The sequence below is a fragment of the Lysinibacillus sp. NPDC093190 genome (assembly GCF_050280425.1).
Lineage (GTDB): Bacteria > Bacillota > Bacilli > Bacillales_A > Planococcaceae > Lysinibacillus.
In genome coordinates, this window is the sequence record NZ_JBNNVG010000010.1 from 1 (window position 1) to 115343 (window position 115343).

Below are 115343 nucleotides of genomic sequence, written 5' to 3' on the forward strand. Positions count from 1 at the left end.
TCACACCCGTTCCCATACCGAACACGGAAGTTAAGCTCTTTAGCGCCGATGGTAGTTGGGGGCTTCCCCCTGTGAGAGTAGGACGTCGCTAGGCACTTAAAAAAGTCGAGGATTTAATCCTCGACTTTTTTTGTTTTATAACATAATAATAAAGTGATATACTCATTTAAAAGTTAAAATTCACATAATTAATTTGGTTGTATAAAATATGAACGAACCGACATACCTGACGAAAAAACGGGCAAAGCAGACTGTCTGTGGAATGTTTCGGTGGGAAGCAACACTATTTGTGCCCGTAGAAACAAAAACGACTGATAGAATCAACGAACAGGTGGATAGAACGTCATCAAGAGAGATTCTTACAACTTGCTGGAATGCTCAAAAATAAAAGAGGAAGAGGCAGTCCCCAGAACGTTTCGGCGGAAGCTTCACATTGTATATTGCCTCAACATTTGATATATCCATCACTTATTGCTCAAAGAATAAAAGTCGGACGAGCTATATTGGCGAATTTTAACTTCTTTCAGCAAGTGTTTTGAGCGAAAGCGAAAGCCGATTCCGGACGCAATTATACCGAGGCATAATTGAGTTTGAAGATTGAAGTTAGGTCTATAATACATATCGTGCTTTAATAATGGGGGAATTAAAAAATGAGGCGTAACATTTTTTCTGCTATATCTATATTTTCCTTAATGATTACATTCTTTATGTTTGGCTATGATTCATCAAAATGGTATGGTAGTTTTTTTAATTTCCTTTATGATCTAAATATATTTACGCCATTTGTATTAGGAGGATTAGGAATAATTAGCGCAATTTTGGGTATTAAAGGCGATATCCGTATGGTTTTGATTGTACTCAATGCTTTTTTAATGTTCCTGTTCCTAGGTGCATATTTAATTGGAATCTACGGATTTCAAAATCCTTAATAAAGAACTGCCGAGTTTATTTTTCTGCAGTTCTTTTAATTTGTCTTCGAATAGTAACAATAAAGATATAATTCTTTTTTAAAGCTGATCACCAAAAGTTGAGAATGATATTTATTAAAACGTATGCTATGGATAAAATTGATTGGAGTGGAGGCTAGGCGACTCATTGGAGATCACAGCCTCACAGATGAGACCCTGGAGTGAGCAGGCAGAGGAACGAAGGCTAAAAAACATCACATCCTGTGATAACGCCTTCGTGACCAACATCGTGCCGCTTTCGCGCGCTGCCCCAATCGGCTCATCGGACGCACCTAGGAAAGCACCCAGTCGAAACAGAAATCAACCCTATGTTATGGTGAAGAGCATTTTATTAATAGATCTACATACTAAATGAAGAATTCTCAAGGTATAATGGAATTCATACAAGGGAAAATAATTGGAAACAAAGATTGAAAGGAAGAAAGAGTTGGGAAAAAAACAAATTTGGTATGAGGTAGAAGAAAACGAGTCGATTGAAGATTGCTTGGCGAGAATGCGTCGAGATGGTTATATGGCAGTGGGAAGAAAAGAAGAACCGATTTTTCACTTAGTCGATGGAGAACCAACGTATTTACGTCAAAAAATACAATTTAAAGCGATGTTATGGCAAGAATCTGAGTGGATTTGACTAAAATCCGAACGTTTACAAATGACTAAAATAAATTGTTCGCATTTTTGCATTGACGATAGTGGAATGACTTGTTAAAATATGAGAAGGAAAAACAAATAAATCCCACATATATGCTAGAGGATTGGCTCTAGTGTCTCTACCCGGCACCGTAAATGCTGGACTATGCGGGAAAGCACTTTTGGCATGTTACGGGAAGGTTTGTGTGCAGAAATGTACATTTGCATATTCTTTTCATAATAAGTCCTCAAGTAAACTGCTTTCACGTGTATGGTAGGGAGTAGTTTATTTGGGGATTTTCTTTGTTATAAAAAGTAAAGAATGTAGCTATAAAATATTTTGATCATTTTTCTAACGTTAAGAAGGAGCGACAATCATGAATCCGAAAATCGGTGTCATTATGGGGAGTTCAAGTGACTGGGAAACAATGAAACATGCATGTGATATTTTAGATGAATTACAGGTACAGTACGAGAAAAAGGTTGTATCTGCACATCGTACTCCTGATTTAATGTTTGAGTATGCAGAATCAGCACGTGAGCGAGGTATTCAAGTAATTATTGCTGGTGCAGGTGGAGCTGCGCATTTACCTGGAATGGTAGCAGCTAAAACAACGTTACCGGTAATCGGTGTACCTGTGCAATCCCGTGCTCTTAACGGTCTTGATTCTTTATTATCAATCGTTCAAATGCCTGGCGGTGTACCTGTAGCAACAGTAGCGATTGGCAAAGCGGGAGCGACGAATGCAGGCTTGCTGGCAGCGCAAATTTTATCGACAACAGATGTAGAGCTTGCTAATAAACTAGATGCTAGACGTGAATCCACAAAGCAACAAGTACTGGAAAGCACAGGTGACTTAGTGTGACAAAGATCATTTATCCAGGGCAGACGATAGGCATTATCGGAGGAGGGCAGCTTGGCCGTATGATGGCACTTGCTGCTAAAGAAGCAGGCTTTAAAATCGCCGTTCTTGAACCATCAATGGATTCACCAGGTGGACAGGTGGCAGATGTACGTATTGTAGCCCCATATGATGATGAGGCAGCTTTAGAAGAACTTGCCGAGGTAAGTGACGTTATAACGTATGAGTTTGAAAATATCGATTATGATGGCTTAAAACGTTTAACACAAATGGCTTACGTCCCACAAGGAGCAGAGCTAGTACGCATCACACAAAACCGTGTGACTGAGAAAGAAGCGATTGTGAACGCAGGTTGTCCAGTAGCCCCTTATTTGGTTGTAAATACATATGAAGAATTACTAGCCAATATCGATAGGATTAGTTATCCTTGTATAGTCAAAACAGCAAGAGGTGGCTATGATGGCAAGGGGCAGCAGCTTTTAAAATCTACAGAAGACCTACCGTTAGCAAAAGGGCTTTTCTCACATTCACAATGTATTGTTGAAGGATTTGTACCTTTCGTTAAAGAGGTGTCTGTCATTGTTCAAAGAAACGGTAATGGTGAATCATATTGTCAGCCAGTTGGAGAAAATATTCATGTTCATCATATTTTACATGAAACGATCGTACCAGCTCGTATAAAAGAGGAAACATCACTGACTGCAGAGCGAGAAGCCTTTAAAATTGCTGATTATCTAAATTTAGTAGGGACATTAGCTGTAGAAATGTTTGTATTAGAAGATGGTGGAATTGTTATTAATGAATTAGCACCAAGACCTCATAATTCAGGTCACTATTCTATAGAAGCATGTAACGTTTCACAGTTCCACCAGCATATACGTGCTGTTTGTGGTTGGCCATTAAGTAAACCACAACTTTGGGCACCATCTATTATGGTAAATGTTTTAGGGCAGCATGTCATGCCACTTAGTAACTCAATTGCTAAATATCCTGAATGGTCTATACATCTTTATGGGAAAGCTGAAGCTAAGGTGAACCGTAAGATGGGCCACGTAACGATTATGACAAAAAACTTAGAAGAAACACTACAACAAATCGAGAGTTCTGGCATTTGGTCAGAATAGAAGGAGAAACGCAATGATCGAACGTTACACAAGACCCGAAATGGGCGCAATTTGGACAGAACAAAATAAATATCAAGCTTGGCTAGAAGTTGAAATTTTAGCATGTGAAGCTTGGGCAGAAATTGGAGACATTCCGAAAGAGGATGTAGCTAAAATTCGTGAAAATGCTTCTTTTGATGTTAATCGTATTTTAGAGATTGAAAAAGAAACACGTCATGATGTAGTAGCATTTACTCGTGCCGTTTCTGAAACACTTGGTGAAGAGCGAAAATGGGTACACTATGGTTTAACTTCAACGGACGTAGTTGATACAGCCCTTTCTTATATAATTAAACAAGCGAATGATATTTTACGTAAAGACATCGTGAATTTCATTGATATTATTGCAGCAAAAGCGAAAGAGCATAAGCACACGGTTATGATGGGACGAACACATGGTGTTCATGCTGAGCCAACAACTTTCGGTTTAAAACTAGGTTTATGGTATGAAGAAATGAAGCGTAACCTAGAACGCTTTGATGCTGCGGCAAAAGTAATTGAAACAGGAAAAATGTCTGGAGCAGTTGGTACATATGCCAATATCGATCCTCGAGTTGAGCAATATGTATGCGATAAATTAGGACTAACAGCATCACCTATTTCAACTCAAACATTACAACGTGATCGCCATGCTCAATATTTAGGTGTGTTGGCATTAATCGCAACATCAATAGAGAAATTTGCAACAGAGATTCGCGGCTTGCAAAAATCTGAAACGCGTGAAGTTGAGGAAGCATTTGCAAAAGGTCAAAAAGGCTCGTCAGCGATGCCTCATAAACGTAATCCAATCGGATCTGAAAACATGGTTGGTATGTCACGTTTAATGCGTGGCTATATGGTAACAGCTTATGAAAACGTAGCATTATGGCATGAGCGTGATATTTCACATTCATCTGCAGAGCGCGTCATTTTACCGGATGCAACGATTACACTTAACTATATGTTAAATCGCTTCGGTAACATTGTGAAAAACTTAACAGTATTCCCTGAAAACATGAAACGTAATATGGGTCGCACTTTTGGTTTAATTTACTCTCAACGTATCTTATTAGCACTTATCGATAAAGGGTTAGTGCGTGAGGAAGCGTATGATACAGTACAACCTTTAGCGATGCAGGCGTGGGACGAGCAAGTTCAGTTCCGTACGTTAGTCGATGCAAGTGAAAAAATTACATCGTATTTAACGAAGGAAGAGCTAGATGAGTGCTTTGACTACAACTACCATTTACAGCATGTAGATATGATTTTTGAGCGTCTTGGACTTAACTAATATGTACTAATATTTATTGAGTAGAGTCACTAGCGGATGTTACAGAATTGAATCGTATACGTACGATTCAATTCTGAACAATACGCGTGTATTTCATAATATCAGGGGGAGTAACGAAATGACTAAAGGTCAACTTTTGTATGAAGGTAAAGCAAAAAAATTGTATACAACAGAGGAGCCAAATGTGTTACTCGTTGAATACAAGGATAGTGCAACAGCGTTTAATGGTGAGAAAAAAGAAGAAATTGAAGGCAAAGGCGTATTAAATAATCGCATTACCTCTTTAATTTTCGAAAAATTACAAGCAAACGGAATTGCGTCACATTTCGTAAAACAATTATCTGATACGCAACAGCTTGTAAAAAAGGTAGATATTATTCCAATTGAGGTCGTAGTTCGTAATATAGCGGCAGGTAGCTTAGCGAAACGTCTTGGTCTCGAGGAAGGTACACCATTAAAACGCCCAATCGTTGAGTTTTATTATAAAGACGATGAGCTAGGCGATCCGCTCATTACAACGGAGCATATCGACGTACTTGATCTTGCAACACCTGGGGAAGTGACAGCCATTTATGATGGTGCACTTGTAGTGAACAAAGTTTTGCAACCACTATTTGCAGATGTCAACGTTACACTAATTGACTTTAAATTAGAGTTCGGACGTGACAATGACGGAAATGTACTACTGGCAGATGAAATATCACCAGATACATGCAGACTTTGGGATGCAACTACAATGCAAAAGTTAGACAAAGATGTCTTTCGTAGAGACCTTGGTAATTTAACTGAAGTTTATACTATTATACTTTCTAGACTCGGAGGCAAATAACAATGAAAAAAGTTAAAATTTACGTAACATTACGTGAGAGCATTCTTGATCCACAAGGTTCAGCTGTACAAGGTTCTTTAGTGAAAATGGGTTACGCTGAAGTAGAAGATTTACGTATCGGTAAATATCTTGAACTAACAATTAAAGATACAGAACGTGATATTGATACTCTAGTAAAAGAAATGTGTGAAAAGGTTTTAACTAACGTTGTAATCGAAGACTACCGCTACGAAGTCGAGGAGGCTAACTAATCATGAAATTCGCAGTACTCGTTTTCCCTGGGTCAAACTGTGATATCGATATGTATCATGCGATTAAAGACGAGCTAGGTGAAGAAGTAGAATATGTATGGCATACAGCAACAGATCTAAGTGGCTTTGATGGCATTTTAGTACCGGGAGGCTTCTCATACGGGGATTATCTTCGCTGTGGTGCGATGGCCAACCAATCTAATATTATGGCAGAGGTTAAGAAGGCAGCAGATGCTGGTAAGCCAGTATTAGGAGTATGTAATGGCTTCCAAATATTAACTGAAGCAGGTTTGTTACCAGGTGCATTACTTCGTAACAAAAATTTGAAATTCATGTGTCGTACAATCCAGCTAAAAGTTGAAAACAATAATACATTATTCACAAACCAATATGAGCAAGGCCAAATTATCAATATTCCAATCGCACATGGTGAAGGTAACTACTACTGTGATGAGGAAACTTTACAACAATTAAAAGATAACAATCAAATCGTGTTCACATACTCAGGCGAAAATCCAAACGGTTCTTTAGAAGATATCGCAGGGATCATAAACGAGCGCGGCAATGTACTAGGTATGATGCCTCACCCAGAGCGAGCTGTCGATGCACTGGTGGGCGGAGCAGACGGTCTAGCAGTATTTAAATCAATTGTGAAGCAGTGGAGGGAAAATCATGTCAACAACTAAGTTTGAGCCAACAGCACAGCAAATTAAAGATCAAAAATTATACGCTGGTATGGGGATGTCAGACGAAGAATTTGCAAGGGTAGAAGGTATTTTAGGACGTCTACCAAACTGGACAGAGACAGGTCTTTTCTCCGTAATGTGGTCTGAGCACTGCTCATACAAAAATTCAAAACCAGTGTTACGTAAATTCCCTACAAAGGGTCCACAAGTTTTACAAGGTCCAGGTGAAGGTGCTGGTATCGTAGATATTGGTGACGAACAAGCAGTTGTATTTAAAATGGAATCACATAACCACCCATCAGCAATTGAGCCTTATCAAGGTGCTGCTACAGGTGTTGGTGGTATTATCCGTGACGTTTTCTCAATGGGCGCACGTCCAATTGCGATGCTAAACTCACTACGCTTTGGTGAATTGAAATCAGCGCGTGGTAAATATTTATTTGAAGAAGTAGTTGCTGGTATCGCAGGTTACGGTAACTGTATCGGGATTCCTACAGTAGGTGGCGAGATTCAATTCGATCCTTGCTATGAAGGCAACCCACTAGTGAATGCAATGTGTGTAGGTTTAATTGACCACAAAGATATTCAACGTGGAATCGCAGCTGGTGTAGGGAATACGGTAATGTATGTGGGTGCTAAAACAGGTCGTGACGGTATCCATGGTGCAACATTTGCATCTGAGGAGTTAACAGAAGAATCTGAGAACCAACGTCCAGCTGTACAAGTAGGAGATCCATTTATGGAGAAACTTTTACTTGAAGCATGTTTAGAAGTTGTAAAATCTGACGCGCTAGTAGGTATTCAAGATATGGGTGCTGCTGGTCTTACTTCTTCATCAGCAGAAATGGCTTCTAAGGCTGGCTCTGGTGTAGAAATGAACTTAGACTTAGTACCGCAACGTGAGACAGGCATGACAGCATATGAAATGATGCTATCTGAATCTCAGGAGCGTATGCTACTTGTTGTGAAAAAAGGTCGCGAAGATGAAATTAAAGCGATTTTCGATAAATATGATTTAGATGCTGTGGCAATTGGTCGCGTGACGGATGATAAAATGCTACGCCTATTACATAATAGTGAAGTTGTAGCTGAAGTACCTGCTGATGCACTTGCAGAAGATGCACCGGTTTATCATAAGCCATCTGCGGAGCCTGCTTACTATGCTGAGTTCCAGGCGATGGAAAACACAGAACCGATGGTAACAGATTACAAAGAAACATTAAATGCACTTTTAAAAGCCCCAACAGTCGCTTCAAAAGAGTGGGTTTACGATCAATATGATTATCAAGTTCGTACATCAACAGTCGTTGCACCAGGTTCTGATGCAGCAGTGATCCGCGTTCGCGGTACGAACAAAGGATTAGCGATGACTACTGACTGTAACTCTCGTTATATTTTCCTAGATCCAGAAGTAGGCGGTGCCATTGCTGTTGCAGAGGCGGCTCGTAATATCGTAGCATCTGGTGGTACACCATTAGCGATTACTGACTGCTTAAACTTCGGCAATCCTGAGAAACCAGAAATCTTCTGGCAAATTGAAAAATCAGCTGATGGTATTTCAGCCGCTTGTACAGCACTGAATTCACCAGTAATCGGCGGTAACGTGTCTCTTTATAACGAGCGTTCTGGTGAAGCGGTTTACCCAACACCGACAATCGGTATGGTTGGACTAATTGAAGATTTAGCACATGTGACAACTCAAGAAGTAAAAGCTGCTGGTGATGTAGTATTTGTGATCGGCGATACAAATACTGAATTCGGTGGTTCGGAGCTTCAAAAATTATTAAATAATGGGGTTATTTCAGGGAAAGCACCAGCTATTGACCTACAGATTGAAGCTGCACGTCAAGAAGCATTGCTTAAAGCGATTAAAGAGGGAATCGTACAATCTGCACATGATGTAGCAGAAGGTGGTCTTGCAGTTGCGCTTGCTGAAACAACATTTAGCTCAAATGGCTTAGGCCTTGATGTGACATTAACAGGCTCTGCTACAACAGCATTATTCAGTGAAACACAATCTCGTTTCGTTGTAACAGTGAAAGAAGAAAATGCAGCTGCATTTGTAGAAATTGTAAAAGACGCAATGAAAATCGGTGTCGTAACAAACGATGCGCTTGTTAAAATCAACGGTGACAACGGTGTGCTTGTAGAAGGTACAGTGGAGGAATTCCGTTCTAATTGGAAAGGAGCAATTCCATGCTTGCTGAACTCAGAGGCTTAAACGAAGAATGTGGGGTGTTTGGTATTTGGGGCAACCCGAATCCCGCACACCTTAGTTATTACGGGCTTCATGCTCTTCAACACCGTGGCCAAGAAGGCGCTGGGATCGTCGTTTCTGACGGTCAGCATCTTCGCGCGGTGAAAGGCGAAGGACTAGTTAATGATGTTTTCAACGAAGAGAAATTAAAGGCAGTGGACGGAAAAGCTGCAATTGCCCATGTCCGTTATACGACTGCTGGAGGAGGCGGTATTGAAAATGTACAGCCGTTATTATTCCACTCGTCAACTGGTAGCCTTTCAATTGCTCATAACGGTAATTTAGTCAATGCAACGCACTTAAAACAGTACTTAGAGCGTCAAGGGAGTATTTTCCATTCTAGCTCCGATACAGAAGTGCTAGCGCATCTTATTAAGAAAAGTTCGCATTCACCATTCCGTGCAAAGGTGAAAAATGCCCTCTCATTATTAAAGGGTGCGTACTCGTGCTTAATTATGACTAAAGATGAAATGCTTGTCGCACGTGATCCACATGGCTTACGTCCATTATCTCTTGGAAAGCTAGGAGATGGTTGGGTAGTGGCCTCTGAAACTTGTGCATTTGATTTAATAGGTGCGGAATTTGTTCGATCTGTTGAACCTGGTGAATTATTAATTATTAACGATGAGGGTGTAAAATCTGATCGTTTTGTAGATATGGATAAACGTGCCATGTGCGCGATGGAGTACGTTTATTTAGCACGTCCTGATTCTGATATTGATGGTATTAACGTCCACATGGCGCGTAAACGTATGGGCAAACAGCTTGCTCGTGAATGTGCCCATATTGAAGCTGATGTTGTAACAGGTGTCCCTGATTCAAGTATTTCAGCTGCAATCGGCTTTGCAGAGGAAAGCGGTATTCCGTATGAGCTAGGTCTTATTAAAAATCGTTATGTAGGTCGTACATTTATCCAACCAACACAGGAATTACGTGAACGTGGAGTGAAAATGAAGCTTTCTCCTGTTGTTCAAGTCGTAAAAGGTAAACGAGTAGTGATGGTGGACGATTCAATCGTTCGCGGTACAACTTCACGACGTATTGTAAAAATGTTAAAAGATGCAGGGGCGGCAGAAGTACATGTTGTGATTTCTTCGCCACCGATGACAGACCCTTGCTATTACGGCATCGATACTTCGACACATGAAGAATTGATTGCATCTAGCCACAGTGTAGATGCAATTCGTGAAGCTATTGGAGCCGATTCGCTAACATTCCTATCCGTTGAAGGCATGGTGGAGACGATTGCAAGACCATATGAAGATGAAAACCGTGGATTATGCCTAGCGTGCTTTACAGGTAAATATCCAACAGAAATTTTCCCAGATACAATCTTACCACATGAAAAAGAACTATTACGTTAAGAAAAACATCAAAACACGTCTAGCAATGAAGACAAATCTAGATTCAGATGTGCGCCAAGGCGATTTGGATGATAAGGAGGAACTCTGCGTGTCAAAAGCATATGAACAAGCAGGTGTAAATATTGAAGCAGGCTACGAAGCCGTAAAACGAATGAAGTCTCACGTTGAACGAACAAACCGTCTAGGTGTGATGGGCACGTTTGGTAGTTTTGGCGGTATGTTTGACTTGTCAGAACTAAATCTTAAGGAACCTGTTCTTATTTCAGGTACAGATGGTGTTGGGACAAAGCTAAAGCTAGCGTTTATGGTCGACAAGCACGACACGATTGGTGTGGACTGTGTAGCGATGTGTGTCAATGATATCGTAGCGCAAGGTGCAGAACCATTGTACTTTTTAGATTATGTAGCCCTTGGCAAGGCAGAGCCAGCGAAAATTGAGCAAATTGTAAAGGGCGTTGCAGATGGCTGTGTGCAATCTGGTGCGGCATTAATCGGTGGAGAAACTGCAGAGATGCCTGGTCTTTACGAAGAAAATGAGTATGATTTAGCTGGTTTTGCAGTAGGAGCCTGTGAAAAATCAGCCATCGTAACAGGTGAGAACATCGTAGAGGGTGACGTGCTTGTTGGGATTGCTTCAAGTGGGGTGCATTCAAACGGTTACTCATTAGTGCGAAAAATTGTTTTTGCAGATAATCAGTACACAGTTGATTCGATTGTGGAAGGCTACGAGGATCTTGGTCCTATCGGGGAAGCTTTGTTAGTGCCAACAAAATTATATGCGAAACCTGTACTTGCAGCTTTAAAAGCAGCAGACGTTCATGGCTGTGCACATGTAACGGGCGGTGGCTTTTATGAAAACCTACCACGCATGATGCCAGAAGGTTTAGCAACTGAAATTGACTTAGGTTCTTGGCCAATCTTACGTATTTTTGAGTTTTTAAAAGAAAAAGGACAGTTAGAGGAAAAGGATTTATATAACGTCTTTAACATGGGCATTGGCTTCGTGTTAGCTGTACCAGCAGCTGAAGTAGAGAAAGTGCTTGCTACAGTAGAAGCTAATAGTGAAAAAGCATACAAAATTGGTCGCGTAGTGAAAGGCGAAGGTGTTGTATTCAATGGCTCACATGATGGGAGTTTAGTGTAATGACGGCACCAACCAAAATTGCCGTTTTTGCTTCAGGTAGCGGCAGTAACTTTCAAGCTATTCAAGAGGCCATTGAACGTGGTGAACTACATGCAAAGATTGAACTTGTTGTGACAGACAAGCCTAGTGCATTTGTAGTGACACGTGCTGAGAACTATAGTATTCCAGTGCTAGCTTTAAGTCCGAAAGAGTTTTCTTCAAAAGCAGATTACGAGACTGCTATTATCGAGGCTCTCCATGAAAGTCATGTAGAATGGATTGTGCTTGCAGGTTATATGCGCTTAATTAGTGAAGTATTACTAACTGCATACCCACATCGCATTGTGAATATTCATCCTTCATTATTACCGGCTTTCCCTGGTAAAGATGCCATTGGTCAAGCGATGGAACACGGAGTTAAGATAACTGGGGTAACAGTCCATTTTGTAGATGAAGGTATGGACACAGGGCCAATTATTGCACAAGCGGCAGTTCAAGTCGTTGAAGGTGACCGTGAGGCAACAGAAGCGGCAATTCATCAGAAAGAGCATGTACTCTATACAAAAGCTTTAGAGCACTTATTAAAGTAATTCAGTGGTGAGGAGTTAGGTCTTCTGTAACAATACAGCCTAACTCTACGCTATCAATAATAGCAAGACATATTCGTGGCAAACACGATAAAATTGGTTCATCACCAAAAGATGTGGATGACTTTTGTTAAAACGTCTACTATGTAAATAAGTTGATTGGAGTGAAGGCTGGGCGACTCCTTGGGGATTAGCGATAGGGGAACGAAGGCTAAGAGCATCACATCCTGTGATAACGCCTTCGTGACCAACATCGTGTTGGCCCGAGACCCTGGAGCGAGCATCGCGAGTGAAGCGGCTCATCGGACGCCCCCAGGAAGCTCTGCTCTGCGCGAAAGCGAAGCGTCAGCGGCAAATGTTTTCTGTAGCGAAAGCAAAGCGGCAGCTACAAAGCGCCCAGACGGAACGGAAATCAACCACACGTTTTGGTGATGATCCTAAAAATTAGGAGGATATTGTTGTGACAAAACGCGCATTAATCAGTGTTTCCAATAAAGATGGTATTTTAGAATTTGCAAAAGAACTAGTAGCATTAGGTTATGAAATTTTATCAACTGGTGGTACGAAAAAAATGTTACAAGACAATAATGTTGCCGTAACAGCAGTAGATGAAGTAACTAAATTCCCTGAAATTTTAGATGGTCGTGTAAAAACGTTAAATCCAATGATCCACGGTGGACTATTAGGAAAGTTTGACGATGCTTCTCATCAAGCACAAATGAATGAGCATGGAATTGAGCCAATTGAGATTGTTTGTGTCAATCTTTACCCGTTCGTTGAAACAATTTCAAAGCCTAATGTAACATGGGATGATGCGATCGAAAATATCGATATCGGTGGTCCAACAATGTTACGTTCTGCAGCAAAAAACCATCAATATGTAACGGTAATTGTGGATAGCAATGACTATGCGAACATATTAGAGGAACTGAAAGCTAATGGTGCAACGACTATTGAAACACGTCGTAAGTTGGCTGCAAAAGTTTTCCGTCACACAGCCGCTTATGATTCATATATATCAAACCACTTAACGGAAGAAGAGTTCCCAGAGAGCTTAACAATGACATATGAATTAAAGCAAAACTTACGCTATGGTGAAAATCCTCATCAAAAAGCGGCATTCTATCAAAAACGTCTAGGCTCTGATTTTTCACTAGCTTATGCTACGCAATTGCATGGTAAAGAATTATCATACAACAATATTCAGGACGGGAATGCAGCATTGCAAATTGTCAAAGAGTTTGAAATGCCTGCAGCGGTAGCTGTAAAGCACATGAATCCTTGTGGTGTTGGAACGGGCGCCACATTAGAAGAAGCGTTTGATAAAGCATATGAAGCAGATTCAACATCTATATTCGGTGGTATTATTGCTTTAAATATGGAAGTAGATGCAGCAACTGCTGAAAAATTAAGCCATATCTTTTTAGAAATTATCATTGCACCAGCTTTCTCTCAAGAAGCACTGGATATTTTAATGAAGAAGAAAAATATTCGCTTATTAACAATTCCTTTTGAGCAAGCAAAACAAGACAAATTCAATGTTGTATCAGTTGAAGGTGGTCTTCTTGTACAAGAACCAGATCGCTACGGTTTTTCTAATGCAGATATTAAAGTTGTCACAGACCGTGAACCGACAGCACAAGAATGGGAAGCATTACAACTTGGCTGGGCAGTTGTGAAGCACGTTAAATCTAATGCAATCGTCGTGACAGATTCTCAAATGACACTTGGCGTTGGTGCTGGTCAAATGAACCGTGTTGGAGCAGCTAAAATTGCTTTTGAGCAAGCAGGCGAAAAAGCAAAAGGTGCAGCACTAGCATCAGATGCATTCTTCCCAATGAGCGATACTGTAGAAGCAGCTGCAGCGGCTGGTATTACAGCTATTATTCAACCAGGTGGCTCTATAAAGGATCAGGATTCAATCAATAAAGCGAATGAATACGGCATTGCGATGGTATTCACTGGCGTACGTCATTTCAAGCACTAAAATATCCAAAAACTAGACCGAGATGGGCAACATCTCGGTCTTATGCACAAAGAGGAGGATTCCCTAAAATGAAAGTATTAGTCATTGGAAGCGGCGGTCGAGAACATGCTATCGCCAAACAATTTAGTATTTCACCATCTGTTAATAAAGTATTTGTAGCACCTGGTAATGATGGTATGCGAGGCGATGCAGAAGTTGTAGCGATTGATTCAATGGACTTTGCAGGCTTGGCGCAATTTGCTAAAGAAAATGCAGTAGATTTAACCTTTGTTGGGCCTGAGCAACTACTTGCTGAAGGAATCGTGGATTTCTTTACAACTCGTGGCTTACGAATATTTGGTCCAACAAAGGAAGCAGCACAAATCGAAAGCAGTAAATCATACGCTAAGGATATTATGAATAAATATCATATCCCAACAGCAACCCATGAAACGTTTACTGAAGCAGATAAGGCTATTGCATATATTAAAGAACAAGGTGCTCCAATCGTTATCAAGGCAGATGGTTTAGCAGCTGGTAAAGGTGTAGTTGTAGCAATGACTGAAGATGAAGCGATTGAAGCTGTAGAGGATATGATTGGGAACCAACGTTTTGGTGAATCATCTTCTCGCGTTGTTATTGAAGAATTCCTGGACGGAGAAGAATTCTCCTTTATGTCATTTGTCCATAAAGGTCAGATTTATCCAATGGTCATAGCGCAGGACCACAAACGTGCCTATGATGGCGATAAAGGACCAAACACAGGTGGTATGGGTGCCTATTCGCCAGTACCTCAAATTTCTCAAGAAATAGTGGATGTTGCTTATAAGACGATTGTTGAACCAACTGTGAAAGGTATGGAGGCAGATGGTGTATCGTTTACAGGGATATTATATGTAGGATTGATTTTAACGAAAAATGGTCCAAAAGTGATTGAATTTAATGCACGCTTTGGTGATCCAGAAACACAAGTAGTTTTACCACGCATGGCATCCGATTTTGGTGCATTTATGACAGCATTGATGGATGAAAAGCCATTTGATTTGCAATGGTCTGAAGAAGCAATGCTGGGCGTCGTGATTGCCGCAGAAGGTTATCCTGGGGACGTTGAAAAAGGAAATGCATTACCTAACCTAGAGGCTCTATCAGCTTCACACGCAGTATTCCATGCAGGTACAAAGCTTGTAGATGAGAACTTTGTTGGTAACGGTGGCCGAGTTTTATTAGTTGGCGCAAAGGCATCTACTTTAAAAGAAGCACAAGAAAAAGTATACGCAGGTATTGCAACTGAAAAATGGAACAATTTCTTCTACCGCAAAGATATCGGTTGGCGTACTTTTAAATAGTAGTTGTGTAACTATAGGGTTATAATTGCCCGATAAAATTTGTTTACATTTTACTTAAGTTTATCACCATAGCGTGGGGTTGATTTCCGTTCCGACTGGGCGCTTTGTAGCTGCCGCTTTGCTTTCGCTACAGAAAACATTTGCCGCTGTCGCTTCGCTTTCGCACAGAGCAAAGCTTCTTGGGGGCGTCCGATGAGCCGCTTCACTCGCGTTGCTCGCTTCAGGGTCTCATCTGTGACGCTGATCCCCAAGAAGTCGCCAAGTCTCCACTCCAATCAACTTATATACAAAGCATATGTTTTAATAAATGTCGTCTCAAACTTTTAGTATAAATCTAATTGGAAGAAGCTGTTTTTCCGTTGCGATCTACTAAATGATTAGTAAAATAAATCAAGCGTGTTGATTAGGGAAATATAGGTTTATTATTGAGTGATAAAAGGATTTTTTTGTTGATATTTTGCAATGTATGCCCATTTTAACTGATTGTAGCGTAGGGCTACTCGACTCCCGCGGGAAAGCGAGACAGACGAGACCCTGCACGGAGCGTAGCGGAAGAAGCGGCTCGTCGCTCGCCCGCAGCGGAAATCAGAGCCTTCTAATTAATTAGGACGGATAAAGAATGGTTAAACAACACACTTGAAATTAAATATTTTATCATGCAATGAAACTTCTTATTGTTTTCAAACGTATGATTTAAAAAGGGTGAGAGCCGTCTCAACTGTACAGTTGAGACGGCTCCTTTGACTAAGAAGGATTTTGTGCTTTATTTGTAGAACTTTTACTTTCTGAGGAATTTTGATTTGAAGTGCTGGAGTCAGATTTTGACGCAGTTGCGTTTGATCCTGACGTATTTCCAGATATAGCGGAGGAGAAATCCTTCATGAGTTTATCGATTTGTTCAGATGACATAGAATTTTGGCCGCTGAACATACTTTGCATAGAAGAGTTGCTGTTGCTGTTGCTATTGCTGTTGTTCATAGCACTCTGCGTACAAGAGCCCAGTAAAGCTTTAGTTGGGCAATATTTAAAGATACCCTCAGCCATTTTCATGGCACCAAATGCAATCATCAATCGACCTCTCGTACAGTTAGGATTTCTTGCGACCCTAGCGATACCAAATGCCGTTAAACTTGTACCCATGGCAAAGCGACAAAAGGCATTTTTTTCGCTTAAATTCGTTTCTTGCATCATAATATTTCCTCCTTTAGTCATTGTGGAAAAAATAAAGCGGGGTGCACTTTGCTTTATGAAAGTGCTGTGTTACGATTGAAACAAGATGATTGCATAAAGCACTAATTTTATGAAAATAAGCGTTTATGCAGTAGTAGTATGTGATTTCACGTAGGATTTACACAATGAAATTTTACGTAATTTAGGAAGGGGCGAATAGAATGGATCCAGTATGGAAAATTACAGAATTACGTCAGCAATTAGCTGTTATAGATGGAAAAAAAGCACCGGATATTGTATTAAAAAATGCACGTTATTTACATAGCATGCTCAAACAATGGATAGTAGGGAACATTTGGATTTTAGGAGATCGTATTGTCTATGCTGGTGATAGAATGCCTCCGTTATTAGAAGGGACAGAGGTGGTCGATTGTAAGAATAAAACAATTGTACCAGGATATATTGAGCCACATGTTCATCCGTTCCAGCTATACCATCCGCAATCTTTTGCTGATTTTTGTGGACAGCTAGGAACTACAACTTTTATTTCAGATAATTTAAGCTTCGTTTTATCTTTAGAAAATAAGAAAGCGTTTTCAATACTAGATAATTTGAAAGAGCTACCATTTTCATTTTATTGGTGGACTCGTTTTGATTCGCAAACTGAAATGGAACAGGAGGAAGAGATTTTTTCTAATACGTCCATTTTAGAATGGCTAGAACGAGAGGATGTTTTACTTGGAGGAGAATTAACCGGATGGCCAAAGTTGTTACGTGGAGATGACCAAATGCTCTATCGCATGCAAATGGCTAAGGGCAAAGGTAAAAAAATAGAAGGGCACTTCCCTGGCGCATCAGAGCGAACTTTAGCACGTATGAAGCTACTTGGTGCAGACGGTGATCATGAAGCTATGACCGTGGAAGAAGTAGAGCGACGCATTATGCAAGGATATGCAGTAACGCTGCGTCATTCTTCAATACGTCCAGACTTACCACATCTATTAAAGGGAATAGTCGAAAAAGAGCTACCTATTTTTGATCATTTAATGATGACAACAGATGGCTCACCGCCTTCTTTTCATGAGGATGGTGTGATGGATAAATGTATTCAAGTAGCCTTAGATGCAGGTATAGCACCAATAGATGCTTATCAAATGGCTTCCTATAATGTGGCACGTTATTATAATATGTCCAATTTACATGGCTTTATCGCAACGGGTCGATTTGCTTCGCTAAATATTTTACAAGATGAAATGCATCCAGTTCCTGAGAGCGTACTATCGAAGGGTGTTTGGTTAAAACGCGATGGAGAGCAAGTGCAAAAACTTGCTGCAATCGATTATTCAGCGTTACCTGCATTTGACTTAGATTTTTCATTAACATCTCATGATTTTCAATTCTCGATGCCTTTTGGAATTGAGTTAGTAAATGATGTTATTACGAAACCATATAACTCATTAATTACTAGAGAAGGGCAACTTGCAGATCATGATGAATGCTATTTAATGCTCATTAATAGAGATGGCAATTGGCATGTTAACACGATGATTAAAGGTTTTGCTACTAGTGTTCAAGGTTTTGCCTCATCTTATTCGAATACAGGCGATATTTTGCTGATCGGAAAAAATAAAGACGATATGATCAAAGCCTTTGAAGAAATGAAGGCAATGCGTGGTGGTATTGTACTTGTTGAAAAAGGTGAAGTAATTGCTGCTGTTCCTTTAACTATTGGCGGTCTTTTATATGATGGAGATGTTAAGGAGCTAACAGAAAAAGAGAAGTACTTAAAACAAGCATTAGCGGAACGTGGTTACCACTTAGGAGACGCAATTTATTCTTTACTATTCTTACAATCGACACATTTACCATATATCCGTATAACACCAAAAGGGATTTTTGATGTTATGAAGAATAAGTTATTATTACCAGCAGTGATGCGCTAATAGAAGTTTCCCTATGGTAGATGTAATTGATAAAAAGGAGAGTAATGCTTGTGTTCAAATCGAAGAAACTATTTATCGCAATGGCTTTTAGCACCTTATTGATAGGAGGATGTTCAAAAGATTCGTCGGAAGTGAAGGAATCGAACAAGGTTGACGATGGAACAGCTATTGAAGAGCCTGTTCAAGAAGGAGCGTTTGTTGCTCCGTTAACAGGTGAAGCTGTGAAGGAAGAAATTACGCAACGTCCAATTATTGTTACTGTTAATAATCACCCGAAAGCACGTCCACAATCAGGAATAGAAGCGGCAGATATCATTTATGAAATGCTAGCAGAAGGCAATGTTACGCGTTTATTAGCAGTTTATCAAAGTGAGCTGCCAGAAAATGTAGGGCCAGTACGTAGTGCTCGATCTTATTTTGTTGATCTTGCGAAAGGCTATGGTGCATTTTACGTAGCACATGGCTATAGCCCAGAGGCAAAATCGATGCTTACTAATAATGTAGTCGACAATATAAATGGTATGGATTATGATGGCACACTTTTTAAACGTTCAAAAGACCGTGTTGCTCCACACAACTCGTATATTACGTCTGAAAATATATTAAATGGAGCGAAAAAAGTGGGCGCTTCAATGAGTTACCATGAAAAAGTACAAGAGGCTTTTTATGAACCCGATGAACGTGGTAAAATAGGCAATGAAACAAGTCGAGTGGACATTTACTACGGAAATAGTGAGTATTTCCATAATTCGTATTTGTATGATAAGCAAAGTAATCGTTATGGACGACAATCGGCTGGCGTTGACACAAAGGATATGTTAACAGGCGACACATTATCATTTTCAAATGTTCTGTTTTTTGAAATGAAACATCGAACGATTGATAATGAGGGGCGCCAAGAAATTGATTTAACTTCTGGTGGGAAAGCGTATGTATGTCAAAATGGCTATATGAGAGAAGTCAAATGGGCTAATATTGATGGAATACCAATGGCTGTAGAAGAGTCTGGTGAGCTTGTAAAGCTAGTACCAGGGAAGTCTTGGGTAAATTTCGTACCAACTTCACCAGGGTTACAAGCAATGGTGAAAACGCAGCCTTAAAGGGAGGAAGATTGCATGCAAATCGAAAAAATTCGAGGGCATCAAACAGATCAATTATTTAAAGCAGTGTTAGAGCTGAAAGACATCGAAGAATGTTATAAATTTTTTGATGATTTATGTACGATTAGTGAAATTCAATCGTTGGCACAACGCTTTGAGGTTGCGCATTTACTACGTTTAAAGAAAACCTACGAATCCATTAAAAAGGAAACAGGTGCAAGTACAGCAACTATTTCGCGTGTACGTCGTTGCTTTGATTATGGGAATGATACATATGATGAAATGTTAGGTCGTTTGTATCCAGATGAAAAGCCGTTTCAAGCACCAAAAGAATAGTAGGTAAAGAGGCTGGGTAGAGTTTTTACCCAGTCTTTTTCATTTTTTTGTAGACAGTCATAAGCTATACTTGTAAACGAATAGATAGAAAATGATAGGTGGTAAAATAGATGGATTATTTAGAATGGAGACATGTGTTCAAGCTAGACCCGGCTAAAGATATTTCAGATGAGGCGTTAGAAAGAATTTGTGAATCAGGTACAGATGTTATTATAGTCGGCGGAACAGACGGTGTAACTTTAGATGGCGTATTAGATTTACTTGTTCGTGTAAGACGCTTTGAAGTACCAATAGCGCTTGAAATTTCTGCGATTGATTCAGTAACACCAGGTTATGACTATTATTTCATTCCAACCGTGTTGAATAGTGATGATCCAAAATGGATTAAAAATCTACACCATGAAGCAATTAAAGAATATGGAGATATTATGGTATGGGATGAATTAGTCGCTGAAGGTTATTGTATTTTAAACCCGACTTGTAAAGTAGCGGAAGTAACGAATGCGAAAACTGATTTATCCATTGATGATGTTGTTGCCTACGCCCGTATGGCTGAAAATTTCTTTAGACTACCTGTATTTTATGTAGAGTATAGCGGTACTTATGGCGATATTGAGGTTGTAAGAGCTGTGAAAAATGAACTGAAAAATACGCGACTGTTTTACGGTGGCGGCATTACATCTGCTAAGCAAGCAGCGGAAATGGCAAAATATGCAGATACAGTAGTAGTTGGTAATATTATTTATGAAGATTTAAAAGCCGCACTTGCGACTGTTAAGGCTGTAAAAAATAATATATAATCTAAGAACAAATGTTTGTAAGGCGGTGCGAAATGGAACAGTTAACGAAAAACTTATTAGCAGGTATGAACCCTGAGCAGGAAAATGCGGTAAAAACGACTGAAGGACCGCTTCTAATTATGGCGGGTGCTGGATCAGGGAAAACACGTGTATTGACACATCGTATAGCATACTTAGTAATCGAAAAAGAAGTATACCCATCAAAGATTTTAGCAATCACATTTACAAATAAAGCTGCACGTGAAATGCGAGAGCGTATAGATGGCATTCTCGGTAATGGAACTGGCGATAGTATGTGGGTATCGACATTCCACTCGATGTGTGTGCGTATTTTACGACGCAATATTGAGCAGCTTGGGATATCACGTAACTTTTCAATTTTAGATTCTACTGATCAGCTATCGGTTATTAAAAATGTTATGAAGGATGAAAATATTGACACTAAACGTTTTGAACCTCGTGCGATTTTAAATGCGATTAGTTCAGCTAAAAACGAATGTAAAACTGCGGACGATTATGCAGGTCAAATCAATGAAAACAATCCTTACGAAAAAACGATTGCCCGTGTTTATAAAGGTTATGAAAAAAGACTACGCCGCAATCAATCACTCGATTTTGATGATTTAATTATGACAACTATTACATTATTTAAGCGTGTACCAGAAGTGCTTGAATACTACCAAAATAAATTCCAATATATTCATGTAGATGAGTATCAAGATACGAATAAATCTCAATATTTACTCGTTCAGCTGCTTGCCAAGAAATTCAAAAATATTTGTGTTGTAGGTGATTCAGACCAATCGATTTATCGTTGGCGTGGTGCGGACATTGGCAATATTCTTTCATTCGAAAAGGATTATCCAAATGCTAAGGCCATTATGCTTGAGCAAAATTATCGTTCAACAAGACGCATCCTACAAGCGGCAAATGACGTCATTCAAAATAATACAACACGTTATCCAAAAGAACTGCGTACAGAAAATGCAGAAGGTGAAAAAATCGTATTGTACAAAGCGTATAACGAGCAAGAAGAAGCGCAATTCGTTGTACAAACAATCCAACAGCTTATTCAAAAAGAAAATCGTTCGTTTGATGACTTTGCGATACTATATCGTACAAATGCTCAGTCCCGTGTGATGGAGGAAGTGCTTGTTAAGTCCAATATGGCTTATCAAATAGTTGGAGGTACCAAGTTCTATGATCGTAAAGAGATTAAGGATTTACTCGCCTACTTACGCCTTATTGCCAATAATGATGATGATTTATCACTCGCACGTATTATTAATGAGCCGAAGCGTAGTATAGGTGCAACTTCCTTTGAAAAAATGGCGCGCTATGCGATTGAACAAGAGCGCTCTATTTTTGATGCAATGAATGATCTTGTGTTCATGGGTCTTTCTGGGAAGGCAGCTAATTCAGCTGAGCAATTTTATGCAATGATTAAAGGCTTTACAGAGATGCAAGATTATTTATCGGTGACAGAAATTGTAGAGCAGGTCATTGACAAATCTGGTTATCGTGCAATGCTCCAAAACGAAAAGACGATTGAAGCGGAAAGCCGATTAGAAAACATTGAAGAGTTTTTATCAGTAACAAAGGCTTTTGAAGAGCGCAGTGATGATAAAAGCTTAATTGCCTTTTTAACAGATTTAGCTCTAATTGCAGATATTGATGCACTTGATAAAGATGATACATCGAAGGGCAACATTATTTTAATGACGATGCATGCCGCAAAGGGCTTAGAATTCCCTGTCGTCTTTATCATTGGGATGGAGGAAAATATCTTCCCGCATTCTCGTTCACTTGATGATATGGATGAAATGGAAGAAGAAAGACGATTGATGTATGTAGGCGTGACGCGTGCAGAGGAACGTTTATATTTAACTAGTGCACAAAGTCGTACGATTTTTGGTCGTTTTAGTTATAACAATATCTCACGTTTCTTAGGTGAAATTTCGGAAGATATTACAGAATCGATATCCAAAGGTGGTACGAAGCCTGAGGTTCCGTTTGCCTCTAGTAATCGTTCAGCAGGCGGTTATCAAAAACGTACATCTGGCGCAATTCAGAAAACACAGCCTGCAACAGCTCGTTTACAAACAACTGGTGGAGACCAATTTGGCTGGAAGGCTGGAGACAAAGCGATCCATAAAAAATGGGGAACAGGTATGGTTGTTAGTGTAAAAGGTGAGGGTGATAGTACAGAGCTAGATATTGCCTTTCCACAGCCTATAGGTATAAAGCGATTACTAGCACAATTTGCACCTATTGAAAAAGGGTAAGCGGGGGAACTTAAATGAACGAAATCGAACAGCGCATTGTGGAGTTAAATAAATTATTGCATGAATACGGTCATGCCTATTACGTGTTGGATAAACCTGTCGTAGCAGATAGTGTTTATGACCAATTATTACATGAACTTATTGCATTAGAGGAAGCGAATCCGTCACTCATTTACCCAGATTCACCGACACAGCGTGTTGGCGGAGCAGTGGTAGAAGGCTTTAAAAAGGTGACTCACGATTACCCTATGCTAAGTCTGTCAAACGCTTTTTATGAAGAAGACTTACGTGAATTTGACCGTAAAGTGCGCCAAGCAATCGGTGATAACTTTTCCTATGTTTGCGAGTTGAAAATTGATGGTCTTGCCATTTCTTTAAAATACGAAAATGGCGTTTTTGTACAAGGAGCAACGCGAGGAGACGGTGTTGTAGGGGAAGATATTACAGCAAATTTAAAAACGATTCGAGCAATTCCTCTTCGATTGAAGGAACCACTTACAATTGAAGTACGTGGCGAGGCGTATATGCCTAAAAAATCATTTGAAAAATTGAATACCCTACGTGCTGAAAATGGAGAGGAATTATTCGCTAATCCACGAAATGCGGCTGCCGGCTCTTTACGCCAGTTAGATCCTAAAATAGCAGCGAGTCGTCAACTATCAACCTTTATTTATGCAATTGGGGGAGATGGTGAGGCATATGGTATTGACGGCCACGCAGAGATGCTCGATTATTTAGAAGGACTAGGCTTCCCATCAAATAAAGAGCGTCAACGCTGCTCAACGATTGAAGATGTACTAGCCTTTATCGAAAAATGGACTGAAAATCGTCCGAATTTAGCCTATGAAATTGATGGCATTGTTATTAAGGTGGATCGCTATGCACAGCAGGATGAACTTGGTTATACGGCAAAGAGTCCACGTTGGGCTATTGCTTATAAATTCCCTGCTGAGGAAGTAGTGACAACATTACTTGATATTGATTTAACGGTTGGGCGTACAGGTGTTGTTACACCAACTGCTATTTTATCGCCTGTTCAAGTGGCAGGTACGACGGTTCAACGTGCATCATTACACAATGAGGATTTAATTCGAGATAAAGATATCCGACTAGGAGATACAGTCATTATCCGAAAAGCCGGAGACATTATTCCTCAAGTTGTAGGTGTAATACTGGAGCAGCGCCCTGAGGACTCAGTGCCATATGTAATGCCTGAAAATTGTCCTGTTTGTGATAGCGAACTTATTCGTATTGAAGGAGAAGTGGCATTACGTTGTGTAAATCCAGCATGCTTTGCACAAATTGCTGAGAGCATTAAATATTTCGTATCGCGTAATGCTATGAATATTGACGGTCTTGGTGATAAAGTCGTTGAGCAATTATTACGTGCAGATTTAATCCATGATATCTCTGATTTGTATCACTTAACTGTAGAACAGCTTGTCGAGCTTGAGCGTATGGGAGAAAAATCAGCGACGAATTTAGTCAATGCTATTCAGGCTTCCAAGGAAAATTCGATGGAGCGTCTACTAATTGGATTAGGTATACGACATGTTGGTGAAAAGGCAGCAAAAATCGTTTCAGAGGAGTTTGGAACGATCGAAGCGGTAATGGCAGCAACAGAGGAGCAACTAGTGGCGATTCATGAAATCGGCGATAAAATGGCTTCATCGCTTGTCGAGTATTTTTCAAATGAGGATGCACGTGCAGTCATTGGGCGCCTTGCTGAAGTAGGTGTCAATATGATGTATAAAGGTAAAAAAATAGAGGTAGCTGTAGGGGATAATCCTTTTGCAGGTAAAACAATCGTATTAACTGGTAAACTTGAGCAATTGACACGTAACGAAGCAAAGGCGAAAATAGAAGAGTTAGGTGGTATTGTTACAGGCAGTGTCAGCAAAAAAACTGACCTTGTCATTGCGGGAGCAGATGCTGGTTCTAAACTAACAAAAGCCGAGCAGTTAGGTATTGAAGTTTGGAATGAAGACGGCCTGATCGAACAACTTAATCTCGTGAAATAATGGGAAATATCAGGCTCGTCACCACACGTTATGGTGATGATCCAAATATTATAGTAAAGTATGATGAATTGTCCTAGCTACTTGGTGGAAAGTATATGTCTCCATAGGTGGTATGACAATTCGCCGAGCAGAATATTATTTCAGTAAAGGAGTACAAAAATAATGAAGTCATTTCGACTCATTCCAGCAATTGTCGCTGCTGCAATGCTAGTCGGCTGTGTGCCTTCTAATAAGAAGGAGACAGAGCTTACACAGGATACGCAACAGGAAAAAGCGGAAACAACGATTATTCCAAGCATACAGATTGATGAATCATACTATAGAACGCTAACACCTTATAAACAAAGCGCTAGCAGAGGATTAGTAGTTTCAAATATCTTTACGAAATATGATATGAAGGAAGTAGAAACAGGTTTAATGCGTCTTTCTCAAAATGAGTTTGACACAGAAAACTACTTCTTCCAAGAGGGGCAATATTTAGCGGAAAGTACAGTGACAGATTGGCTTGCACGTAGTTCACAAACGAAGGAGGGTTTAAATCCTCCAACGACGGACTCAATGCCGGCAGAAGAACGTGCAACAAAGGCTCCAATCTATTTATCACATATTGTTGAACAAAATTATTTAACAAAAACTAGTGATAACAAAGTAAAATTAGGTGGTATTTCGATAGGACTTTCCTTAAACTCTATTTATTACTATCAAAAAGAAAAGTATGGGGATTACTATGAGCAGCCAATTCCGGAGGCAAAACTTGTTGAGCAAGGAAAGAAGATGGCCGCTGAAATTGTGTCTCGCTTAAGAACTCGTGATGAATTGAAAGATATACCAATTGTAGTAGGTTTGTTTAAACAAAAAGCTCGCAATGACATTATTCCAGGAACGTATTTTAGCTATGGCGTAGCAAAAGCAGGACAAAACGACGTAGCTGATTGGAAAACTAATGATGAAGAATATGTACTGTTCCCAACAAGTGAAACACAGGATGTATACCGAGATGTTAGTAATAACTTTAAAAATTTTAAACAAGATGTAGATAAATACTTTTCTAACTATACTAGTGTAATAGGAACAGGTTTCTATCAAAATAAAAAAATTCAAAAGCTAACGATTGAAGTGCCAATCCAATTCTTCGGCAAGCTTGAAATTATAGGCTTTACTCAATATTTAACAGGTGTTCTTATCAATCAATTTGCTAACATCAATGTTGAAGTAAATATTACCTCAATTAACGGTCCGGAGGCATTAATCGTAAAGAATGCCAACGAAAAAGAACCATACGTCCATATCTATTAATTTATAGTCAGCCTCGTGCTGACTATATTTTTTATGGGAAGAAAAATGAGTTCGTTGGAAGAATTAATCAGAGTGTTGGATAGACTCTTTAGAGTGAAAGCGACGGAAAGATTCGTCAGATCGACGGATAAAGTCTTCAAATCGACGGAAAGAAACAAGGGCGACGGATAAAGTCTTCGAAAAGACGGAAAGAAACAAGAGTGACGGATAGTCCCGCTGAAGAGACGGATAGAAAAGCGAAAGCGACGGAAAGATTCGTCAGAGCGACGGATAAAGTCTTCGAATCGACGGAAAGAAACAAGGGCGACGGATAGTCCCACCGAAGAGACGGATAGAAAAGCGAAAGCGACGGAAAGATACCCCGGAGCGACGGATAGAGTCTTCGAATCGACGGAAAGCCCCCCTGTCTCAAGAGCGCAGCACACAACCCATGCCCTACTCCTGAAAAGCGAAGTCTATATGAAGGACTCGAAAAGCAGTCCCTAAAGACAACACTTCGTCATAGTAGTGAAAGTTTCTTTATTTTTGGTGAAAGTTGTGATTTTTAATATGAAAAATGTTATGATTATTTGCATGGTTAACTTTATTCAACCCTATTGTTATCGACAAAAACAATGAATGGAATGAGTATTCGGAGGTGTGAAAAATGGCAAAATTAACAAAAGAAGAAGTTAAGCACGTTGCAAATTTAGCACGTCTTGCAATTACGGAAGAGGAAGCAGAGAAATTTGCTGAACAGCTTGGTAAAATTACGGACTTCGCAGAGCAATTAAACGAGTTAGATACAACGAATGTTGAACCAACAACTCATGTTTTACCACTAGTAAACGTAATGCGTGAAGATGTGGCAACAAAAGGCTTAGACCGTGAAGTAATGATGTTAAACGTAAAAGAACAAGAAGATGGTCAAGTAAAAGTACCAGCTATCATGTAATACTAAAACATAGGAGGATTCCTCATGACGTTATTTGAACGTTCAGCAAAGGAGCTACAAGCTGACATTAAAGCGGGTAACCTAACAATCGCTGATTTAACAAAAGAAGCATACGAACGTGTGGCGAAGCTTGACGGCGATGTACAAGCTTTCCTTGCTTCAAACGAAGAAAAAGCAACTGCACAAGCAGCAGAAATGGACAAAGTGCCATTTGAAGAGCGTGGACCACTTTTCGGTCTTCCTATCGGTGTTAAAGATAACATCGTTACAGAAGGTTTAGAAACAACTTGTGCTTCTAAAATTCTAGAAGGCTTTATGCCAATTTACGATGCAACAGTAGTTAAAAAGCTACGTGAAGCTGGTATGGTCACTATCGGAAAATTAAACATGGACGAGTTTGCAATGGGTTCTTCAAATGAAAACTCATACTATAAAACAACAAAAAATCCATGGAACTTAAACCACGTACCGGGTGGATCTTCAGGTGCGTCTGCAGCAGCAGTTGCAGCAGGTGAAGTTCCATTTTCACTTGGTTCTGATACAGGTGGTTCAATCCGTCAACCAGCTGCTTATTGCGGTGTTGTAGGAATGAAGCCTACATATGGTCGTGTATCTCGCTTTGGTCTAGTTGCTTTTGCATCTTCTTTAGATCAAATCGGGCCAATTACTCGTAATGTAGAAGACAACGCTCTTTTACTTGAAGCAATTGCAGGATTAGATGCAAACGATTCAACTTCTGCAGACGTAGAAGTACCAAACTACGCAGCAGCCCTTACAGGTGACGTAAAAGGCTTACGTATCGCTGTACCAAAAGAATTCCTTGGTGAAGGTGTTGGTGAAGCGGCACGTCAATCAGTGCTTGATGCATTAGAAGTATTAAAAGGCTTAGGTGCTACAGTAGAAGAAGTATCGCTTCCTCATTCGAAATATGCACTTGCAGCATACTATATTCTTTCTTCTTCAGAAGCGTCTTCTAACCTTTCTCGTTTTGATGGTATCCGTTATGGTTTCCGTGCAGAAAATGTTAATAATTTGATGGACCTTTATAAAGAAACACGTGCACAAGGCTTTGGTGATGAAGTAAAACGTCGTATCATGCTAGGTACTTACTCACTAAGTGCAGGTACGTATGATGCTTACTACAAAAAAGCTCAACAAGCACGTACACTTATCAAAGCAGACTACGACAAAGTATTTGAAGACTTTGACGTAATCATTGGACCAACTGCTCCAACACCAGCATTTAAAATTGGTGAAAACGTCGATGATCCAATGACGATGTATGCAAATGATATTTTAACGATTCCTATGAACTTAGCTGGTGTGCCAGCCATCTCAATCCCATGTGGTATTGAAAATGGTCTACCACTAGGCTTACAAATTATCGGTAAATACTTCGATGAAGCAACAATTTACCGTGTAGCTCATGCTTTCGAACAAGCAACGGAGTTCCATAAACAAGTTCCTCAAATTTGGGAGGGAAAATAACATGAACTTTGAAACAGTCATTGGTTTAGAAGTACACGTTGAGTTAAAAACAAACTCAAAAATCTTCTCACCAGCACCAGCTCACTTCGGTGCTGAACCAAATACAAATACTACAGTTATCGACCTAGGCTATCCTGGTGTCCTACCTGTACTTAATAAAAATGTTGTAGATTTCGCAATGCGTGCAGCACTTGCACTAAACATGGAAATCGAACAAGAAACAAAATTTGACCGTAAAAACTACTTCTATCCAGATAATCCGAAAGCATATCAAATTTCTCAATTTGATAAGCCAATCGGTAAAAACGGCTGGGTTGATATCGAAGTAGATGGTTACACAAAACGTATTGGTATTACACGTCTTCATATGGAAGAAGATGCTGGTAAACTGTCTCACAGTGGCGACCACTCTTTAGTTGACTTTAACCGTCAAGGTACACCACTTGTAGAAATCGTTTCTGAGCCAGATATTCGTACACCAAACGAAGCGTATGCGTATCTTGAAAAAGTAAAATCAATCATCCAATATGCAGATGTTTCAGACTGTAAAATGGAAGAGGGATCTTTACGTTGTGATGCCAACATCTCAATCCGCCCATACGGTCAAGAAGAATTCGGTACGAAAACAGAGCTTAAAAACCTGAACTCTTTCAACTATGTTCGCCGTGGTTTAGAGCACGAGGAATTACGCCAAGCTGATGTCCTTCTTTCAGGTGGTGTAATTGATCAAGAAACTCGTCGTTTCGATGAAAAAACAGGTAAAACAATTCTGATGCGTGTGAAAGAAGGAACAGATGATTATCGCTACTTCCCAGAGCCAGACTTAGTTCGTCTATCAATCGATGATGAATGGTTAGAGCGAGTAAAATCAGAAATTCCAGAGCTTCCAGATGCTCGTAAAAAACGCTATGTTGAGGAATTAGGCTTAACGCCATATGATGCAGGAGTTCTTGTTATTTCAAAAGAAATCTCAGACTTCTTCGAGGCAATGGTAGTTAAAGGTGCGGATGCAAAGCTTTCAGCAAACTGGCTTATGGGTGATGTTTCTGCATACCTTAATGCAGAACAAAAAGACCTTAAAGATACTGCATTAACGCCAGAAAACCTTGCAGAAATGGTGAAATTAATCACTGACGGTACAATTTCTTCTAAAATCGGTAAAAAAGTATTTGCTGAATTAGTAGAAAAAGGCGGTTCTGCAGCAGAAATCGTTAAAGCAAAAGGTTTAGTTCAAATTTCTGATGAAGGTGCATTACTTGCTATCGTTACAGAAGTTCTAGACAACAATGCACAATCAATCGAAGACTTCAAAAACGGTAAGGATCGCGCTATCGGCTTCTTAGTTGGCCAAATTATGAAAGCCACTAAAGGTCAAGCGAACCCACCAATGGTCAATAAATTATTACAACAAGAAATTGCAAAACGTTAATTGCAATTGCAATAGAAGGCCAAGAGAGCAAATTCGTTTTCTTGGCTTTTTATTTTAAAAATGAATACATACAAAAGACTCTTTGGGGTATCTATACAAGATAATGGCTATGACAAGCATAGTGCCAAAAGGCAGTCAGAGGGTCGCTATGCAAGTTACATCGAGATATTTAATTTATGATGATATGACTAAAAAATACCAAATTAGCACTTAATAGTTGTCTTCAAAGAGTATTCATAGCAAAATATAGTATAGAACATGATATAACTTTAGGAGGTCAATCAATGAAAACTGAACAACAATATTTCGATGATGCGATTTCGATTCAACAATATATGGATAATATGACGACGTTAAAAGAGGAGAGCTTCCGTATTTATGATGGCTTCGAAGTGCCGCTAAATGATGGTTTTATCGAACTGCTGAAGGACAAGCATCTAAAAATTTTAACAATTACTGAGGACTGGTGCGGGGACGCAATGTTAAACAATCCAGTTATTCGCCGAGTTGCAGAGGCAGCAGGTATAGAAATGCGCGCAGTACTTCGTGATGCTGATACAGATTTAATTGATCGCTATTTAACAAATGGTGGCCGTGCAATTCCGGTTTATATTTTATTAGATGATGTTGGTCAGGTTGTTGGAAAATGGGGTCCACGTGCACCAGAATTACAAGAACTAGTAGTGAGTAAACGAGCTACTTTACCTGATAAAGAAGATCCTACATTTGAAGATGCACAAAAAGCGCTATATGCTGAAATTCGTGAAGAGAATATTACGAATAAATCATATTGGACATTTGTTTATGAGGATTTTAAAAAGCAAGTAACAGCTGCATTACAGTAATTTAAAATTATAAGGCTGCATGTCAGAGAATGAGGACGAGCCTTGCATTCGGTAATTATTGTAAAATTAATGCAACATTTAAACGAATAATTCGTTGAAAAAAATAGAATCTTATGAAGCAAAGAAGGTATGTTATGAAACGAGCAAGAATCATTTATAATCCTACATCTGGGCGTGAAGTGTTTAAAAAGCATCTACCAGAAGTACTGGCAAAATTAGAGGTAGCAGGCTATGAGACATCTTGTCACGCAACAACCTGTGAAGGCGATGCAACCATTGCAGCAAAGGATGCAGTAGAACGTGGCTTTGATATAATCATTGCAGTTGGCGGAGATGGCACATTAAATGAAGTTGTTTCAGGTGTTAGTCCATTTGAGAATCGCCCGAAAGTAGGGTTAATTCCGATGGGCACAACGAATGACTTTGCCCGTGCCGTGCATATTCCCCGAAATATTGAAGCTGCCGTTGATATCATTATTAAAGGTGAAACGTTGCCGGTAGATGTTGGTTTATTAAATGGGGAACGCTATTTCATCAATATTGCCGCTGGCGGACGTATTACAGAGTTAACTTATGAAGTGCCAAGTAAAATGAAAACAATGCTAGGACAGCTAGCTTATTACGTAAAAGCAGTCGAAATGATCCCATCGATCAAAGCTTCCCATATGCGTATCGAATATGATGGCGAAGTGTTTGATGGGGATGCCATGATGTTTTTATGCGGCTTAACAAATTCAGTGGGTGGTTTTGAAAAGCTTGCACCTGACGCAAGTATTAATGATGGCTACTTTACTTTATTAGTATTGAAAAAAGTAAGCCTGCCTGAATTTATTCAGCTTGCCGCAATGGCATTAAGAGGTGAGCATTTGAATGATGATCGTGTGATTTATAAAAAGGCAAGTGTCGTAAAAGTATCTACTGAAGATGAAATACATTTAAACTTAGATGGTGAGTATGGTGGAGATGCACCTGCTACATTTGAAAACTTAAAGCGCCATATTGAAATTTTTGTTCCACTAGCAGATATTCGTGAGGAAGACCGTATGTAGTGAACATTAAAACTGGGCTCTACTCAATTTAGGAGGGAGCCCTGTTCATTAGTGGTTGAAATTGGCAAAATACCTATATATAGATATAAAAAATTCTAATAATTGGTATTGTGAATGAATTAAGAAAAATGTTTGGCAAATGTGCGTATATTACTTGAACAAAATTTGAAACCTTTATAATAGGCCGAAATTCCGGTCCATTATAAAGGTTTTTTTCGTTGCAATAGTGGAAAATGGGGGTAGAGATAAGGGAAAGGAAGTGTTGCCTTTGTATAAGTCACAGGAAAGAAAGCTCATTTGGCTAAGCTTTGGTGTTGGAATTATCATGCTACTTTCCATACTTGGAAGAATATTTGGAGGTTAGGGGGGCAATGAAATGGTGAATGAATCAGCAGTCTTTTGGAGTAGAGCATTAACGGAGCTAACCTTATCGTTCCATATTATTTATGCAACGATTGGTGTGGGTGTCCCATTAATGATTATGGTTGCACAATGGACTGGGTATAAAAAGAACGATGAGCACTATATTTTAATGGCAAGACGTTGGGCACGAGGTTTTGTCATTACAGTTGCAGTCGGAGTTGTAACAGGGACAGCAATTGGCTTACAGTTGTCTTTACTATGGCCGAATTTTATGCAGCTTGCCGGCCAAACAATTGCATTACCACTTTTTATGGAAACGTTTGCATTTTTCTTTGAAGCCATCTTCCTAGGCATCTACTTATATACTTGGGATCGCTTCGATAGTCAGAAAAAGCATATGCTACTATTAATTCCCGTTGCTGTCGGTGCATCGATGTCAGCTGTGTTTATAACAATTGTCAATGCGTTTATGAATGCGCCACAAGGATTTGACATTGTGGACGGCCAGCTTGTGAATATTCAACCTTTTTTAGCCATGTTTAATCCAGCGATGCCGACAAAGGTAGCGCATGTTCTCGTTACAGCCTACATGACGTCCGCATTTGTGTTAGCATCTATTGCAGGATACCGTCTACTTAGAGGTTCTAAGCATGTATACCATAAAAAATCCTTATACCTACTTATGAAGATTGGTCTGATTTTCTCCATTGCATCAGCGATTATTGGAGACTTTTCAGGTAAATATTTAGCAGAATATCAGCCAGAAAAACTAGCTGCAGCTGAGTGGCATTTTGAAACGGGGGATAAAGCTTCCCTTATACTATTCGGTGTATTAAATGGTGAAGAAGTAAAATATGCTATTAAAGTACCTTATGCTTTGAGCGTTTTAGCACATAATAATCCAAATGCAGAGGTAATTGGCTTAGATCAATTTGCTGAAGAAGATCGACCACCACTGTATATTCATTACCTTTTTGATCTCATGGTGATGATTGGCATGTTCATGGCATTCGTTTCACTGCTTTACGTAACCGGGAAAGCACGTGATTGGCAGTTTATTCATAGACGTTGGTTTAGATGGATTGTTGTTGCAGGTGGACCACTTTCCATTATTGCGATTGAAGCAGGATGGTGGCTTGCTGAAGTTGGACGACAGCCTTGGATCTTATATGGATTAATGCGAACACCAGAAGGGGCCACAACGAGTGACCATGTGGATTTAATGATGCTATTGTTTACAGGTGTGTATGCCGTATTAGCAGTAGGCAGTATGGTGGTTTTAATTCGTATGTTCAAAAAGAATCCAATTGAGCGAGAAATAGAAGATCGCCATGCTGAAAAAGGCGGTGACATCTTATGACATTAGAGATTTTAGGTATTTCAGTTTTATGGATTTTCCTATTTGGCTATGTCATTGTAGCTTCAATCGATTTTGGTGCAGGCTTTTTTAATGCCTATAGCCTACTTATCGGAAAAAATCATATTTTAACGAATATTATTAAGCGTTATTTATCACCTGTTTGGGAAGTAACCAATGTCTTTTTAGTATTCTTCTTTGTTGGGATTGTTGGATTTTTCCCACAAACAGCGTTCTATTATGGAACGATATTACTTGTCCCAGTTAGTATTTCGCTAGTGCTCCTTGCAATACGAGGCTCCTACTATGCGTTTGAATCATATGGCGCACGTGGACATATCGGTTATACGCTGACGTATGGTGTAGCAGGCTTACTCATTCCAGCCTCACTCTCTGTTGTATTCGCGATTGCTGCTGGTGGCTATGTTGATATTGTTGATGGGCAACCTGTCCTAAACTATTGGACATTGTATACGAGCCCATTTGCTTGGAGTATTGTCGTGTTGAGCATTGCAGCTGTACTTTATATTTCAGCCGTGTTTTTAACTTGGTATGCTCATAAAGCAAAGGATAGAGAAGCCACAAATTTAATGAGAAGATACGCACTTGCTTGGGCGATACCATTAATGGTGAGTGCGCTCGGCATTATGTACGAAATGAAATTTATCAACCCTGAAAGTTACAATCATATGATTAATTTATGGTGGATGTTTGCCATTTCAGCCGTGTTATTTATTATTACTGTAGTATTAATATGGATGCGAAAAAATTACGGTCTTGCGGTTGGATTATTGATTGCCCAATTTGCAGTGGCATTCTTCGCATATGGGATCGCACAATATCCATATTTACTATATCCGTATTTAACAATTTACGATAGCTTTACAAGTACACAGATGGCGATTGCACTCGTCATTGCGTTTATTTTAGGACTGTGTCTACTGATTCCATCACTGTTCTTGTTGTTGAAATTATTCCTCTTCAACAAAAAATATGTGACAGGAAAAGAAGACAATCACGCATAGGAGGGATACAACTATGGCAAGTTTTTTGATTTTTTATGCACCATTTATAGTCGTCATCCTAGGTGTAGTCGCAGCTTTCTGGTGGGCACCTAGAGATTACCATACAGTAAGGAAAGTGGGAAAGAGTCGCGAATAGCGGCTCTTTTTTCTACTCGTGTAAAGGGGAAGATGTATTTGTTCGGGTGCTCAGGTAGGCAGGGCAGATCAATTTGTTTACCTGAGCAGTTTGGGGTGAGAGCGGATCACATTCCTGTCGTACCTGAGCAGTTTGGAGGGAGAGCGGATCACATTCTTGGTCTACCCGAGCAGTTTGGAGGGAGAGCGGATCACATTCTTGGTCTACCCGAGCAGTTTGGAGGGAGAGCGGATCACATTGTCAGCCTACCCGTGCAGTTAGGGAGTAAAGCCGATCACATTCTTGTCATACCTGATCAGTTTGAAGTCAAACCAGATCACTTTCTTGTTGTACCCGAGCAGTTTAGAGGCAAACCAAATCACTCGACACACCCGAGCAGTTAATATTAAGCCTTGTTCTTTTTTCATCCGCCACAACATGCTACAATAAAGAAATTGAAATGGAGGATGTACGAATGTCAGCACCCGTGAAAAAAAATGACCGACTAACAGTTTATATAGAAGATTTAACACATGATGGCAATGGCGTCGCAAAAGTCGATGGCTATCCATTATTTATCCAAGGTGCACTTCCTAATGAAAAGGCGGAAGTACATGTTTTAAAAACGTTAAAAAATTACGGCTTTGCGAAGGTTGCAGAAATTCTCAAGCCATCGCCAGATCGTGTAGATGCACCTTGTGAATATTTCAAGCAATGTGGCGGCTGCCAATTACAACATCTATCGTATGAAGGCCAGTTAAAATGGAAAGAAAACATGGTGCGTAATGTCATGCAGCGCATTGGTAAAATTGATGCGCCTGTTTTACCTGTGAAAGGTATGGAAGAGCCTTGGCATTACCGTAATAAGGCACAAATACCTTTCTCCTCAAATGAAGCGGGACAAGCTATTGCTGGCTTCTATAAAACGAAGTCTCATAGCATTGTGGATATGGAACGTTGCTTAATTCAGACAGGGGAAGCGGACGCTATTCTTGCAGGTTTTAAAAAGGAATTAGCAGCAATCGGTATTCGACCATATAACGAGCAAACACATGAGGGAATGCTGCGCCACGTAGTTATTCGTAAAGCACGAGCAACTGGTGAAGTTATGGTTGTTCTCGTAACTAAAAGGAAAAAATTCCCGCAAAAAGAAGCCGCTGTTGCGACAATCCAGAAGCTAGTCCCGAATGTCACATCTATTATGCAAAACGTTAATAGCGACAAAACGAACGTTATTTTCGGCGATGAAACCGTGAATCTGTGGGGCAAGGACGTTATTATTGATACAATTGGCGATGTTCGCTTTGAAATTTCAGCCCGTTCATTTTATCAAGTAAACCCTCAACAAACGGAAGTCTTATACAAGCAAGCTTTAGACTATGCTGACTTACAGGGTGATGAACGAGTAATTGATGCTTACTGTGGTATAGGCACCATTTCATTATTCCTTGCACAAAAAGCAAAGGCTGTTATGGGTGTTGAAATTGTACCGCAAGCGATTGAAGATGCGAAGCGCAACGCAGAATTAAATGGTTTCACTAATACGTATTTTGAGGCAGGTCCAGCAGAGGAAGTAATTCCACGTTGGTATAAGGAAGGCAAAGAAGCGGATGTTTTAGTAGTTGACCCACCACGCAAAGGCTGCGATGAGGCACTTCTAAAGACAATTTTAGAGCAACGTCCAAAGCGTGTTGTTTATGTGTCCTGTAATCCAGGTACACTAGCACGTGACCTTCGAATTTTGGAGGATGGAGGGTATCAAACACAGGAGATTCAACCTGTAGATATGTTCCCGCATTCGACGCATGTAGAGGTTGTTACGGAACTAACTCTAAAGGAGCGATCATAATGGACGTAGCAAAAAAATGGCTCTCTATCCCTAAAGATATCAGAGAAATGCTCGTGAAAAACGTATTTTGTGGCAATTGTGGTGTAACGGCAATTGTGAAGTACACGATACAAGAGGGAGAATATGCCCCTGTATTGAAGGGGAAATGCAAGACTTGTGGTAGGGATGTTGCTCGGGTGATTGATTAGTAAATGATAGAACTCTGAAAGGATGGGGTGAATATTCCATCCTTTTTGTGTAAGCATAGAAGGGTTTTGGTTGAATCTTATGCTTGAATAGAATGATATATGTGATGAAAATTATACACCTCATAATTGGTATCAGAACATTATAATAGGCAGTTCAAGAACGTGGGTTTGATATCAAAGGGTTTTAATTCGATTGCTTTATGATAAATTAACCGTTATCTTGAATTGCTTTTTTATGTTTTTGGAATAAAGTGTCCACTATTCGGGGTTCAGTTCAAAAATCTATGCCATCTGCTTTTAGTTTATAAACATATCATTCAGGACCGATTTTCGTTAAAATAAACATTGCTGATTTTTACAAATTATAAATGTCAAATGTATTTGTGTTTGATAATAAGTTATTAAGCATGATATAAGTGTAAATGAAGTGGAGCATTCGGCGTTATATTGTTTGACCGAGAGTTTGAAGTTGTATCCATATTGAGAGGAATTGAGTTTGAAAATGATAGATAATTTTTGGCGTGATTTACCACGACCATTTTTTGTACTTGCACCAATGGAAGATGTGACAGATGTTGTTTTTCGTCACGTAGTAAATGAAGCCGGTCGACCGGATGTATTTTTCACAGAGTTTACAAACTCGGATAGTTATTGTCATCCAGAGGGCATGAAAAGTGTGCGTGGCCGTTTGATTTTTACAGAAGATGAACAGCCAATGGTGGCACATATTTGGGGGGATAATCCTGAATATTTCCGTCAAATGAGTATAGGTATGGCGGAGCTAGGTTTTAAAGGCATCGATATTAATATGGGCTGTCCTGTACCGAATGTGGCATCGAGAGGGAAAGGTAGTGGCCTTATTTTGCGTCCAGACGTTGCGGCAGAGCTTATTCAAGCAGCAAAAGCGGGCGGACTGCCTGTCAGCGTGAAAACACGACTTGGCTTTAAAGAGGTAAATGAGTGGGAGGAGTGGCTAACGCATATTTTAAAACAGGATATTGCGAACCTTTCTATTCATTTACGTACAAGAAAGGAAATGAGCCAAGTAGATGCGCATTGGGAGCTAATTCCGGAAATTAAAAAATTACGTGACCGTATCGCACCAAATACGCTACTAACAATCAATGGTGACATTCCTGACCGTCAAACTGGGCAGCAGCTTGCTGAACAATATGGTATTGATGGCGTTATGATCGGGCGAGGTATTTTTAAAAATCCTTTTGCCTTTGAAAAAGAGCCAAAAGAGCATAGCAGTAAAGAGTACCTTGATCTTTTAAGACTGCAGCTTGATCTTCAAGATCAATATGCAGAAGTACTACCACGTTCCATCACAGGGCTCCATCGCTTTTTCAAAATTTATGTTAAAGGATTCCGTGGCGCTGGTGAATTAAGAAATCAATTGATGAACACGAAATCAACAGATGAAGTGCGTTCATTGCTCGATAACTTTGGAAATGAGTGGGACGGGGACAATGAGATGATGTAACTCTTCAAACGTTAGAGGAAAAATGATTCACACCACCTCGTGTGTACTTCCCCTTCTATTGCCACATACACTCTGCACATTGTGAAGCGGTGGCGTCAGAATTGTAAAACAATAATAAACTCTTTTCAACAAAATAAAAATTGCCTTTTCAGGATCGGTTCAGTTAAAATAAGCTTTTCTTATTTTGGGTCTTTATCAAAAATATCCCGGATTTGATTCAATACAAATCCGGGTCTTTTTGTGGAATAATTTAACGTCTTATAGCAAGTTTTTTGGTAGCGAAAGCAAAGCAGTTTCGCTTATTTTATAACGAATTTATTTTAAACCAAATCACGCCGACAAGAGTAATTCAAAACACCTCGTCATTATGAAATATATAGTAGTCTATTAAGAGTAGGTGTGGTTTTAGTCGTGTTGTTCTCTAATATGACTTAAAAGTGACTCTGTCAATTCTCTTCTTATTTGTTTAATATGTTTTTCCATGAGTTGTTTGGCTTGATTTGCATCACCAGCAGCGATTGCCAAGTAAATTTCTTTATGTTCATCAATAGTCTCTTGCGTGCGTTCTAGATCTTTCAAGCGTTGTCTTCGGGTAGCTCGGATTGTATCTTGCATATGTTCGCTTAGGGTTTGAAATAATTGTAAAAATATCGAATTATGTGAAGCGAGAACAATATTGATATGGAAACTTAGGTCAGCTTGAATTCCTAATTCTACATCATTTTTAACTCGGTCCATCATTTCTAATGCTTTACCAATTCGTTCTAGGTCTTCAGAAGTGGCTCTTTGTGAAGCTAAAAAGGCACATTCTACTTCAAGTGCTTGGCGAAGCTCTAACATTTCATATATTAGTTTTTTTTCAGTTTTTATGATTGTAGATGAAAGCTCTTCTCCTAATGAATGGCATTCTGGCGTTTTGATAAAGCTGCCACTGCCTTGTTTAATTTCAATAATTCCTTTTATTTCAAGCTTTCGAAGTGCCTCTCTAACTGATGTTCGACTTACATTAAAACGACTCGCTAATTCTCTTTCCGTCGGGAGTTTTTCTCCAGGCTGTAATTCCCCATTTAAAAAATATTCCCTTATTTGATCAACAATTACTTGATATGCTTTTTTCTTTAGTTGTGGCATTACCTATGTCCCACCCCTCGAATACATAGTACTATAAACGCTTTAATCATACAGAAATACTTAATGATTATCAATTCAAGAAAAATAATAATTATTGATATTTTCAGAATATTTAGTACAATTATAAAAGGTTGGACCAATTTTAAGAATAGGGGAAATTGGTATGACATATATATTTATAATTCAAACAACCAAAATTCCATTAACAAGTACTTTGGAAGAATGAGAGTAAAAAGGGGGAGCATAAAATGATTGCAACAAATGAAGAATTGGTGATTGCTCTACGGAGTGTTCTTACAGAAAGTCAAGTAACGGTCAATCAAACGATATTAGAACAACATAGCAGTGATGAATCGTATCATAGTGCCAGTCTACCGGATATTGTTGTGTTTCCGACAACGACGGAAGAAGTGAGTATTATAGTAAACATAGCAAACCAATACAAAGTACCGATAGTACCCTTTGGAAGAGGAACAAGCTTAGAAGGGCATGTTATTCCTTATGACCATGGGATAACGATTGATTTTTCCCTCATGAACAAAATATTAGAAGTTAGGGAGAAGGACTTTCTTGTAAAAGTTCAACCTGGGGTTACGCGTTCTCAGTTGAATAAAGAGTTGAAAAAATACGGATTGTTTTTCTCTGTGGATCCGGGAGCTGATGCAACACTTGGGGGTATGGCAGCGACAAATGCTAGTGGAACAACATCTGTTAAATATGGGATTATGCGCGATCAAGTTCGAGATTTAGAGGTTGTTCTCTCGGATGGCACGGTGATTCATACGGGGAATTTAGCAGTAAAATCTTCATCTGGTTATCATTTAAACGGTCTATTTGTAGGGTCTGAGGGAACGCTTGGCTGCTTTACTGAATTGACGCTAAGAGTATATGGAATTCCTGAATATGTTATGGCTGCTCGAGCATCCTTCAAAACAGTCAATGATGCTGTCGAAGCAGTCGTTAGTATTTTACAAGCGGGAATTCCAATTGCAAGAGTTGAACTGGTAGATGAACCTTCAATGAAACAAGTGAACTTGCATAGTAAAACGGCTTATGAGGAACAACCAACCTTATTTTTAGAATTTCAGGGAAATGAAGCCGGCTTAAAGCAGGACGTTGAATTTATGAAGGAGATTGTAACAGCGCATAATTGTAAAAATATCGAATTTGAGACCGATAATGCAGCTCGAAATCAGCTGTGGGAAGCTCGCCATAATTTAGCTTACGCCTATATTCATGGACATCCAGGAAAAAAACTAATGGTGACCGATGTTTGTTTACCGATTTCCGAATTAGCAGGTGCTATTGACCATGCGAGAGAAACACTTAATTTATTTGCGCTTACAGGGGGGATTGTTGGCCACGTCGGTGATGGCAATTTCCATGTTCTTTTAATGATTGATATGAATGATTCTAATGAAATAAAAAAAGCTGATGAATTTAATGAGTTGATTGTGATGTATGCACTTGAACGAGGGGGAACTTGTACAGGAGAGCATGGTGTCGGCATTGGTAAACAGAAATACCAAGAGAAAGAACATGGAAAAGCACTGCTTGTGATGGAAAAGATTAAACAAGCGCTCGATCCTGACGCACTCTTAAATCCAAATAAAATATTAAAAATAAAGAAATAGGGAGTGGGAATATGAAAATTTTAGAAGCCATTAGTACGTTAGCTGGAAAATACTTTGCCGTATGGGTCATCTGTATAGCTGTTATTGCCTTTGTAGCTCCGGATCCATTTTTAATATTTGGGGGATATATCACGATTTTGCTAGGTATTGTTATGTTTGGTATGGGGCTGACGTTAAAAGCGGTTGATTTTAAACTGGTCTTAACGAATCCGGTGCCAGTCATCATTGGTATATGTGCCCAATATATAATCATGCCACTTACCGCTTTTTTAATTGCTTATATTCTGAGCTTACCAGCGGAATTAGCTGCGGGGCTAGTCCTTCTTGGTTCTGTTCCAGGGGGTACTGCTTCGAATGTCATGGTGTATCTAGCTAAAGGCAATGTACCATTATCAATCACAATGACATCTTTTTCGACGTTATTAGCTCCAATTGCAACACCATTAATACTACTATTACTTGCAGGTAAATGGATGCCAGTGGATCCAATGGCAATGTTTATTTCAATTATTCAAGTAATCATTTTCCCAATTATCCTAGGTATTGTTATAAGGAAATTTGCCCCTCAGATCGTAGAAAAAAGCATTAATGTCATTCCTCTTATCTCAGTAGTTGCTATTATGATCATTGTCTCTGCTGTTGTTGCGGGTAATGTTGATAGCATCGCTTCGGCTGGCTCCATTATTTTTACGGCGGTAGTACTCCATAATGCATTCGGATTGCTGCTTGGTTATTTAATAGCTCGTGTATTAGGACTTGATGAAAGTAATCGAAGAGCTATTTCTATTGAAGTTGGCATGCAAAACTCGGGTCTAGGTGTAGCGTTAGCCACTGCTCATTTTGGTCCCTTAGCTGCCTTACCTAGTGTTCTTGCCGCTGTTTGGCATAATATTTCCGGTCCGATTCTCGCCACTTATTGGTCTAAAAAACCGGAGAACGTAGAGAAAGAGCTTAATGAACAGATACAGGAAAGCAACGGCACAACTCATATTTAAAAAATGAAATTAGGATAAAAAATATTTGCTGCATAGATCAGTAAAAATCATTATCTCAACTGTCTAAGAGCTGAGGTAATTTTTTCTACTATAAAGCATTGCTTTTTCAATAATAATCTTATAGAATGTAGAACGACATAAATGAACGAAATAAATTTCCTTTAATACGGTCCAGAGAGGCTGAAAAGGGCTACGTGATATTTTAAGGCTATAATATCTTTGATTTGGCATGCCCTTTTGTCTTCTGCGACAGAAGGGCTTTTATTTCGCCAATTAACACCTCTTTTAAAAGGAGTCCCGTGAGGCTTCAAAAGAGAATGGACAAGAATTGTATAATCCATTCGCTCAAAAAGAGATCTTGATCAACAAGAAACTGGAGGATTGTAAGAATGGATTATTGTAAAAAAACAGTGGTAGCTTCAGTAGCTGGCTTAACGTTGGAAGGGATGGACATTATGTTTATTTCCTTTGCGATGACAATGATTATTTCGGAATTTAACATTGATTTTGCAACGGGTGGACTGATTTCTTCCGTAACGAATATTGGTATGCTGTTAGGCGGCATTATTTTTGGAGTTTTAGCTGATAAGTATGGGCGAGTAAAAGTATTTACTTATACCGTCTTGTTGTTTGCGCTTGGTACAGCTTTAACTGGATTAGCAACAAATATTGAACAAATTTATATTTATAGATTTATCGCTGGTCTTGGTGCAGGGGGCGAATACGGCATTGGTATGGCTCTTGTTGCTGAGGCTTGGCCGAAGAATAAGCAAGGAAGAGCCTCTTCATATGTGAGTGTAGGTGCTCAATACGGAGTTATTTTAGCAGCGTTACTAAGTGCCGTTATTCTTCCGACTTTAGGATGGAGGGCTTTATTCTTTGTTGGTGTGTTACCTGTCATTTTCGCATTCATTGTGCGAAAAAATCTTGAGGAATCACCAGAGTGGCTGGCTGCTCAGAAAAATAAAAGAATCAACGAGCAACATGAAAAAGGTAAGTTGGCGCAACTATTTGAAACGCCTCGAACTTCGATGACGACAATCTCATTAATTGTTATGGCAACTGTTCAAATTGCTGGTTACAATGGCTTAATGATTTGGTTGCCATCTATGCTGCAGCAATCTCAAGGTCTATCCGTTTCAAGCTCAGCACTTTGGACAATTAGTACAGCAGTTGGCATGATTATTGGGATGCTAACGTTTGGACGATTTATGGACCGATATGGCGCAAAGTGTGCTTTCGGAATCTTTTTACTTGCCTCTGCATGTGCAGTGTTTTTATACTCCTATGCCACAGGAAGTGTCGCAATTTTAATCGGTGGTGCGATTGTCGGCTTCTTCTCAAACGGCATGTTCGCAGGATATGGAGCTTTAATTAGTAGCTTCTATCCGGTGCAAATTCGAAGTACAGCTACAAATACGATTTTTAACTTCGGTAGAGCAATTGGAGGATTTTCACCAATCTTTGTCGGCTATATTCTTCAAAGTTATGATATGACGGTCGTAATGATCTATTTAGCAGCCTTATATTGCATTTCCTTTATCGTGATGCTAACTCTTAAAAAAGGGACAAGCGAGACTTTACAACCAGTTGAAATTAAATAATAAATCATCAATTAAGCCTCGGTATAATTGCGTCCGGAATCAGTGACATCCGCCGGAGGCATTAACTTCTTTCAGCGGATGTTTTTTGTACCGAAAGCGTAGCGACAGGTACAGATGTTTGGACACCTGCTGAAAGAAGTTAAAACATGAAAGAACGAATTCCAATTAGAAAAAGGGATTCGTTCTTTTTGAATTTATTATTATAATAAACCTTTTGAACGTTTTTCAGCCATTTCTACGAGGCGTTTTGTTATTTCTCCTCCGACTGAACCGTTTGCACGAGAAGAGGCTTCTGGCCCTAATTGTACATTAAATTCTTGTGCGATTTCATATTTTAATTGATTAACAGCTTCATTTACACCAGGAACTAGAAGCTTATTTGAACTACGATTAGCCATTTATCTCACCTCCTTGTGATTAGGATGGTCGAGAGTTAGCTAATCATACATGTTAAAAAATAAAATGCACATTCTAAATACTATAGTAAAGTAACTTTTGGAAAGCTAGCTAAAATTGTGAATGTCTCTGCTATAATAAAGTAATGCTTCAATCTTGAAGATACGATTGTTAGAAGCTCTTTACAGTTAAATTGGAGGTTTTTTAAATGACGAACAATGATATTTTAATTCGTTTAAGATATGCATTAGATATCAAAAATAAAGATATGGTTGAAATTTTTAAGCTAGGCGGCATGGACTTTACGAAGGAAGAAGTATTGAACATGCTTATTAAAGTTAATGATGAGGAAGAAGCACCAGAAGAATACATCAAATGTAATAATAAAATGGTCGAGGCTTTTTTAAATGGATTTATTACATTTAAACGAGGTCCGCAAAAGCCTAAGTCTGGTCAGCCAGAAGGACCACCACCTGTTTCAGGAAAAGAAAGCCCTAATAATATGCTATTAAAGAAAGTGAAGATAGCGTTAGCCTTAACGAGTGACGAGATGCTCGATATTTTATATGATGGAGGCGTTAGCGTTTCGAAAGGCGAATTAGGTGCCATTTTAAGAAATCCAAGTCATCGTAACTATAAAGAATGTGGCGATCGCTTTGTGAGAAATTTTTTAAGAGGGCTGACAGATAAATATAGAGATTAAAAAACGTTCTCTCTAAATTGTCAAGAGTAAATCTTGATGAAGAGCTAATGAATTAATGATCAAAAAAGCAGCTACAATTTTGTAGTTGCTTTTTTGGTGAAGGGATTTGCACAAAAATCTATATTTAGATAAAAATATTCTACAAAAAGCACTTTTTTCTTAGTTGAATGTTGTTGACAATTTGTGACCAAAATGTGTACAATGAAATTGACATAAAGTTGTCACAAAGAGGAAAAATAAATGTTCACGAACAGAGGGGTGCTTTTATGTTTAGTTTAAACATTTTATTAGTTGCTATCGCATGTGTTACGATCCCACTTGTTGTTGCTTCAGTGATGTTAGACATTTTTTATGCAGAAAAGAAACAAGTTCGTTTTTCATTACGCCGTACATCTATGTGGTATTCCTGTATGTTTGCTTTATCATTCATACCGTCAGTCTTATTCATGACACTAACTAAATAACTATCTTTAATATGAATAATCATTTAGGGGTAATTGATTATTTAAAATTATAGTAACAGCTACAATATTGCGTGTAGCTGTTTTTAAATTCTTTCAGCGGGTGTCCAAACACCTGCTGAAATAGAGGAACTCAGTCTAAGAACGTCACGCCCTGTGGCAAATTATCTGTAGCGAAAGCAAAGCGACAGCTATAATTATGCCGAGGCATAATTGATTTGCTCTGAAGAGAATTGTGGACGAGCCGAGAAAATTACGTAATAGTCTTCATTTCATACTAATAGTAAAATAGTAAAAATTATGTGTATTTTAATCTGGTAACATTGACTACTTTTACCCATTGTGTTAATTTGAGGAGGAAAAAGATGGGCAAATCTACTGAAAGGTAGAGACGCAAAGTTACAGGTCTAAGGTAATAAATACTATGATGGCTGAGCTGCAAAGGAGTACTAGTTAAGTACATATATTGCTAGTTATATTCTTTGATGCCTATTTCTTTTGAAATAGGTTATTTTTTTGCCAAAAATACGATAAAGGAGGAAGTAATAATCATGAAGTTGTTGAAAAATGTTTCATTAAAAAACAAACTTTCACTAACGGTTTCTATTATTGTTTTACTTCTAATTGCTATTATTACTACGCAAAGTATTAGAGAATTAAACAATCGAATGTCTGTTGATTTAGAACAAGAGTTGAAAAGTGTTGGTGTATTGACAGCTATGAATCTTGATAGTGATGACATTAAAGATTTATTGACTGAAAAGGGAGAGACTAATGCTAAATTTAAGAAAATTCAAAAACAACTCAATAAGATTCAAGAAGAACAAGGAATTATGAGTTGGAGCTACATTTGGGATGTGAAGGATGCAGGTGGCGTTAACCCTATAGGCTATACTTCTAATTTGAACGACGTATATGAAGCGGGTGAAATCTTTACTGATTTAGCAGATGAACATGTAACAACAGCTAAATTGGCAATTAAAAATAATAGCACTGAGGTAACTGATATTTTCCAAGATCCTTATGGTTCATGGCGAACTGTATTTAGCCCTATTAAAGATGACAATGGCAAGCTCATTGCATTATTAGGTATTGATTATTCTGCGGACTACATAAATACCATCATTAAAACAAGTGTCGTAAAACAAATTGTTATCGCTGTTATTGGAATTTTAATTTTATTAGTTTTACTTTACATAATAATTGATCGTTTATTAAAACCGCTTAAGAAAGTAGTAAATGCTGCAAATCAAGTAGCAAATGGGGAATTAATAAATGTAGATTTAGAAATAACGAAGGACGAAATCGGAAATTTATCTGAATCTATTAATACGATGGTGTCAAATTTACAACATATCATTTTAAATATTAGAAATACATCTGATAACGTTTCTTCTGCTGCTAATCAGCTAACTGTTAATGCAACAGAGACATATAACAGCGCAACAAATATTGCTCAAGACATGGGGGAAATCACGCAAAACGCTGAGGCTTCAATGGTTATGACTGAGGAAACAGCCGCTGCTATGGAGGAAACAGCAACAGGCATTCAGCAAATTGCTGACTCTGCTAATACAGCTGCTGAATCATCTATCTCTTCTTCTCAAGCTTCAGAACGTGGAAATCATGTTGTTCAGCAAGTCGTTGCACAAATGGAGTTGATTAATGATTCTGTTGAACAAATAGGGACAACAATAAACGGATTACATATCAATACGAAAAAAATTAGCGATATCGTAAGCCTTATTACAGCAATAGCGGATCAAACAAACCTACTAGCTTTGAATGCGGCAATCGAAGCTGCTAGAGCAGGAGAGCATGGAAAAGGCTTCGCGGTTGTTGCTGACGAGGTTAGACGATTAGCGGAGCAATCATCACAATCTGCAACGGAAATATACAATTTAATTAGTACAATTCAAGCTGAATCTAACGCTTCCATCACTGTTATGGAAAAAGGTAAAGAAGATGTAAAGGCTGGTATGGTGTTTACAAACGAAGTAGGGGAAATCTTTAAAGAAATTCTCACTTCATCAGAGGAAGTTGCAAGTCAGATTCGCGAAATTTCGGCTGCGTCTCAACAAATTTCTGCTTCATCGGAGGAAGTAGCAGCATCTGTCAATAATATTAAACAATCTGCGGAACAGTCATCTGAATTCTCGTCGAATGTGTCAAACGCAACGCAAGAGCAATTGACGACCATGCAAGAGGTGAAAGAGGCATCTACTTCATTAGGAAAAACAGCAGAAGAATTGCAGGTACTTGTAGCAAAATTCAAATTGGAGAATGATCAATGATGGAAATTAATTTTAAAGGAAAAAATGTACTAATTACAGGTTCAAGTAAAGGAATCGGCAAAGCCATTGCTTTAGGTTTTGCCGAGCAAGGAGCCAATGTATTCATCAATTATATTGGTGATGACAACGAGGCAGAAGAGGTTCGTGCACAAGCAGAAAAGTTTGGTGTAAAGGCTATGAAATTTAATGCAGATGTATCGGATTCTCAGCAAGTTCAAGCTATGTATCAATATATGGACAAACATTTAGGCGATATTGATATTCTTGTCAATAACGCCGGATTCGCACAGGCTTCAAGCATTACGGATTTAACAGATGAGCAGTGGGATAAAATGATAAAAGTTCATTTATACGGTTGCTTCTACAATTGCCGAGAAGCAGCAAAAAGAATGAAAGAACGAAACAAAGGAAAAATTATTAATATTTCTTCTGATATTGGTAGTTTAGGTTGTGAAGAATTTACGCATTATTCTGCTGCAAAGGGTGGCATTAATGCATTTACGAAGGCTTTGGCACGTGAGTTAGCGCCTTCGATATTAGTCAACGCAGTAGCTCCTAGTGGAACATTTACAGACATCCTAAAGGAATTTGGTGAAAATTATGTAGAGGAAGAGTCTGCTAAATATCCGTTAAAACGATTAGCTCAACCAGAAGAAGTCGCAAAGAGTGTATTATTTTTAGCTTCAGAAAATGCGGATTTCTATACGGGTCAAATATTAACGCCTAATGGCGGAGTCGTTATGAACGGATAATGTGGAAAACTAAGGAGCAATACTATGTTAAATATAATCATCTTTAGCTTATACTTAATTTTTATTTATTACATTGGATATAAAGGATACAAACGAGTTAATACTGCGGAGGATTTAATTGTTGCAGGTTGGAGTATGCCTTTATCTGTTGTCACAGGAAGTCTAGTGGCTGCCTTATTAGCTGCCCCATTCTTCTTTGCGGCAGTAGGCTCAGGTTATACAAGTGGTGGCTTTGAAGGCTCAGCGACAATGGGCGGTTTAGGGACTTGTATGATTCTTGGAGCACTTATTTGGACGAAGCCATTACGTAGATTAAAAGGCTGGACATTAGCAGACTACTATGGATTACGATATGGCAGTAAAAAGCTAGGTGCATATACAGGCGTCGTAATGGCGATTGCCTTCGGTGTCTTTAATGCAGCTGCGTTAACAGTTGGTGGCACGTATATTATTCAGCAGCTGTTGCAAATTGATTTCGTTCCGGCAGCAATACTTTTTGTATCATTAACTGCCCTATATTCTGTAATTGGTGGTTTATGGGCTGTAGCCTATACGGAAATTGTTCAGGGGGCACTGGCAGTAGCGGGTATAGTAGGGATTACAATTTTTATCTTATTCTATTATCCTGATGTAACATTTAACCCAGAATGGTGGAATATTAGTGAACTCTTCAATAAGGCTGGAGCAGAGTTTTGGACACTATATCTTGTGTTAGCACTTGGTGATATTCCAGCAGTGGACTTAGGACAAAGGGTAGCCGCAGCGAAAAGTCCAAAAGTAGCACAGCGTAGTATGATTATAGCTGGGACAATTATTATCGCGATCAGCTGGATTCCGGGTATGTTAGGAGAAGCGTTTAAAACGATTTATCCTAATAGTACAAACCCAGAGACGTTAATGCTTGCCTTTGCTCAAGGATATTTCCCACCGTTATTAGCAGCCATCTTTTTAACAGCAATGGCAGCGATGGGGATGTCTACTGTAGCCGCGTGTTATGTTGCGACTTCGGGAATTATCACAAAAAACATTTATTTAGACTTTATTAATCGAAACCCAGATCCTAAAAAATTATTAAGATTTTCAAGACTTATTATTATTTTAAGCGCTATGCTAGGGTTAGTTCTAGCGGTCAGCTTCCAGAAAGTAATTGATTTAGCTTATTTAGCATGGGATATAATTTTCGTAACTATTTTCTGGCCAATCGTTTTAGGCCCATTTTGGAAGCGAGTAAGTACACCTGCCGTTTGGACAAGTATATCTGTCGGGTTAGTATATTACATCATTACAACGTTAACATATGTGCCTAGTCTTCATATCCAATCAGAAGGATTTTTAGGTTTGTTAAATGAGCTGTGGCAGGCACCTGTTTTCTCAGGCGTTGTGATCACAGGCATTACAATTGTTATCGTTAGTTTGCTTATTCCACCTTCGCAACATGTTCTTGAGATGCATAAAATTGAAAAAGATAAGACTTTAGACAATGTTGGTAGTAAAGAGGAATTAATGGAACATTCAAATTGATAATTATTTATAAATAAAAATTTGGGAACATGAGAGCGTTGATTTTTAACGCCCTCGTGTTTTTTTATGCAGAAAACAAACGCAAAAATTTTGCGGTAAGTATTCACATAGGAAATAAAAAATAAGGAGTTCAACGATGAGAAGTAGTTTAAAAATTAAAATGTTAATGGTATTTTCAATTTTACTTGTTATTTCGTGTTTATTGATTAGCTTTTTTATTTATCGTTCTTCATTGGAACTAGTAAAAGAAACAGTTGGTCAGCAAAACGTAAATATGATTGATCAGGCAATCTCAAAGATAGATGTTAAAGGCTATCAAAGTATAGAGATTGGTGCAAAAAAAGATGACTATTTTTATACGTTACAAAAAGAATGAAGCTCTGTTAAAGAGCTTCATAAGGTATCTAGTTTGTATACGATGACTCGGATAAAAAATGGTGTAAACCGTCTTCTACATTTTCTGTTACAACATTCATCGTTTGCACGGGCAGCAAAGGCAACAGAAAGTGTTGTAGACCGTACGATGGAACAAGAAAGATACAATCAAGATATCCTCCATTCTATTTTAAAACTAAATAAAATGGCAGAAGAACTTGAAAAATCCGTTTCAAAGTTTGATGTAGATGTTAGAAACGCAGATAATTCCCATAGAAATTAAGAATGAAATGATAATCGTTAGAATAAAATTTCTATTAGCATGGATGAAATAATCCTATCGATTATCTTTTTGAGGGTGGGATATAGATGAAAACCTTTTTTCTTATATTTCTAGGGATGATCTATTTATTACTAGCGAATTCAGTCGAAACGGCTATATTTAGTAAGGTCTATTTTTTTATTGGTTTAGGATTAGTAATAGTAGGAATTATTCGTTATATTAAAGAACGATATATCTATATCAATACATTAAATGAAATGAAAGAGGCAAGTGAGGAGGAGCTTATGGCTATCCCTCATACACATTGCATCATCTCACATGATTGTTTAAGTGCTTTATTATTAAATGAACCTACAAATACACTTTTCCTCGTAAGTAGAGAAGGTTTAGAAGAAGATTTGATAAAAAAAGAAATTCCATTCAATAAAATATATGAAGTTGCTATAGTAGAGGACGAAATGTATATTGCAAGGACTAGCAATAACTTCATAAGTGGTTCATTACTGAGTGAAGAACTGGATTTAGAAGAAGAGGAATTAGATGAAGAAGACACTGAGTATAACACTGTATCTCAATTGACGTTGAAAATTGTAGCTGATAACTTATCTGACCCTATTCTAGAATATGCTTTTATGGATAACGATGAGCCTATATCAAGAGAAGAGGATGAGTATCAAGAAGCGCTTGAGTTATGTGAGGAATGGTTTCAGAAGATCAGTGTTATTATCAAACGTTATGAGCTTGAAAGGGTACCAATTAGACATTGGCAATAAAATTGTAGAAAAAAGCTATCTCGAACGTAAAGTGTACCCTTTGTAAAGGACATTTTAAACGTAATGTCGAGATAGCTTTTTTTAACTTCTAGGAAAATCTAGAGTGATGATCAGGTATCGTCTCAAAGTGCTTGGGTAAGTCAGAAAAGTGATCAGGTATACCTAAATTTTAAATTGCTGTAATTGGATATTTAGCTCTTCAGCCATACTAGCGAGTTGATTTGCACTCCTTGAAATTTCCTCCATAGTAGCGGCAGTTTCCTCTACAGTTGCGGTTGTTTGTTCTACGCCAGCCGCAGACTCTTGAGTAATAGAAGCCATTTCATCAACGGAGGCATTGATAGACTCGGAATTTTTAGCAACTGAATTTAGATTGCTTGAAATGGTATTTATGTTAAGAATCATGTCTTCAACTGCTTCCGAAATTTGTTCAAATGTTTCATTTGTTTGATTAAGTTGTGTTGTTCCTCTTTTTACTTCCTCATAGCCGGATTGTAGGGCAGTTGTTACATTGCCAGTTTCACCTTGAATACGGTTGACGATTGTTGAAATATCAGTGACAGAGAATTGCACTTGTTCAGCAAGCTTACGAACTTCATCGGCTACAACTGCAAAACCTTTACCGTGCTCTCCTGCACGAGCTGCTTCGATGGCAGCGTTTAAGGCAAGTAAATTTGTTTGATTTGAAATATCATCAATGACTGAAACAAGCTTGGATATTTCAGCAGACTGCACATTTAAGCCTTCAACTTTTTTCACTGAATCTAAAACAATTTCATTAATGGCTGCCATTTGTTGTGTTGATTGTATCATTAAGCCTTTACCTGTAGTTGTTAGTTCTTGTACATGACTTGAATGCTCTTTTAATTCAATGCCTTCCTGTGTTGTTTCAAGAATACTACGCTGAAAAGAAGCCATTGTTTCGACTAAATCTCCTGCTGTAGATGCTTGCGTTTCTGTGCCAGAGGCTAGCTCCTGCATAGTCACGGTGATTTGTTCTGTACCTGATTGTACTTCATTAGAAGATTGGGCCAGCTCTTCGCTACTAGCTGCTACTGTTTCAGAAACAGCATGGATTGATCCTATCGTTTGCTTTAATTTTTCATTCAGATCATTTGCAGAAAGCATTAATTGACCAATCTCATCACGATGAGTTATTGGAAGTAGTTCATGTTGCAAATTACCATCTGCTAATTCGCTCATGCGCTTTGAGACAATCTTAATAGGCTTAGAAATATTGCCAGCAGTGACAATGGCGATTAGGATACCTGCGATCGTCAACACAATGCTAACAATCAGTCCAACTGTTTTATTGCTTAAACTTGTTGATACTACGTCATCTCCTATCTTAGTAATGGCATCTGAGCGTGTATTGGCTAATTCTTCATAACCAATACGAACTTCAGTTACAAGATTATTGATAGCTGTTAAATTTTTTAATGCTAAATCTTTTTCACCTTTTTTATAAACATCAAATACTTCGGCATTTACGCGATTGCTCCATGTACGTGCCATTTCTACTAGCGCCTCACGCTCAGGCGTATTTACGTATTTCTCCACAATACTATTGCTTTCCTCAGCAATTTGACGATATTCATTAAAAGTTTCTATGTATTTTTCATCACCAGATACAACATAACTCAAAGCTGCAGAGAGACGAACACTCATAGACATTGCTAAATTTTTACTTGCAGTTAAGACGATTAAATCTTCTTTCACTAAACCTTCTGCTTGTTTTTCCATCTTATTATTAGAAACGTAAGTATAGGTTGTAAAACAAACAACTAATACTAACAAAAGAAGAAATGCACTTAATATTCGAGCTTTAAGTGTTTTAAACTGAAAAATACCTTTCATCTTTCCCCACCCTTTGCTAATTTTCAATGGTATAAATTGTTATAGTACAAATATTATTTTATAACTAAACCTTTATATAAATAAGCCCTTTTAATGGAAAAGTGAAAAATAGTTTTTTAGTACAATAACATTTTGATGTTAATGAAGTAGGTAGTTAAAAATATGTGTCTTTAGTGCAATTATGGAATTTTTTTATTAGCTTTATGTATTTTTTCCTACTTAATGAAAAAGCACTTGCTGCAAAAGTGCACCAAGCGCTCCGAAAATATCTTCATTCAGCACCTCTCACCTTGGAAGGTAGCGAGATGGAGGTAGGATTTTTTTCAGTGGATGTCCAAACACCAACTGAATGAAGATAGCCTCCGGCGGATGTCACGGATTTTAAAAGGGATGAATTGTGTGAGCACAATTTAAAATCCGGACACAATTTGCCAAGGCGTAATTGATTATTGTTTCGCTTTTTTAGCAATTCGTTCCCATTGTAGTAATGATGGATATGGATCAAATGCCCATTCTGTACGTCCATTGAACTTATATATACCGTAGTGAAGATGAGGAGGGAATTTTCCGGACGTCCCTTCTTTACCGTAGCCAGAGCTACCAACATAACCGAGAACAGTGCCAGGTTCGACAAGGTCTCCTACTTTAATCTTTTTATTATAACTACCAAGATGGGCATAATAATGATATGAATTATGATTATCTCGAATTCCTATGCGCCAACCACCAAATTGGTTCCAGCCCTTTATTTCCACTACTCCATAAGAGGTAGAAACTACTGGAGTACCATAGCTAGCGAAAATATCTGTTCCTTCATGAATACGGCGTCCACCCCAGCCCCTATTGGCACCCCATGTACTCCGATAGCTGTAATCGTAATTAGTAGGGATTGGGAATGTGTGGGCATCGAGTTCAGTTGTTTTGAAATGGCTATACATTTTGGAAATGGTGGAAATTTGATTTACGGCCTGTTCACTTCCGTAATATTCCCATAAAGCTAATTTAAAGTCCTCATCAGTTGTTCCAAATTTACTTAAAAAAGTAGCCATGGAGAATATGATATCAACATCATCCTTAGGACTAGCAACTCCATCACCATTGCCATCTAGCCCCATTCCGCCAAAGTAACTAATTGTATCTGGGCGAGTATCATCTCTTACAGGATTTAAAGCACCTGACCAATATTCATCAGAAAATTGAATGGCAATGATACCATCGCGTTTTGGAATATCTTTACGAACTGATTGCAAATTGCGTTCATATTGGTCAATGGCTGCTAAGAAATGCCACGGAATGAATAATTCGTCAAATTGTACGTAATAAGCCATACGTTGCTGAACAATTTCTTCTTGGGTAGGTTCTTCTTTTGCTAAAGCAACAGTGGGGAGAGTAAAGCTCCATAAAAACATCCATGATAAAAGGAATATAAAATGGCGATTCAATAATGGACCTCCTTTCTAACGTTAGAATAACCGAATTTTTTATCTTCATTCAGCACTTTTTGTGGGAAAACGAAGCGGTAGAAATGAGCAATTTTTTGTGATAAAAACGGGCTCATAGCGTAGGGTTGATTTCCGTTCCGACTGGGCGCGTCGGGGCAACAAATGTTTTCTGTGCGAAAGCGAAGTGTCAGCGACAGGAGGTTGGTCATGAAGGCGTTATCACAGGACGTGATGGTTTTAGCCTTCGTTCCCCTCCCGCTTCGCTCCAGGGTCTAGTCGCCCAGTCTCCACTTCAATCAACTTATTCTCAAGGAGTATCTTTTAACAAATGTCATCCTAACTTTGGTGATGAAACAAAAAACGTCAGGTGAAACGAGTAAGTTTAAAACATTCTTTTTGTTTGACTTTGAATTCCATTATTCTGTAGGAAGAAAATTATTGTCAATAAGAAGAAACTTCGACAAAGAAAAAGTATTGGGTATCATAATGTCATTTCCTTCATACTATGTTATAAATCAAGCCCTGAATGGAGGGAAGGCTATCAACATTTTAGATAAAGTGAAAAGCTATCGCGAAGAAGAAAATCAATTGAAGTGGGAAGGTACATTTGCAGATTACTTAAACATCATCAAGGAAAGACCTGAAGTTGCTCAAACAGCCCATTCACGCGTCTACAATATGATCAAAAATAGTGGTGTAGAGGAACGCGATGGGCAAAAAATGTATGAATTTTTTGGGCAAGAAATTTTTGGGCTTGAAACAGCAATTGAAAGACTGGTGGAGGAATATTTCCATCCAGCAGCACGAAGATTGGATGTTAGGAAACGTATTTTGTTATTAATGGGACCAGTAAGTGGTGGTAAATCAACAATAGTGACCTTGTTGAAACGCGGACTTGAGCAATTTTCGCGAACAGATGAAGGCGCAGTTTTCGCAATTAAGGGATGTCCAATGCATGAAGATCCTCTACATTTAATTCCACATCATTTACGTAATGATTTTTACGAGGAGTATGGTATACGAATTGAAGGAAGTTTATCGCCTTTAAATACGATGCGTCTTGAAAAGGAGTATGATGGACGTATTGAAAATGTGATGATTGAACGTATTACTTTTTCTGAAGACAAACGTGTGGGCATAGGAACATTTACGCCATCAGATCCAAAATCACAGGATATTGCTGATTTAACAGGTAGTATTGATTTCTCTACAATCGGAGAATTTGGTTCAGAATCTGACCCTCGTGCATATCGTTTTGACGGTGAGCTAAATAAGGCAAATAGGGGTATGATGGAATTCCAAGAAATGTTAAAGCTTGATGAAAAATTCTTATGGAATCTTTTGTCGTTAACGCAGGAAGGTAATTTTAAGGCAGGTCGATTTGCATTAATTAGTGCAGATGAGCTAATTGTTGCGCATACTAACGAAACGGAGTATCGTTCATTTATTTCAAATAAAAAGAATGAGGCGTTACATTCCCGTATTATTGTCATGCCGATTCCGTATAACTTAAAAGTTAGTCAGGAAGAATTGATTTACGAAAAAATGATTAAAGAAAGCGATATGGCACATGTTCATATTGCGCCACATGCATTGAAGGCCGCAGCAATCTTTTCGGTTCTAACAAGATTGGAAGTACCGAAAAAACAAGGTGTGGACCTTATAAAAAAAATGCGACTGTACGACGGAGAAAATGTGGAGGGATTTAATTCCGTTGACTTAGAGGAGCTGAAAAAAGAGTTTCCGAATGAAGGCATGAACGGTATTGATCCACGGTATATTATTAATCGTATTTCTTCTGCTATTATTCGAAAAGAGGTACCATCTATTAATGCGTTAGATGTTCTGCGTTCACTAAAGGATGGACTTGACCAACATGCTTCAATTTCTCAGGAAGATCGAGAAAAATATATAAACTATATTGCAGTTGCTCGAAGAGAATATGATGAAATTGCCAAGAATGAAGTGCAAAAAGCTTTCGTTTATTCGTATGAAGAGTCTGCAAAAACATTAATGAATAATTATCTTGATAATGTAGAAGCGTTTTGTAATAAAAATAAAATTTTCGATCCATTGACTGGTGAAGAAATGAATCCAGATGAAAAATTAATGCGCTCTATTGAGGAGCAAATTGGCATTTCGGAAAATGCGAAAAAAGCATTCCGTGAGGAGATATTAATTCGTATTTCTGCTTATGCTCGAAAAGGTAAGCGTTTTGACTATAATTCTCATGAAAGATTACGAGAAGCCATACAGAAGAAACTATTTGCGGATCTTAAGGATGTCGTGAAAATTACAACATCCTCAAAAATGCCGGATGAATCACAGCTGAAGAAGATTAATGAGGTTGTGGCAAGACTTGTTGATGAGCATGGCTATAATACAACATCTGCTAATGAATTATTGCAGTATGTAGGTAGTCTGTTGAATCGTTAGTGGCTTTGACCTATTCAGTGAAAACTATAAGACTATTGATAGGAATGAATAGGAGTGTCCCATTTTAGGGCACTCCTTTTATCTTCATTTAAGTTCAAGAAAGCGAATGACTAGCATAGTATAGAAAAAGCGAATTTGATAGATGGGTGAGGATAAAAATGACTGAAAACGAAAATAAACGCTTTGCCATTTCTCAGGAAAATTGGTCCCTCCATCGTAAAGGGCACCAGGACCAGCAACGGCATATGGAAAAAGTAAAAGATGCTATTAAGAATAATTTACCCGATTTAGTTAGTGAAGAAAGCATTGTCATGTCCAATGGTCGTGAGGTTATTAAAATTCCTATACGTTCACTTGATGAATATAAAATACGATATAACTATGATAACTCCAAGCATGTTGGGCAAGGGCAAGGGGGCAGTAATGTAGGTGATGTGATTGCGCGTGATGCCAGCAAAGGCAATCAGGCTAATGGTAAAGGAAAAGAAGCTGGTGACAAGCCAGGCCAGGATTATTATGAAGCTGAAGTAAGCATTGAAGAGATTCAAAATGTGTTATTTAACGAGCTTGAGTTACCAAACCTACAGCAGAAAGAAAAAGCGGATATTAAAACGGAAAAAATTGAGTTTAACGATATTCGGAAAAAAGGTTTAATGGGAAATGTCGATAAAAAGCGCACAATCCTCAATGCGATAAAGCGTAATGCTATGCAAGGAAAACCAGAAATTACACCGATTCACAATGATGACCTACGTTTTAAAACGTGGGATGAAGTGGAAAAACCTGAATCGAAGGCAGTGGTCCTTGCCATGATGGATACAAGTGGCTCAATGGGCTCCTTCGAAAAATATTGCGCTAGAAGCTTTTTCTTTTGGATGACCAAATTTTTGCGCTCCAAATATGAAACAGTGGAAATTGAGTTTATTGCACATCATACCGAGGCAAAAGTAGTAACAGAAGAGGAATTTTTCACGAAGGGAGAAAGTGGTGGAACAATTTGTTCATCTGCCTATATAAAGGCATTGGAGCTAATTCGGGAAAAGTATAACCCTGCTCGCTATAATATTTATCCAGTACATTTTTCAGATGGTGAAAATATATCAATGGATAATGAAAAGTGCTTAAAGCTAGTGGGAGAGTTAATGGATGTATCAAGCATGTTTGGATACGGTGAAGTCAATCAGCATAACCGCTTTTCAACACTTATGTACACATACAAAAAAATAGATGACCCTAAATTTAGATATCATATTTTGAGAAAAAAAGGCGATGTGTACGATGCCTTAAAGAGCTTTTTCAAAAAAAGTGAATCTTAAATCATGTTCAAAGGAGAGGACTAAAAAAGTGGAGAAAAAAGAGCTTGAACGAGCGATTGATGAAATTACAGAAATTGCCTCAAGCTTTGGCTTAGATTTCTTTCCAATGCGCTATGAAATTTGTCCGGCAGATATTATTTATACATTTGGCGCATATGGTATGCCTACTCGATTTTCGCATTGGAGCTTCGGCAAACAGTTCCATAAAATGAAGCTTCAATATGATTTAGGGCTAAGTCAAATCTATGAGCTAGTGATTAACTCAAACCCATGCTATGCATTTTTACTTGATACAAATACGTTAACACAAAATAAATTAATTATTGCGCATGTATTGGCTCACTGCGATTTCTTTAAAAATAATGTACGCTTTTCCAATACTAGAAGAGATATGGTGGAGAGTATGACTGCAACAGCTGAACGGATAGCTGGCTATGAAAGAGAATATGGAAAGGATGAGGTCGAACAGTTTTTAGATGCGGTTTTAGCGATTCAGGAGCATATCGATCCATCCCTTTTACGACCAAAATTGTCTTGGAATACAGAAGATGAACTTGAAGAGGAAATTACTCAAGCAAAATCACCGTATGATGATCTATGGCGTTTAGATGATAAGGAAAAAGAGTATAAATCGGTAAGGCGAAAAATAAAGCAATTCCCGCCAAAACCAGAAAAAGATATATTGCTATTTTTAGAGGAGCATAGTCGAGAGCTCGAGGACTGGCAGCGAGATATATTAACGATGATGCGTGAGGAAATGCTCTATTTTTGGCCACAATTAGAGACAAAAATTATGAATGAGGGTTGGGCTTCCTTTTGGCATCAACGTATCATGCGGGAGCTTAAGCTGACAACAGCGGAAACGATTGAATTTGCGAAGTTAAATGCAGGTGTTGTTCAGCCTTCAAAGACATCCATTAATCCTTATTACCTTGGTGTGAAAATATTTGAGGACATTGAAGAGCGCTATAATCAGCCAACGGAAGAGATGAGGAAGCTAGGTGTACAACCGAACTCTGGGCGGGAGAAAATGTTTGAGGTTAGAGAGATAGAGTCAGATATATCCTTTATCCGCAATTATTTAACGAAGGATTTAGCAAAGCGAGAGGATCTTTATTTGTTCCAGAAAAAGGGCAATGAATACCGTATTACAGATAAGGATTATGAAATGGTACGAGATCAGCTCGTATCGATGCGTGTAAACGGGGGTTTCCCATATATCGTCGTTAAAAATGGGGATTACCTTCGCAACGGAGAGCTCTATTTAGTGCATGGCTATGAGGGAATGGAGCTCGATCCACGCTATTTAGAAAACGTTTTGCCATATATTTACCAGCTATGGGGTCGTCCTGTTCATGTAGAAACATATGTGGATGGAAAGCCAATGCTGTATTCATATGATGGTACAAAAAATTATAAACGCAATGTGTGAGGCGTGATTCCTTGGTGGATAACAAAACAAAAAACTTCTATCTGTTGGTATGGAATATTTTTGCAGATAGAAGTTTTTTGCTCTTTCAAATAAAGGCCTCATCATAATGTGGGGCTGATTTCCGTTCCGGCTGAGCGGGATGAATCTAAACTAAACTTTATTCATTTTTATTTTCATCTAACAAGGGAGATGACTCATTTTCATCTTCACTACTTTCACTATGATTTGAAGATGAATGGATATCGCTGTCGATTACTCTGCTGTCTCTTACTTTTATTCCTTGTTGTCCGCCAGCCTCATCATTATCGTCACCAGCAATACCGCTTCTGCCGTTTCCATCGGCGAATTGGGAGTTTACATTTCTAGTACTGGCGTTTATGGCATTTTGACCGCCTTGGTTGGCATTAGTACCTACATCTTTATTTATCTTCATTCAGGAGAAGATTCCCACCTTCAGCCCTTTGTTCAAAATGGATTTCTTTATTGCCAATATTAATAGTAAGATTGATGGTAATATGATTTTTAGATGGATCCTTTGAATGTTCATTATCAGGCATAATTTTCACCTCCTTCATTTCAGGATTACTATTAAGTTATTAATCTCTCAAGCTTACTTGTTCATGTAGCCCTAAGATGTATAAATAATACGAGGGGAAGGAGACGGAAAAACTGTTCCTTATCGTAAAATTTGTTAAAATGAATAGGATTTGAATATAAGAAGAACTGGAACGGTGAATCAACGTTGAGAACATTTAAAAAGGTTTATATAGAAATAACGAGTGTCTGTAATTTAGCTTGTAGCTTTTGTCCTCCAACTGCTCGTACAAAGGGACTTATTAAAGTGGAACAATTTAATAAAATATTGGATGAAATACGTCCTCATACGAAATATATTTATTTGCATGTAAAAGGGGAGCCGCTATTACACCCACGTATTGATCAGCTGCTTGACGCAGCGCATGAGAAAGGTTTTAAAGTTAATATTACAACGAACGGTACACTGATTAAAAAGAATCATGAAAAGATACTAGGAAAACCAGCCTTACGCCAAATCAATTTTTCTTTGCATAGTTTCGACGGTCATGAGGGATCGGAAAATCGTGAGAAATATTTAGGAGATATTTTGGATTTTGTGCGTGCCTCGAAAGAATATAATACAATTATTTCATATCGTTTATGGAATTTACAAAGGGATCATGTAACGGATATTGCGGCACGAAGAAATCGTGAAACGCTCGAAATTCTAGAAAATGAATATAATCTTGATTATCGCATCGAAGAAAAAGTGCAACCTGGTAAAGGTGTAAAAATCGCTAATAATATTTATTTAAATCAAGATCATGAATTTAAGTGGCCAAGCTTACTGGAGCCTGAGGATGAAGGAAAAGGCTTTTGCCATGCACTCCGAAGCCAAGCTGCTATTTTAGTAGATGGTACAGTAGTGCCGTGCTGTCTAGATGGTGAGGGCGTTATTAATTTGGGGAATGTGAACGAGAAATCCTTCACAGACATTGTTCAAGGTGAACGTGCAAATAATATTGTCGACGGATTTTCACGTAGAGAAGCAGTCGAAGAGCTATGTAGAAAATGTGGCTATCGTCAAAAGTTTGGAATGTAAAAGACAAATCCATTTGGTTTTAGACTAAATGGATTTTTTATATGGATAAAATATGGGATACCCGCATGGTAAAGCAAAAAGGGAGGTATAAGTAATTATGACTATGACTATCTATGAGCAAATAAAAGAAGTACTGGCGGATAAACAGAATCAAATGGTGACACCTGCAGAAGTGAAAGAAGAGCTACAAAGGAAATTTAATACCAATCCAGGAAGTGTCATTTTATCGGACTATTGTTACAATCGCTATAACAAAGGGATTCTTTTCCAAAAACATTTATTTCAATACATTACAAAAAGCACTTACAAATACATAGGGGAAAATTTCGCATATACGGGTCTTATATTTCACAAGCCACAAAAACAGAGTGGTGAGCAAATCGTAGGAGAATGGCGAAACGGTGTAAAAGTACTTTATGACGAACCTATAAATACAACGGAGTCATTAAATATTGTTAGTACTAATCAAATCGTTAAATTATACGAGGATTATAATGAGATATTAAAGTATGAAATGAGCCTACTTGGCTGCAAACCTACAGAATTACGTCATTTAATTGGCCGAATTGGAGAGTTTTTATGTGCAATCGTTACAAAAGGAAGTCTTTCTAGACAGACGAATCAGCATGGATTTGATGTCATCAGTAACGGGAAAAGAATAAGTGTGAAAACGACAGCACAAAGTACAGGTTTTATTACGTTAAATCAAAATACATTTAACGAATTTGATGAAGTCTTCGTTGTACAATATAGTAATGATGATTTTAATATTATATACTTCGGGCCAAAGGAGCCAATTCAAAATATTGCTAGAAAATATGAAAATAAATACGAGGTGGAAATTAGTCGCATTAAAGCAGTGTATCAAGAGTTTTCAAAAAAATAATTTGTAGCTAGCCGTCAAAACAGCTCCAACGTCATTGACTATTGGAGCTGTTTTTCTTTGATTGTGAATCAATAGTATCTAAAAAATCCTTCGTAATGCGTACTACGTATTTTACCTCGTCTAAATTGCGCTCCCTTAATACTGATCGATGTATGTCAAGCACAAGGTTCTTTTCTTCAATATCAGTAACACCAGATAATTTTTGAAAATTAAAAAGCTCCTCAGGGGCAATGTCTAATGCTTTCATCAGCGTTTCTAAAGTGCTTAAAGTGATATTAGATTGCCCGTGTTCAATGTTTGAGATTCGTCCTTTACTAAAACCGAGTTTCCCCGTTTTTTCTGCTACTTCTTCCTGACTAAGCCCCTTGGAAACCCTAATAATACGGAGTTGTTCACCTACTAGCTTTAAAAAGTCTGACATATGATTCACCTCTATGTAAAAAGCTAGTGAAAAACATTAAAAATGCCTATACCATTATAGTGGTATAATAGAGATAATGTTACATTAAAATGGTACAATAATTGGTAGTAAGTTTTTTATTGAGAAAAAAGACTTATGCAAAATAGTGTTGATGATTCTTCAGTAGCTTGTTTTAGGGTATAACTAATTAAGTTAAGGATTGGAGGATTCAGGCATGGTAAGGCGTTATCGATTAGATGAGGTTGCTATAATAAAAGAGGGGAAAATAGTACCGAGGAAAAAGTATTTTACGAACGTCGGAGTACCCCTAATTACAGCAGGAAATTTAAAAAAGTTAATGCAAGATGGTGATATCGAACAATTACCAAAAGTTAATATTACATTTAAAAAACATTTTAAGTGTGCACCAGTACCAGCTAAAACCATCATTCTTACTAAAGCTAATTTGAAGGACAAAAATAAATATATTTATCAATGTGAAACTGAAATATGTATTGCAAATGATATCGTCGCAATTATTCCAAATGAAACAATTATTTTAAGTGATTATTTATTACACTTTCTCAGATGGTATCAAATTAATAAAGAATGGCACCATTTGTACCATATATCCATTGATATTCCGATGATAGATATCCAACATAGAAAGGTGCAAATTTTAAATAAGATTCAGCTTTTATTAAAAAATAAAGAGTCTTTGATAACAGCAGTAGAGGGGCTACCACAGCATTTTGACAATTTTTCAATGCAAATAGAAAATCACTCCAATAGTTTACATCATGGGTTTAATCAGGCTCAGCATATTTACAATATTATGCTACACAAAATTTTCAAAGGTGAGCTTAAATAAAATTGCACAATCCATAAACAGTTCTTCATCCTCGCTGGAATCGGATAATATTTAGTCGGTGTAAAGGAAAGAAACCTTACACCGACTTTTTTAAATTTCGATAATTATAGGTAAAATCATTGGTTTTCTTTTTGTTTGTGAAAATAGATATTGACCGACAGCTCTTTTGATTTCTCTTCTTAAGACATGTATTTGCTGCTTACTTTCTTCCTGAAGCTCATTTACCGTTTCTTTGACGAGACTATTTACTTTAGTTAAAAGCTCCTCAAAGTTTTTGGCATAAACATAGCCTCGCGAAATTGTATCTGGTTCTGAAATAAAGGTACCATCTACCTTATTAAGCGTTATAACGATAACAAGCATACCGTCTTCTGAAAGCTGTTTGCGATCTCGTAAGACAACTCCTTCGACTTCACCGATACCAATACCATCGACATACGTATCACCTGAAGGAATTTTACGTGTTTGCCTAGCTATTGAATTTTCAATATCAACAACATCTCCATTTTTCATGATAAACGTATGCCCTCTTTTGACACCAACGGACTCAGCTAGCAAACGATGCTGATGTAACATACGGAATTCACCATGAATCGGAATGAAAAATTTAGGCTTCATTAGTGTAAGCATTAGTTTTAAATCTTCCTGATAGCCATGACCTGAAACGTGCATACCTGTTTGACTAGCGGAACCATAGATAACATTCGCACCTAACTGGAACAAATTGTCAACGATCCGTGAAACACCCTTCTCATTCCCTGGAATAGGGGATGAGGCTAAAATAATTGTGTCATCAGGTAAAATTTTCACTTCGCGATGATTTCCACTGGCTAAGCGAGAGAGTGCAGCTAATGGCTCACCCTGACTACCCGTACATAGTACAACAACTTCTTCAGGTGGAAAATATTTCACCTCGCGTGCATCAATTAACAGATCCTCTGGAACGTTTAAATAGCCTCGCTCAAGTGCAACATCTACAACATTCACCATACTACGGCCAAGTAATGCAAGCTTTCTATTTGCAGTAATCGCTGCATTTACAATTTGCTGTATGCGATTAACATTAGAAGCGAAAGTAGAGATAACGATTTTACGCTCGGCATGTAAAAATGCATCTTCAATATGATTACCGACAAGCTTCTCTGAAGGAGTTAACCCAGGTCGTTCGGCATTCGTACTTTCAGAGATCAGAACTAGTACGCCTTCTGAACCTATCTCAGACATCTTATGAATATCTGCAAACTGATTATTGACAGGCGTTAAATCAAATTTAAAATCGCCAGTGTGTACTACATTTCCTTCAGGTGTATTAATAACGATTCCTAAGCAATCAGGTATACTATGGCTTGTTCTAAAGAAACTAACATCGACTTGTCCGAAATTTAATGATGAATCGGAATGAATTTCTATTAATTCTGTCTCTCTTAAAAGCTTATGCTCTTTTAGCTTTAGCTCGATTAACCCAAGAGTAAAACGTGTCGCATAAATAGGGACATTTATTTTTTTTAGCAGATAAGGAATACCACCGATATGATCCTCATGTCCATGTGTCACAATTAATCCTTTGATTTTCTCTTTATTTTCCAGTAAGTACGTAATATCAGGAATTATTAAATCGATACCAAGTAAGCTTTCGTCAGGAAACTTAGCACCACAGTCGATAATTATAATATCATTCCCATACTGTACTACATACATATTTTTGCCAATCTCATTAATGCCACCTAAGGCGAAAATCGATAATGTATTGTCTTTTGTTGACAAGCATATTCCCTCCTAAATTTTTGGTTAATTTGCATGTACCTTTAATGAAATTTTGTTTCGTTGCTTCAGCATTATGTAGTATAGCTTTAAGCGTTTCATCCTATACGAAAAGACAATTTGAGGTTAAGCATTAATATTAGATTTTCAAGAAGAATAGAATAGAGGAACGTATAGAATAAAGGGGATGTGCCTGGTTGTCTAATTACTTACAGCATGCGATGTTTGAACATAAGTTTTGGCTAAGGATACTAAAAGATCATTCTCAATTTATTCATGATTCATTGTATCCATCGGAAACAGAGGATATTAAAAGAGCGAGTTCATTTATTCTTCAATTTTCTCAACTTCTTGCCTATGTTAATTCGATAGATGCCAATAATGCGGTTTCCTTCTCACTTACAGTCGATGAAGCTGTAGAACAACTAAAGCAATTTAAATTTTATTTGCTTAGAAAGCAGTTAACGGGAAATGTTAATATTCATCTACCACCTACCTTTATTAATCATATGGTGAATGAACTAGAGGAGTATCAAAATGTACTGAGCTATTTGAAGAAGGGGGAAGTCCCACCAATCTTTCATGAGCTACATCATCACTTACTCTGGCTATTAGATGCATCAGGACATGCAGGTATCATTCATGACGATTTGGATGGTGTAGAAAGAAGATTGAGGCAAAAAAGTACTATCTTTGCCCAACATTTTGAAGAATTTTATTTAAAAGCAGTGGAGCTTACAGGATATTTGCGTTCAAATATAAACTCATTCCCCGCATTAACTCGCTTTAATCATGATGTGGATATAGAAATGGGGTTATTCAAAACTTTTTTACGGGAGTTAGAGGAGATGGAGTTAAGTGCAGAAGTATTAGGAACATTTACAGCTCTGATGGCGGATCATATGCTAAGAGAGGAGCAATACTATTTATCGAAGCTTGCACAATCTAGAGGTGAAGGTTAATTTCACTAAAGAGGTCTCTTTAGTAAAGTGAGAGGTTGATTTCCGTTCCGATTGGCGCTTCGCTGCAGGGTCTCATCTGTGACGCCTCCACTCCAATCAATCACTTCACATAGCATGTTCTGGCACGTGTATTCTGTCCAATTATGGTAAGTGGCCATAGCGTTCATTTTTGAAATGTAGGTATAAATAGTGATGGCAATCTGAGGTTTTCAGGTTGCCTTTTTTATTCCGATAAATCAGCATAATGTACCGATAAAACTAAAAAACATTCCAATAAAATCTTAGGAATGTTTTTAGTCTGAATTTTAATGATTAAGCGCCTAACTTAAATGAGTGGAGGCTACTCGGCTTCACTCACGTTGTTGAATTTTAAGGATGGATAAAAACTCCGGTGCCGATTGGGACAATGCTTGCAAGCTCTTCGACATCCTTATTATGCATACGAATACAGCCACGTGAAACGGCATGACCAATAGAGCTAGGATCATTCGTTCCATGAATTCCATAATGCTCTTTAGATAAACTCATCCACATTGTCCCAAACGGACCGCCGGGATTTGGATCCTTATTAATGATTATAAAATTGCCAGTAGGTGTACCATGTAGTATTCTACCAACTGCAATGGGGTATTGCTTTTGAAGAATGTTATCCTTATACAACCGTAGCCATCGATTTTCAGTAGAAATATCTATTCTATAAGGAATAGTATTTGGATTGGGAAATCCAGGTATAACAATTTGTAGTCCTATATAAAGTACATTCGGATCTAATCCGGGATTAGCAGCCATTATGGACGACAACGGTGTACGATAATTTCTAGCTATTTGGGCCAAGGTTTCGCCTGCTTTAACTGTATGGATCAAATTTATCACCTCCAATACAATAAGGATCATCACCAAAAATTAGGTATGCAATGATATATGTTGATTGGAATGGAGACTGGATGCCCCTAGGAAAACGCCCAACCGGAACGGAAAGCATCCCTACATTATGGTGACGTGCATAAAAAATACTTTAATACAGGGTATGCTGCAGCTATAAAAAAAACCTTTAATATTTTCATAAGGATAGCAACTGCAGTTAGTTGGATATGATAAGCAGTAACAAACCATATCCAGTAATCGAGGAGTTATTTATGAAAGAATTTAAAATTACTTATTTTTTTGATGAAATGCATTATATCCGGAGATTTATCCATATCGAATCACAGGAAAAAGCAGAGGCATTAGTTCGAAGCGAACGAGATCAATATCTATCCTTTACAGATAGTAGAGGGATGTATCATGAGCTGCATACAAGACATGTTCGGGTCATTCAAATATCTGAATATCACCGCATCGATAAAAGTTCGAAAGCGAAAGGCACATGATTTGTCCAACATTGCACATGCTATAAGTAAAGGAGTGAGCAATGATGGATATAGAAAAAATAATACCACATGAGAAAAAAATGTTTATGAACTTAGCAAGTAAGGATAAGCCAGACATGGTTGAATCAGATAATATAAGTCTTTTCGATTTACACGAAGATATGCAAACGGTTGATCCTATACCGGTAAGGGAACTCAATAAAAAAGTAGAACGTGAAGGCGATGAATTGATCGAATTGCAGCCTGATGAATTATAGGAGGTAGGGATTTTCATGACTGACCATAACGAAGCACAGTTTACTTCTGCTGGTACGGATATTAATGAAGTGAAAAGACAAAATGCAGAAGGTGGTTTATCTTACAATGAAGTGAAAAAACTGCTAGCCCAAAGAGGTGGGGCTGGTACAGGAATATATAGTGATACAGATGTTGAAGAAGTAAAGCAAGAGATTCATGGGAAAAAGCAATAAGCTATCTGGGTAGGAGTATAAAATTATGTACTCCTCCTTTTATTTCGAAAGCGCAATTGGGATGGAAAAATCACTGATTAAAATTCCACTTTATTTTACAATGAGTACATGTAAGGAGGTGTACAAATGGAGGAAAAACGTTGTCCGTTATGTGGACAAGATAATCATTGTGGGGTTGTAAATGGGCAAAAGGATTGCTGGTGTATGACAGAAAGTTTTCCAGAGGGAATTTTGGAAGAAGTACCCCGCAATCGATGTATTTGTCAAAATTGCTTGGATACATATAAAAAAGATTAATCGTTTAATATTAGACCTTAAAAATACTTCATTAGCTGTTACGAAACAATAAAGATCATTTGGTACAATTGTCTACCGCACAACAACCTATCGGACATATATTACTCTGAAAGGAGTGTGTCTAATGACTAAAACAGTTGTACTCAGTAATGTAACAAAGGCTTATTTAGAGGAAAACCAAAGGATCCTCGATAAAATGATGCAGGGCATGACCTATGTGACCATTACATGTAGTATTTCAGAAAATTTTATTAAGCAAATATTACCGCATCAAGTAGCTGCTATTAAATTATCGGAAAATGTTTTGCGATACACCACAAATATACTTGTACAAAATCTCGCATTAGAAATAATAAAAACAAGTACGGAAACTGTTGAATGCCTCGAAGCGATACAAAATAGATGCTGTATCGTACAAAACTCGGAATGTGAATTGTACGAATATATGTGTGCGTATAAAGAAATTACCGGGGTTATGTTCCAAGCAATGAGCTTACCGCCAGTTTCCAATAATATTAATATAAACTTTCTTCGAACAATGATTGTTCATCATCAGGCAGGTGTTCGACTAGCGCAAAACGTTTTAAGGTTCTGTATTTGCCAAGAATTAATACCGATCCTTCGAAATATGATTCAAACTATGTGCGATCGTATTTGTGAAATGGAAAAATTACTAGATGCTTTAAAGGATTGTGAAAATTGCTAGTTTAAAAAACGCTAGAGTCGAAGTCGACTTTAGCGTTTTTTGTGACTACGATGTATAACAGCGAAATGCCATCAAACATTCTCAACGGCAGGAGCGCACATAAATGTTACTGTTCGTTTATTACTATCGTAAAGACACCACTCACGGTGATCAACAACTGATCCAACATTGATACCGTACTGCTTTTCTTGTAGTGCGATTGGTTGGCCAAAGCGAATGCGAATAGGTAACTTTTTATTGCGATGATAAAGACCTGATTCATGACTATGTCCAAAGAAAAGAAGTGATTTTTTGAATGGCGGAAATGTAGGCTGCCACGTCACACTCCATTGAAATTGATGTCCATGTATAAGTGTTGCACCATCAATCTCCATTGTTTCAGGTAGTTCTGTAAAACGTTCGATGCCAGTGACACGTGTAATCCGCTCTTCCTGATTGCCGTGAATTGAGGGGAATGTTAGTAAATTTTCAAAATCATTTTCTACTATTGCAGCTTTTTGTAGCGGTATACCCGACAATGTTTGTGCCTTTTTCTTGCTTACAGTACATTCATATAAATCACCTAATCCCAATACTTTTGCATCTTTCGCAGTTTGCTGAATATGGGCTAGAACTGCCTTCGTATCTTCTATATTAGAATGTAAATCTCCTAAAAGCGCGTACAGCATTTTTTATCCAGCCTTTCCTAAAGATCGTTATACAAATATCATACACCTAACAGAAATTGATAGAAAAGTAAAATGTATAAGTATATTTGGTTACATATCGATCATATTTTGGTTCATCGCCATAGCGTAAGCTGATTTCTGTTCCAACTTGCGCTCTAGGCCTCATACTTTTTTATGTATAGAAAAATTGCCAACTTTTTCATAGATTGATAAAATATAATTGTAATTTTCTGAATTTTCTTATTGCAGTTTAATTTATGGTGATTCTACATGGTGTGAGGGTAATGAATATGAAAGATTTGGGGGGCTTATGATGACGATGTTAATGACAGATATTCTACAAAAATATGCTATGCAGCAACCAAAAGGGATTGCAACGGTATACGATGGGACAAAGCTAAATTATAGTGAATTTTATAAAAGTGCAGAAAAATTCGCAGCGTACTTACAAGAGCAAGGCTTTGAAAAAGATGATGTAATTGCATTATATACGCTCAATTCAGATTTATTTTTAATTGCTTATATCGGTGTTCAGTTAGCGGGCTATGTTGTCATGCCCATTAATACAAAACTAGCAGCTCCAGAGGTCGAATTTATTTTTAATCATTCAGAAGCTAAAGGACTTATTTATGATGAAAGGTTAGAGGATGTACTCGCAACTATTGCGTATCCATTTCAACATATTATAGGTTTCAAAGAAATGAAAGAAGTGATTAAAAACTATCCAGGTCAAAGAAAAGCTGTCAAATTGGAGCCTCATGATGCTGCTGTTGTTATGTATACTTCTGGTACTACAGGTAAACCGAAAGGAGTAATGCTAACTCATCAAAATGTTGTATCAACTGCAGATATATGGTCGTCATCAATGGATATGACCAATGAGGATAGAATGTTTGTTTGTACGCCTTTATTTCATTGTGCAGGTCTTCATGTTTTTGCGATGCCGATGTTTTATAAAGGAGGTACGATGGTTATAGAAGAGGCTTTTTCATCGACAAACACATTAGAACAGCTTGCCGCTACAGCTGCGACAATTTTCTTTGGAGTTCCGTCAATGTATACAATTATTTTAAACACACCTAACTTTAAGGAACATACATTTAAAAATTTACGTTTATTATGTTACGGAGCGGCACCGATGCCTTATGAGCTTGTTAAGCAAGTGAAGGAGGCATTCCCTAATGTGAAAGTACAAAACCTGTATGGACAAACTGAAAATTCCCCTGCGGCCACTTCCCTTTTAGATGCCGATGCATTGACAAAGATTGGATCAGTAGGAAAACCATTAGCACAAACAGAAGTCCGTGTTGTTGATAGCTTTGGTGAAACTGTGCCAGCAGGTGAGGTAGGAGAAATTTGTGTCAAAGGACCACAAGTCATGAAAGGTTATTTACGTAATCTTGAAGAAACAGCTAGAGCAATTAAAGGTGGCTGGCTCTATTCAGGAGATTTAGGACGTTTTGACGAGGAAGGCTATCTCTATATTGTAGATCGTAAAAAGGATATGATTATTCGAGGTGGCGAAAATATTTATCCTATCGAGATCGAAGAGGTTTTATATCAACTGCCAGAAATTTTAGAGGCAGCTGTTGTAGGTTTACCACATGAAGTGTATGGCGAAGTCCCGAAAGCATTTGTCGTATTGAAGGAAAGCAAGTCTTCAGATGAAGAAGCGATTTTGGCTTATTGTCGGACTCAGCTTGCAAAATATAAAGTGCCACATGAAATTGAATTTTTAACTGAATTGCCACGTAATGCTTCAGGTAAAGTTTTGAAACATACATTGCGTCCAAGAGTAAGCACACCTTAAACTAAAACATGTAAAACGGTTTATGAAACTCGAAAGTAGCAAACATAGTAATACCTTGATCGGACGCACCCTGAATTTAGAGATGCTATTGTGTCACCTATAGAGGGTATATGAAGATCAATTAGGCCTATAAAAGCAAATATTATAGATGAAAGGAAAACGCTATGTTCCAATAGGATCATAGCGTTTTTTTATGTAGAAAATATCAATTTTGTCTATAATTTAGAACCTTTTCTTTATCATACTGAATATTCAATATTATCCTTATATATTTTGAGGTATTGTTCGCTATAGATAAATATTAAAAAGAACTTATAATTATTATTGAAAATATTTCCATGGTTATGCTATACTAAAATTGATTATATTGGAAATTATTGAACTAACTAGAAACGACAGAATTTAATTTTTCAGAAAATTATTGTAATTATATGTAATGTTTAGGTATAATTGGTAATAATAAGTCGAATTAAGAGGTGCCTTATGAATGACAACAATTTACGTTTTCTAAAACGTTTCGAGGATTTACAGATAGGAGATTATATAAAAAATGGTACTATTGATACCCGTAATAATGTGAAACTATATGATTTCCTAGATGATAATCTCCTAGTTTGCTTTTTTAGTACATCTTGTAAAGGGTGTTTACCAGTTATCGAAGAACTTAAAGATTTTTTAAAGAAGCATCCAAATACAAATTCGATAGTTTTATTTGATAGCCCTGCAGAAAATGTGGAATTTTTACAAAAATTCTATAATGATGATACCAGTGTCTTCAAAATATCTAAGAGAACAATGGAAAGAGAATTTAATGTCTATGGGGTACCGAGTATCTTTCTATTGAATAAATTAGGACAAGTTCTTTATACAGAATTAGGTTATATGGATGGTATGTTTGAACAGCTTGAAAAAACATTATTAAAAATAATACATAGATAGGAGTGTTAGATATTAAAAGTTTAAAGGAAATGTTCATGAACCATAGACATGAAGTTGAAGTTGTAGATGGTATGGAACCGTTAAGTGTTGGTAAGGAATTTCCGTTTTCTTTAGAAGGTTATACCTTCAATAATAAATTTGTTGTTTGTTCTGTATCTTTATATTGTAAAATTTGTATCGATTTATTACCGAAATTAGGAAATATCAGTCAGGGGTTTGCTTTGTTAACAGATGGAACAGAGTTAGATAATGAAGAAATTATTAAAGAGTTTGAATATTCCTTCCCTGTTTTATCCATTGAATACGATTCATTTCATAATTTAATCGTAGAAACTCCGAGTTTGATGCTTGTTGAAACGGATGGGAATATATTGGAGATTGTATCTATTGAAACAATTGAAGAGGTTAATAGTTTTATTGAAGAAAGTAGGTAATTTTAGTTGCATTACTTTACTTTAGTTATTAATTTGACGATATATTGTGTATTTATATCTTCTTTTTACATGAAAATTCAGTCAATATTTAGTACGAGTTGTGAGATCTATTCCTATAATATTTTAAAGAATAGATATCTCGTAAAACTATCTAGTTATATTTTGTTATTAACAGAATTTGTGATTTCCTTGTGCTTTGCTTTTAATTTATTTGGATTTAAAAAGAACATTTTCTGTGCTTTTTTATTAATATTTTTTTGTATAATACTTTTGAAAAAGAGAAAACAAGAGAAAAACACAAAAAGTAGTTGTGGATGCTTCGGAGATATGGAGTTTATGAATAAATATCCTTTATTTAGAAATTTCGTTTTATTAGCGTTACTAATTATTCAATTTTTCTTACCTAATTATGATTTAACATTTAGATTGCAAATAGTTTTATTTTTAATAATATTCATATTAATTATTTTTTACAATTTATTAATCCAAATTAAAAAGTTGAAGGTTAATTACATATGATTGAACTCTCTATTTTATTACTTACTTTAATTCTTTTGTTTGGTTTGTCATGTACTTTTTATATCAAAAGAAAAGCACATGTCAATGATTTAAAAATACTTAAGAATTTCTTCTCAAGCTTAGATTTGAAATTTGATAAAACATTAGAATACAAAATTTTATTCATTAATTATGATTCCATTGATTTTAAAAAATTGGATGAATTTCTCTGTACTACTGAAAATAAATATCATATTTTTCTAAATTCACCTACTTGGTTATTTAATACCAGAAAAGAAAAATGGTTAAATCATTATGTGGTTCATACCAAAAAGACAGATTTTTTGTATGACGATAATTATGAGTTTATTTTATATGACTCTGTAAAAGGTAAATTAACTAAACATTCTAATGCATTAGCAATATTACAATGTATTGAAGCTTTAGAAGATAAAAACTTTAATGTGAAAGGAAAAAAAGCATGGATATAAATTGTCAAATATTAATCGCAGAAAAAGTAGAATTTGATCCTATTGTTAAACAACATACGATTCATAATGTATTAAATAGAGTTTCTGTTCCTACTTTTCCAACAGTATTAATTACATATGTGTATTCTAAATTCATTTTTACAAAAGAAATTTTATTAGAAGATTGTTTATGTGAAATTAAAGTTTCGGATCCTTCAGGTGAAATTGTATATGAAGCTGTATTACCTGACCTTAGTAATTTTAGGTCACCTGAAATGTCACCAGGAATAGATGGAGCGGTTGAAATTAGATTTCCTGTTTATATCAGTGGAAACTATGAATATACTGTTTATGCTAATAATAAAAAGCTATTCAAATATCCGTTATATATAGACGAACAATAAGTTCACCTTTTTGTTACAAGATATACATGGTGGTACACATTTGGTACAACTTGAACTGAAGATGTTTATCAAGGCTGTTGCTAATATGTTCAGAAAATCTGCTCTTAAAGGAGGTGATTAATATGGCATGTCCAGGAGGATGGAATATAGAAAGAAATATAGGTGTTACTTTTTGCCAAGGTTCTTGCGGCGGATCTAAAAGATTAGAATGGCAAAAAAAGGAGTATACATATGCATCGGGGGCAAAATGTACTGCAGATGAATATGTAGGTTGTTGCTAATATGCTCAGAAAGTCTGTTCTAAAAAATTAAATTTAAAGGAGGTGATTAATATGGCATGTCCAGGAGGATGGAATGTAGAAAGAAATATAGGTGTTACTTTTTGCCAAGGTTCTTGCGGCGGATCTAAAAGATTAGAATGGCAAAAAAAGGAGTACACATATGCATCGGGAGTAAAATGTACTGCAGATGAATATGTAGGTTGTTGCTAATATGCTCAGAAAGTCTGTTCTAAAAATTAAATTTAAAGGAGGTGATTAATATGGCATGTCCAGGAGGATGGAATGTAGAAAGAAATGTAGGTGCTACTTTTTGCCAAGGTTCTTGCGGCGGATCTAAAAAATTAGAATGGCAAAAAAAGGAGTACACATATGCATCGGGAGCAAAATGTACTGCAGATGAATATGTAGGTTGTTGCTAATATGCTCAGAAAAATTCTTCTCTAAATTCCTTGGAGAAGAATTTTTTACATATGGAAACGTATCTAAAACAGTGTCTAGCGGAGGTTTTGATATGATTAAGAAAATCATCTATCATAGTAGGATAATAATTTCTGTAACCATAAATACAATTTCAACTTCTCATAAAGTTTCTCCTTTCTATCTTATAATTACATTTTTTCTAACTTTGTTAAAAGGAATTTCCCCTTTAATTTTCATATATTTAACTGAAAAAACAGTTAGTTCACTTATTAATGACCTAAACGATTCGACTATTTCTGCAACACCCTTTTTTTTCATTTTTATGCAGTTTTTATATTTAGTGGTAATGGAAGGCATAAATTATATAGACCGGATAATAAATTTTCGTTTATACCAAAAAATGGAATATTATTTTAATGATGAAACCTTTTCGATTTGTACGAATATTCCGTTAATTTACTATGATGATCTCGATTACTATAATTCATTAGAAAAAGCTACTACAGGAATAGGTAAAGGGTCAGGTGTATATTTACAAGAGGTACGTTCATTTATACAATCAAGTATTACATTTATTGGATTTGTTATAAGTCTTTATGTAATCCATTGGTCTATCGCTCTTTTTTTATTTTTTATAGTCATACTTTTAATAGGAATCAATATATATACATCAAAATCAGATTATGAACAATTCATAAGTCAAATCTTAAAAGCTAGGAAGATAGATTACTTCGAATCATTATTTAAATCTAAAGAGGTTGCAAAGGAATTACGCATTTTTAAACATAGTCCATACTTACTCACAAAATGGAAGGGGCTTTTTTGGCTTGTTAGTGATGAACAATATAGCTTGGAGAAAAAAAATAGTAGGAAGCTATTTACTGTTAGTTTGCTGCATTTTTTTCTGAATTTCGTTTTTTTGAGCTTAATAGGGTTTTATGTTATAACAAAAAAAATTACTATAGGTAAATTTGTAGCTTTATCTCAAGTTCTTTCAAATTCAATAAATATTAGCTATCAACTTGCGTCAGCATTGGGTAAAATTTTTAGAGATTCTCTTACTCTTAATGATTATTACGTATTTAAAGACACTGTGCCATCTGAGAGATCATACTTGGAATATAATAGTGAAATGGAAAATTTTAAAAGTATGCGGGTGGATAATATTTCATTTTCCTATCCCAATCATGAACACCTTGTCTTGAAAAACATCTCATTCGAAATATCTGCTGGAAAGAAGGTGGCTATTGTAGGTAGAAATGGTTCAGGGAAAAGCACATTAGTCAAATGCTTAACAGGCTTATATTCAACCGTAGGTGGGGAAGTTTTAGTAAATGAAGAACCTCTCACTAAAGAAATTAGAGAGAAATTTTTTAGTGCTGTTTTTCAGGATTTTCTAAAATATGAAATGTCGATACATGAGAATATCGCTTTAACTAATGACCTAGATGATGAAATCGAGAATAGACTTTTAAAAGTTATTAAAAGAACTGGAACATCTGATTTATTACATAAGTATGATTTAGAAATAAGTGATAATGTCGGTGCCACTTTGCATGGAAGAGAACTCTCTGGAGGAGAATGGCAAAAAATTGCATTAGGTAGGGCATTGTTTAAAGATAGTCCAATTATTATACTTGATGAGCCAACTGCAGCTTTAGACCCCGTTAGTGAAGCAAAGATTATTGAAGAATTTTTAGATATCTCAATAGGGAAAACTTCAATTTTCGTTACACATCGTTTGGGAAGTTGTATAAATGCGGACGTAATTTTAGTAATGAAAGATGGAGAACTCGTTGAGCAAGGCACTCATGATGAATTGATACTCCTGAATGGAGAATATACAGAACTATTTAATATGCAAGCTAAATGGTATACGCAAAAAGAATTTGAATACAACTAATATCTGTAGTATTTATATTGGATAGATGGGTGATGTAATACAACCACTTCCGGTACCAATTCAAATTCTAGCAGCTACTCCTTTTTGGACTCTAGAATAAACTGAAACTTTTTAAAAAGCATAAAAGAAAATTTAGCTTGCCATAGTAGCAAGCTTTTTTTATTGTCTATACCTTTAAAATACAGTGTCTCTTTGTTTAAAATATAGGTTAACTTAGGTTAACCATACTGAAATATAAGTATTTAATAGTTACTACCTATAGAGGTGGGAGACTTCAGTAGCTGACGCTTTGCTTTCGCTACAGAAAATAATTGCTGAAAGAAGTTAAAATAGGAACGTCTATGAAATTAGCGTATAATAGAGTCTGCGACAAATTGAAATAATATAATAGAATTGAAGTTATTGTCTTCAAACAAGATAGGAGCGGAATTTGTCTTGTGGACGAGGTATAAACGCCTTTTACTAATAGGTATTATGATAATCATGCTACTTTCGAGTTGTAATCCGTTTTCGCAGCTGGAAACACAAAACAAAGGATTAACGGTGTTAACGGTAGAGTTTAATAGTGGTGCACCAATACCTAACCTTTATATAACTGCTACAGATGTAGAGACAGGTGAGGTAGTGGAGGATGCGGTTGGCTCGGAAGAGGGCGAAGCAACATTTTCGAAGCTTATTGCGGGACGGAATTATGCTATGGCTGCAACTACGCTTGAAAATAGTACGAAAAACGATGGTTATACGACAATCGAAAATTTTACATATGATGCGACAAAGCCGTATTATCGATTGGAAACACATTTTTCTAGGGACGAGCAAGAGCTGGATGTACCAGTTGTTATGCAAAATCCTGAACTGCCACATGGCTGTGAAATAACATCGTTAACAGCTGTATTAAATTATTATGGGCTAGATGTTACGAAGCTGGAAATGGCTGATAACTATTTACCAAAGCAAACAATAAGTACTGTAGGCGGACAACGATTTGGTCCAAATCCAGCACAGGCTTTTGCAGGTAATCCCCGTGATAAAGCACACGGTATGTATGTCTTTGCAGCTCCGATTGTCAAAGCCGCAGAGGCAGTAATAGCAGATAAACAGGCAGACTTACGAGTGACAAATATGAGTGGTGCCTCGCAGGACGAAATTTTACAGCTTGTCCGGGAGGGGGTCCCAGTTGTGACATGGGTTACATTGGATTTATCAGAACCAAAAACAAAATTAGCTAAGGGCTGGATCTATGAAGGTGAAACAGTGCCGCATAAAGCGTTTATGAACTTACATGCTGTTGTTTTAACAGGACATTTAGGCGATAAAGTAGTTGTTATGGACCCATTAAAAGGCTTTGTCACTTATAATGTGGATCAGTTTTTTAAAAGCTATAAAGAGTTAGGTGAACAAGCTGTAGCCGTTCATAAATGATTCAAAGAAGAGTTATAAGGAGTACAAGGAAAGTATGTTACACTTATAAAAAAGGCTCGTCACTGGGGATGAAACCCAACGTTATGGTGAGAGCCTAAAAAAAGCTAAAGTGAGTTGAGTAGAATGGCCATTGAGCACACTTTTTTACCGGTTTTATTAGGAGATGAAATGAATGCTTACGGCATGGCAAGAGCATTTTACGAGTCCTATGGCGTTAAACCACTTGCATTAAATCATACGAATATGGAGAAAATACAGCAGAGTGATTTATTAACATTTCGTGAAGTTCCAAGACTCCATATTGAAGAACGCTTTGTCGTTGCGCTAAAGGCCATTGCAGAGGAATTTGCAGGTAAAAAAATGCTTTTATTAGCCTGCGATGAATTTTACGTAAAAAAAATTGTCCAACATAAAGAGGAGCTAGCAGAATATTTTGTAATTCCTTATGTGGATGCTGAACTTGCAAACGAGCTATTGACACGTGAGAGCATGTATGAACTTTGTGCGAAGTTCGGCTTTCATTATCCGGCAATGCATGTTTGCACTGTCAATGACTATGAGGAATTTGACATCCCTTTTGAATATCCAGTTGTCATTAAACCTATGAATATGACAAAGTATGCTACATGTATTTTTCCAGGCAAGAAAAAAGTGTATATTGCAAAAGATAACGACGAAAAGGATGCTATTTTCCATGCTATTTATAAGGAATCTGCATACCGAGATGACTTAATGGTACAGCAATATATTCCTGGTGAAGATGCTCATATGTGCGTCGTAAATGCTTATGTTGGGCAAGATAGAAAGGTAAAGCTGCTATCTGTAGGTAACCCGATTTTAGAGGAGCATTCTCCAGAGGGGATTGGCCGCTATGTAGCCATCATGACAGCATACGATAAAGACTTAATGGACCGCGTGAAATTGTTTCTAGAGGAAATGCGATTCCAAGGCTTTGCCGCGTTTGATATGAAGTATGATGAACGTGATGGTCAATATAAGTTATTAAGTATTGAATTACATAATGAACTTTCAAATTATTATGTGACAGCAAGTGGCTATAATTTAATGCAATATGTTGCGGATGATTTTATCCGCGGAAGCAAGCAACAGCTAACATATGTTCAAAACAAGCATCTTTGGACAATTGTGCCAAATGGTGTCCTCTTTAAATATGTACAAAATGAACAGCTCGTGATTGAAGCGAAAAGCCTTATTCGCCAAGGAATGGCAACGGATTCCGTCTTTAATTATAAGGATATGAATGCGAAGCGTTGGTTGAATATAACGATAGATAATTTAAGCTTTTATCGCCAATATAAGAAATATTTTAACAACAAAGGTCTGTCAAACTAATGAAAAAACAAACTTTAGGTATAATTGGTGGCGTTGGTCCACTTGCAACGATGTTTATCGGTGAAATGATTGTAAGACGTACGAAGGCAACGAAGGATCAGGAGCATCTGCATACAATCATTGATAATGATACGAATATCCCTGATCGTACTGCCTTTATTTTAGATAGTACACAGGAAAATCCTGTACCAGTGATAGTCGCAGATGCCAAAAAGCTTGCTTCTGTTGGGGCAAATGTGATTGCTATTCCATGTAATACGGCGCATACCTTTTATGATGAGATTGTTGAAGGTTCTCCAGTTCCTGTATTACATATGATAAGGGAAACGGCAAAGCGCGCCTCTGATTTAGGGGCAGAGCGTGTAGGTATTTTAGCGACAACGGGTACATTAACCTCACGTATGTATCAAGATGCGTTAGAGGAATTTGGTATAACACCAGTTGTACCAGACGATATGATGAAAGAAAAAGTCATGTCTATTATTTACGATTATGTAAAGGCTGGAAAAGATGTCTCTCAGGAGGACTGGCAGCCGATAGAAGAAGCAATGCTTGCACTTAATTGTGATCGTATCGTATTAGGATGTACTGAATTATCAATCGTCAATCGAGATTTAAAATTAAGTGACAAATATATCGACTCATTAATCGTTTTAGCAGAACGTGCTATATTCGCATGTGGCTATGAAATAGTAGATTAACAATTGAATGAACGAAATAAAAATCTGTTCGCTTTTCGCAGGTAAGTTGTAAACCTTCAAAGAAGCTCAAGTGTCTATGAGGGCTTGAAGGCTGACAAATCCCTTGCATAAGTCGCGCAGATTTTTTTTGATTCGCATACTCAAAATTCGATAGGTGAAACTAAGAAGGCATCACTATAACGATTATATAATGGTTTACGTACTTATGAAGTAGGAAAATGATTAGTGTGTTAAACTAGTGTCAAGTAGATAGAAGGTGGGAAATTACATGTCAGTAATAAATGTATTAAATGAAGATTTACAAGCAAAATGGAAATTTGAAGAGCCGATGAAAATTCAAGAAGAAATGATTCCAGCAATGCTTGAGGGCAAAGATATTGTAGCCGAATCACCGACAGGGTCGGGGAAGACTTTAGCATATGTACTTCCTTTATTAAATAAAGTAAACGGTTCAAAAAAACAAACACAAGGACTTATCGTAGCGCCGTCACAGGAACTAGCAATGCAAATTGTAGAGGTTATCCGTGAATGGACAGCAGGTTCTGATATTACGGTTCAACAACTAATTGGTGGGGCAAACTCTGCACGCCAAATCGAAAAGTTAAAGAAAAAACCGACAATAGTTGTAGGAACACCTGGCCGATTAAATGAATTAGCACGTGCTGGGAAATTAAAGCTAAAAGAAATTGAAACAGTTATTTTAGATGAGTGCGATCAGTTACTAAGTCGTGAATATCGTGTTGTCGTAAAATCCTTTATCGAAAGTGCAGCATTTGGGCGACAAGTAGTTGTTGTTTCAGCAACAATTACGGAGGAAATTGAATTAGTAGCTAGTCGCATGATGTTCGAGCCAGTACGTTTCAAAATTAAACCTGAGGATATGTTAAAGGTTGGTAAAGTTGTACACTCCTTCGTGAAAGTGGAGGAGCGAGATAAAACTGATTTCTTACGCCGACTATCACATACAGAAGGATTACGTGCACTTGCTTTCGTCAACAATATCGATCAATTGCTGATGAAGGAAACGAAATTACAATATCGTTCGGCACCGATTGTGACATTACATTCTGACATGAAGAAGGAAGAACGTAAAAAGGCGTTAGATGCTTTCCGTAAAGGTGATGCGCGTATTTTAATTGCTACAGATATTGCAGCACGTGGTTTAGATATTGAAGGTTTAACACATGTTATTCATGTCGATGTCCCAAGAACAATTGAACAGTATTTGCATCGTTCTGGTCGTACAGGTCGTGCTGGAGCAGATGGTGAAGTATTAACGTTATTATCTTATCGTGATGAAAAAACGTATAAAAAATGGACAAGAGAAATTTCTGCGAAACCTGTACAGAAAGTATGGCATGAAGGCAAGCTAGTGGAGGGTAATTCAAAAACAATTGGACAAAAGCGAGGTAAATAATATGACGTTTGAAGAAAAATTACAAGCATATGCAGAACTTGCGGTAAAAGTCGGTGTCAATATTCAACCAGGGCAATACTTATTAGTTAATACATCAGTGGATGCACTGGATTTTGCCCGTTTAGTTGTGAAAGAGGCTTATAAGGCTGGTGCAGGACGTGTTCATGTTAATCTTTCAGATGATGAAATGGATCGTGCTTACTTTGAGCATGCCTCAGATGAAGAATTTAATCGTTTCCCAGAATGGGTAGTTAAAATGCGTGACGAGGTGATCGAACGTAAAGGAGCACTACTATGGATTGATGCTGCAGACCCTGATAAATTAGCAGGTATTTCAGCAGATCGTCTAGCTACCCATCAAAAGGTATCAGGAGCTGCTCTGAAAAACTATCGCAACGCCGTGATGAAGGATTTAATAGCTTGGTCGATCGTTGCCGTCCCTTCACCAAAGTGGGCATCGAAAGTATTCCCGAACTTAGCAGCTGGGGAACAAGTACCAGCATTATGGGAGGCCATTTTTAAAACTGTTCGTATCGGTGAAGGCAATGCTGTTGAAAACTGGCGTGAACACGTAGTAAATTTAGAATCTCGTGCGGCCCTACTGAACAATAAAAAATATGCAAAGCTGCACTATACAGCGCCAGGTACTGATTTAACAATTGTCTTAGCGCCACAGCATAAATGGCTTACTGGAGGTAGTAAAACGCCAGATGATACTATCTTTATTGCTAATATGCCGACAGAAGAGGTTTATACGTTACCGATGAAACAAGGTGTAAATGGCTATGTAAGCAATACAAAACCATTAGTTTATCAAGGGAATATTATCGATGGCTTTAAACTGACATTTGAAGAAGGAAAAATTGTTAAGGCTGAAGCACAGGTAGGCCATGATTTATTACAGGAGCTTATTAATGTAGATGAAGGCTCTTGCTATTTAGGTGAGGTCGCACTTGTACCGCATGAATCACCAATTTCAGCATCGGAGATTTTATATTTTAATACATTGTTTGATGAAAATGCATCGAACCATTTAGCGATTGGTGAAGCTTATCCAACTTGCTTAGAGGGTGGAAGAGATTTAGAGAACGGACAGCTTGAAGCGTTAGGTGCAAATATTTCAGTTACTCATGAGGACTTTATGATTGGCAGCGGTGAGATGGACATTGACGGTATTTTACCAGATGGAACTGTAGAGCCAATTTTCCGCAAAGGTAGCTGGGCATTTTAAGCTCTTAATATGAAGAAAGGAGTGGGGCAGATGAAACGATTACTAAGCATAATTGGTACAGCAATATTCACGATGGTATTGGGTGTTTCATCTGCATTTACTCAGACTGAAAACTACCTATCAATTGGAGATTCCTTGGCGGCTGGTCAAACGCCTTATCAACAGATCGATACAGGCTACAGTGATTTAATCGCCATGAAATTAGGAATGACTAGGCAATTGAGTTTCTATACGAAGGAGCTCGCTTTCCCAGGCTATACAACAGCTGATGTCTTGAAACGAGTAAAATCAACGGAAGCAAGTGACTTACTAGCTAATGCTACACTTATTACTGTTTCGGCAGGTGCCAACGATTTACTGCGTCTAGTGCAGGCCAATCCAACTGCCGGTACATTAGTCTTTTCACAGCTACAAACGGATTATGCATTAAACATTGCTAGAAAAAATATGGCGGAGATTTTAGAAGAATTGAAAGTGCGGGCACCTAAAGCAAAAGTCTATGTAATGGGCTATTATTTTGCTTATCCAAACACTCACGCTACGCAAAAAGAAGGCACAAATGCACAGCTTGTAAAGCTAAATACGATTTTACAGCTACAGGCAGAGCATGCTGGAGCAGCTTATGTAAACGTCTATGATGCTTTTGGGTTAAATGCAACAAATCTTTTACCTAATATCTCTGATGTACATCCAAATTTTGAAGGCTATCGCCAAATGGCAAATGCATTTTTACATGATTATAGTGGAAGTAAAGCTCTAGCCATTTCTTCAAACGAATTGCCAAAGCCTAACCCTACTTCATTTGAGCAGATTTTAAAACAACTAGCGAAGGCAGAGCAGAAACAAGAAGAAAAAGAAAAGCCAAGCCCTACTGCGTGTGCCATTCAAGGTTTTACAGGATACGTCGCTTTTATGGAGAAGGTAAGAGCTAAAGAATTGTTTTAATAATAATTATTTGTAACAGGGCATCGACAGTGATGCTCTTTTTTATGTTAAATATATATCAAAATATAAGTGACGGATAGAATTGTCGGGGCGACGGAAAGAATCCCTGGAGCGACGGAAATAACCCGAGTGACGGAAGGAATCGTCGGAGTGACGGATAGAATTGTGGGAGTGACGGAAGGAATCGTCGAAGCGACGGATACCTCGACACTTCAGCTCCCCACATTATGATGAAAAACCTTTATCAAACTAATAAAAGGAAAAACAATCAATCTATTAGCCGTGATAAAATGAAATAGACAGGAGGCGCAAAGAATGAAAATATTTCATACAGCAGATTGGCATTTAGGGAAGCTTGTACAAGGCGTCTATATGACGGAGGATCAACATTATATTTTACAGCAATTTATGCTAGCCATAGATGAGGAAAAACCGGATGTTATCGTTATAGCAGGTGATTTATATGACCGTTCGATGCCTCCTATTGAGGCAGTGAATTTACTAAATGATATTTTGGCGGAAATTGTGCTTGATAAAAAAATACCTGTGTTAGCGGTTGCCGGGAACCACGATAGTGCAGGTCGATTGAACTTTGGCAGTAGTTTAATGAGTGATAGTGGCTTACATATTAAAGGCCAATTTACGAAAGATCATGCACCGATAGTTTTACATGATGAGTATGGTGAAGTACATTTTCATCTCGTACCTTATGCAGAGCCGGCTTCAGTACGGACTATTTTAGAAGATGACTCCATTCGATCTCATCAAGAGGCGATGGAAAAAATTATCGAACATATTGGGCAAAGTTTAGATCTAACAAAACGTAATGTTTTTGTTGGACATGCCTTTGTGACGAAGTACGGAGAAGAGGAAGCGAATACGAGTGATTCTGAGCGACCTTTATCAATAGGAGGCTCGGATTGCATAAATGCAGCGCTATTTAAGCCTTTTAATTACACAGCACTTGGACATTTGCATAAAGCGCATTTTGTGTTGAATGAAACTATTCGATATGCTGGCTCTCCATTGAAGTATTCATTATCGGAGCACTTACATGAGAAGGGCTTTTTAATAGTTGAGCTAGATACACAGGGAGAAATCACTGTCACAAAACGAAAGCTTATAGCGAGACGAGATTTACGTGTGGTAGAGGGCTTAGTGGATGATTTATTGCAATTACCACCAAGTGATAATTATGTATTTGTACGCTTAACAGATACTACGCCAGTAACTTCGCCGATGGAACGTATTCGTACAGTGTTTCCTCATGCGATGCATGTTGAGCGTAAAACAATACGCCAAGAGATAACACATGAAATTCAAGCAGTTGAGACAGAGAAAATAGAAGACATTGATTTACTCCGATCATTTTTTACAGATATAATTGGCGTACAGCCAGATCAAGATACAGAGCGTCTATTTACAGAGATGCTACAAGAATTATTAGATGAGGAGCGGGAGACAGTAAAATGAAGCCTTTAAAGTTAACGATTACTGCATTCGGTCCATATAAAAATACAGAGGTTATTGATTTTCAACAGCTTGGTGAGCATCGCCTATTTGCGATTTCCGGAAAAACAGGTGCAGGGAAAACCACTATTTTTGATGCTATATGCTATGCACTTTACGGAGCGGGTAGCGGTGAAGATCGTCAGGATACTGCTATGCTTCGAAGCGGATTTGCGGATGATGATATGTATACTGCTGTGGAGCTCGTTTTTGAAATGCATGATAGAGTCTATCAAATTTTACGTCAGCCAGGTCATATTAAAGCAAAAAACAAAAGTGTTACTGGCAAGAAAATTGAACTAGCTGAAATCAAAGGAGACACACTTGATTATAGTATTGTAGAAAAGCAGCAAACGCTTGAGGTAGATAAAAAGCTACAGGATATAATCGGCCTCACAAAGGATCAGTTTAGTCAAATTGTTATGCTGCCACAAGGTGAGTTTCGCAAACTGTTAACCTCAGATTCTACGAATAAAGAAGTAATTTTGCGCAAAATTTTTAAAACAGATCGCTTTGGTGCGATGACAAAAAGACTTGATGCGAAACGAAAAGAAGCGGAAAGTGATTTACTGCGTGCTCAACAATTAAAGGAACATCTTCTTGGCCAAATTGCAGGCGCTTTACCACAGCGTTCGTCATCTTTGTTTACTTGCATTACTAATAATACTGAAAATATGCATCAGTTGAAGAAAGCTCTGGAAGAAGAGCAGACCTATTATACGGAATGTATACAATTGGAACAGCAGCGCTATAAAGAAGCTTATACGCATCATCAAAAAGAACAAGAATTTTATAGTATGGCGAAAACATTGAATGAGCAATTTGATGAGCAAACGAATCGTCAAAATCGTCTGCAAGCATTGCTACAAGAGCAAGATGTATATAGCGCCAAAGAACGTGAAATTGCATTAGCTGAGAAGGCAGAGCGTCTTGTCGTACTTGAGCAACAATGCATCGACTTACGTGCTGAACAAAATCGTAAAGATCAATCCTATCAGCAAGCAATGACAGAGCGGCAAAACGCAGAAGATCTGTTAAAAATAGCACAAGAAAAGTTTAACGTTGAAGAGGCGAAAGAACCTGAACGTCAACATGTTTTACAACAGGAGATACAGCTGCAAGCATTATTACCGACATTCGAGGCATATGAGAATACTCTGCAGCAAATGCAAATAGCTGAACAATATGTAGCAACAGCAAAGCTAGCAGTAGGCGATAATAGTAAAATCGTAGAAATAGGACAAATGCAAGTTCAGCAACTAGCAAAAACAATGGATCAATATGAAAAACAACTTGAGCCATATGAAAGTTATTTAGAACAGCTCCCGAAGCTGAAAGAGCAAGTATCATTACTAGCACAAGTTGAAAAATACACGAGAGCAGTTGCAACTGCGGAGCAGGATGTAGCCATTACTAATGTCCGTTATCAAGAAAGTAAGCAGGCTCTTCAAACGCTGGAGCAGCAATGGAATGCGAGTCAGGCAAGTATTTTAGCACAGCAGCTTAAGGACGGAGAGCCTTGCCCAGTGTGCGGTAGTACAACACATCTCGAAACGCATGCTGAGCAATTAGAAATGATTGAATTAGCACAAGTAGAGGCTTTACGAGGAAAGGCTACTACTGATGAGCGCAAGTTTTTAGAGAAAGAAGCTTTATTGAATTCTACAAAGCATCTTCTACAAGAGGCGCTAGAACAGTTAGAGACGAATGAAATTGATCCATCGAATCAAGCACAAATTGAAGCTTCCTTACAAAATATAGAACAACAAATTACAACCTTAAAAGTAGTGAGCACTCAATTATCTGATGTACGCATAAAACAAAAGGATCATCGTGTACGACTAGAGCAACTGCAAGAAAAGCACATAAAACTAGAGCAATATTTAGCTGAAAAGACGAAGGAATTGACTAAGCAACAAGCAATTGTGGAAGAGCAGCAAAAGCATATTCCAGAAAATCTTACGACGCTACAAGCATTGAAGCAGGCGATTGCTGATATAGGTTCACAAAAGGTTGCATTACAAACAGCGTGGAATAGTAGTCAACAAAGTTTGCAAACTGCCAAGGAAGTAGCGAATAATGCTAGAATGACCGTAGAAATAGCGAAACGGGCTTTTGAGGAATTAAAGCTGAAAATGGATGAAAAGCGCGAGCAATTTTCTGTAAGTATGATGGAAGCAGGCTTTGAGAGCTATGAAGAATTTGCTAATGGGAAGCGTAGCGTGTTGCAAAGAGAATCTTTACGGAAGGCTTGCAGTGATTATGCATTGCAAATCCACACATTACAAGTACAAATTGCTGAAGGAACGAAGCATCTTAAAGGACAAGAGAAGCAAGATTTAACGGCAATGGAAGAAAAGTTAGAAACGCTTCGTGTAACATATGAGGAAGCCTTTAAAGTATTGCAACAGATTGAAGGATTTGCGAAAGCTTGCGGAGAGTTTATCGAAAAAGTTGAGGAGACCGAACAGGAGATTCGCTTACTTGAAAAAGAGGCGGGACGGGTGAAGGAACTGTATGCAATGTTGAATGGACAGAATGCGAAAAAGCTGTCCTTTGAGCGTTATATTCAAATCAATTATTTAGATAAAATTACAGAGGCAGCGAATGTCCGACTCTATCATTTATCCAACGGTCAATTTGAGCTCCGACGTTCAGATCGATTGGAAAAGCATGCCAAGCAAAGTGGGCTAGGACTAGATGTGTATGATGCCTATACGGATCAATTACGTGATGTGAAAACATTATCAGGGGGAGAAAAGTTTAATGCGTCTTTAAGTCTTGCCCTTGGTATGGCAGATGTCATTCAAAGCTTTCAAGGTAATATCCGCATTGAAACGATGTTTATTGATGAGGGCTTCGGTTCTCTCGATGAGGAAGCGTTAAATAAGGCGATTGATACACTTATTGATTTACAAGATTCCGGACGCATGATTGGAGTCATTTCACACGTTGCAGAGTTAAAAGCTACAATGCCTGCAGTGTTGCATGTTGAAAAAACAATGAACGGTCATAGTCAAACATATTTTGAAGTGAAATAACAAGGAGGCGTATCTCCGTTATATGGAAATACGCTTTTTTGTTATTTTTTAGTTACGTTAGGATTTGTTCCTTTTTTTGCAGCGATTACTTTTTTGACAATCGGGATAACGATAGGTGCTAATTTTACTGCGGTTTTAACAACTTTAGATACTTTCACAAAATAACAGCTCCTTAAGTACTATCTGTTCAAGGTGAAACTGAAAATTATCGGATCACGCGAACAGCTTGAATAATATTCCAAATAACGACTCCTAATGAAATGAGAATGTAAATTGCGAATGAAGCAAACCAAATGATAAGAAAAGTATTACTATCCGAATTTAAGTCAAAATTGGTGCTGAATGATAAAGTTGAGAAAATAAAGACTGCAAATAATATAATTCCGAATGCGACTGGGATTAAATGTGATATTAGTGCTCGAATAGAGTGACTCTTTACGTCGCTATCTTTTGCAACAAAGTAAACGACTAATGGCACAATAAAAGGTGCGAATAAAATACTGAGATAACTAAAGGCAGATAAAATTTTTTGGTTCTCCATAGTTGTACCTCCTTTTTTAATATTTACGCATGAAAAACAGTAAAGTTTCAAAAAATAATGTGGAAGAGGTTGTAATCGTAACGGTGTTTGCGTACAATGAGGTTGTTCAAATAAATTAAGATGTAACGACCACAAGGGGAGCTGATGATGTCAGCTGAGACTGGGCACGTAATGCCTTGACTCTTCGAACCTGTAAGTTAACACTTGCGTAGGGATTGTGGATAGAAACCGACACTTTTACGATGTGAGGCTCTGTCCTGGCATCGTTTTTATTTTTATTGATGCCTGATAGTGACATATTTGCCAACAGTTTTCTATTCCTGCTCTTGTATCCTACATCGGAACAAAGGAGAGAATAATTATGGACAATAAAAAACTTTTAATGCTTGTGGAGATTGCGATATTCGCAGCGATTGGCCTTGTGCTAGATCAGGTTTCCTTTAAAGTATGGGCACAAGGTGGCTCTGTTAGTCTAGTGATGGTGCCAATAATTTTAATAGCATTCCGCTGGGGCCTTATTCCAGGTATGACAACAGGTTTACTCATTGGTGTTATGCAAACAATGTTTGGTGCCTATATTATACATTGGCTTCAAGGAACACTTGATTATGGTGTTGCCTTTACAGTAGTTGGCTTAGCGGCCGTTGTGCGTGGACCAGTGCTTGAGGCTGCTAAAGAGTTAAACAAAAAGAAAATGGCGCTTTATATTATTGTAGGAACTGTATTAGCGGGCTTTTTACGTTATGCAGCACATACCATTGCAGGCGCTGTATTTTTCGCAGAGTATGCTGGCGATCAAAATGCATGGATTTATTCAATTATCTATAACGGAACATATATGCTACCAGCAACGATTTTAACAGCAATTGTCGGTGTGTTGTTATTTACGGCAGCACCTCAATTAATGCAACGAAAATCATAATTATTATGCCCTTCACATAAGTGGAGGGTTTTTTATTTTTAGTAAATTGAAAGATGGGTCATTTTTCTTAGCTCATCACCATAGCATGAGGTTGATTTCTGTTCTGGCTGGGGCTTTGTTGCTGACGCTTCGCTTTCGCACAGATAAAACATTTGTTGCTGACGCTTCGCTTTCGCACAGAAAACATCCGCTTCGCTGCAGGGTCTCGGGCCAACAGGATGTTGGTCACGAAGGCGTTATCACAGGATGTGATGGTATTAGCCTTCGTTCCTCTATCGCTGATCCCTGTGGAGTCGCCCAGCCTCCACTCCAATCAACCTATGAATGGCATACGTTTTAAATAAATGTCATCCTCAACTTTTGGTGATGAACCTGTTTTTCAGCACTTTACAATTTATGATGACATATAATATTTAAAGCGTTTAGCGTTTTTTGTATAAAAAGTTATGTTATATTAATGAATAGATATTAGATGAAAGGGACGTTAAAAATGATTGTAAAAACGCAAGAAGAGATTGAAGCCTTTAAAAAAATCGGCCGTATTTGTGCTGAAATTCGTGAAGCAATGAAGGCTGCTACAAAACCAGGTGTAACAACACTTGAATTAGATGAAATTGCAGGTCGTATGTTTGCTGAAGCAGGAGCGATTTCTGGACCTAAAGGGGAATATGATTTCCCAGGATACACTTGTATTAGTGTAAATGAGGAAGTCGCACATGGTATTCCAGGTAAACGTGTGATTAACGAGGGAGATATCGTAAATATAGACGTATCTGGGTCACTTAATGGCTACTTTGCTGATACGGGCATTTCATTTGTAGTTGGTGATGGCTATGAGGATAAAGAAAAGTTATGTCGCGTAGCTAAAAGTGCTTTCGACCGTGCGATGACAAAAGTAAAAGCTGGATCAAAATTAAACCAAATCGGTAAAGCTGTTGAGCGTGAAGCATATGCCAATGATTTAACAGTGATTATGAACCTAACAGGTCACGGTTTAGGTCGTTCTTTACATGATGAGCCAAATCATATTTTAAACTACTATGATGCTTGGGATTCTACAATTATGAAAGAAGGCATGGTGCTTGCAGTCGAGCCATTTATCTCAGCAAAAGCGGAGCATATTGTAGAGTCTGGTGATGGCTGGACATTCGTTACGCCAGACAAATCATTAGTTGCTCAAATCGAGCATTCAATTATCGTTACTAAAGACAAACCAATTATTTTAACTTCTCTAGATGAACAATAAAAAAGCTAAAAATCCTGCTAACCAATTTATTTTTGGTAGGCAGGATTTTTTTTAATAAATAATATACCGACAAGTAGCACTCCACATAAAAACAAGGCTGCCGTTGTCACAAGTAGCTCATCAAAACCATTATGTAATGCTACCCCAATATAGGACCAGATAAATACACTTGGATAGATAATATCAAAATAATGGAATCGGATATGTAGCGCTATTGCTACCCCAAGTGTCAGTGAAATAACTGCCCAAAGTGGATTACTAAGGCCAAAACCATTCCATTGATAAGATGTTAGCGTTAAGCTTATATTTGTCATCAGGCTAAATGTAATCCATGCGAAGTAAATCGAGAAGGGTATACGACCTGAGAGTGAATTATTGCTGAGAGGGTACGTTTTGTACAATTTTAATAAATACAGTACTAAAATGAACGTACTGACAATTGACACGATATATAGTTCGTGATGCCAAACAACAATCGCTAACGCCTGCATGATACATATGCTACTAAAGAGAACAGTCTGTTTCATAGTTGTCTTTTTTAGATTCATGACTAACCAATAACCAAGTAACATGTAAACCCCAATCCAAATCACATAACTAACATTAAAAGGTGCAAATATTACAGGAAAACGATTTGAAATCTCTAAAGAAGATTGACCGTTTATTTTCATGAAATAGGATGAAAAGGTTAGGATGAGTGAGACAATATAAGTGATTGTCATCAAAAAAAATCGAGGCATGTTTTCCTCTCCCTTCGTGTTAAATTGTATAGGGAAAAGACAAATAAGTATAGGACTGTAACATTATATTTCATTATAGCGGAAATTTCCAACAATGTATTGCGTTGTTTCGTTAAAAATATCTACAATTTACCATTTGAATAGGCAGTCATATATTTCTTTAGTACAATAAGAATATTCAAATGTAAGGAGTGAAGTTTTAATGACTCAAAATTTAAATGATCTAGATTTATCAGTTAAACTGGATAAGAAAATGTATAAAAAGAAATTAAAAGTACTCCAATATGAAATGTTAAATGCTCAACAGTTTTTATTAAACAATAAAATTGGGCTAATTTTAGTATTTGAAGGTATGGATGCTGCTGGTAAGGGTGGCGCTATTAAGCGTCTAATTGAACGTGTTGATCCACGTGGCTATGTCGTACACCCAATTTCAGCACCTCAGCCTCATGAACTGCGCTACAATTATTTACAACGCTTTTGGAGAAAGTTGCCACAGCATGGACAAATCTCTATTTTTGATCGCTCATGGTATGGTCGTGTATTAGTTGAGCGTATTGAAGGGTTTGCAACAACAGAAGAGTGGTCTCGTGCATACGAAGAAATTAATAATTTTGAAAAGATTTTAACAGCCGGAGATTATATTGTAATTAAGTTTTGGCTTCAAGTATCTGATGAGGAGCAGCTTAATCGTTTCAAAGAACGCGAGGAGGATCCATATAAGTCTTGGAAGCTAACAGATGAAGACTGGAGAAATCGTGAAAAAACACCTCAGTATATAGAAGCTGCGAATGAAATGTTTGAGAAGACCGATAAGAAAAGTGCGCCATGGGTTCTAGTATCAGGGGACGATAAACAATATGCTCGTGTACAGGTGTTGCAAGAAACATTAGCACATATTGAACGTGAGGCAAAAAAACGTGGCCTTCATTTAACGAATGTATTAGGCAAAGCACATTTAGAAGATGCTGAATCATCTAGCCTTGAATTACTAGAAGAGAAGCCTAAAAAACAAAAACCAAAACAAAAACAAAAAATGAAATAATGTTATGGATGCTGTAACAACAAGACGAAATGTTTTAGTTGTAGCAGCATCTTTTTTTACATACAATAAAGTAAAACTTCAATCAGTGGGTTGTTTTCCCATTGATTGTTAGTTGAACCAATAGTGGTGGCTTCATCCATTGATAAAATGAACTCAGGCATTAAAACGTGTTGATAATTATCGGAAGGTTAGTGTGGAAAAATGGTGCTTAAAATTTGGAGATTATTGAGGAAAAAGGGTGAAAATGTGGTATCAATTCAGGGGGGGAAATGCTACATTCGCACATTTTATGAAAAAGATGCACAAAGTTTAACCGATCTCGTAAGTCGCAATAAATACTTTTGGTCTACATACGAACCGTTACAACGACCGGAATATTATACAATTAATGCTCAATATAAAAAAATTCAAGAAAGCTTATACTTAATGGACTCAAAGAGAGAATTTACTTTCGGTATTTTTGAGCCAGGTACAAATAATCTAATAGGACATATTGCTCTTTATGCAGTAAAACGTTTACCGTATTCCAGTGCGTTTGTTGGTTATGCGATGGATGAAATTTATATTGGAAAAGGGATCGTGACAGAAGCAGTTAATATGGTCGTGCAATTTGCGTTCGAGCAAATAGGCTTACATCGAGTAGAGGCTTATGTTTCAACACAAAATAATCCTTCTATCCGAGTCTTAGAAAAGGCTGGATTTCAGCGTGAAGGTCTTTTAAGAAAGCTGCTGTACATTAATGGTCAATGGGTGGATCATTATATGTATGCACGTTTAGAGGATCAATAAATAGAAGCGTCTATCTTTCATTGTTTGAAGAATAGACGCTTCTTTTTTACTATTGTTTGCTACCGTCTATGATTAAATCAAGGTGACCTGTATTTGGATCAATTACTAATCCATGAACAGGCACGTCTTTAACCATTAACGGGTGATTACGAATTGTATCGACGCTTTTCTTTACACTTGTTGCTACGTCGCCAAAGCCACGTAAAAACTCTTTTAAATCAAGACCTGAATATTCTATTGTTTTGATAGTCTCAGGGTTAATCCCTCTAGCAACCATTTTATTTAGCATTGCTTCTGGGTCAACTGCACTCATACCGCAGTCGTAATGTCCAACAACATACACCTCATCTGCTTGTAGTTCATAAACAGCTACAAGTAAACTACGCATAATTGCACCAAAAGGGTGACTAACTAATGCCCCAGCACTTTTAACGATTTTTACGTCACCATTACGTATATTCATAGCTTTAGGTAACAGCTCTACAAGTCGAGTATCCATACAAGATAACACAACGATGCGCTTATCAGGATACTTTGTTGTAATAAAAGGCTCATATTTTTTTTCTTGAACGAAATCTTCATTAAACTTAAGAATATCTTGTAACATTGTCATGAAAAATTGCTCCCTTCCTTACAGGAATTATTTTAGAGCAAAACTATAAATATGCAAATAATAATGACAATATTCACGCAATTTTTTTGAAAAAAAAGAAGTTTAGTAATTTATTTAGCGAATCGAAATAGTTGGAAATAAATAAAAAACAGCTACGTTTTAGTAGCTGTTTTTTAATGAAATTAATATTTTTCTTTTGGCATTGGATCTACAGTTACTGAAGATTTAGAATCTAAACCAACTTGTAGGTAGTGGATGAAGAATGCTAGAGAAATTAGTAAAACGGCTGAAAAGCCTAGTACAGTCGTAATGAACATAATGAAAGCTCCTCTCTACAAAAATAATCTACAATATTATCTAAAGTAATTATACAATAGGTTACTAGGAAAATCTAAGGAGAATTTATGACATCCATAACATACCTAGTCTAGACTAATATTAGTAGGGATAAATTACTTAAAAATTGCCCAGTTCTTAATATAAAAAAAGGTTCTTTTTACCTACATTCAGTGATGTTGTTTGTATTTGTTTGTCTATAAGTGATTATAAAGTTACGTGACAGCTTTGGTTTAATGCTGTGCGCTTCGTCTGTTGAAATAAGTGATTTTAAACTTTCTTGTCCTTGCTCAGCCTCGACATTTATTGTAGTGAAAGCAAAGCGTCAGCTACAGATGTCTTAGCCTTTAGTTGGTGAAGGTAGTTTTTTGTGCAAGCATAAAGCCGAATCCGGACACAATTATACCGAGGCATAATTGATTAAATATGGGAAAAAATCAAATGAGTCTTTCGAAGTGTTTTTATAGCGAGGGTGAAAAAAGTATCTTGTCTGATGAATCGATAATAAACTGTTTTGTATCATTTTTATGTGGTTTTTTAGTAATTATCTGAATTGGTTTTTAATTATCGTTCGAACAGCTTATATGAAAGTGCTGATTTTTTTGGATATTTAATCCTAATTTTACGGCTAGTTCAGCATATTTTAGTAATTTTGTGTCGAAGGATAATAACAAATTCTTAACTTTTTTCAAATAAAGACAATTTAGTGTATTATTCTTAATTCAATATAATCAAATATGGTCGAAAAGTGAATAAAAAGTATTTATTACATCGAAAAATTTGTGAAATACATTTATACTATATTATGTATTTAAAATATGGAAAAAAGGACGAAATAAAGTTTAATAGGAGATTTGGAGGTTCTAGAATGGATATATCGTCGATTGTAGGGTTAATACTTGCGCTAGTAGCGCTGTTAACAGGAATGGTGCTAAAGGGTGTAAGTTTAGGTGCATTTTATAACCCAGCCGCCATTCTAATTATCATCTTCGGTACTATTTCCGCAGTAACAATTGCCTTCCCAATGAAGGAGTTAAAGCGTGTACCAAAGCTATTTAAAATTCTTTTTAAAGAAACAAAATTAGCAGATGATATTGAGATTATTAAGATGTTTTCACAATGGGCTGATTTAGCTCGCCGTGAAGGTCTATTAGCGCTTGAGAGTAAAGCTTCAGAGATAGAAGATCCATTTTTGAAAAATGGACTTACATTAGCAATTGATGGTCAGAATGCGGACTATATTCGTGATGTCCTAACAGAAGAAGTCGAAGCGATGGAAGAACGTCATGCTAGTGGTTCTGCAATCTTTACACAAGCTGGTACATATGCCCCGACTTTAGGGGTACTCGGTGCGGTAGTAGGGTTAATCGCCGCATTAGCAGACATGAATGACATAGAAAAGCTAGGACATGCTATTTCAGCTGCTTTTATGGCTACGCTATTAGGTATTTTTACAGGTTATGTTTTATGGCATCCATTTGCGAATAAATTAAAACGTAAATCTGCTATTGAAGTTAAGCAAAAAAGAATGATGATTGAAGGTATCCTTTCTGTCTTAGAAGGGGAGGCTCCACGCGTTATTGAACAAAAATTATCTTCTTACTTAACAATGGAGGAACGTCGTCAAATTTCTGATGAAAGCGGGGCGGGCGGCCTTGGCAAAGAAAGCTAAGAAAAAAAAGCATGATGATCATATTGATGAGTCTTGGTTAGTTCCGTATGCAGATATTTTAACACTGCTATTAGCTGTGTTTATTATATTATTTGCATCCAGTTCAGTAGACCAAGAAAAGCTAGAGAGAATGTCAGCAGTGTTTAATCAAGTATTTGATGGTGGTACAAGCTTTTTAGATCAGCCTGCACCGGTAAAAAGTCCGAATGCAGAAAGTGACCAAACACCACAAACACAGCAAAATTCAGCTTACTTAAAGGATCAGCAAGAGTTATCTCAAATTAAAGATAGTGTTGATAATTTCATCGCTGTTCATGAGATGGAAGGTCAATTCGCAACAGCGATGACTGATGAAGGGCTACTTGTTACAATTCGTGATAGTATTCTGTTTGATCCAGGGAAAGCAGAGATTAAACCAGAATATATTCCTATAGCAAAAGAGCTTGCTGGTGTATTAGTATCCGATCCAGCCCGAAACATTGTCATCACAGGACATACAGATAATGTCCCAGTAGGACCGAATTTTTCGTCGAACCTGGAGTTATCATTAATGCGTGCTTCAAATTTCTATATGGTTCTATTGAATAGTAATTCTAAATTGAAATCTGAGAACTTTAGTGCTAAAGGTTATGGTGAAAACCGAGCTATTGCTCCGAATGACACGCCTGAGGGTCGTGCGAAAAACCGTCGTGTAGAAGTGTTAATACAGCCACTTGTAACTGAGGATGGTTCTGCTGTAAAAAATACAAAATAGAAAAAAAGCTATTAGCAAACGGCTTTGGTGCCTCATTGCTAATAGCTTTTTATTTACAAAATCCTATTTATTTTCGTAAAGCTCCTAATTCAGCAACGATGGCTTGCATTTCACTAGGACTAAATGTGTTGCGCTTCATGACCATTTCATATAAATAGACTAGGTCTTCGTAATTAGCTTCATCGAAATTTTCCGATTTCATTGCATCAACATTAACCATACGAAGCTTGTCTTTCATTTGATCAACCATATAAATAACGTTCTCTTTTGACGGTACTGATAAATCCATTATTTAAACCTACCTTTCGTAATCCTCGAAAATATCATTTCATTGAATAAAAAAAATGTCAACACTGTATTTGGGCATTGCTTTAAAAATAGACTGTTATTGGGTAGAATAAGGGCAGTAAGTAGTTTAATTATGGTTCATCACCATAACGTGTGGTTGATTTCCGTTCCGACTGGGCGCTTTCCTGGGGGCGTCCGATGAGCCGCTTCGCTACGCTCCAAGGGTCTCATCTGTGGCGCTGATCCACAAGGAGTCGCCCAGTCTCCACTCCAATCAACTTATATATGACATACGTTTTAACAAAATCATCCCTAACTTTTGGAGATGAATCTTAATTATCTTAAAGGAATATACATTTACTAAAGCAGGGGGTATTTAATATGGGACGAAGTAAATTATTAGCATCCATCGTAGTTGGCGCCACAGTTGGTGCTGCATTAAGCATGTTTGATCGTGCAACGCGTGAGAAAACAATAGCTACAACGAAAAAGATGAAAGAAGCAATATCGTATTATGCAGCCAATCGAGATGAATTACAAGTACTAGTTGAGGAAAAGGTATTGGCCGCTAAAGTTCTATGTGAAAGTGTATCAGAAAATGTCAATACAATTGTTGAAAAAGTTGATGAATTTAAAGAATTACCTTCCGCAATTGAAGGCATGATTAATGATACAAAATCGGCCTTTTCTTTACCAGATAAAGAATAGTTGTCGTACAGGAGGAAATTTGTATGGAAGAGAAAAAAGCATCGATACATACAGCTGTCGGTCTGGTGAAATCATTTGTCTCACCAGACGAAGACACTGTAAATGTGATGACATCAAGGGGCTTTATGCAAGATTTAATGCTACGCTTAAAGCGAGTGGAAATATCAGCTCTTGCAGCGGAATTGGCTTATTTCTTTTTACTGTCTTTTTTCCCACTACTAATTTTTCTAGTTACATTACTACCGTATTTGAATATACAGTCGACGCAAGTGTATTCATTTCTAGTGAATATAATGCCTGACGAGGTATACAGGCTTATTGAAAATACCTTAGATGAAATTTTAACAAGTCGTAATAGTAGTTTATTATCCGTCGGGATACTTGGGACAATTTGGTCCGCTTCCAAAGGAATTAATGCATTGATTAGAGCCTTAAATAAGGCTTATGATACAGAAACTAGGGGGAGTCTATTAGCTCGAGGATTATCCCTTGTTTTCACCTTAGCATTTGTCGTTGTTATTGCTGTCGTTCTACTTTTACCGGTTTTTGGACAACAAGTGGGGCATTTCTTATTTTCGATTGTTGGGATTGAGGAGCAATTTGAAATAATCTGGCATAGAATGCGCTGGTCGATACCACCTTTACTTATTTTTGTAGTTTTAATGGGAATATATAGATTTGTTCCAAATACAAATCCTCGTTTGAAGTTAATGGGAGTTTGGCCAGGGGCATTGTTTTCAACTCTTGCCTGGGTGGCAGTAACATATGCTTTCTCTTTTTATATTAATAATTTCGCAAATTATTCCGCTACATATGGCAGTATTGGTGGAGTTATTATTTTAATGCTTTGGTTATATTTCACGGGGATTATTTTAATTTTTGGTGGCATTTTAAATGCAACAATGCAGAAAAAAGTATTGCAAAGAGAACTTATGAAGCAGGAGACACTAACAAATAGTTAGGAATATTGAAAAGAACAGCCTCGCTATCACGTTTTGTGATACGAGGCTGTTTGTTTTTTAGACGTTTTTATTAAGCATACGTAAGCCGTTTAAAATAACTAAAATGGTGCTTCCTTCATGTCCGATTACACCTAAAGGTAAATCCACGACTTGTAAAAAGTTAGAGGCAATTAATAAAACGATAACGCTGATAGAGAAGAAAATGTTTTGCTTGATGATGCGTTGCATTTTACGTGATAAACGTACTGCGTAGGCAATTTTTGATAAGTCATTTTTCATTAAAACGACATCTGCTGTTTCCAAAGCAACATCTGTTCCTTCTCCCATAGCAATTCCGGTAGTTGCAGTTGCTAATGCGGGTGCATCATTAATACCGTCACCGACCATCCCTACAAATTTATGTTGAGAAAGAAGTCGTTTCATCTCAGTCACTTTTGTTTCAGGGAGACATTCTGCAACGTATTCTGTCACGCCTGCTTCCTTGGCAATTACCTTTGCTGTCTTCTCATTGTCGCCCGTTAGCATGATAACATTAATACCTAGCTCTTTTAGTAATGATACTGCTTTTTTTGCTTCACTGCGAACGGTATCCTTTAAGGCTGCCAATGCGGCAATGCCATCTTTGTCGCGAATAAAAATAACGCTTTTTCCTTCTGAGGCAAGGCTTTCTGCTGCACCATTTGCAAAATCATTTGCCTCATCTAGACCAACAAAGTCTGGTTTACCAACAAGATACTCGACTTCATTAACGTAACCTTTGATACCCCAACCTGGGATATCTTCTATAGTGGCTTGAGCAAACTGTGTGATACCTTCTTTTCTTGCGAATAAAGTAATGGCTTGAGCAAGTGGATGGTTCGATTGTGCTTCAATACCTGCAAGGATTGCTATTGTATTTTCACGGTCTAATCCTTCTCGAACAATAAAATCAGTAACGGTTGGTTTTCCTTGTGTTAAAGTACCTGTTTTATCTACCGCTAGTGCACGTAATGCACCTAGATGCTCTAAATGTAGGCCTCCTTTGAATAGCACACCGTGTTTTGCACCATTTGAAATGGCTGCAAGAGTTGCTGGCATAATGGATGCTACAAGTGCACATGGAGAAGCAACTACTAGGAGTACCATTGCTCGATAGAACGTTGTTGTCCAGTCCCAACCGAGTACAAAGTGAGGTAGAAACATCATAAGGGCAACGGTAAGTAGCGCAATTTTCACATAAGTACCTTCGAATTTTTCTATAAACTGTTGAGATGGTGATTTCTCACTCTGAGCACTTTGTACAAGCTGGATAATTTTTTGGAATAGTGTTTCAGAATTTGGTTTTGTCATTTCCATCGTAATGGCACCATTTAAGTTCACTGTACCTGCAAATACCTCGTCGCCTTCACGTTTTGCCACTGGAAGCGGTTCACCGCTTATTGCGGATTCATCGATAGAAGACTGTCCTTTAAATATTACACCGTCTGCTGGTACACGCTCACCAGGTTTTACGAGCAGATGATCTCCAATTTGTAATGTAGAGACAGAAACTTTCATTGGTTCAAAGTTACCACGTACAAGCCAAGCTTCTTCGGGTTGTAAGTTCATGAGTGCAGAAATTTCACGATGACTTTTATTCATTGCGTATGTTTCAAGAGCGCCGCTTACAGCAAAAATGAAAATAAGAATAGCACCCTCCGTCCAATAACCGATTGCAGCTGAACCAACTGCAGCTAATACCATTAATAGTTCAACATTAAGCTCTTTATTTTCAATAGTTTCTTCGATACCTTCTTTTGCTTTAGCAAATCCACCAACACAAAATGCAACGATATATAAAATAATAGAAGCTGTTGTTTGCCCGCTAGTATCTAAACGCCATGCAAGCAAAATGAACAAACCTGCTATAAGGGCAGCAATTAATTCAGCATGCTCCTTTATTTTCTCAATTATATTTGAATTTTCTCGTTTAGAGTGTTCCACTTTTATCCCTCCTGATAATGAAAATCAATATCAAAACCTTTATAAATCAATGTATATAAACAATAGCTAATTGAAAATCACTTTCAATCAGCTCCTTTCTAATTTAGAATTATTATAACAAAGGTTTTTAGAAAAAGAAAGTAAGAAATTTGAAGGGATATTTTAAAGAAAGGGGATGAAAGCAGCCCGAGATTGAGATTGAGGCGATTATGAGGATTTTTGAAATAATTTTGAACATAAGAAAAGCACAGTTATTCATAGGAATATTCTGTGCTTCTCAAATTTGTGCAGGCTCATCACTATAAAGTGGGGTTGATAAAATGTCATCTCCAACTTTTGGTGATGAGCCATAAATTATTAAGTTATAAATTCGTTTTTGCAGTGTGGCTGCCACTATGCTTACGCTACAGCTTAAAAACCAATTCTGCTATTCAACGTAACGCTAAAAAAAGAAATTGCTTTTTATTAGAATACTCGTTCTGCGTGTAGCGCAAGTTTTTCTAGTGATGATTTGTCTACGTCTGCGTGTAGTGATTTACCGTGAGAGTCCATAGTTACAACAGCTGTGAACTTCTCAACGTTTAAGTGCCACATTGCTTCTGGAATACCGAATTCCATTAGGTCAACACCTTCAACACCTTTAATGCAGTCTGCGTAGTATTGTGCTGCACCACCGATTGCATTTAAGTAAACGCCACCGTGCTCTTCTAATGCAGCAAGTGTTTTTGGTCCCATACCGCCTTTACCAATTACAGCGCGGATACCGAATTTTTTCATGATGTCACCTTGATATGGCTCCTCACGAATAGAAGTAGTTGGACCAGCTGCTTTTACTGTCCAGTTACCTTCTTCGTCTTTTGCCATTACAGGACCACAGTGATAAATAACTTGTCCATTAAGATCAACTGGAGCGTCGTGGCTCATTAAGTGATGGTGAATTGCGTCACGGCCAGTATACATACGACCAGTAATTGAAACAACGTCACCAACTTTTAGAGCGCGAATTTGTTCTTCAGTAATTGGTGCAGTAAGTTCCACTACATTTGTAGTAGTATCTTCTGTCGTTGCTGCAACTTCATCTTCTTTAAATGTAATTTTTTCGCCTTCTTGATAATGCCAGTTAATAATTTCGCCAGTTTGAGGATTGATGTCCACAGCCATACGACGGTATGCCCAGCAGTTATAAGCTACTGATACGTAGAATGATGCAGGGATACGGTGCATAACACCAATTTTACAGCCAAGTAATGTTGCTTCACCACCGAAGCCCATTGTACCGATACCGAATGTGTTTGCAGTTTTCACTACATACTCTTCTAATTTAGCAAGATCAGAATTTGGATTTGTATCTTCCACATGACGGAATAACTGTTCTTTCGCTAAGTCGTAACCAGAAGAGCGATCGCCACCGATACCTACACCGATGAAGCCAGCTGAACAGCCTTGTCCTTGTGCTTGGTATACTGAGTGAAGGATACATTTACGGATACCATCTAAATCACGGCCAGCGCGGCCAAGACCTTCAATCTCACATGGTAGGCTATACTGAATGTTTTTATTTTCACAGCCGCCACCTTTAAGGATTAACTTAATTGTAATGTAGTCTTTTTCCCATTGTTCGAATTTCATAACAGGTAGACCGTCACCTAGGTTATTACCGCTGTTTGCGCCTGTTAATGAATCAACCGCATTTGGACGCAATTTTGCATCTGCAGAAGTTTCGATAATAGCTTTTTTAATAGCTTCTTTAATTTCTAATTGATTTACACCGATAGGAGTATAAATTTTGAATGTTGGTAGACCAGTATCTTGACAGATTGGTGATACATTATCTTCTGCCATAATGATATTATTTGAGATTGTGTCTAAGCTCATTGCAGCACGAGTACCTGAATTCTCGGCTTCTTTAGCTTTCTTAATAGCACGACGTACGTCTTTTGGTAGATTCGTAGACGTTTCAGTAATTAAATCGTAAAGACTTTTCTCCAAAGTTTGGATATTCATTTGGTATTGCCCCCCATAGAAAATTTGATTATTTCCACATTACATTATACTCTTTTCAACTAATGAAAAAAAGAGTTCAACTCATTGTGGTTGGAATTAAAGGTCTATTCTCAAAAAGAGATAATTATAATGTGAAATAATGTTATTTATCGTTAAGATGTTAGAAGAAAATTGAAGCGGGGTAATAAACAATATATTAAGATTTCCCTGATCGGTTATAGGATTTACGGGAGCATGCTTTCGAGGAGCTGATCACTTATTTGATCATATCTACTGCTGAAAAGCGGTTTCCTACTTATTCACAAGCTGTAGTTTCATCGAAATAAAGATTGTTAAAACGGAACATTTGTTCTATAATGAATGTAAAATTACTTTAGGAGGTTATAGAATGAAGTTACTTAATTTACCCGAAGCATTTGAAGAATATAGGGCAGTAATAGAGGAAACGATACAGCCTACCGTATCTATTGAAACGGAAGAACGAAAAACATCTTTATTTGAAAGTAAGTTTGAAGGCGATCCATATTTTCCGCTAGCAATGGAGTACCCGAAAAATCCAGAAGGGCGACCATTAAAATTACTAGCTCAAATTAATTTTGCAGATGTACCGAAGCATTTACCAAACTTCCCTGAAGAGGGAATCTTGCAGTTTTATATTGATGGCTACGACGATGTACTAGGGATGGATTTTGACAATGGTCAAAATCAGGAGGGCTTCCGCGTTGTTTTCCACGAACATGTTGTTAGTGATGAGTCACAGTTAGTACAAGACTTCTCATTTGTTGAAGTGAAAGAAGAATTATATTTTCCAGTAGAAAAAGAAATGGCATTGTCTTTTGGAACAAGTTATGAACCGTTATCAGCAAGCGACTTTAGAAGAGAAAAACCATATGCGAAGATTCTTGCAAATATAGAAGACAATGATAATTTAGTAGACTCATTTTATGAAACATTAAATAGTACAGGTCATAAAATCGGAGGATATCCATTCTTTACCCAGGAAGATCCAAGAGCTTATGGTGACTATACAGATTCAACAATTTTGTTGCTTCAGATTGATAGTATAGGCGAACATATTCTATGGGGAGATGTCGGGGTCGGCAATTTTTTTATCACTGAAGATGAGCTGAAACGTAAGGATTTTAGTAAAGTTCTATATAATTGGGATTGCTACTAGCCAGAAATGGCCAAGAAAAAAAGCAAGTGGATATATAGCTTTCCACTTGCTTTTATATAGCCTCCGGACGCAATTACGCCAAGGCGAAATTGATTAGTAGTTATTGTTCACGAGCATTAAATTGCTCCATTTTGTCCTCTAAATCATCCATCATTTGAATTAAACGATCAATATCCTCTAATTCAGTTGTTTCAGGATCAATTGCATCTAAAACTTCTAAAAACATTTCAAGACGCTCTTTTAAGTAACTCATTTGCTGTTTTTTATCAGTGATTGGATTTGACATACATACACCTCATTTCGTCCCCTTCATCTTAGCTGATTTGGGACTAAATTTCAATGTTTAGGTAAACACCTAGGACTAAGAGATTATTTTGAAAAACCAATAGACAGAATATTTACAATAATGAAATCATGTGTTAAATTAGTATTAATAAAAGGTAAAGGAGCTGATTTAAAAAATCCAAAAAGACTCTAACTCGAAAAGGAGGGAGTTTAAACAAGTACTCGGCCAATGTAAAAGCCGAAATTCGTGTTTATACAATTAAATGGAGATAAGTGTTAGTTAGGCCTTAGCGTAAAATCACATGTGGTGAGCGCTAAGGCTTTTTGGTATGCTGATATCTGGAAGAATGGCTTGATGTTGGAGGAAAAGATGACATACTTCTCAGATTACAGCAAAAAAAGGTTTGCCATTCTAGTGTTAATTGTATCTATTTCAGGTTTTTCACAAGGGATGCTTTTACCACAAATTTCAATTATTTTCGAACGTGATGGAGTATCCTCCGCGTTGAATGGATTGAATGCAACAGGTCTATACATAGGAACATTATTAATCTCACCGTTTATCGAGCAGCCGTTACGAAAATGGGGCTACAAACCAATTATTTTAATTGGCGGTGCACTAGTCTTCGCTTCGCTGTTAGCATTTCCTTTATGGAAGAGTGTGACCTTTTGGTTTATTCTCCGCTTATTCATTGGGGTAGGAGATCATGCATTACATTTTGCAACACAGACGTGGATTACAAGCACATCGGATCATAAAAGCTTAGGAAAAGGTGTGGCCATTTACGGCTTGTCCTTCAGCACTGGCTTTGCTGTTGGGCCATAAATGGTAAAACTTATACAAATTTCAGAGGCATTACCGTTTATTGTATCCTCAATTATGTGCTTATTAGCGTGGTCTTTTGTATTTCTCTTGCAAAATGAAAAACCAGAGCGATTAACGGGAGACTTACATGCAAGAGGCTGGCATCGTTATAAAATGGCCATTGTATTTGGATGGATTGCCTTTTTAGGACCATTTGTTTATGGTTTTTTAGAATCTTCTTTAAATGCTTTGTTCCCAGTTTATGCTTTGCGTAAAGGTTTCGACGTGAATATGATTCCTATTATTTTATCAGTCTTTACATTTGGTGGGATTTTAACACAAGTACCACTTGGAGCTATAGGGGATAGAGTAGGACGACGTAATGTCTTAATGATAGGCTCATTTGGAGGGGCTATTATTTTTGGCATTGCGAGCTTTGTAGAGCATTCACAAATGGCCGTAGCCGTAGCATTTTTCTTTACAGGGACATTAGTCGGTTCGATGTTTTCATTAGGTATTACCTTTATGGCTGACTTAACACCAAAGGAGCTACTGCCAACAGGAAATCTGCATTGCGGCATTGCCCTTAGTATCGGTAGCTTAACAGGACCATTTTTAGGAGGCGTTTATTTAGAATATGTAAATTACAGCTTCCTTTTATTAGTTGCGCTACTTTTGCTAGCTATAGCAATTGTTTTGCTAGTATTTGGACGAAATAAAAATAAGCGACCAGTGTCGATATAAGGGTCTTTGTCTTTTGGGATTATCTTTGAAGCGGAAGGAAGAGAGTCAAACGCTCGGGGAAACAGAAGAATCGCTCAGCCCGGAGACTTTTGAGTAATGTATAATTTTAGGGAAAATAAAAGAGCGGGGCTCATCTCCCGCTCATAAAACAAAAAATGCCCAGCAAATCCGTGCTGTTATGGCATTCTTTGCGTGACAAGGATGTTTCGTCCAAGTCACATAGGTTTGGCACCTAGAATGATATTATACAGACAAGCAAACATAAAATCAAATAATATTTGCAGATAAGGCAGATAAGTAATATTTGGACTTTGGATTTCTATCTCTATATAATAGAAGAACACTAACTAAGATGACTATTTATAATGAGGAGATTAACACATGGCAGAATATAAAAAATTATCGATTCACCGTGCATTAACAGAATTAAAGATGCTAAATCACCGTATCGAAGCAGCAACGAATGAAGTTAGTTCAGTGTTAGCTAATCGCAAAAGTAATAGCAAAATTAATGGAGTAGAGATTCAAGAATATGAAAAGCAAATGCAAGCCTCATACGATAAAGTAGTTAGCTTAGTTGACTATCGCAACCGAATTAAGGCGCTAGTTGTAGAGTCTAATGCTAAAACAAAAGTAATAGTGGGAAAAGAAGAAATGACTGTAGCAGAAGCGATTGAACGCAAACAGTCCATTCAATATGAAAAGGAACTGTTAGAAGTCATGCAACAGCAATATCGTTCAGCGATAAATACGGTTGCAAAAGAAAATGATGCGTTGCCAGCCAAGCTAGAAACGTATTTAGTTAATATATTAGGAAATAAAGATAAACAATCTCCAGAAGAAGTAAAATTACATACGGACACATTTATGAAAAGAAACGAGTACGAGTTAATTGATCCGATGAATGTTAAAAAGAAAATTGAAGCATTAAGTAATCGAATTGAAGAATTTGAATCAGAGGTCGATGCTGTATTATCGGAATCGAATGCAACAACATTTATTGAAGTGCAAGCCTAACTAAATATGCATGGCCTAGCGAAAACGGAAAACGAAAAGTCGCTCGCGCTTCAAGACATGTGTGCGAGTTAAAACCTGAAACATGTCTTACTACAATGGATAGTTGAAATAATCGGAGATAAAAGCTCAAAGATTAAAGTTAAAAGTCCAAAGTTTACGTTTCAAAGTTCTTTCGTATTAAAGTTAAAAACTTAAAGCATAAAAATCTTTTAAATCCTGGGCTACTGGTTAAGGTGTTGATTTTTCTGGGCCGTCCGTCATCCACCAGGCAGCTGGAGCTGTGCATTACATACAAAAATAATATAAAAACAATGAGGCATCTCTTAATTTTAGGAGACGCCTTTTTTGTTGCTATAGAACGTATTGGTTTACATATGGAATAAAGGAGGAAACAGGGAAGGACGCCTCAAATATTTGGAGACGTCCTTTTTCATCATTATTTATCCTTCAACACAAGCTTTGCCACACACTCCACCTGCGCCGTCTGTGCAAACATATCAACCGGCTGAATATACTCCACATCATAAAACTTCGATAATTCGTTTAAATCCTTCGCCAAAGTTGATGGATTACACGATGTATAGACAAAGCGCTTCGGTTTTAGCTTCAACACCGTGCGTATGAATTCTGGTGCTAGACCTGTACGTGGTGGGTCAACTGTAATAACATCAGGTGTAAATCCTTCCTTGCGCCATTTTGCTAGGACACTTTCTGCTGTGCCGACTGCGTATTTTGTATGCTTGAAGCCATGGCTTCGGGCGTTTTTACGTGCATCCTGAATGCTTTCTGGAATAACGTCCATTCCACGAACTTCTTTTGCTTGATCAGCTAGCCATAAACCGATTGTTCCAACACCGCAGTAAGCATCAACAACTGTTTCTTTGCCTGTTAATGCTGCTGCTTTTTTGATTTCATCATAGAGATGAACGGTTTGTGTTGGATTCAGTTGGAAAAAGGCGCGAGCTGATAAATCAAAGGCTAATTCGCCAAGCTCCTCATGAATCGTTTCCTTACCATCGAGGACAATCGTCTCATCGCCAAAGATTAACGATGTTTTCTCACGGTTAATATTTTGTGCGATCGATACGATACTTGGATCGATTTTTTTTATACGAGCAATAAGTTCCGCTTGATGTGGAATTTCCTTACGCGTTGTGACGAGCACGACTTGTGTTTCATCAGTACGAATTCCTGTACGTACAACAATCGTGCGCACTAAGCCATCGAGTGTACGACCATCGTAAATAGTAATATTCAGTTTTTGCAAAATTTTACGTGTTGCCACTGTAATTTTTGATGTAATCGGATGTTGAACAAGGCAATCATTGATGTTCAGTAACTTGTTACTACCTTCTGCAAATAGCCCTGCATAGACACGCTTACCTTCTTTACGTACTTGATATTGACTTTTGTTACGATAATTCCATGGATTATCCATCCCTAGAGTTTTGCGAACTTCAACTGTATTAGCTAAAGGCTTAGCATAACGCTCTAATGCTTGAATTACGATATCACGCTTTTCGATTAGCTGTTTTTCATATGTCATATGTTGAAGCTGACAGCCGCCACATTCATTGTAAACTGGGCATGGTGCTTCCTGACGATATTTTGAAGCTTTGCGAATAGCTAATATTTCTGCTTCGGCAAAGTTTCTCTGTGTTTTAGTCACTTGTGCTGTAATTTCTTCACCAGGAATAGCGCCCTTTACGAATACAACATTACGCTTATAAAAGCCTACTCCTTCACCGTTAATACCAAGTCTTTTTATTATTAGCGGAAATTTTTGTCCTACTTCCATTGTTGTTTGCTGCGTCAAGCGTTCCACGTCCCTGTTCTTTTAATATCATCTCCCCATTATAACTAAGGAGTAGACGATTGCAAAGCGACAGGGAAATCTTCATGTTCTAAAACTAAATCGTCAAGGGATAAAAATGTATAGCCTTGTTTTTTCGCCTCGGCAATAAACCTAGGAAGAGCTTCAGCGTTATCCTGCGCTACAGTATGCATTAATATTACGGCACCAGGGTGTAGCTGTTCTATTAATGCATTATACGCATAATCTGCGCCACGACGTACATCCCTTTCCCAATCCTTAAAGGCAACAGACCAGAAAATATGACGGTAGCCTTCAGCATTTCCGACCTCTAATAATTTCGCATTAAATATACCTTCAGGTGGGCGGAAGTATGTTGTATGTTTAATACCAGTCAATCCCCTCAGCTTATCGTCAAATTTTTTCCATTCTGTACGCATAGCATCTGGCGTTAATCTCGCCATATTTGGGTGTCCATATGAATGGTTGCCGATTGTATGGCCATCTTTAACCATGCGTTTCACTATTTCGGGGGCACTTTCTAAATAATGACCAGTTAAAAAGAAGGTAGCTGGTGCTTTTTCCTTCTTCAATGTATCCAAAATGCTTTCCGTAAACCCATTTTCATATCCGTTATCAAAGGTTAAATAAGCAACTTTTTTATCAGGCTTACCTTTATAAATAGCACCATATTTCTCAAGTAGCTGATCAAGCTGTGCTCCAGCCTCAGCTGGTTCACCGTTTTTCGCTCGCTTTAATCCCCAATGGTGTTCATCAGAGCCAGAAGCTGAAAATGGATTAAAGCTAATTGCCGCGGCAATAATAAAAGTAGCGATGACCGCTCCTACAATATGCTGTTTCCACATTTAAAAACGCATCCTTTCTTTTTCATTAGAATGCGTTAAAAAAATTATCCTATTCGATTTAAACCAATAAATCTTGAAGTGCTTCTTTTAAATAAAACAGAAGAGAAGCAAATACCCGCGAACATGGGAATACCCACAGGGAAAAAGCAATGCCCACGAAAAATGTTATAATGGTTAATAGTGAGGTGTTACTAATGCGTATTATTACGAAAATTGCACGTCAAAAAAACAATCCAGAACGTTATAATATATATTTGAACGAAGAATACGCTTTTCCTGTAGATGAGGCAATTCTCATTCAATTTGGTTTAACGAAGGGCAAAGTGCTTGAGGAATTTGATATTCAGGAAATGGCCTATGAGGATGAGATTCGAAAAGCCTTTAATAAAGGTTTAAATTTTTTGTCATATCAAATGCGCAGTGAGCATGAGGTTAAGAAAAAGCTTCTCGCGTTAGAATTTGGCGAAGCAGTTATTTTAGAGGCAATACAAAAGCTCAAATCATACGGTTTTTTAAATGATGAAACTTACTCCAAGGCATTACTCAACACGAAAAAGGCTACGATGAAAAAGGGACCCAAGGCAATTAGACAAGACCTTATGAAAAAAGGAATTGATAAAAGCTTACAGGATGAGGTACTTGCTACGTATAGTCATGCGGAACAGGTAAAGCTTGCGACACAATTGGCTGAAAAGGTCATTCGATCAGAAAAAAAGAAAACACCAACACAAATAAAAGCTAAAATTCAAGATTTTTTAATGCGAAAAGGTTATTCTTTTAGTGTTGTAGATGATGTGCTAAGTCAAATAGAGATTGAGCAAGATGAAGATGAATGGCAACAGCTACTTGAGGTACAAGGCGAAAAAGTTTGGAAAAAGTATTCATCGAAGTATACTGGTTATGAATTGAAAATGAAACTAAAGCAAGCGCTCTATCAAAAGGGTTTTCCTATAGAGGTTATAGATCGTTTTATAGAAGAGAAGGAGAATGAGGAATGAATGAAAAAAATTATGCTGCAATGTCAGAGCATGAATTACGTGAAGAAATAGCTATGATCAAGGAAAAAGCACGTAAGGCGGAGCAGCTAGGAATTATCAATGAATTCGCAGTTTACGAGCGCAAGGCTTTAATGGCAGCTGCTTATTTGGTTGATTTAGATACAATAATTCCTGGAGAAATGTATCGTATTGACGGCTCTGAAAATGAATTTTTCCAAGTGGATTATTTAAAAGGACGCTTTGCTTGGGGACATCGCTTAGGGGGCGAAAAATACCAAGAGGCTTTACCTGTTTCAATGCTATCTCCTGTAAAGGTGGGCAAATAAATGGATGGAAAAATTGAAAAACTAACTGCTGAGTTACTTGCCAAAAACCCGCAAATGCCAGTAGGACGTGCACGAGTATGGATTGAGCTTTTATGGAGTGATTTTGAATCAACTTCTGCAAAAGCTGGCTACGCCTATCGAGGTGCTGATTATACTGAAAATTTAGTGCGCCAATTAATTACTAGTTATGGAGATAAACTGCATACATTTGCAGGACGCAATCCCAAATACGCACATTTACTTGATGCTAGTGATGATATGGTGCAATAACAAACCCTGACCAATGTTGGTCAGGGTTTGCTGTTTAATTACTTGCGCCAATCTGTAATTTTTTCTGGAGTTTATCCTCTGTAAAAATCCAACCAGTGTATGAAGTGATAATCTCGTTGTCATCGTTTAAATGAGCGACAGCAACGAAAGGATAGCGATTATCACTACGATAACGCAGATCAATTAATCTTACTTCTGTTAAGCCATTATCGAGTTCTGAAATTTCCCAACGATACAATGGTGAGAATGACACGAAAGCAGCGAGATTGCGATCTTTCAATGCTATTTCGATAAGAGGCGTTTTCGGTAAAGGTTCTATTTCGAATTTATCATAAATATTAACAGTTCGCCCATAAGCTCGGCCAACATAATAATGCGTTTTGGATTTAGCTGCAATTCGCCAATGGAAGAAGCGCATTGTAGGGGCTACAATAACATACTCTTCATCCTGAATAGTATTATGCACAGCATTCTTTACAGCTTTTTGGACTGCAAATCGTAAAATGTAGTAAACGATAATAATGAGATACATGATACTAAATGTCCAAACTGGATTTGCACCAAATGCCCAAAGTAAAATGCCAAGGCAATGTAGTGTAAAAATAATAGGATCAAATGTATTAATGACCCCAAGTGCAACCCATCTTCTAGAGAATGGTCGAAGTGCTTGTGTACCATAAGCATTGAAGATATCAACAAAGACATGAAGCGCTACAGCTAAAAATGTCCAAAGCCATAAATGAAACACACTTACGTCTTGAATAATAATTGCTAAAACCGCGGTAATTAAGATGGGCCAAATAGCTACTGCTGGTAGTGAATGTGTAATTCCACGATGATGTCGAATATAAATTGCGTTGTTACGCAGTTTTAAAACAGTATCGACATCAGGTGCCTGTGAGCCAATAATCGTACCTGCCATTACTGCGGTAAAGGTCATAGAGTGATTTGCTACAACGGGATCAACTAATGCAAGACCACCGAGGGCTATACCCATAACGAAATGTGTGCCTGAATCCAAAAATATCCACTCCTTGTATGCATAAAGATAGAGTACAATTTGCATACATGTATATTTCAATAATCCGTAATACTTGATATTTACTTAAATAAAAACAGTCGTGCTAAATTTTAAAGTTAAAAATTTGACGGTTTTTGTCGTTTCTACAGATAACCTATTCTTAATTGTATACTCTTTTTACCATAAATAAAATCGTAAAGACGCTGGAGGTCACTGTGAATTATCCATATGTAACAGAATTTCGACAATCTTTAGTCGCATGGTTTAATGTTGAAAAACGTGATTTACCTTGGAGGCATACTACGGACCCTTATAAGATCTGGGTATCGGAAGTGATGCTACAGCAAACACGTGTCGACACAGTTATTCCTTATTACAATCGTTTCATGGAAAGTTTTCCAACATTAGAATTACTCGCGGAAGCTCCACAAGAATACTTATTGAAGCATTGGGAAGGCCTCGGCTATTATTCCCGTGCACGTAATTTACAAGCAGGTGTTCGTGAGGTATTAGAAAACTACGGTGGTGTAGTACCTGATAATCGCCATGAGATTTCAAAATTAAAAGGCGTTGGTCCATATACCGCTGGAGCTATTTTAAGTATTGCCTATAATAAGCCCGAACATGCAGTTGATGGTAATGTTATGCGCGTTTTAAGTCGGGTGCTTAATATTCATGATGATATAGCAGTTCCAAAGACTAAAAAGATTTTTGAAGCGGCTGTTGAAGAACTGATAGATCCAGAAAATACATCGTCCTTCAATCAAGGCTTAATGGAGCTTGGTGCACTTATTTGTACGCCAACTTCACCAAAATGTTTATTATGTCCAGTTCGAGAATACTGTACCGCTTTTAATGAAGCTGAGCCGGAAAAATTACCTATCAAATCTAAAAAAGTAAAGATGAAGCATATCACATACGATGTGCTTGTATGCCAAGATGACAAAGGTCGAATTTTATTGGAGCAGCGTCCAGCAGAGGGTTTACTAGCTAATCTATGGCAGTTTCCGATGCTTGAACACGGTAAAAATTCAATAAATACTTTTATTGATGATTATGCTATGAATGTTCAATCGCAACAGGATTTGTTAACATTTAAACATGTTTTTTCACATTTAACATGGCATATAAATAGCTATTTTATGAAATGCAATTCAGCAGTAAAGGGCGAATGGCTGAATCGCGAACAAATAGAATTATTACCAATGCCCGTTCCAATGCTGAAAATTTGGCAAGAAATTAAGGATTAATCAAGAAAATAATATTTATAAAAATTTATGAGCATAAAACCATTCACCTCGGTACACAATAATGAGCGTGGAGGTGAATGAATAATGAAAAAGCAAAACAACAACCAAAATTTACAACCGAATAAAAACATGCAACGTCAAAGCCAAGAATTTGGTTATGAAACAGACGTTACAGACGCTAATGAAGTGCAAAAGCAAAATGCTAAAGCAGAGCAAAAAAAAGCTCAAGCTTCAGGTAACTTCAATAAAACTAACCAAGATCTTGGTGAATAACACTTTGTAATTGCATAATTGCATTTACCTCTAAGGAGCTGTCTAAAATCGAAAAGATTAAAAAAGGCAGCTCCTTTTCAAATTTTATTTAGTAAAATTGATTGCTCAGGAAGTAAGGAGAATATTGCTCGGATAGCCGAGAAAACCGCTCAAATTCAGCAGAAAAAACCCCGATCCGATCTATAAAAATAAACAAATAATTCCAATCGAGTTGTTGTTATGATAAAATTCGCTTCAAGTTAACGAAATTTTGTACAAATTTAAAAGAGCGCAGGGAAATTTGTGGTTTTCTAACTACACCTTTCGCGTACACATTGCTATAATATACTAGAGACTGCTAGATTTAGGTAGCATAGACGAAAAGGTGGGCTTCAAAAATGGCAATACCGGTAGAAGGAGAAACGATACAAATACATAGTTATAAGCACAATGGCCGTATCCACCGTGTTTGGCAAGAAACAACGGTTTTAAAAGGAACGAAAAATATCGTTATCGGTGCGAATGAACGGACACTTGTGACAGAATCCGATGGTCGTACGTGGCTAACGAGAGAGCCTTCTATTTGTTATTTCCATGCGGAGCACTGGTTTAACATCATTTGCATGCTACGTGAGGACGGTGTGTATTATTATTGTAATCTAAGCTCACCATTTGTTTTCGATAATAATGCCATTAAATATATTGACTATGATTTAGACATTAAAGTTTTCCCTGATATGTCATATTCACTCTTAGATGAGGATGAATATGAGCTACATAGTAAGGAAATGTCTTATCCAGATGTCATAGATAAAATTTTAAAGCGCAATGTCGATAAATTAATTAGCTGGATTCAACAAAAAAGAGGACCCTTTGCACCTGATTTCATCGATGCCTGGACAAGCCGTTATAAGTTTCAGCTCGATATGCAAGCAGATGATTGTTAGTTACACCTATTAGTTTTACTAATGGGTGTTTTTTTATGTCTTAAACAATCGGATTGTAAAATAGTTAGTGATAAAGCTAAATTAACTGTACTTAAAACAAAATATTGCTATAATACGTTTGGGCATTCATTTGTGGATGTCTGTTTCTTTTTATATGTGAAGTGGCTCATTAGCTTAATTTACATAAGAGCGAGGCTTTTAAATAAGGATGTGATAATGAATTGGGTAGTATAAAGCGTTATATGAGATTTGTAAAACCATATACATGGGAAATTATTTTAACGGTTTTAATTGGTATAGTGAAATTTGCGATTCCGTTATTTATCCCATTACTCATAAAAATTGTGTTAGATGATATTATTGATGCAAATCATCTAACCGATGCAGAGAAGACAAAAGAACTGTTTTATTGGTTAGGT

Annotated in this window: 112 protein-coding genes, 1 rRNA gene, 1 pseudogene and 3 riboswitches (1 of these 117 running past the window's edge); of the genes and pseudogenes, 92 read left to right on the forward strand and 22 right to left on the reverse strand. The window is 37.5% G+C overall.

Features of this window, described 5'->3' with window-relative positions:
• From rrf to purD, 15 genes are all read left to right on the forward strand, one after another.
• Positions 1 to 94, forward strand: a 5S ribosomal RNA gene (rrf, locus tag ACQKOF_RS09935); the annotation flags it as partial.
• A gap of 556 nt (positions 95 to 650) precedes the next feature.
• On the forward strand, positions 651 to 929 hold the full coding sequence (locus ACQKOF_RS09940) for a hypothetical protein (protein WP_427556130.1): 279 nt from the start codon (positions 651 to 653) through the stop codon (positions 927 to 929).
• 466 nt (positions 930 to 1395) lie between these two features.
• Positions 1396 to 1596 carry an NETI motif-containing protein gene (locus ACQKOF_RS09945; RefSeq protein WP_427556133.1) on the forward strand — a complete coding sequence of 67 codons (201 nt, stop codon included), beginning with the start codon at positions 1396 to 1398 and terminating at the stop codon, positions 1594 to 1596.
• A gap of 87 nt (positions 1597 to 1683) precedes the next feature.
• Positions 1684 to 1782, forward strand: a riboswitch (purine riboswitch).
• Positions 1783 to 1972: 190 nt separating this feature from the next.
• Positions 1973 to 2461 (forward strand): 5-(carboxyamino)imidazole ribonucleotide mutase, encoded by a 489-nt coding sequence (gene purE / locus ACQKOF_RS09950; RefSeq protein ID WP_370046509.1) that lies wholly within the window; start codon positions 1973 to 1975, stop codon positions 2459 to 2461.
• Positions 2458 to 3582, forward strand: coding sequence for a 5-(carboxyamino)imidazole ribonucleotide synthase (gene purK / locus ACQKOF_RS09955; RefSeq protein ID WP_427556136.1), 1125 nt, complete (start codon positions 2458 to 2460; stop codon positions 3580 to 3582). Before purE ends, purK begins: the two co-directional genes overlap by 4 nt.
• A gap of 13 nt (positions 3583 to 3595) precedes the next feature.
• Positions 3596 to 4891 (forward strand): adenylosuccinate lyase, encoded by a 1296-nt coding sequence (purB, locus tag ACQKOF_RS09960; protein ID WP_427556139.1) that lies wholly within the window; start codon positions 3596 to 3598, stop codon positions 4889 to 4891.
• Between the two features lie 118 nt (positions 4892 to 5009).
• Positions 5010 to 5720, forward strand: coding sequence for a phosphoribosylaminoimidazolesuccinocarboxamide synthase (gene purC / locus ACQKOF_RS09965; RefSeq protein ID WP_427556141.1), 711 nt, complete (start codon positions 5010 to 5012; stop codon positions 5718 to 5720).
• A 2-nt stretch (positions 5721 to 5722) separates the two neighbouring features.
• Entirely contained in the window at positions 5723 to 5971 is a 249-nt protein-coding gene (gene purS, locus ACQKOF_RS09970) for a phosphoribosylformylglycinamidine synthase subunit PurS (RefSeq protein ID WP_053482994.1), read from the forward strand.
• Positions 5972 to 5973: 2 nt separating this feature from the next.
• On the forward strand, positions 5974 to 6657 hold the full coding sequence (purQ, locus tag ACQKOF_RS09975; protein ID WP_337988657.1) for a phosphoribosylformylglycinamidine synthase subunit PurQ: 684 nt from the start codon (positions 5974 to 5976) through the stop codon (positions 6655 to 6657).
• Positions 6644 to 8878, forward strand: coding sequence for a phosphoribosylformylglycinamidine synthase subunit PurL (gene purL / locus ACQKOF_RS09980; protein WP_427556144.1), 2235 nt, complete (start codon positions 6644 to 6646; stop codon positions 8876 to 8878). The genes purQ and purL overlap by 14 nt, the downstream gene beginning before the upstream one ends.
• Positions 8854 to 10278, forward strand: a complete 1425-nt coding sequence (gene purF, locus ACQKOF_RS09985) for an amidophosphoribosyltransferase (protein WP_427556146.1) — start codon at positions 8854 to 8856, stop codon at positions 10276 to 10278. The genes purL and purF overlap by 25 nt, the downstream gene beginning before the upstream one ends.
• 88 nt (positions 10279 to 10366) lie before the next feature.
• Complete coding sequence (gene purM, locus ACQKOF_RS09990) at positions 10367 to 11422, forward strand: phosphoribosylformylglycinamidine cyclo-ligase (protein WP_427556149.1); 1056 nt, start codon at positions 10367 to 10369, stop codon at positions 11420 to 11422.
• Entirely contained in the window at positions 11422 to 11991 is a 570-nt protein-coding gene (purN, locus tag ACQKOF_RS09995; protein WP_427556152.1) for a phosphoribosylglycinamide formyltransferase, read from the forward strand. The genes purM and purN overlap by 1 nt, the downstream gene beginning before the upstream one ends.
• Positions 11992 to 12448: 457 nt before the next feature.
• Complete coding sequence (gene purH / locus ACQKOF_RS10000) at positions 12449 to 13975, forward strand: bifunctional phosphoribosylaminoimidazolecarboxamide formyltransferase/IMP cyclohydrolase (RefSeq protein WP_427556155.1); 1527 nt, start codon at positions 12449 to 12451, stop codon at positions 13973 to 13975.
• Positions 13976 to 14043: 68 nt separating this feature from the next.
• On the forward strand, positions 14044 to 15300 hold the full coding sequence (purD, locus tag ACQKOF_RS10005; RefSeq protein WP_427556158.1) for a phosphoribosylamine--glycine ligase: 1257 nt from the start codon (positions 14044 to 14046) through the stop codon (positions 15298 to 15300).
• A gap of 744 nt (positions 15301 to 16044) precedes the next feature.
• Here the strand turns inward: purD and ACQKOF_RS10010 are convergent.
• On the reverse strand, positions 16045 to 16491 hold the full coding sequence (locus ACQKOF_RS10010; RefSeq protein WP_427556160.1) for a YgaP-like transmembrane domain: 447 nt from the start codon (positions 16489 to 16491) through the stop codon (positions 16045 to 16047).
• Between the two features lie 200 nt (positions 16492 to 16691).
• On the opposite strand from ACQKOF_RS10010, the gene ACQKOF_RS10015 reads away from it, so the two are divergent.
• The 18 genes from ACQKOF_RS10015 (at position 16692) to ACQKOF_RS10100 (ending at position 38379) form a co-directional block, all read left to right on the forward strand.
• On the forward strand, positions 16692 to 18413 hold the full coding sequence (locus ACQKOF_RS10015) for an adenine deaminase C-terminal domain-containing protein (RefSeq protein ID WP_427556163.1): 1722 nt from the start codon (positions 16692 to 16694) through the stop codon (positions 18411 to 18413).
• A 50-nt stretch (positions 18414 to 18463) separates the two neighbouring features.
• Positions 18464 to 19513: a DUF3048 domain-containing protein gene (locus tag ACQKOF_RS10020; protein WP_427556166.1), complete on the forward strand. Its 1050-nt coding sequence runs from the start codon at positions 18464 to 18466 to the stop codon at positions 19511 to 19513.
• Positions 19514 to 19528: 15 nt separating this feature from the next.
• Positions 19529 to 19849, forward strand: coding sequence for a YerC/YecD family TrpR-related protein (locus tag ACQKOF_RS10025; protein WP_004225717.1), 321 nt, complete (start codon positions 19529 to 19531; stop codon positions 19847 to 19849).
• 110 nt (positions 19850 to 19959) lie between these two features.
• On the forward strand, positions 19960 to 20649 hold the full coding sequence (locus ACQKOF_RS10030) for a heptaprenylglyceryl phosphate synthase (RefSeq protein ID WP_427556168.1): 690 nt from the start codon (positions 19960 to 19962) through the stop codon (positions 20647 to 20649).
• Between the two features lie 32 nt (positions 20650 to 20681).
• Positions 20682 to 22934 (forward strand): DNA helicase PcrA, encoded by a 2253-nt coding sequence (pcrA, locus tag ACQKOF_RS10035; protein WP_427556171.1) that lies wholly within the window; start codon positions 20682 to 20684, stop codon positions 22932 to 22934.
• Positions 22935 to 22948: 14 nt separating this feature from the next.
• Positions 22949 to 24955, forward strand: coding sequence for an NAD-dependent DNA ligase LigA (gene ligA, locus ACQKOF_RS10040; protein WP_427556174.1), 2007 nt, complete (start codon positions 22949 to 22951; stop codon positions 24953 to 24955).
• A gap of 162 nt (positions 24956 to 25117) precedes the next feature.
• Complete coding sequence (locus ACQKOF_RS10045) at positions 25118 to 26251, forward strand: CamS family sex pheromone protein (RefSeq protein ID WP_427556176.1); 1134 nt, start codon at positions 25118 to 25120, stop codon at positions 26249 to 26251.
• A 646-nt stretch (positions 26252 to 26897) separates the two neighbouring features.
• The gene (gene gatC / locus ACQKOF_RS10050; protein ID WP_010857153.1) at positions 26898 to 27185 is read left to right on the forward strand and encodes an Asp-tRNA(Asn)/Glu-tRNA(Gln) amidotransferase subunit GatC; all 288 of its coding nucleotides are present in this window, start codon (positions 26898 to 26900) and stop codon (positions 27183 to 27185) included.
• A gap of 24 nt (positions 27186 to 27209) precedes the next feature.
• On the forward strand, positions 27210 to 28673 hold the full coding sequence (gatA, locus tag ACQKOF_RS10055) for an Asp-tRNA(Asn)/Glu-tRNA(Gln) amidotransferase subunit GatA (RefSeq protein WP_427556179.1): 1464 nt from the start codon (positions 27210 to 27212) through the stop codon (positions 28671 to 28673).
• 1 nt (position 28674) lies between these two features.
• Positions 28675 to 30102: an Asp-tRNA(Asn)/Glu-tRNA(Gln) amidotransferase subunit GatB gene (gatB, locus tag ACQKOF_RS10060; RefSeq protein ID WP_427556182.1), complete on the forward strand. Its 1428-nt coding sequence runs from the start codon at positions 28675 to 28677 to the stop codon at positions 30100 to 30102.
• 284 nt (positions 30103 to 30386) lie between these two features.
• Entirely contained in the window at positions 30387 to 30947 is a 561-nt protein-coding gene (locus tag ACQKOF_RS10065) for a thioredoxin family protein (protein ID WP_427556185.1), read from the forward strand.
• A gap of 134 nt (positions 30948 to 31081) precedes the next feature.
• A complete protein-coding gene (locus ACQKOF_RS10070) occupies positions 31082 to 31996 on the forward strand; it encodes a diacylglycerol kinase (RefSeq protein ID WP_370046473.1) in 915 nt (304 codons plus the stop codon).
• Between the two features lie 376 nt (positions 31997 to 32372).
• On the forward strand, positions 32373 to 33719 hold the full coding sequence (locus ACQKOF_RS10075) for a cytochrome ubiquinol oxidase subunit I (protein WP_427556188.1): 1347 nt from the start codon (positions 32373 to 32375) through the stop codon (positions 33717 to 33719).
• Positions 33716 to 34741 carry a cytochrome d ubiquinol oxidase subunit II gene (locus tag ACQKOF_RS10080; RefSeq protein WP_370046469.1) on the forward strand — a complete coding sequence of 342 codons (1026 nt, stop codon included), beginning with the start codon at positions 33716 to 33718 and terminating at the stop codon, positions 34739 to 34741. The genes ACQKOF_RS10075 and ACQKOF_RS10080 overlap by 4 nt, the downstream gene beginning before the upstream one ends.
• A 13-nt stretch (positions 34742 to 34754) precedes the next feature.
• A complete protein-coding gene (gene cydS, locus ACQKOF_RS10085) occupies positions 34755 to 34877 on the forward strand; it encodes a cytochrome bd oxidase small subunit CydS (RefSeq protein WP_427556192.1) in 123 nt (40 codons plus the stop codon).
• 454 nt (positions 34878 to 35331) lie between these two features.
• Positions 35332 to 36705 (forward strand): 23S rRNA (uracil(1939)-C(5))-methyltransferase RlmD, encoded by a 1374-nt coding sequence (gene rlmD / locus ACQKOF_RS10090; protein WP_427556194.1) that lies wholly within the window; start codon positions 35332 to 35334, stop codon positions 36703 to 36705.
• On the forward strand, positions 36705 to 36893 hold the full coding sequence (locus ACQKOF_RS10095; protein ID WP_427556197.1) for a hypothetical protein: 189 nt from the start codon (positions 36705 to 36707) through the stop codon (positions 36891 to 36893). The genes rlmD (ACQKOF_RS10090) and ACQKOF_RS10095 overlap by 1 nt, the downstream gene beginning before the upstream one ends.
• 502 nt (positions 36894 to 37395) lie before the next feature.
• Positions 37396 to 38379 carry a tRNA dihydrouridine synthase gene (locus ACQKOF_RS10100; RefSeq protein ID WP_427556427.1) on the forward strand — a complete coding sequence of 328 codons (984 nt, stop codon included), beginning with the start codon at positions 37396 to 37398 and terminating at the stop codon, positions 38377 to 38379.
• 405 nt (positions 38380 to 38784) lie between these two features.
• On the opposite strand, the gene ACQKOF_RS10105 is transcribed toward ACQKOF_RS10100, so the two are convergent.
• Positions 38785 to 39510, reverse strand: coding sequence for a FadR/GntR family transcriptional regulator (locus ACQKOF_RS10105; protein ID WP_427556200.1), 726 nt, complete (start codon positions 39508 to 39510; stop codon positions 38785 to 38787).
• A gap of 248 nt (positions 39511 to 39758) precedes the next feature.
• Here ACQKOF_RS10105 and ACQKOF_RS10110 point away from each other — a divergent pair, with 248 nt between their 5' ends.
• The 3 genes from ACQKOF_RS10110 to ACQKOF_RS10120 all read left to right on the forward strand — a co-directional run bounded on the left by ACQKOF_RS10110 (position 39759) and on the right by ACQKOF_RS10120 (position 43743).
• Positions 39759 to 41144, forward strand: a complete 1386-nt coding sequence (locus ACQKOF_RS10110) for an FAD-binding oxidoreductase (RefSeq protein ID WP_427556202.1) — start codon at positions 39759 to 39761, stop codon at positions 41142 to 41144.
• 11 nt (positions 41145 to 41155) lie between these two features.
• Positions 41156 to 42139: a bile acid:sodium symporter family protein gene (locus ACQKOF_RS10115; protein ID WP_427556205.1), complete on the forward strand. Its 984-nt coding sequence runs from the start codon at positions 41156 to 41158 to the stop codon at positions 42137 to 42139.
• Between the two features lie 389 nt (positions 42140 to 42528).
• A complete protein-coding gene (locus tag ACQKOF_RS10120; RefSeq protein ID WP_427556207.1) occupies positions 42529 to 43743 on the forward strand; it encodes an MFS transporter in 1215 nt (404 codons plus the stop codon).
• Between the two features lie 200 nt (positions 43744 to 43943).
• Here the strand turns inward: ACQKOF_RS10120 and ACQKOF_RS10125 are convergent, their stop codons facing one another.
• Positions 43944 to 44141, reverse strand: coding sequence for a small, acid-soluble spore protein, alpha/beta type (locus ACQKOF_RS10125; RefSeq protein WP_370046452.1), 198 nt, complete (start codon positions 44139 to 44141; stop codon positions 43944 to 43946).
• Positions 44142 to 44347: 206 nt separating this feature from the next.
• Between ACQKOF_RS10125 and ACQKOF_RS10130 the strand changes: the two genes are divergently transcribed.
• The 8 genes from ACQKOF_RS10130 (at position 44348) to ACQKOF_RS10165 (ending at position 51301) form a co-directional block, all read left to right on the forward strand.
• Positions 44348 to 44842, forward strand: coding sequence for a DUF1456 family protein (locus tag ACQKOF_RS10130; RefSeq protein ID WP_427556210.1), 495 nt, complete (start codon positions 44348 to 44350; stop codon positions 44840 to 44842).
• Positions 44843 to 45108: 266 nt separating this feature from the next.
• Entirely contained in the window at positions 45109 to 45306 is a 198-nt protein-coding gene (locus ACQKOF_RS10135) for a hypothetical protein (RefSeq protein ID WP_370046449.1), read from the forward strand.
• Between the two features lie 355 nt (positions 45307 to 45661).
• A riboswitch (cyclic di-GMP riboswitch) is annotated at positions 45662 to 45747 on the forward strand.
• Between the two features lie 107 nt (positions 45748 to 45854).
• A complete protein-coding gene (locus tag ACQKOF_RS10140; protein WP_427556212.1) occupies positions 45855 to 47597 on the forward strand; it encodes a methyl-accepting chemotaxis protein in 1743 nt (580 codons plus the stop codon).
• Positions 47594 to 48349 (forward strand): SDR family NAD(P)-dependent oxidoreductase, encoded by a 756-nt coding sequence (locus ACQKOF_RS10145; RefSeq protein ID WP_427556215.1) that lies wholly within the window; start codon positions 47594 to 47596, stop codon positions 48347 to 48349. The genes ACQKOF_RS10140 and ACQKOF_RS10145 overlap by 4 nt, the downstream gene beginning before the upstream one ends.
• Before the next feature lie 24 nt (positions 48350 to 48373).
• Positions 48374 to 49870, forward strand: a complete 1497-nt coding sequence (locus tag ACQKOF_RS10150; RefSeq protein WP_427556218.1) for a sodium:solute symporter family protein — start codon at positions 48374 to 48376, stop codon at positions 49868 to 49870.
• Between the two features lie 136 nt (positions 49871 to 50006).
• The gene (locus tag ACQKOF_RS10155) at positions 50007 to 50246 is read left to right on the forward strand and encodes a hypothetical protein (protein WP_427556220.1); all 240 of its coding nucleotides are present in this window, start codon (positions 50007 to 50009) and stop codon (positions 50244 to 50246) included.
• 42 nt (positions 50247 to 50288) lie between these two features.
• Positions 50289 to 50528, forward strand: coding sequence for a hypothetical protein (locus tag ACQKOF_RS10160; protein WP_427556223.1), 240 nt, complete (start codon positions 50289 to 50291; stop codon positions 50526 to 50528).
• 86 nt (positions 50529 to 50614) lie between these two features.
• Positions 50615 to 51301, forward strand: coding sequence for a hypothetical protein (locus tag ACQKOF_RS10165; protein WP_427556226.1), 687 nt, complete (start codon positions 50615 to 50617; stop codon positions 51299 to 51301).
• A 162-nt stretch (positions 51302 to 51463) separates the two neighbouring features.
• On the opposite strand, the gene ACQKOF_RS10170 is transcribed toward ACQKOF_RS10165, so the two are convergent.
• Both ACQKOF_RS10170 and ACQKOF_RS10175 read right to left on the reverse strand, forming a co-directional pair.
• The gene (locus tag ACQKOF_RS10170) at positions 51464 to 53158 is read right to left on the reverse strand and encodes a methyl-accepting chemotaxis protein (RefSeq protein ID WP_427556229.1); all 1695 of its coding nucleotides are present in this window, start codon (positions 53156 to 53158) and stop codon (positions 51464 to 51466) included.
• Positions 53159 to 53604: 446 nt separating this feature from the next.
• On the reverse strand, positions 53605 to 54600 hold the full coding sequence (locus ACQKOF_RS10175; protein WP_427556232.1) for a M23 family metallopeptidase: 996 nt from the start codon (positions 54598 to 54600) through the stop codon (positions 53605 to 53607).
• A 540-nt stretch (positions 54601 to 55140) separates the two neighbouring features.
• Here ACQKOF_RS10175 and ACQKOF_RS10180 point away from each other — a divergent pair.
• The 3 genes from ACQKOF_RS10180 to ACQKOF_RS10190 all read left to right on the forward strand — a co-directional run bounded on the left by ACQKOF_RS10180 (position 55141) and on the right by ACQKOF_RS10190 (position 59784).
• The gene (locus tag ACQKOF_RS10180) at positions 55141 to 57036 is read left to right on the forward strand and encodes a PrkA family serine protein kinase (protein WP_427556429.1); all 1896 of its coding nucleotides are present in this window, start codon (positions 55141 to 55143) and stop codon (positions 57034 to 57036) included.
• 158 nt (positions 57037 to 57194) lie between these two features.
• Positions 57195 to 58352 (forward strand): sporulation protein YhbH, encoded by a 1158-nt coding sequence (gene yhbH, locus ACQKOF_RS10185; protein WP_427556234.1) that lies wholly within the window; start codon positions 57195 to 57197, stop codon positions 58350 to 58352.
• A gap of 28 nt (positions 58353 to 58380) precedes the next feature.
• The gene (locus ACQKOF_RS10190) at positions 58381 to 59784 is read left to right on the forward strand and encodes a SpoVR family protein (protein ID WP_427556237.1); all 1404 of its coding nucleotides are present in this window, start codon (positions 58381 to 58383) and stop codon (positions 59782 to 59784) included.
• 157 nt (positions 59785 to 59941) lie between these two features.
• Here the strand turns inward: ACQKOF_RS10190 and ACQKOF_RS10195 are convergent, their stop codons facing one another.
• Together ACQKOF_RS10195 and ACQKOF_RS10200 are read right to left on the reverse strand one after the other, a co-directional pair.
• Complete coding sequence (locus ACQKOF_RS10195; protein WP_427556240.1) at positions 59942 to 60217, reverse strand: hypothetical protein; 276 nt, start codon at positions 60215 to 60217, stop codon at positions 59942 to 59944.
• A complete protein-coding gene (locus tag ACQKOF_RS10200) occupies positions 60204 to 60341 on the reverse strand; it encodes a hypothetical protein (RefSeq protein WP_427556243.1) in 138 nt (45 codons plus the stop codon). The genes ACQKOF_RS10195 and ACQKOF_RS10200 overlap by 14 nt, the downstream gene beginning before the upstream one ends.
• Positions 60342 to 60526: 185 nt before the next feature.
• Between ACQKOF_RS10200 and ACQKOF_RS10205 the strand changes: the two genes are divergently transcribed.
• Positions 60527 to 61402: a radical SAM/SPASM domain-containing protein gene (locus ACQKOF_RS10205; RefSeq protein WP_427556245.1), complete on the forward strand. Its 876-nt coding sequence runs from the start codon at positions 60527 to 60529 to the stop codon at positions 61400 to 61402.
• A 103-nt stretch (positions 61403 to 61505) separates the two neighbouring features.
• Entirely contained in the window at positions 61506 to 62288 is a 783-nt protein-coding gene (locus ACQKOF_RS10210) for a DUF7225 domain-containing protein (protein ID WP_427556432.1), read from the forward strand.
• A 31-nt stretch (positions 62289 to 62319) separates the two neighbouring features.
• Here ACQKOF_RS10210 and ACQKOF_RS10215 read toward each other — a convergent pair whose 3' ends face one another.
• Positions 62320 to 62709, reverse strand: a complete 390-nt coding sequence (locus tag ACQKOF_RS10215) for a helix-turn-helix domain-containing protein (protein WP_142510121.1) — start codon at positions 62707 to 62709, stop codon at positions 62320 to 62322.
• A gap of 214 nt (positions 62710 to 62923) precedes the next feature.
• Between ACQKOF_RS10215 and ACQKOF_RS10220 the strand changes: the two genes are divergently transcribed.
• The gene (locus ACQKOF_RS10220) at positions 62924 to 63559 is read left to right on the forward strand and encodes a restriction endonuclease subunit S (RefSeq protein ID WP_427556247.1); all 636 of its coding nucleotides are present in this window, start codon (positions 62924 to 62926) and stop codon (positions 63557 to 63559) included.
• A gap of 90 nt (positions 63560 to 63649) precedes the next feature.
• Here ACQKOF_RS10220 and ACQKOF_RS10225 read toward each other — a convergent pair whose 3' ends face one another.
• A complete protein-coding gene (locus ACQKOF_RS10225; protein ID WP_427556249.1) occupies positions 63650 to 65323 on the reverse strand; it encodes a ribonuclease J in 1674 nt (557 codons plus the stop codon).
• 194 nt (positions 65324 to 65517) lie between these two features.
• On the opposite strand from ACQKOF_RS10225, the gene ACQKOF_RS10230 reads away from it, so the two are divergent.
• Complete coding sequence (locus tag ACQKOF_RS10230) at positions 65518 to 66282, forward strand: DUF2935 domain-containing protein (RefSeq protein WP_427556252.1); 765 nt, start codon at positions 65518 to 65520, stop codon at positions 66280 to 66282.
• Positions 66283 to 66651: 369 nt separating this feature from the next.
• On the opposite strand, the gene ACQKOF_RS10235 is transcribed toward ACQKOF_RS10230, so the two are convergent.
• Positions 66652 to 67146, reverse strand: coding sequence for a L,D-transpeptidase family protein (locus tag ACQKOF_RS10235; RefSeq protein WP_427556255.1), 495 nt, complete (start codon positions 67144 to 67146; stop codon positions 66652 to 66654).
• Between the two features lie 272 nt (positions 67147 to 67418).
• Here ACQKOF_RS10235 and ACQKOF_RS10240 point away from each other — a divergent pair, with 272 nt between their 5' ends.
• The 5 genes from ACQKOF_RS10240 (at position 67419) to ACQKOF_RS10260 (ending at position 69125) form a co-directional block, all read left to right on the forward strand.
• A complete protein-coding gene (locus ACQKOF_RS10240; RefSeq protein WP_427556257.1) occupies positions 67419 to 67652 on the forward strand; it encodes a hypothetical protein in 234 nt (77 codons plus the stop codon).
• Between the two features lie 44 nt (positions 67653 to 67696).
• Entirely contained in the window at positions 67697 to 67909 is a 213-nt protein-coding gene (locus ACQKOF_RS10245; protein ID WP_387085251.1) for a hypothetical protein, read from the forward strand.
• 15 nt (positions 67910 to 67924) lie between these two features.
• Positions 67925 to 68122 (forward strand): gamma-type small acid-soluble spore protein, encoded by a 198-nt coding sequence (locus ACQKOF_RS10250; RefSeq protein WP_387085156.1) that lies wholly within the window; start codon positions 67925 to 67927, stop codon positions 68120 to 68122.
• Positions 68123 to 68248: 126 nt separating this feature from the next.
• A complete protein-coding gene (locus ACQKOF_RS10255) occupies positions 68249 to 68419 on the forward strand; it encodes a cysteine-rich CWC family protein (protein WP_427556261.1) in 171 nt (56 codons plus the stop codon).
• Positions 68420 to 68543: 124 nt separating this feature from the next.
• The gene (locus ACQKOF_RS10260) at positions 68544 to 69125 is read left to right on the forward strand and encodes a DUF305 domain-containing protein (RefSeq protein ID WP_427556263.1); all 582 of its coding nucleotides are present in this window, start codon (positions 68544 to 68546) and stop codon (positions 69123 to 69125) included.
• Between the two features lie 71 nt (positions 69126 to 69196).
• Here ACQKOF_RS10260 and ACQKOF_RS10265 read toward each other — a convergent pair whose 3' ends face one another.
• Complete coding sequence (locus ACQKOF_RS10265) at positions 69197 to 69793, reverse strand: metallophosphoesterase family protein (RefSeq protein WP_427556266.1); 597 nt, start codon at positions 69791 to 69793, stop codon at positions 69197 to 69199.
• 313 nt (positions 69794 to 70106) lie between these two features.
• Between ACQKOF_RS10265 and ACQKOF_RS10270 the strand changes: the two genes are divergently transcribed.
• The 18 genes from ACQKOF_RS10270 to ACQKOF_RS10355 all read left to right on the forward strand — a co-directional run bounded on the left by ACQKOF_RS10270 (position 70107) and on the right by ACQKOF_RS10355 (position 88571).
• Positions 70107 to 71603, forward strand: coding sequence for a class I adenylate-forming enzyme family protein (locus ACQKOF_RS10270; protein ID WP_427556269.1), 1497 nt, complete (start codon positions 70107 to 70109; stop codon positions 71601 to 71603).
• A gap of 483 nt (positions 71604 to 72086) precedes the next feature.
• A complete protein-coding gene (locus tag ACQKOF_RS10275) occupies positions 72087 to 72542 on the forward strand; it encodes a TlpA family protein disulfide reductase (RefSeq protein ID WP_427556272.1) in 456 nt (151 codons plus the stop codon).
• A 35-nt stretch (positions 72543 to 72577) separates the two neighbouring features.
• On the forward strand, positions 72578 to 72976 hold the full coding sequence (locus ACQKOF_RS10280; RefSeq protein WP_427556274.1) for a hypothetical protein: 399 nt from the start codon (positions 72578 to 72580) through the stop codon (positions 72974 to 72976).
• A gap of 6 nt (positions 72977 to 72982) precedes the next feature.
• Positions 72983 to 73495: a MauE/DoxX family redox-associated membrane protein gene (locus ACQKOF_RS10285; RefSeq protein ID WP_427556277.1), complete on the forward strand. Its 513-nt coding sequence runs from the start codon at positions 72983 to 72985 to the stop codon at positions 73493 to 73495.
• A complete protein-coding gene (locus ACQKOF_RS10290) occupies positions 73492 to 73965 on the forward strand; it encodes a hypothetical protein (protein WP_427556279.1) in 474 nt (157 codons plus the stop codon). The genes ACQKOF_RS10285 and ACQKOF_RS10290 overlap by 4 nt, the downstream gene beginning before the upstream one ends.
• On the forward strand, positions 73956 to 74348 hold the full coding sequence (locus ACQKOF_RS10295) for a hypothetical protein (RefSeq protein ID WP_427556281.1): 393 nt from the start codon (positions 73956 to 73958) through the stop codon (positions 74346 to 74348). The genes ACQKOF_RS10290 and ACQKOF_RS10295 overlap by 10 nt, the downstream gene beginning before the upstream one ends.
• Positions 74349 to 74470: 122 nt before the next feature.
• Entirely contained in the window at positions 74471 to 74629 is a 159-nt protein-coding gene (locus tag ACQKOF_RS10300) for a hypothetical protein (protein WP_427556284.1), read from the forward strand.
• Between the two features lie 51 nt (positions 74630 to 74680).
• Positions 74681 to 74839 (forward strand): hypothetical protein, encoded by a 159-nt coding sequence (locus tag ACQKOF_RS10305; RefSeq protein WP_427556286.1) that lies wholly within the window; start codon positions 74681 to 74683, stop codon positions 74837 to 74839.
• 50 nt (positions 74840 to 74889) lie between these two features.
• The gene (locus tag ACQKOF_RS10310; RefSeq protein WP_427556289.1) at positions 74890 to 75048 is read left to right on the forward strand and encodes a hypothetical protein; all 159 of its coding nucleotides are present in this window, start codon (positions 74890 to 74892) and stop codon (positions 75046 to 75048) included.
• 92 nt (positions 75049 to 75140) lie between these two features.
• Positions 75141 to 76952 carry an ABC transporter ATP-binding protein gene (locus ACQKOF_RS10315; protein ID WP_427556291.1) on the forward strand — a complete coding sequence of 604 codons (1812 nt, stop codon included), beginning with the start codon at positions 75141 to 75143 and terminating at the stop codon, positions 76950 to 76952.
• A 435-nt stretch (positions 76953 to 77387) separates the two neighbouring features.
• Positions 77388 to 78374 (forward strand): C39 family peptidase, encoded by a 987-nt coding sequence (locus tag ACQKOF_RS10320; RefSeq protein WP_427556294.1) that lies wholly within the window; start codon positions 77388 to 77390, stop codon positions 78372 to 78374.
• A gap of 123 nt (positions 78375 to 78497) precedes the next feature.
• Entirely contained in the window at positions 78498 to 79727 is a 1230-nt protein-coding gene (locus ACQKOF_RS10325) for an ATP-grasp domain-containing protein (RefSeq protein WP_427556297.1), read from the forward strand.
• Entirely contained in the window at positions 79727 to 80428 is a 702-nt protein-coding gene (locus ACQKOF_RS10330) for an aspartate/glutamate racemase family protein (protein ID WP_427556300.1), read from the forward strand. Before ACQKOF_RS10325 ends, ACQKOF_RS10330 begins: the two co-directional genes overlap by 1 nt.
• A gap of 268 nt (positions 80429 to 80696) precedes the next feature.
• Positions 80697 to 81845 (forward strand): DEAD/DEAH box helicase, encoded by a 1149-nt coding sequence (locus tag ACQKOF_RS10335; protein ID WP_427556303.1) that lies wholly within the window; start codon positions 80697 to 80699, stop codon positions 81843 to 81845.
• Position 81846: 1 nt separating this feature from the next.
• On the forward strand, positions 81847 to 83076 hold the full coding sequence (locus ACQKOF_RS10340; RefSeq protein ID WP_427556306.1) for an aminopeptidase: 1230 nt from the start codon (positions 81847 to 81849) through the stop codon (positions 83074 to 83076).
• A gap of 30 nt (positions 83077 to 83106) precedes the next feature.
• Complete coding sequence (locus tag ACQKOF_RS10345) at positions 83107 to 84021, forward strand: SGNH/GDSL hydrolase family protein (RefSeq protein ID WP_427556309.1); 915 nt, start codon at positions 83107 to 83109, stop codon at positions 84019 to 84021.
• A gap of 315 nt (positions 84022 to 84336) precedes the next feature.
• Positions 84337 to 85494, forward strand: coding sequence for an exonuclease SbcCD subunit D (locus ACQKOF_RS10350; RefSeq protein ID WP_427556312.1), 1158 nt, complete (start codon positions 84337 to 84339; stop codon positions 85492 to 85494).
• Entirely contained in the window at positions 85491 to 88571 is a 3081-nt protein-coding gene (locus ACQKOF_RS10355; RefSeq protein WP_427556315.1) for an SbcC/MukB-like Walker B domain-containing protein, read from the forward strand. Before ACQKOF_RS10350 ends, ACQKOF_RS10355 begins: the two co-directional genes overlap by 4 nt.
• A 205-nt stretch (positions 88572 to 88776) precedes the next feature.
• Here the strand turns inward: ACQKOF_RS10355 and ACQKOF_RS10360 are convergent, their stop codons facing one another.
• Positions 88777 to 89112, reverse strand: a complete 336-nt coding sequence (locus tag ACQKOF_RS10360) for a DUF4870 domain-containing protein (protein ID WP_427556318.1) — start codon at positions 89110 to 89112, stop codon at positions 88777 to 88779.
• 124 nt (positions 89113 to 89236) lie between these two features.
• Positions 89237 to 89345: riboswitch (TPP riboswitch) on the forward strand.
• A 128-nt stretch (positions 89346 to 89473) separates the two neighbouring features.
• Between ACQKOF_RS10360 and thiT the strand changes: the two genes are divergently transcribed.
• Positions 89474 to 90034: an energy-coupled thiamine transporter ThiT gene (gene thiT, locus ACQKOF_RS10365; protein ID WP_427556321.1), complete on the forward strand. Its 561-nt coding sequence runs from the start codon at positions 89474 to 89476 to the stop codon at positions 90032 to 90034.
• Between the two features lie 490 nt (positions 90035 to 90524).
• Positions 90525 to 91280 (forward strand): type I methionyl aminopeptidase, encoded by a 756-nt coding sequence (map, locus tag ACQKOF_RS10370; protein ID WP_370049202.1) that lies wholly within the window; start codon positions 90525 to 90527, stop codon positions 91278 to 91280.
• A 26-nt stretch (positions 91281 to 91306) separates the two neighbouring features.
• Here the strand turns inward: map and ACQKOF_RS10375 are convergent, their stop codons facing one another.
• Positions 91307 to 92020, reverse strand: coding sequence for a hypothetical protein (locus ACQKOF_RS10375; protein ID WP_370049200.1), 714 nt, complete (start codon positions 92018 to 92020; stop codon positions 91307 to 91309).
• A gap of 202 nt (positions 92021 to 92222) precedes the next feature.
• Between ACQKOF_RS10375 and ACQKOF_RS10380 the strand changes: the two genes are divergently transcribed.
• The gene (locus tag ACQKOF_RS10380) at positions 92223 to 93065 is read left to right on the forward strand and encodes a polyphosphate kinase 2 family protein (protein ID WP_427556324.1); all 843 of its coding nucleotides are present in this window, start codon (positions 92223 to 92225) and stop codon (positions 93063 to 93065) included.
• Between the two features lie 201 nt (positions 93066 to 93266).
• Positions 93267 to 93854: a GNAT family N-acetyltransferase gene (locus ACQKOF_RS10385; protein WP_427556327.1), complete on the forward strand. Its 588-nt coding sequence runs from the start codon at positions 93267 to 93269 to the stop codon at positions 93852 to 93854.
• Positions 93855 to 93903: 49 nt separating this feature from the next.
• Here the strand turns inward: ACQKOF_RS10385 and ACQKOF_RS10390 are convergent, their stop codons facing one another.
• Together ACQKOF_RS10390 and ACQKOF_RS10395 are read right to left on the reverse strand one after the other, a co-directional pair.
• Positions 93904 to 94467 carry a beta-class carbonic anhydrase gene (locus ACQKOF_RS10390; protein ID WP_427556330.1) on the reverse strand — a complete coding sequence of 188 codons (564 nt, stop codon included), beginning with the start codon at positions 94465 to 94467 and terminating at the stop codon, positions 93904 to 93906.
• A 182-nt stretch (positions 94468 to 94649) separates the two neighbouring features.
• A complete protein-coding gene (locus ACQKOF_RS10395; protein ID WP_255350001.1) occupies positions 94650 to 94784 on the reverse strand; it encodes a hypothetical protein in 135 nt (44 codons plus the stop codon).
• A gap of 887 nt (positions 94785 to 95671) precedes the next feature.
• Between ACQKOF_RS10395 and motA the strand changes: the two genes are divergently transcribed.
• Both motA and motB read left to right on the forward strand, forming a co-directional pair.
• Complete coding sequence (gene motA, locus ACQKOF_RS10400; RefSeq protein WP_427556333.1) at positions 95672 to 96475, forward strand: flagellar motor stator protein MotA; 804 nt, start codon at positions 95672 to 95674, stop codon at positions 96473 to 96475.
• The gene (gene motB / locus ACQKOF_RS10405; protein WP_427556336.1) at positions 96459 to 97229 is read left to right on the forward strand and encodes a flagellar motor protein MotB; all 771 of its coding nucleotides are present in this window, start codon (positions 96459 to 96461) and stop codon (positions 97227 to 97229) included. Before motA ends, motB begins: the two co-directional genes overlap by 17 nt.
• A 67-nt stretch (positions 97230 to 97296) precedes the next feature.
• On the opposite strand, the gene ACQKOF_RS10410 is transcribed toward motB, so the two are convergent.
• Positions 97297 to 97518, reverse strand: a complete 222-nt coding sequence (locus ACQKOF_RS10410) for a DUF1128 domain-containing protein (RefSeq protein ID WP_053483058.1) — start codon at positions 97516 to 97518, stop codon at positions 97297 to 97299.
• A 380-nt stretch (positions 97519 to 97898) separates the two neighbouring features.
• On the opposite strand from ACQKOF_RS10410, the gene ACQKOF_RS10415 reads away from it, so the two are divergent.
• Together ACQKOF_RS10415 and ACQKOF_RS10420 are read left to right on the forward strand one after the other, a co-directional pair.
• Positions 97899 to 98225 (forward strand): YtxH domain-containing protein, encoded by a 327-nt coding sequence (locus tag ACQKOF_RS10415; protein ID WP_427556338.1) that lies wholly within the window; start codon positions 97899 to 97901, stop codon positions 98223 to 98225.
• 23 nt (positions 98226 to 98248) lie between these two features.
• A complete protein-coding gene (locus ACQKOF_RS10420; protein WP_427556340.1) occupies positions 98249 to 99187 on the forward strand; it encodes a YihY/virulence factor BrkB family protein in 939 nt (312 codons plus the stop codon).
• 57 nt (positions 99188 to 99244) lie between these two features.
• Here the strand turns inward: ACQKOF_RS10420 and ACQKOF_RS10425 are convergent, their stop codons facing one another.
• Complete coding sequence (locus ACQKOF_RS10425) at positions 99245 to 101149, reverse strand: heavy metal translocating P-type ATPase (protein WP_427556343.1); 1905 nt, start codon at positions 101147 to 101149, stop codon at positions 99245 to 99247.
• A 465-nt stretch (positions 101150 to 101614) separates the two neighbouring features.
• Positions 101615 to 103153: a fumarate hydratase gene (locus ACQKOF_RS10430; protein ID WP_427556345.1), complete on the reverse strand. Its 1539-nt coding sequence runs from the start codon at positions 103151 to 103153 to the stop codon at positions 101615 to 101617.
• A gap of 388 nt (positions 103154 to 103541) precedes the next feature.
• Here ACQKOF_RS10430 and ACQKOF_RS10435 point away from each other — a divergent pair, with 388 nt between their 5' ends.
• Positions 103542 to 104330, forward strand: a complete 789-nt coding sequence (locus ACQKOF_RS10435; RefSeq protein ID WP_427556348.1) for a YwqG family protein — start codon at positions 103542 to 103544, stop codon at positions 104328 to 104330.
• Between the two features lie 100 nt (positions 104331 to 104430).
• Here ACQKOF_RS10435 and ACQKOF_RS10440 read toward each other — a convergent pair whose 3' ends face one another.
• Positions 104431 to 104616 carry an SE1561 family protein gene (locus ACQKOF_RS10440; protein WP_376073129.1) on the reverse strand — a complete coding sequence of 62 codons (186 nt, stop codon included), beginning with the start codon at positions 104614 to 104616 and terminating at the stop codon, positions 104431 to 104433.
• 369 nt (positions 104617 to 104985) lie between these two features.
• Here ACQKOF_RS10440 and ACQKOF_RS10445 point away from each other — a divergent pair.
• Positions 104986 to 106164, forward strand: a pseudogene (locus ACQKOF_RS10445) (MFS transporter).
• Positions 106165 to 106545: 381 nt separating this feature from the next.
• Positions 106546 to 107181: a hypothetical protein gene (locus ACQKOF_RS10450; RefSeq protein ID WP_376073132.1), complete on the forward strand. Its 636-nt coding sequence runs from the start codon at positions 106546 to 106548 to the stop codon at positions 107179 to 107181.
• Between the two features lie 436 nt (positions 107182 to 107617).
• Here the strand turns inward: ACQKOF_RS10450 and rlmD (ACQKOF_RS10455) are convergent, their stop codons facing one another.
• A complete protein-coding gene (gene rlmD, locus ACQKOF_RS10455) occupies positions 107618 to 108997 on the reverse strand; it encodes a 23S rRNA (uracil(1939)-C(5))-methyltransferase RlmD (protein WP_427556351.1) in 1380 nt (459 codons plus the stop codon).
• 44 nt (positions 108998 to 109041) lie between these two features.
• Positions 109042 to 109860, reverse strand: coding sequence for a polysaccharide deacetylase family protein (locus ACQKOF_RS10460; protein WP_427556354.1), 819 nt, complete (start codon positions 109858 to 109860; stop codon positions 109042 to 109044).
• Positions 109861 to 110054: 194 nt separating this feature from the next.
• Here ACQKOF_RS10460 and recX point away from each other — a divergent pair, with 194 nt between their 5' ends.
• Genes recX through ACQKOF_RS10475 form a run of 3 tightly spaced genes read left to right on the forward strand, consistent with a single transcriptional unit; the run spans position 110055 to position 111454 of the window.
• Positions 110055 to 110858 carry a recombination regulator RecX gene (gene recX, locus ACQKOF_RS10465; protein WP_427556356.1) on the forward strand — a complete coding sequence of 268 codons (804 nt, stop codon included), beginning with the start codon at positions 110055 to 110057 and terminating at the stop codon, positions 110856 to 110858.
• On the forward strand, positions 110855 to 111184 hold the full coding sequence (locus tag ACQKOF_RS10470) for a YfhH family protein (protein ID WP_053483069.1): 330 nt from the start codon (positions 110855 to 110857) through the stop codon (positions 111182 to 111184). The genes recX and ACQKOF_RS10470 overlap by 4 nt, the downstream gene beginning before the upstream one ends.
• The gene (locus ACQKOF_RS10475; RefSeq protein WP_427556359.1) at positions 111185 to 111454 is read left to right on the forward strand and encodes a YfhJ family protein; all 270 of its coding nucleotides are present in this window, start codon (positions 111185 to 111187) and stop codon (positions 111452 to 111454) included.
• Positions 111455 to 111488: 34 nt separating this feature from the next.
• On the opposite strand, the gene ACQKOF_RS10480 is transcribed toward ACQKOF_RS10475, so the two are convergent.
• A complete protein-coding gene (locus ACQKOF_RS10480; RefSeq protein WP_427556362.1) occupies positions 111489 to 112475 on the reverse strand; it encodes a metal-dependent hydrolase in 987 nt (328 codons plus the stop codon).
• A gap of 215 nt (positions 112476 to 112690) precedes the next feature.
• Between ACQKOF_RS10480 and mutY the strand changes: the two genes are divergently transcribed.
• From mutY to ACQKOF_RS10500, 4 genes are all read left to right on the forward strand, one after another.
• Positions 112691 to 113725 carry an A/G-specific adenine glycosylase gene (gene mutY / locus ACQKOF_RS10485; RefSeq protein ID WP_427556365.1) on the forward strand — a complete coding sequence of 345 codons (1035 nt, stop codon included), beginning with the start codon at positions 112691 to 112693 and terminating at the stop codon, positions 113723 to 113725.
• 84 nt (positions 113726 to 113809) lie between these two features.
• A complete protein-coding gene (locus ACQKOF_RS10490) occupies positions 113810 to 113998 on the forward strand; it encodes a gamma-type small acid-soluble spore protein (protein WP_427556368.1) in 189 nt (62 codons plus the stop codon).
• A gap of 377 nt (positions 113999 to 114375) precedes the next feature.
• On the forward strand, positions 114376 to 114924 hold the full coding sequence (gene ntdP / locus ACQKOF_RS10495; RefSeq protein ID WP_049668858.1) for a nucleoside tri-diphosphate phosphatase: 549 nt from the start codon (positions 114376 to 114378) through the stop codon (positions 114922 to 114924).
• Positions 114925 to 115145: 221 nt separating this feature from the next.
• Positions 115146 to 115343 carry the beginning of an ABC transporter ATP-binding protein gene (locus tag ACQKOF_RS10500; protein WP_427556371.1) on the forward strand. Its footprint extends 1548 nt past the window's final position, so the window shows 198 of its 1746 coding nt (coding positions 1-198); it begins with the start codon at positions 115146 to 115148; the stop codon falls past the right edge of the window.

What these genes read in the sequence shown, in the direction of transcription:
- ACQKOF_RS10435 (WP_427556348.1), top strand. Translation starts at nt 103,542, where the DNA reads ATGAAGTTACTTAATTTACCCGAAGCATTTGAAGAATATAGGGCAGTA.
- gatB (WP_427556182.1), top strand. Translation starts at nt 28,675, where the DNA reads ATGAACTTTGAAACAGTCATTGGTTTAGAAGTACACGTTGAGTTAAAA.
- ACQKOF_RS10065 (WP_427556185.1), top strand. Translation starts at nt 30,387, where the DNA reads ATGAAAACTGAACAACAATATTTCGATGATGCGATTTCGATTCAACAA.
- ACQKOF_RS10410 (WP_053483058.1), bottom strand. Translation starts at nt 97,518, where the DNA reads ATGGATTTATCAGTACCGTCAAAAGAGAACGTTATTTATATGGTTGAT.
- ACQKOF_RS10470 (WP_053483069.1), top strand. Translation starts at nt 110,855, where the DNA reads ATGAATGAAAAAAATTATGCTGCAATGTCAGAGCATGAATTACGTGAA.
- ACQKOF_RS10415 (WP_427556338.1), top strand. Translation starts at nt 97,899, where the DNA reads ATGGGACGAAGTAAATTATTAGCATCCATCGTAGTTGGCGCCACAGTT.
- ACQKOF_RS10360 (WP_427556318.1), bottom strand. Translation starts at nt 89,112, where the DNA reads ATGGAGAACCAAAAAATTTTATCTGCCTTTAGTTATCTCAGTATTTTA.
- ACQKOF_RS10450 (WP_376073132.1), top strand. Translation starts at nt 106,546, where the DNA reads ATGGCAGAATATAAAAAATTATCGATTCACCGTGCATTAACAGAATTA.
- ACQKOF_RS10340 (WP_427556306.1), top strand. Translation starts at nt 81,847, where the DNA reads ATGACGTTTGAAGAAAAATTACAAGCATATGCAGAACTTGCGGTAAAA.
- ACQKOF_RS10350 (WP_427556312.1), top strand. Translation starts at nt 84,337, where the DNA reads ATGAAAATATTTCATACAGCAGATTGGCATTTAGGGAAGCTTGTACAA.
- purE (WP_370046509.1), top strand. Translation starts at nt 1,973, where the DNA reads ATGAATCCGAAAATCGGTGTCATTATGGGGAGTTCAAGTGACTGGGAA.
- ACQKOF_RS10300 (WP_427556284.1), top strand. Translation starts at nt 74,471, where the DNA reads ATGGCATGTCCAGGAGGATGGAATATAGAAAGAAATATAGGTGTTACT.
- ACQKOF_RS10080 (WP_370046469.1), top strand. Translation starts at nt 33,716, where the DNA reads ATGACATTAGAGATTTTAGGTATTTCAGTTTTATGGATTTTCCTATTT.
- purD (WP_427556158.1), top strand. Translation starts at nt 14,044, where the DNA reads ATGAAAGTATTAGTCATTGGAAGCGGCGGTCGAGAACATGCTATCGCC.
- purQ (WP_337988657.1), top strand. Translation starts at nt 5,974, where the DNA reads ATGAAATTCGCAGTACTCGTTTTCCCTGGGTCAAACTGTGATATCGAT.
- ACQKOF_RS10130 (WP_427556210.1), top strand. Translation starts at nt 44,348, where the DNA reads ATGACGAACAATGATATTTTAATTCGTTTAAGATATGCATTAGATATC.
- ACQKOF_RS10240 (WP_427556257.1), top strand. Translation starts at nt 67,419, where the DNA reads ATGAAAGAATTTAAAATTACTTATTTTTTTGATGAAATGCATTATATC.
- ACQKOF_RS10135 (WP_370046449.1), top strand. Translation starts at nt 45,109, where the DNA reads ATGTTTAGTTTAAACATTTTATTAGTTGCTATCGCATGTGTTACGATC.
- purN (WP_427556152.1), top strand. Translation starts at nt 11,422, where the DNA reads ATGACGGCACCAACCAAAATTGCCGTTTTTGCTTCAGGTAGCGGCAGT.
- ACQKOF_RS10440 (WP_376073129.1), bottom strand. Translation starts at nt 104,616, where the DNA reads ATGTCAAATCCAATCACTGATAAAAAACAGCAAATGAGTTACTTAAAA.
- ACQKOF_RS10280 (WP_427556274.1), top strand. Translation starts at nt 72,578, where the DNA reads ATGAACCATAGACATGAAGTTGAAGTTGTAGATGGTATGGAACCGTTA.
- ACQKOF_RS10295 (WP_427556281.1), top strand. Translation starts at nt 73,956, where the DNA reads ATGGATATAAATTGTCAAATATTAATCGCAGAAAAAGTAGAATTTGAT.
- recX (WP_427556356.1), top strand. Translation starts at nt 110,055, where the DNA reads ATGCGTATTATTACGAAAATTGCACGTCAAAAAAACAATCCAGAACGT.
- map (WP_370049202.1), top strand. Translation starts at nt 90,525, where the DNA reads ATGATTGTAAAAACGCAAGAAGAGATTGAAGCCTTTAAAAAAATCGGC.
- motA (WP_427556333.1), top strand. Translation starts at nt 95,672, where the DNA reads ATGGATATATCGTCGATTGTAGGGTTAATACTTGCGCTAGTAGCGCTG.
- ACQKOF_RS10315 (WP_427556291.1), top strand. Translation starts at nt 75,141, where the DNA reads ATGATTAAGAAAATCATCTATCATAGTAGGATAATAATTTCTGTAACC.
- yhbH (WP_427556234.1), top strand. Translation starts at nt 57,195, where the DNA reads ATGACTGAAAACGAAAATAAACGCTTTGCCATTTCTCAGGAAAATTGG.
- ACQKOF_RS10160 (WP_427556223.1), top strand. Translation starts at nt 50,289, where the DNA reads ATGACTCGGATAAAAAATGGTGTAAACCGTCTTCTACATTTTCTGTTA.
- purS (WP_053482994.1), top strand. Translation starts at nt 5,723, where the DNA reads ATGAAAAAAGTTAAAATTTACGTAACATTACGTGAGAGCATTCTTGAT.
- ACQKOF_RS10270 (WP_427556269.1), top strand. Translation starts at nt 70,107, where the DNA reads ATGACGATGTTAATGACAGATATTCTACAAAAATATGCTATGCAGCAA.
- pcrA (WP_427556171.1), top strand. Translation starts at nt 20,682, where the DNA reads ATGGAACAGTTAACGAAAAACTTATTAGCAGGTATGAACCCTGAGCAG.
- ACQKOF_RS10310 (WP_427556289.1), top strand. Translation starts at nt 74,890, where the DNA reads ATGGCATGTCCAGGAGGATGGAATGTAGAAAGAAATGTAGGTGCTACT.
- ACQKOF_RS10195 (WP_427556240.1), bottom strand. Translation starts at nt 60,217, where the DNA reads ATGAAGATAAATAAAGATGTAGGTACTAATGCCAACCAAGGCGGTCAA.
- ACQKOF_RS10115 (WP_427556205.1), top strand. Translation starts at nt 41,156, where the DNA reads ATGAAAATTTTAGAAGCCATTAGTACGTTAGCTGGAAAATACTTTGCC.
- ACQKOF_RS10275 (WP_427556272.1), top strand. Translation starts at nt 72,087, where the DNA reads ATGAATGACAACAATTTACGTTTTCTAAAACGTTTCGAGGATTTACAG.
- purL (WP_427556144.1), top strand. Translation starts at nt 6,644, where the DNA reads ATGTCAACAACTAAGTTTGAGCCAACAGCACAGCAAATTAAAGATCAA.
- ACQKOF_RS10335 (WP_427556303.1), top strand. Translation starts at nt 80,697, where the DNA reads ATGTCAGTAATAAATGTATTAAATGAAGATTTACAAGCAAAATGGAAA.
- ACQKOF_RS10015 (WP_427556163.1), top strand. Translation starts at nt 16,692, where the DNA reads ATGGATCCAGTATGGAAAATTACAGAATTACGTCAGCAATTAGCTGTT.
- ACQKOF_RS10355 (WP_427556315.1), top strand. Translation starts at nt 85,491, where the DNA reads ATGAAGCCTTTAAAGTTAACGATTACTGCATTCGGTCCATATAAAAAT.
- ACQKOF_RS10165 (WP_427556226.1), top strand. Translation starts at nt 50,615, where the DNA reads ATGAAAACCTTTTTTCTTATATTTCTAGGGATGATCTATTTATTACTA.
- ACQKOF_RS10030 (WP_427556168.1), top strand. Translation starts at nt 19,960, where the DNA reads ATGGATTATTTAGAATGGAGACATGTGTTCAAGCTAGACCCGGCTAAA.
- ACQKOF_RS10475 (WP_427556359.1), top strand. Translation starts at nt 111,185, where the DNA reads ATGGATGGAAAAATTGAAAAACTAACTGCTGAGTTACTTGCCAAAAAC.
- ACQKOF_RS10075 (WP_427556188.1), top strand. Translation starts at nt 32,373, where the DNA reads ATGGTGAATGAATCAGCAGTCTTTTGGAGTAGAGCATTAACGGAGCTA.
- ACQKOF_RS10125 (WP_370046452.1), bottom strand. Translation starts at nt 44,141, where the DNA reads ATGGCTAATCGTAGTTCAAATAAGCTTCTAGTTCCTGGTGTAAATGAA.
- ACQKOF_RS10140 (WP_427556212.1), top strand. Translation starts at nt 45,855, where the DNA reads ATGAAGTTGTTGAAAAATGTTTCATTAAAAAACAAACTTTCACTAACG.
- ACQKOF_RS10100 (WP_427556427.1), top strand. Translation starts at nt 37,396, where the DNA reads ATGATAGATAATTTTTGGCGTGATTTACCACGACCATTTTTTGTACTT.
- ACQKOF_RS10290 (WP_427556279.1), top strand. Translation starts at nt 73,492, where the DNA reads ATGATTGAACTCTCTATTTTATTACTTACTTTAATTCTTTTGTTTGGT.
- ACQKOF_RS10170 (WP_427556229.1), bottom strand. Translation starts at nt 53,158, where the DNA reads ATGAAAGGTATTTTTCAGTTTAAAACACTTAAAGCTCGAATATTAAGT.
- ACQKOF_RS10145 (WP_427556215.1), top strand. Translation starts at nt 47,594, where the DNA reads ATGATGGAAATTAATTTTAAAGGAAAAAATGTACTAATTACAGGTTCA.
- ACQKOF_RS10215 (WP_142510121.1), bottom strand. Translation starts at nt 62,709, where the DNA reads ATGTCAGACTTTTTAAAGCTAGTAGGTGAACAACTCCGTATTATTAGG.
- gatC (WP_010857153.1), top strand. Translation starts at nt 26,898, where the DNA reads ATGGCAAAATTAACAAAAGAAGAAGTTAAGCACGTTGCAAATTTAGCA.
- ACQKOF_RS10255 (WP_427556261.1), top strand. Translation starts at nt 68,249, where the DNA reads ATGGAGGAAAAACGTTGTCCGTTATGTGGACAAGATAATCATTGTGGG.
- ACQKOF_RS10330 (WP_427556300.1), top strand. Translation starts at nt 79,727, where the DNA reads ATGAAAAAACAAACTTTAGGTATAATTGGTGGCGTTGGTCCACTTGCA.
- ACQKOF_RS10120 (WP_427556207.1), top strand. Translation starts at nt 42,529, where the DNA reads ATGGATTATTGTAAAAAAACAGTGGTAGCTTCAGTAGCTGGCTTAACG.
- gatA (WP_427556179.1), top strand. Translation starts at nt 27,210, where the DNA reads ATGACGTTATTTGAACGTTCAGCAAAGGAGCTACAAGCTGACATTAAA.
- ACQKOF_RS10245 (WP_387085251.1), top strand. Translation starts at nt 67,697, where the DNA reads ATGGATATAGAAAAAATAATACCACATGAGAAAAAAATGTTTATGAAC.
- purF (WP_427556146.1), top strand. Translation starts at nt 8,854, where the DNA reads ATGCTTGCTGAACTCAGAGGCTTAAACGAAGAATGTGGGGTGTTTGGT.
- purB (WP_427556139.1), top strand. Translation starts at nt 3,596, where the DNA reads ATGATCGAACGTTACACAAGACCCGAAATGGGCGCAATTTGGACAGAA.
- ACQKOF_RS10155 (WP_427556220.1), top strand. Translation starts at nt 50,007, where the DNA reads ATGAGAAGTAGTTTAAAAATTAAAATGTTAATGGTATTTTCAATTTTA.
- ACQKOF_RS10105 (WP_427556200.1), bottom strand. Translation starts at nt 39,510, where the DNA reads ATGCCACAACTAAAGAAAAAAGCATATCAAGTAATTGTTGATCAAATA.
- ACQKOF_RS10380 (WP_427556324.1), top strand. Translation starts at nt 92,223, where the DNA reads ATGACTCAAAATTTAAATGATCTAGATTTATCAGTTAAACTGGATAAG.
- ACQKOF_RS09940 (WP_427556130.1), top strand. Translation starts at nt 651, where the DNA reads ATGAGGCGTAACATTTTTTCTGCTATATCTATATTTTCCTTAATGATT.
- cydS (WP_427556192.1), top strand. Translation starts at nt 34,755, where the DNA reads ATGGCAAGTTTTTTGATTTTTTATGCACCATTTATAGTCGTCATCCTA.
- ACQKOF_RS10210 (WP_427556432.1), top strand. Translation starts at nt 61,506, where the DNA reads ATGACTATCTATGAGCAAATAAAAGAAGTACTGGCGGATAAACAGAAT.
- ACQKOF_RS10395 (WP_255350001.1), bottom strand. Translation starts at nt 94,784, where the DNA reads ATGTTCATTACGACTGTACTAGGCTTTTCAGCCGTTTTACTAATTTCT.
- thiT (WP_427556321.1), top strand. Translation starts at nt 89,474, where the DNA reads ATGGACAATAAAAAACTTTTAATGCTTGTGGAGATTGCGATATTCGCA.
- ACQKOF_RS10385 (WP_427556327.1), top strand. Translation starts at nt 93,267, where the DNA reads ATGGTGCTTAAAATTTGGAGATTATTGAGGAAAAAGGGTGAAAATGTG.
- ACQKOF_RS10260 (WP_427556263.1), top strand. Translation starts at nt 68,544, where the DNA reads ATGACTAAAACAGTTGTACTCAGTAATGTAACAAAGGCTTATTTAGAG.
- ACQKOF_RS10460 (WP_427556354.1), bottom strand. Translation starts at nt 109,860, where the DNA reads ATGTGGAAACAGCATATTGTAGGAGCGGTCATCGCTACTTTTATTATT.
- ACQKOF_RS10490 (WP_427556368.1), top strand. Translation starts at nt 113,810, where the DNA reads ATGAAAAAGCAAAACAACAACCAAAATTTACAACCGAATAAAAACATG.
- ACQKOF_RS10025 (WP_004225717.1), top strand. Translation starts at nt 19,529, where the DNA reads ATGCAAATCGAAAAAATTCGAGGGCATCAAACAGATCAATTATTTAAA.
- ACQKOF_RS10150 (WP_427556218.1), top strand. Translation starts at nt 48,374, where the DNA reads ATGTTAAATATAATCATCTTTAGCTTATACTTAATTTTTATTTATTAC.
- ACQKOF_RS10325 (WP_427556297.1), top strand. Translation starts at nt 78,498, where the DNA reads ATGGCCATTGAGCACACTTTTTTACCGGTTTTATTAGGAGATGAAATG.
- ntdP (WP_049668858.1), top strand. Translation starts at nt 114,376, where the DNA reads ATGGCAATACCGGTAGAAGGAGAAACGATACAAATACATAGTTATAAG.
- ACQKOF_RS10010 (WP_427556160.1), bottom strand. Translation starts at nt 16,491, where the DNA reads ATGATGCAAGAAACGAATTTAAGCGAAAAAAATGCCTTTTGTCGCTTT.
- ACQKOF_RS10045 (WP_427556176.1), top strand. Translation starts at nt 25,118, where the DNA reads ATGAAGTCATTTCGACTCATTCCAGCAATTGTCGCTGCTGCAATGCTA.
- ligA (WP_427556174.1), top strand. Translation starts at nt 22,949, where the DNA reads ATGAACGAAATCGAACAGCGCATTGTGGAGTTAAATAAATTATTGCAT.
- ACQKOF_RS10390 (WP_427556330.1), bottom strand. Translation starts at nt 94,467, where the DNA reads ATGACAATGTTACAAGATATTCTTAAGTTTAATGAAGATTTCGTTCAA.
- ACQKOF_RS10250 (WP_387085156.1), top strand. Translation starts at nt 67,925, where the DNA reads ATGACTGACCATAACGAAGCACAGTTTACTTCTGCTGGTACGGATATT.
- ACQKOF_RS10430 (WP_427556345.1), bottom strand. Translation starts at nt 103,153, where the DNA reads ATGAATATCCAAACTTTGGAGAAAAGTCTTTACGATTTAATTACTGAA.
- ACQKOF_RS10095 (WP_427556197.1), top strand. Translation starts at nt 36,705, where the DNA reads ATGGACGTAGCAAAAAAATGGCTCTCTATCCCTAAAGATATCAGAGAA.
- ACQKOF_RS10070 (WP_370046473.1), top strand. Translation starts at nt 31,082, where the DNA reads ATGAAACGAGCAAGAATCATTTATAATCCTACATCTGGGCGTGAAGTG.
- ACQKOF_RS10305 (WP_427556286.1), top strand. Translation starts at nt 74,681, where the DNA reads ATGGCATGTCCAGGAGGATGGAATGTAGAAAGAAATATAGGTGTTACT.
- ACQKOF_RS10265 (WP_427556266.1), bottom strand. Translation starts at nt 69,793, where the DNA reads ATGCTGTACGCGCTTTTAGGAGATTTACATTCTAATATAGAAGATACG.
- ACQKOF_RS10110 (WP_427556202.1), top strand. Translation starts at nt 39,759, where the DNA reads ATGATTGCAACAAATGAAGAATTGGTGATTGCTCTACGGAGTGTTCTT.
- ACQKOF_RS10420 (WP_427556340.1), top strand. Translation starts at nt 98,249, where the DNA reads ATGGAAGAGAAAAAAGCATCGATACATACAGCTGTCGGTCTGGTGAAA.
- rlmD (WP_427556194.1), top strand. Translation starts at nt 35,332, where the DNA reads ATGTCAGCACCCGTGAAAAAAAATGACCGACTAACAGTTTATATAGAA.
- ACQKOF_RS10220 (WP_427556247.1), top strand. Translation starts at nt 62,924, where the DNA reads ATGGTAAGGCGTTATCGATTAGATGAGGTTGCTATAATAAAAGAGGGG.
- purC (WP_427556141.1), top strand. Translation starts at nt 5,010, where the DNA reads ATGACTAAAGGTCAACTTTTGTATGAAGGTAAAGCAAAAAAATTGTAT.
- ACQKOF_RS10375 (WP_370049200.1), bottom strand. Translation starts at nt 92,020, where the DNA reads ATGCCTCGATTTTTTTTGATGACAATCACTTATATTGTCTCACTCATC.
- ACQKOF_RS10345 (WP_427556309.1), top strand. Translation starts at nt 83,107, where the DNA reads ATGAAACGATTACTAAGCATAATTGGTACAGCAATATTCACGATGGTA.
- ACQKOF_RS10200 (WP_427556243.1), bottom strand. Translation starts at nt 60,341, where the DNA reads ATGCCTGATAATGAACATTCAAAGGATCCATCTAAAAATCATATTACC.